The 113,314-nt window shown below is 72.6% G+C and carries 98 protein-coding genes, 5 tRNA genes and 2 pseudogenes (2 of these 105 only partly in view); 60 read left to right on the top strand and 45 right to left on the bottom strand.

Translation table 11 applies throughout. The features are described from left to right. The 11 genes from ACQPY0_RS12570 to ACQPY0_RS12520 form a co-directional block, all read left to right on the top strand. A protein-coding gene (locus ACQPY0_RS12570; RefSeq protein ID WP_432988151.1) for a hypothetical protein crosses the window boundary here: on the top strand, positions 1-372 show its 3' portion. 81 nt of this gene lie to the left of the window's left edge; only the last 372 of its 453 coding nucleotides appear in the window; its start codon lies beyond the left edge, outside the window; it ends in the stop codon at positions 370-372. 135 nt (positions 373-507) lie between these two features. Further along, positions 508-1,620: a hypothetical protein gene (locus tag ACQPY0_RS12565; protein WP_432988149.1), complete on the top strand. Its 1,113-nt coding sequence runs from the start codon at positions 508-510 to the stop codon at positions 1,618-1,620. A 39-nt stretch (positions 1,621-1,659) separates the two neighbouring features. Next, on the top strand, positions 1,660-2,841 hold the full coding sequence (locus tag ACQPY0_RS12560; RefSeq protein WP_432988147.1) for an AAA family ATPase: 1,182 nt from the start codon (positions 1,660-1,662) through the stop codon (positions 2,839-2,841). After that, a complete protein-coding gene (locus tag ACQPY0_RS12555) occupies positions 2,838-4,040 on the top strand; it encodes a vWA domain-containing protein (RefSeq protein WP_432988145.1) in 1,203 nt (400 codons plus the stop codon). The genes ACQPY0_RS12560 and ACQPY0_RS12555 overlap by 4 nt, the downstream gene beginning before the upstream one ends. Before the next feature lie 21 nt (positions 4,041-4,061). Next, positions 4,062-4,655, top strand: coding sequence for a hypothetical protein (locus ACQPY0_RS12550; protein WP_432988143.1), 594 nt, complete (start codon positions 4,062-4,064; stop codon positions 4,653-4,655). Between the two features lie 619 nt (positions 4,656-5,274). Then, the gene (locus ACQPY0_RS12545) at positions 5,275-5,622 is read left to right on the top strand and encodes an ArsR/SmtB family transcription factor (protein ID WP_432988141.1); all 348 of its coding nucleotides are present in this window, start codon (positions 5,275-5,277) and stop codon (positions 5,620-5,622) included. After that, positions 5,619-6,680 carry an SRPBCC domain-containing protein gene (locus ACQPY0_RS12540; protein WP_432988139.1) on the top strand — a complete coding sequence of 354 codons (1,062 nt, stop codon included), beginning with the start codon at positions 5,619-5,621 and terminating at the stop codon, positions 6,678-6,680. Before ACQPY0_RS12545 ends, ACQPY0_RS12540 begins: the two co-directional genes overlap by 4 nt. A gap of 30 nt (positions 6,681-6,710) precedes the next feature. Beyond that, the gene (locus tag ACQPY0_RS12535; RefSeq protein WP_432988137.1) at positions 6,711-7,265 is read left to right on the top strand and encodes a dihydrofolate reductase family protein; all 555 of its coding nucleotides are present in this window, start codon (positions 6,711-6,713) and stop codon (positions 7,263-7,265) included. Between the two features lie 13 nt (positions 7,266-7,278). Continuing rightward, entirely contained in the window at positions 7,279-7,881 is a 603-nt protein-coding gene (locus tag ACQPY0_RS12530) for a dihydrofolate reductase family protein (protein ID WP_432988135.1), read from the top strand. Between the two features lie 471 nt (positions 7,882-8,352). Beyond that, complete coding sequence (locus ACQPY0_RS12525) at positions 8,353-8,808, top strand: DUF4442 domain-containing protein (protein ID WP_432988133.1); 456 nt, start codon at positions 8,353-8,355, stop codon at positions 8,806-8,808. A 64-nt stretch (positions 8,809-8,872) separates the two neighbouring features. Beyond that, positions 8,873-9,622, top strand: coding sequence for a metallophosphoesterase (locus ACQPY0_RS12520; protein ID WP_432988131.1), 750 nt, complete (start codon positions 8,873-8,875; stop codon positions 9,620-9,622). Positions 9,623-9,789: 167 nt separating this feature from the next. On the opposite strand, the gene ACQPY0_RS12515 is transcribed toward ACQPY0_RS12520, so the two are convergent. Together ACQPY0_RS12515 and ACQPY0_RS12510 are read right to left on the bottom strand one after the other, a co-directional pair. Next, positions 9,790-10,926 carry an amidase family protein gene (locus tag ACQPY0_RS12515; protein WP_432988129.1) on the bottom strand — a complete coding sequence of 379 codons (1,137 nt, stop codon included), beginning with the start codon at positions 10,924-10,926 and terminating at the stop codon, positions 9,790-9,792. A gap of 37 nt (positions 10,927-10,963) precedes the next feature. Further along, on the bottom strand, positions 10,964-11,806 hold the full coding sequence (locus ACQPY0_RS12510) for a GDSL-type esterase/lipase family protein (RefSeq protein WP_432988127.1): 843 nt from the start codon (positions 11,804-11,806) through the stop codon (positions 10,964-10,966). A gap of 128 nt (positions 11,807-11,934) precedes the next feature. Between ACQPY0_RS12510 and ACQPY0_RS12505 the strand changes: the two genes are divergently transcribed. Then, on the top strand, positions 11,935-12,942 hold the full coding sequence (locus ACQPY0_RS12505) for an LLM class flavin-dependent oxidoreductase (RefSeq protein ID WP_432988125.1): 1,008 nt from the start codon (positions 11,935-11,937) through the stop codon (positions 12,940-12,942). Here the strand turns inward: ACQPY0_RS12505 and ACQPY0_RS12500 are convergent. Continuing rightward, positions 12,922-13,341, bottom strand: coding sequence for an SRPBCC family protein (locus ACQPY0_RS12500; protein ID WP_432988123.1), 420 nt, complete (start codon positions 13,339-13,341; stop codon positions 12,922-12,924). The two genes, ACQPY0_RS12505 and ACQPY0_RS12500, sit on opposite strands and share 21 nt — an antisense overlap. Positions 13,342-13,451: 110 nt before the next feature. Between ACQPY0_RS12500 and ACQPY0_RS12495 the strand changes: the two genes are divergently transcribed. After that, complete coding sequence (locus ACQPY0_RS12495) at positions 13,452-13,964, top strand: GNAT family N-acetyltransferase (RefSeq protein WP_432988121.1); 513 nt, start codon at positions 13,452-13,454, stop codon at positions 13,962-13,964. Between the two features lie 7 nt (positions 13,965-13,971). Here ACQPY0_RS12495 and ACQPY0_RS12490 read toward each other — a convergent pair whose 3' ends face one another. After that, positions 13,972-14,487: a gluconokinase gene (locus tag ACQPY0_RS12490; RefSeq protein ID WP_432988119.1), complete on the bottom strand. Its 516-nt coding sequence runs from the start codon at positions 14,485-14,487 to the stop codon at positions 13,972-13,974. A 71-nt stretch (positions 14,488-14,558) separates the two neighbouring features. Here ACQPY0_RS12490 and ACQPY0_RS12485 point away from each other — a divergent pair, with 71 nt between their 5' ends. Next, positions 14,559-15,524 carry a GNAT family N-acetyltransferase gene (locus ACQPY0_RS12485; RefSeq protein ID WP_432995200.1) on the top strand — a complete coding sequence of 322 codons (966 nt, stop codon included), beginning with the start codon at positions 14,559-14,561 and terminating at the stop codon, positions 15,522-15,524. An 823-nt stretch (positions 15,525-16,347) separates the two neighbouring features. On the opposite strand, the gene ACQPY0_RS12480 is transcribed toward ACQPY0_RS12485, so the two are convergent. The 3 genes from ACQPY0_RS12480 to ACQPY0_RS12470 are packed head-to-tail and all read right to left on the bottom strand — an operon-like array spanning position 16,348 to position 18,708. Further along, on the bottom strand, positions 16,348-16,665 hold the full coding sequence (locus tag ACQPY0_RS12480) for a DUF952 domain-containing protein (protein WP_432988117.1): 318 nt from the start codon (positions 16,663-16,665) through the stop codon (positions 16,348-16,350). A gap of 9 nt (positions 16,666-16,674) precedes the next feature. Continuing rightward, a complete protein-coding gene (locus ACQPY0_RS12475; RefSeq protein WP_432988115.1) occupies positions 16,675-16,932 on the bottom strand; it encodes a hypothetical protein in 258 nt (85 codons plus the stop codon). A gap of 6 nt (positions 16,933-16,938) precedes the next feature. After that, entirely contained in the window at positions 16,939-18,708 is a 1,770-nt protein-coding gene (locus ACQPY0_RS12470; protein WP_432988113.1) for a thiamine pyrophosphate-dependent enzyme, read from the bottom strand. A gap of 66 nt (positions 18,709-18,774) precedes the next feature. On the opposite strand from ACQPY0_RS12470, the gene ACQPY0_RS12465 reads away from it, so the two are divergent. Continuing rightward, positions 18,775-19,986 carry a hypothetical protein gene (locus tag ACQPY0_RS12465; protein ID WP_432988111.1) on the top strand — a complete coding sequence of 404 codons (1,212 nt, stop codon included), beginning with the start codon at positions 18,775-18,777 and terminating at the stop codon, positions 19,984-19,986. Here the strand turns inward: ACQPY0_RS12465 and ACQPY0_RS12460 are convergent. Together ACQPY0_RS12460 and ACQPY0_RS12455 are read right to left on the bottom strand one after the other, a co-directional pair. After that, positions 19,949-20,752 (bottom strand): SDR family NAD(P)-dependent oxidoreductase, encoded by an 804-nt coding sequence (locus ACQPY0_RS12460; RefSeq protein WP_432988109.1) that lies wholly within the window; start codon positions 20,750-20,752, stop codon positions 19,949-19,951. The two genes, ACQPY0_RS12465 and ACQPY0_RS12460, sit on opposite strands and share 38 nt — an antisense overlap. Before the next feature lie 66 nt (positions 20,753-20,818). Continuing rightward, a complete protein-coding gene (locus tag ACQPY0_RS12455) occupies positions 20,819-21,778 on the bottom strand; it encodes an FKBP-type peptidyl-prolyl cis-trans isomerase (protein ID WP_432988107.1) in 960 nt (319 codons plus the stop codon). Positions 21,779-21,888: 110 nt separating this feature from the next. Here ACQPY0_RS12455 and aceB point away from each other — a divergent pair, with 110 nt between their 5' ends. The 5 genes from aceB (at position 21,889) to ACQPY0_RS12430 (ending at position 27,921) form a co-directional block, all read left to right on the top strand. Continuing rightward, positions 21,889-23,448 (top strand): malate synthase A, encoded by a 1,560-nt coding sequence (gene aceB / locus ACQPY0_RS12450; RefSeq protein ID WP_432988105.1) that lies wholly within the window; start codon positions 21,889-21,891, stop codon positions 23,446-23,448. Continuing rightward, positions 23,445-24,899: an FAD-linked oxidase C-terminal domain-containing protein gene (locus ACQPY0_RS12445; protein WP_432988103.1), complete on the top strand. Its 1,455-nt coding sequence runs from the start codon at positions 23,445-23,447 to the stop codon at positions 24,897-24,899. The genes aceB and ACQPY0_RS12445 overlap by 4 nt, the downstream gene beginning before the upstream one ends. Positions 24,900-24,901: 2 nt before the next feature. Further along, positions 24,902-26,095: an FAD-binding oxidoreductase gene (locus ACQPY0_RS12440; protein ID WP_432988101.1), complete on the top strand. Its 1,194-nt coding sequence runs from the start codon at positions 24,902-24,904 to the stop codon at positions 26,093-26,095. Continuing rightward, on the top strand, positions 26,095-27,273 hold the full coding sequence (locus ACQPY0_RS12435) for a (Fe-S)-binding protein (RefSeq protein ID WP_432988099.1): 1,179 nt from the start codon (positions 26,095-26,097) through the stop codon (positions 27,271-27,273). Before ACQPY0_RS12440 ends, ACQPY0_RS12435 begins: the two co-directional genes overlap by 1 nt. A 96-nt stretch (positions 27,274-27,369) precedes the next feature. Further along, entirely contained in the window at positions 27,370-27,921 is a 552-nt protein-coding gene (locus ACQPY0_RS12430; protein ID WP_432988097.1) for a Uma2 family endonuclease, read from the top strand. 190 nt (positions 27,922-28,111) lie between these two features. On the opposite strand, the gene ACQPY0_RS12425 is transcribed toward ACQPY0_RS12430, so the two are convergent. Together ACQPY0_RS12425 and ACQPY0_RS12420 are read right to left on the bottom strand one after the other, a co-directional pair. Then, positions 28,112-28,627 carry a TM2 domain-containing protein gene (locus ACQPY0_RS12425; protein ID WP_432988095.1) on the bottom strand — a complete coding sequence of 172 codons (516 nt, stop codon included), beginning with the start codon at positions 28,625-28,627 and terminating at the stop codon, positions 28,112-28,114. Positions 28,628-28,798: 171 nt separating this feature from the next. Continuing rightward, positions 28,799-29,176 (bottom strand): hypothetical protein, encoded by a 378-nt coding sequence (locus ACQPY0_RS12420; protein WP_432988093.1) that lies wholly within the window; start codon positions 29,174-29,176, stop codon positions 28,799-28,801. Between the two features lie 142 nt (positions 29,177-29,318). Here ACQPY0_RS12420 and ACQPY0_RS12415 point away from each other — a divergent pair, with 142 nt between their 5' ends. From ACQPY0_RS12415 to ltrA, 4 genes are all read left to right on the top strand, one after another. Continuing rightward, positions 29,319-29,957, top strand: coding sequence for a GntR family transcriptional regulator (locus ACQPY0_RS12415; RefSeq protein ID WP_432988091.1), 639 nt, complete (start codon positions 29,319-29,321; stop codon positions 29,955-29,957). 68 nt (positions 29,958-30,025) lie between these two features. Then, complete coding sequence (locus ACQPY0_RS12410) at positions 30,026-30,355, top strand: hypothetical protein (RefSeq protein ID WP_432988089.1); 330 nt, start codon at positions 30,026-30,028, stop codon at positions 30,353-30,355. Continuing rightward, positions 30,352-31,026: a biuret amidohydrolase gene (gene biuH / locus ACQPY0_RS12405; RefSeq protein ID WP_432988087.1), complete on the top strand. Its 675-nt coding sequence runs from the start codon at positions 30,352-30,354 to the stop codon at positions 31,024-31,026. Before ACQPY0_RS12410 ends, biuH begins: the two co-directional genes overlap by 4 nt. A gap of 880 nt (positions 31,027-31,906) precedes the next feature. Next, a complete protein-coding gene (gene ltrA, locus ACQPY0_RS12400) occupies positions 31,907-33,151 on the top strand; it encodes a group II intron reverse transcriptase/maturase (RefSeq protein WP_432988086.1) in 1,245 nt (414 codons plus the stop codon). 43 nt (positions 33,152-33,194) lie between these two features. Here ltrA and ACQPY0_RS12395 read toward each other — a convergent pair whose 3' ends face one another. The 3 genes from ACQPY0_RS12395 to ACQPY0_RS12385 form a co-directional block, all read right to left on the bottom strand. After that, positions 33,195-33,980, bottom strand: a complete 786-nt coding sequence (locus tag ACQPY0_RS12395) for a zinc ribbon domain-containing protein (protein WP_432988084.1) — start codon at positions 33,978-33,980, stop codon at positions 33,195-33,197. After that, entirely contained in the window at positions 33,961-34,956 is a 996-nt protein-coding gene (locus tag ACQPY0_RS12390; RefSeq protein WP_432988082.1) for a hypothetical protein, read from the bottom strand. Before ACQPY0_RS12390 ends, ACQPY0_RS12395 begins: the two co-directional genes overlap by 20 nt. 992 nt (positions 34,957-35,948) lie before the next feature. Beyond that, complete coding sequence (locus ACQPY0_RS12385; protein WP_432988080.1) at positions 35,949-36,440, bottom strand: hypothetical protein; 492 nt, start codon at positions 36,438-36,440, stop codon at positions 35,949-35,951. Between the two features lie 107 nt (positions 36,441-36,547). On the opposite strand from ACQPY0_RS12385, the gene ACQPY0_RS12380 reads away from it, so the two are divergent. After that, positions 36,548-37,393 (top strand): NAD-dependent epimerase/dehydratase family protein, encoded by an 846-nt coding sequence (locus ACQPY0_RS12380; protein ID WP_432988078.1) that lies wholly within the window; start codon positions 36,548-36,550, stop codon positions 37,391-37,393. A 4-nt stretch (positions 37,394-37,397) separates the two neighbouring features. Here ACQPY0_RS12380 and ACQPY0_RS12375 read toward each other — a convergent pair whose 3' ends face one another. Next, the gene (locus ACQPY0_RS12375; RefSeq protein ID WP_432988076.1) at positions 37,398-37,793 is read right to left on the bottom strand and encodes a DUF2267 domain-containing protein; all 396 of its coding nucleotides are present in this window, start codon (positions 37,791-37,793) and stop codon (positions 37,398-37,400) included. A 235-nt stretch (positions 37,794-38,028) separates the two neighbouring features. Here ACQPY0_RS12375 and ACQPY0_RS12370 point away from each other — a divergent pair, with 235 nt between their 5' ends. The 5 genes from ACQPY0_RS12370 (at position 38,029) to ACQPY0_RS12350 (ending at position 42,384) form a co-directional block, all read left to right on the top strand. Continuing rightward, entirely contained in the window at positions 38,029-38,676 is a 648-nt protein-coding gene (locus ACQPY0_RS12370; protein WP_432988074.1) for an Hsp20/alpha crystallin family protein, read from the top strand. Between the two features lie 24 nt (positions 38,677-38,700). Beyond that, positions 38,701-39,354, top strand: a complete 654-nt coding sequence (locus tag ACQPY0_RS12365) for a DnaJ C-terminal domain-containing protein (protein ID WP_432988072.1) — start codon at positions 38,701-38,703, stop codon at positions 39,352-39,354. Positions 39,355-39,374: 20 nt separating this feature from the next. Further along, complete coding sequence (locus tag ACQPY0_RS12360) at positions 39,375-39,950, top strand: HdeD family acid-resistance protein (RefSeq protein ID WP_432988070.1); 576 nt, start codon at positions 39,375-39,377, stop codon at positions 39,948-39,950. A gap of 148 nt (positions 39,951-40,098) precedes the next feature. Continuing rightward, positions 40,099-40,941, top strand: a complete 843-nt coding sequence (locus tag ACQPY0_RS12355; RefSeq protein ID WP_432988068.1) for an SWIM zinc finger family protein — start codon at positions 40,099-40,101, stop codon at positions 40,939-40,941. Positions 40,942-41,061: 120 nt separating this feature from the next. Next, a complete protein-coding gene (locus ACQPY0_RS12350; RefSeq protein ID WP_432988066.1) occupies positions 41,062-42,384 on the top strand; it encodes a hypothetical protein in 1,323 nt (440 codons plus the stop codon). Here ACQPY0_RS12350 and ACQPY0_RS12345 read toward each other — a convergent pair. After that, a complete protein-coding gene (locus tag ACQPY0_RS12345; protein WP_432988065.1) occupies positions 42,359-43,000 on the bottom strand; it encodes a hypothetical protein in 642 nt (213 codons plus the stop codon). The genes ACQPY0_RS12350 and ACQPY0_RS12345 overlap by 26 nt on opposite strands. 137 nt (positions 43,001-43,137) lie before the next feature. On the opposite strand from ACQPY0_RS12345, the gene ACQPY0_RS12340 reads away from it, so the two are divergent. Together ACQPY0_RS12340 and ACQPY0_RS12335 are read left to right on the top strand one after the other, a co-directional pair. Beyond that, positions 43,138-44,511 carry an FAD-binding oxidoreductase gene (locus tag ACQPY0_RS12340; RefSeq protein ID WP_432988063.1) on the top strand — a complete coding sequence of 458 codons (1,374 nt, stop codon included), beginning with the start codon at positions 43,138-43,140 and terminating at the stop codon, positions 44,509-44,511. A 10-nt stretch (positions 44,512-44,521) separates the two neighbouring features. Next, on the top strand, positions 44,522-45,211 hold the full coding sequence (locus ACQPY0_RS12335; protein ID WP_432988061.1) for a DUF3105 domain-containing protein: 690 nt from the start codon (positions 44,522-44,524) through the stop codon (positions 45,209-45,211). 14 nt (positions 45,212-45,225) lie between these two features. On the opposite strand, the gene ACQPY0_RS12330 is transcribed toward ACQPY0_RS12335, so the two are convergent. After that, positions 45,226-45,621 (bottom strand): hypothetical protein, encoded by a 396-nt coding sequence (locus ACQPY0_RS12330; RefSeq protein ID WP_432988059.1) that lies wholly within the window; start codon positions 45,619-45,621, stop codon positions 45,226-45,228. Beyond that, positions 45,618-48,541: pseudogene (locus ACQPY0_RS12325) on the bottom strand (DEAD/DEAH box helicase). The gene ACQPY0_RS12330 and the pseudogene ACQPY0_RS12325 overlap by 4 nt, the downstream one beginning before the upstream one ends. A 126-nt stretch (positions 48,542-48,667) precedes the next feature. Here ACQPY0_RS12325 and ACQPY0_RS12320 point away from each other — a divergent pair. After that, positions 48,668-51,817 (top strand): penicillin acylase family protein, encoded by a 3,150-nt coding sequence (locus tag ACQPY0_RS12320; protein ID WP_432988056.1) that lies wholly within the window; start codon positions 48,668-48,670, stop codon positions 51,815-51,817. Positions 51,818-51,847: 30 nt separating this feature from the next. On the opposite strand, the gene ACQPY0_RS12315 is transcribed toward ACQPY0_RS12320, so the two are convergent. Both ACQPY0_RS12315 and ACQPY0_RS12310 read right to left on the bottom strand, forming a co-directional pair. Next, the gene (locus ACQPY0_RS12315) at positions 51,848-52,108 is read right to left on the bottom strand and encodes a hypothetical protein (protein ID WP_432988054.1); all 261 of its coding nucleotides are present in this window, start codon (positions 52,106-52,108) and stop codon (positions 51,848-51,850) included. A 46-nt stretch (positions 52,109-52,154) separates the two neighbouring features. Continuing rightward, the gene (locus ACQPY0_RS12310; protein WP_432988052.1) at positions 52,155-52,688 is read right to left on the bottom strand and encodes an AAA family ATPase; all 534 of its coding nucleotides are present in this window, start codon (positions 52,686-52,688) and stop codon (positions 52,155-52,157) included. Positions 52,689-52,768: 80 nt separating this feature from the next. Here ACQPY0_RS12310 and ACQPY0_RS12305 point away from each other — a divergent pair, with 80 nt between their 5' ends. The 10 genes from ACQPY0_RS12305 (at position 52,769) to mgrA (ending at position 63,549) form a co-directional block, all read left to right on the top strand. Beyond that, complete coding sequence (locus ACQPY0_RS12305) at positions 52,769-53,140, top strand: hypothetical protein (protein ID WP_432988049.1); 372 nt, start codon at positions 52,769-52,771, stop codon at positions 53,138-53,140. Positions 53,141-53,440: 300 nt separating this feature from the next. Then, entirely contained in the window at positions 53,441-54,451 is a 1,011-nt protein-coding gene (locus ACQPY0_RS12300) for a LacI family DNA-binding transcriptional regulator (RefSeq protein ID WP_432995198.1), read from the top strand. A gap of 26 nt (positions 54,452-54,477) precedes the next feature. After that, a complete protein-coding gene (locus tag ACQPY0_RS12295; protein WP_432988046.1) occupies positions 54,478-55,293 on the top strand; it encodes an exodeoxyribonuclease III in 816 nt (271 codons plus the stop codon). 491 nt (positions 55,294-55,784) lie between these two features. Further along, positions 55,785-56,786, top strand: coding sequence for an ABC transporter permease (locus ACQPY0_RS12290; RefSeq protein WP_432988044.1), 1,002 nt, complete (start codon positions 55,785-55,787; stop codon positions 56,784-56,786). A gap of 234 nt (positions 56,787-57,020) precedes the next feature. Beyond that, complete coding sequence (locus ACQPY0_RS12285; protein ID WP_432995196.1) at positions 57,021-58,766, top strand: ABC transporter substrate-binding protein; 1,746 nt, start codon at positions 57,021-57,023, stop codon at positions 58,764-58,766. 154 nt (positions 58,767-58,920) lie between these two features. Next, positions 58,921-59,922 (top strand): ABC transporter permease, encoded by a 1,002-nt coding sequence (locus ACQPY0_RS12280; RefSeq protein ID WP_432988042.1) that lies wholly within the window; start codon positions 58,921-58,923, stop codon positions 59,920-59,922. Positions 59,923-59,971: 49 nt separating this feature from the next. Further along, positions 59,972-61,051 (top strand): ABC transporter ATP-binding protein, encoded by a 1,080-nt coding sequence (locus ACQPY0_RS12275; protein ID WP_432988039.1) that lies wholly within the window; start codon positions 59,972-59,974, stop codon positions 61,049-61,051. A 107-nt stretch (positions 61,052-61,158) separates the two neighbouring features. Further along, positions 61,159-62,193 (top strand): ABC transporter ATP-binding protein, encoded by a 1,035-nt coding sequence (locus ACQPY0_RS12270; protein WP_432995194.1) that lies wholly within the window; start codon positions 61,159-61,161, stop codon positions 62,191-62,193. Between the two features lie 95 nt (positions 62,194-62,288). Next, the gene (locus ACQPY0_RS12265; RefSeq protein WP_432988037.1) at positions 62,289-62,534 is read left to right on the top strand and encodes a ribosomal protein L7/L12; all 246 of its coding nucleotides are present in this window, start codon (positions 62,289-62,291) and stop codon (positions 62,532-62,534) included. Positions 62,535-62,544: 10 nt separating this feature from the next. Continuing rightward, positions 62,545-63,549, top strand: coding sequence for an L-glyceraldehyde 3-phosphate reductase (gene mgrA / locus ACQPY0_RS12260; protein ID WP_432988034.1), 1,005 nt, complete (start codon positions 62,545-62,547; stop codon positions 63,547-63,549). Here mgrA and ACQPY0_RS12255 read toward each other — a convergent pair. Then, positions 63,526-64,083 (bottom strand): hypothetical protein, encoded by a 558-nt coding sequence (locus tag ACQPY0_RS12255; RefSeq protein WP_432988031.1) that lies wholly within the window; start codon positions 64,081-64,083, stop codon positions 63,526-63,528. The two genes, mgrA and ACQPY0_RS12255, sit on opposite strands and share 24 nt — an antisense overlap. Before the next feature lie 132 nt (positions 64,084-64,215). Between ACQPY0_RS12255 and ACQPY0_RS12250 the strand changes: the two genes are divergently transcribed. Then, positions 64,216-65,601 carry an MFS transporter gene (locus ACQPY0_RS12250; protein WP_432988029.1) on the top strand — a complete coding sequence of 462 codons (1,386 nt, stop codon included), beginning with the start codon at positions 64,216-64,218 and terminating at the stop codon, positions 65,599-65,601. 371 nt (positions 65,602-65,972) lie between these two features. After that, positions 65,973-67,712, top strand: coding sequence for a hypothetical protein (locus ACQPY0_RS12245; RefSeq protein ID WP_432972099.1), 1,740 nt, complete (start codon positions 65,973-65,975; stop codon positions 67,710-67,712). A gap of 1,373 nt (positions 67,713-69,085) precedes the next feature. On the opposite strand, the gene ACQPY0_RS12240 is transcribed toward ACQPY0_RS12245, so the two are convergent. Beyond that, entirely contained in the window at positions 69,086-70,513 is a 1,428-nt protein-coding gene (locus tag ACQPY0_RS12240) for a DUF2334 domain-containing protein (protein ID WP_432988026.1), read from the bottom strand. Positions 70,514-71,047: 534 nt separating this feature from the next. Between ACQPY0_RS12240 and ACQPY0_RS12235 the strand changes: the two genes are divergently transcribed. After that, the gene (locus ACQPY0_RS12235; RefSeq protein WP_432988023.1) at positions 71,048-73,633 is read left to right on the top strand and encodes a hypothetical protein; all 2,586 of its coding nucleotides are present in this window, start codon (positions 71,048-71,050) and stop codon (positions 73,631-73,633) included. 207 nt (positions 73,634-73,840) lie between these two features. Further along, positions 73,841-74,737 carry a glycosyltransferase family 2 protein gene (locus tag ACQPY0_RS12230; protein WP_432988021.1) on the top strand — a complete coding sequence of 299 codons (897 nt, stop codon included), beginning with the start codon at positions 73,841-73,843 and terminating at the stop codon, positions 74,735-74,737. An 84-nt stretch (positions 74,738-74,821) separates the two neighbouring features. Here ACQPY0_RS12230 and ACQPY0_RS12225 read toward each other — a convergent pair. The 9 genes from ACQPY0_RS12225 to ACQPY0_RS12185 form a co-directional block, all read right to left on the bottom strand. After that, positions 74,822-74,907, bottom strand: a tRNA-Ser gene (locus tag ACQPY0_RS12225). A gap of 12 nt (positions 74,908-74,919) precedes the next feature. Further along, positions 74,920-75,004: transfer RNA gene (locus ACQPY0_RS12220), tRNA-Ser, on the bottom strand. A gap of 5 nt (positions 75,005-75,009) precedes the next feature. Then, positions 75,010-75,082: transfer RNA gene (locus ACQPY0_RS12215), tRNA-Leu, on the bottom strand. A 1-nt stretch (position 75,083) separates the two neighbouring features. After that, positions 75,084-75,157: transfer RNA gene (locus ACQPY0_RS12210), tRNA-Ala, on the bottom strand. A 52-nt stretch (positions 75,158-75,209) separates the two neighbouring features. Beyond that, complete coding sequence (locus tag ACQPY0_RS12205; protein WP_432988019.1) at positions 75,210-75,653, bottom strand: HNH endonuclease; 444 nt, start codon at positions 75,651-75,653, stop codon at positions 75,210-75,212. Positions 75,654-75,711: 58 nt separating this feature from the next. After that, positions 75,712-75,784 (bottom strand) — tRNA-Leu (locus tag ACQPY0_RS12200). 304 nt (positions 75,785-76,088) lie between these two features. Beyond that, positions 76,089-76,709 (bottom strand): hypothetical protein, encoded by a 621-nt coding sequence (locus tag ACQPY0_RS12195; protein ID WP_432988017.1) that lies wholly within the window; start codon positions 76,707-76,709, stop codon positions 76,089-76,091. A gap of 82 nt (positions 76,710-76,791) precedes the next feature. Further along, on the bottom strand, positions 76,792-77,202 hold the full coding sequence (locus ACQPY0_RS12190; RefSeq protein WP_432988016.1) for a response regulator: 411 nt from the start codon (positions 77,200-77,202) through the stop codon (positions 76,792-76,794). 59 nt (positions 77,203-77,261) lie between these two features. Continuing rightward, positions 77,262-78,002 (bottom strand): hypothetical protein, encoded by a 741-nt coding sequence (locus tag ACQPY0_RS12185; RefSeq protein WP_432988013.1) that lies wholly within the window; start codon positions 78,000-78,002, stop codon positions 77,262-77,264. 449 nt (positions 78,003-78,451) lie between these two features. Between ACQPY0_RS12185 and ACQPY0_RS12180 the strand changes: the two genes are divergently transcribed. Both ACQPY0_RS12180 and ACQPY0_RS12175 read left to right on the top strand, forming a co-directional pair. Beyond that, positions 78,452-79,417: a sodium:calcium antiporter gene (locus tag ACQPY0_RS12180; protein ID WP_432988011.1), complete on the top strand. Its 966-nt coding sequence runs from the start codon at positions 78,452-78,454 to the stop codon at positions 79,415-79,417. Positions 79,418-79,452: 35 nt separating this feature from the next. Further along, positions 79,453-79,842 carry an STAS domain-containing protein gene (locus ACQPY0_RS12175; RefSeq protein WP_432988010.1) on the top strand — a complete coding sequence of 130 codons (390 nt, stop codon included), beginning with the start codon at positions 79,453-79,455 and terminating at the stop codon, positions 79,840-79,842. 1 nt (position 79,843) lies between these two features. On the opposite strand, the gene ACQPY0_RS12170 is transcribed toward ACQPY0_RS12175, so the two are convergent. The 3 genes from ACQPY0_RS12170 to ACQPY0_RS12160 all read right to left on the bottom strand — a co-directional run bounded on the left by ACQPY0_RS12170 (position 79,844) and on the right by ACQPY0_RS12160 (position 82,529). Further along, positions 79,844-79,993, bottom strand: coding sequence for a hypothetical protein (locus ACQPY0_RS12170; protein WP_432988008.1), 150 nt, complete (start codon positions 79,991-79,993; stop codon positions 79,844-79,846). Positions 79,994-80,458: 465 nt separating this feature from the next. Then, entirely contained in the window at positions 80,459-81,079 is a 621-nt protein-coding gene (locus tag ACQPY0_RS12165) for a hypothetical protein (RefSeq protein WP_432988005.1), read from the bottom strand. 166 nt (positions 81,080-81,245) lie between these two features. Next, positions 81,246-82,529: a citrate synthase gene (locus tag ACQPY0_RS12160; protein WP_432988002.1), complete on the bottom strand. Its 1,284-nt coding sequence runs from the start codon at positions 82,527-82,529 to the stop codon at positions 81,246-81,248. A gap of 269 nt (positions 82,530-82,798) precedes the next feature. On the opposite strand from ACQPY0_RS12160, the gene ACQPY0_RS12155 reads away from it, so the two are divergent. Both ACQPY0_RS12155 and ACQPY0_RS12150 read left to right on the top strand, forming a co-directional pair. Further along, on the top strand, positions 82,799-83,245 hold the full coding sequence (locus ACQPY0_RS12155; RefSeq protein WP_432987999.1) for a hypothetical protein: 447 nt from the start codon (positions 82,799-82,801) through the stop codon (positions 83,243-83,245). 78 nt (positions 83,246-83,323) lie between these two features. Then, on the top strand, positions 83,324-83,659 hold the full coding sequence (locus ACQPY0_RS12150; RefSeq protein ID WP_432987996.1) for a sortase domain-containing protein: 336 nt from the start codon (positions 83,324-83,326) through the stop codon (positions 83,657-83,659). On the opposite strand, the gene ACQPY0_RS12145 is transcribed toward ACQPY0_RS12150, so the two are convergent. Beyond that, entirely contained in the window at positions 83,649-84,962 is a 1,314-nt protein-coding gene (locus tag ACQPY0_RS12145) for a hypothetical protein (protein WP_432987994.1), read from the bottom strand. The genes ACQPY0_RS12150 and ACQPY0_RS12145 overlap by 11 nt on opposite strands. 76 nt (positions 84,963-85,038) lie before the next feature. Here ACQPY0_RS12145 and ACQPY0_RS12140 point away from each other — a divergent pair, with 76 nt between their 5' ends. The 5 genes from ACQPY0_RS12140 (at position 85,039) to ACQPY0_RS12120 (ending at position 89,202) form a co-directional block, all read left to right on the top strand. Further along, a complete protein-coding gene (locus tag ACQPY0_RS12140) occupies positions 85,039-85,713 on the top strand; it encodes a uracil-DNA glycosylase (RefSeq protein WP_432987991.1) in 675 nt (224 codons plus the stop codon). A 1-nt stretch (position 85,714) separates the two neighbouring features. Next, complete coding sequence (gene macS, locus ACQPY0_RS12135; protein WP_432987989.1) at positions 85,715-87,031, top strand: MacS family sensor histidine kinase; 1,317 nt, start codon at positions 85,715-85,717, stop codon at positions 87,029-87,031. A 112-nt stretch (positions 87,032-87,143) separates the two neighbouring features. Further along, complete coding sequence (locus ACQPY0_RS12130; protein WP_432987986.1) at positions 87,144-87,680, top strand: hypothetical protein; 537 nt, start codon at positions 87,144-87,146, stop codon at positions 87,678-87,680. Further along, the gene (locus ACQPY0_RS12125; RefSeq protein ID WP_432987983.1) at positions 87,673-88,476 is read left to right on the top strand and encodes a MerR family transcriptional regulator; all 804 of its coding nucleotides are present in this window, start codon (positions 87,673-87,675) and stop codon (positions 88,474-88,476) included. Before ACQPY0_RS12130 ends, ACQPY0_RS12125 begins: the two co-directional genes overlap by 8 nt. Before the next feature lie 93 nt (positions 88,477-88,569). Continuing rightward, positions 88,570-89,202: a response regulator gene (locus tag ACQPY0_RS12120; RefSeq protein WP_432995192.1), complete on the top strand. Its 633-nt coding sequence runs from the start codon at positions 88,570-88,572 to the stop codon at positions 89,200-89,202. Between the two features lie 49 nt (positions 89,203-89,251). On the opposite strand, the gene ACQPY0_RS12115 is transcribed toward ACQPY0_RS12120, so the two are convergent. Then, positions 89,252-89,551, bottom strand: a complete 300-nt coding sequence (locus ACQPY0_RS12115; RefSeq protein ID WP_432987980.1) for a hypothetical protein — start codon at positions 89,549-89,551, stop codon at positions 89,252-89,254. Between the two features lie 108 nt (positions 89,552-89,659). Between ACQPY0_RS12115 and ACQPY0_RS12110 the strand changes: the two genes are divergently transcribed. After that, positions 89,660-93,097: an SCO7613 C-terminal domain-containing membrane protein gene (locus ACQPY0_RS12110; protein ID WP_432987977.1), complete on the top strand. Its 3,438-nt coding sequence runs from the start codon at positions 89,660-89,662 to the stop codon at positions 93,095-93,097. A 3-nt stretch (positions 93,098-93,100) separates the two neighbouring features. On the opposite strand, the gene ACQPY0_RS12105 is transcribed toward ACQPY0_RS12110, so the two are convergent. The 4 genes from ACQPY0_RS12105 to ACQPY0_RS12090 form a co-directional block, all read right to left on the bottom strand. Continuing rightward, positions 93,101-93,994 (bottom strand): Gfo/Idh/MocA family protein, encoded by an 894-nt coding sequence (locus ACQPY0_RS12105; RefSeq protein ID WP_432987975.1) that lies wholly within the window; start codon positions 93,992-93,994, stop codon positions 93,101-93,103. A gap of 182 nt (positions 93,995-94,176) precedes the next feature. After that, entirely contained in the window at positions 94,177-95,838 is a 1,662-nt protein-coding gene (locus tag ACQPY0_RS12100) for a protein kinase domain-containing protein (protein WP_432987973.1), read from the bottom strand. A gap of 157 nt (positions 95,839-95,995) precedes the next feature. After that, a complete protein-coding gene (locus ACQPY0_RS12095) occupies positions 95,996-97,258 on the bottom strand; it encodes a glycosyltransferase family 4 protein (RefSeq protein WP_432987971.1) in 1,263 nt (420 codons plus the stop codon). 211 nt (positions 97,259-97,469) lie between these two features. Continuing rightward, the gene (locus ACQPY0_RS12090) at positions 97,470-99,410 is read right to left on the bottom strand and encodes an amylo-alpha-1,6-glucosidase (RefSeq protein ID WP_432987968.1); all 1,941 of its coding nucleotides are present in this window, start codon (positions 99,408-99,410) and stop codon (positions 97,470-97,472) included. A 156-nt stretch (positions 99,411-99,566) separates the two neighbouring features. Between ACQPY0_RS12090 and ACQPY0_RS12085 the strand changes: the two genes are divergently transcribed. Further along, positions 99,567-102,215 carry an MGH1-like glycoside hydrolase domain-containing protein gene (locus tag ACQPY0_RS12085; protein ID WP_432987966.1) on the top strand — a complete coding sequence of 883 codons (2,649 nt, stop codon included), beginning with the start codon at positions 99,567-99,569 and terminating at the stop codon, positions 102,213-102,215. A gap of 12 nt (positions 102,216-102,227) precedes the next feature. Here the strand turns inward: ACQPY0_RS12085 and ACQPY0_RS12080 are convergent, their stop codons facing one another. Next, the gene (locus ACQPY0_RS12080) at positions 102,228-104,915 is read right to left on the bottom strand and encodes an EAL domain-containing protein (RefSeq protein ID WP_432987964.1); all 2,688 of its coding nucleotides are present in this window, start codon (positions 104,913-104,915) and stop codon (positions 102,228-102,230) included. 71 nt (positions 104,916-104,986) lie between these two features. Beyond that, positions 104,987-105,484, bottom strand: coding sequence for a TetR/AcrR family transcriptional regulator (locus tag ACQPY0_RS12075; protein ID WP_432987961.1), 498 nt, complete (start codon positions 105,482-105,484; stop codon positions 104,987-104,989). A 65-nt stretch (positions 105,485-105,549) separates the two neighbouring features. Between ACQPY0_RS12075 and ACQPY0_RS12070 the strand changes: the two genes are divergently transcribed. Beyond that, on the top strand, positions 105,550-106,623 hold the full coding sequence (locus ACQPY0_RS12070; RefSeq protein ID WP_432987958.1) for an FAD-dependent oxidoreductase: 1,074 nt from the start codon (positions 105,550-105,552) through the stop codon (positions 106,621-106,623). Between the two features lie 80 nt (positions 106,624-106,703). On the opposite strand, the pseudogene ACQPY0_RS12065 reads toward ACQPY0_RS12070, so the two are convergent. Then, positions 106,704-107,378 (bottom strand): annotated as a pseudogene (locus ACQPY0_RS12065) (PP2C family protein-serine/threonine phosphatase); the annotation flags it as partial. A gap of 174 nt (positions 107,379-107,552) precedes the next feature. On the opposite strand from ACQPY0_RS12065, the gene ACQPY0_RS12060 reads away from it, so the two are divergent. Next, positions 107,553-111,266 carry an AAA family ATPase gene (locus tag ACQPY0_RS12060; protein ID WP_432987956.1) on the top strand — a complete coding sequence of 1,238 codons (3,714 nt, stop codon included), beginning with the start codon at positions 107,553-107,555 and terminating at the stop codon, positions 111,264-111,266. Between the two features lie 437 nt (positions 111,267-111,703). Here the strand turns inward: ACQPY0_RS12060 and ACQPY0_RS12055 are convergent, their stop codons facing one another. Together ACQPY0_RS12055 and ACQPY0_RS12050 are read right to left on the bottom strand one after the other, a co-directional pair. Then, positions 111,704-113,068 (bottom strand): serine/threonine-protein kinase, encoded by a 1,365-nt coding sequence (locus ACQPY0_RS12055; RefSeq protein WP_432987953.1) that lies wholly within the window; start codon positions 113,066-113,068, stop codon positions 111,704-111,706. 1 nt (position 113,069) lies between these two features. Then, positions 113,070-113,314, bottom strand: partial view of a LacI family DNA-binding transcriptional regulator gene (locus ACQPY0_RS12050; RefSeq protein ID WP_432987951.1) — the final stretch only. 754 nt of this gene lie beyond the right edge of the window; only the last 245 of its 999 coding nucleotides appear in the window; its start codon lies off the right edge, out of view; the stop codon is at positions 113,070-113,072.

The raw sequence follows: 113,314 nt of genomic DNA, 5'->3' as shown, positions 1-113,314 counted from the left end.
GGCGCCCTGCAGCGCGGCCTGTTCGGCCCGTCGGACCCCCCGCTGACCGAGGCGGACGTCGAGGCCAAGCTCTCCTCCGCGCCCCCGGCCACCTCGTCGTCCCCGGCCCCGGTTGCGTCCCCGGTCGCCCCCTCCGCCGTCACCCGGGCCCTGTCCACCGGCGGCGGGAGCATGGTGGTGTCGTGCTCGGCCGGCGAGGCGACGCTCATGTCCTGGATGCCCGTCTCCGGCTACGAGGCCGACCACGTGCAGCGGGGCCCGGCCTCGGTGGTGTCGCTGCGGTTCAAGGCCCGCTCGGGCGGCGGCTCGGTGCGCGCCCAGGTCACCTGCGCCGGCGGCGAGCCGACCCTGACCATCGGCGGCGACGACTGAGGTCGGCTCGTACCGCTGACGATCGATTCCCGGCCGGGTCGCCCCTCGCGCGGCCCGGCCGGGGCGTTGTACGCTGATCGGGATGCTGAACATCGAGCGCAGATCGGGGGTTCCGTCCGCAATAGGTGAGTGCTGATGCGCTCCGAACTTGCGAACGGGCTTTCCCGGCTTCAGTTCTGGCTGCGGGTGCGTGATTTCGCCGTCCCGCCGCCGATGATCGAAACGTCCACCGCCCGGCGCCTGGCCGGCGACTGGGCCGGCGCGTGCGCGGCCGCTCGCGTCGACGTGGACCTCAACCTCCGGCTCCTGGCGCGGCAACGCGGCCCCGATCTCGCCGCCCGAATCCGGGCGGACCTGCGACATCTGGCCCCGGACCTGCTGCGCTGGCACCTGCCGCGGATCGCGCCGGACGGCCGGCTGCGCCCCGGCCTGACCGTCGCCCTGGCCCGCTACGACGACGGGCCGTGCCTGGTGGCACGCACGCCGCCGGCCTGGGCCGACGCCGGGCAGCGGATCGGCCTCGCGCTGTGGGACGGCGGGCCACCGCACCCCGACCGGCATTTCCGGCTCGACCTGCACCGGCACCTGTGGGACGCCCGGCGGGCCGGCGAGCTGCGGATACGGGCGCGGCCCGACTGGGCGGCCGAGGCGGCGATCCTGCTGCGGGCCGACGGGCGGCGGGCCCCGGGTGTACTGATACGTCAGCGCGGCGGCCGCCGCCTCCTGCTCGACGTGGAGTCGGGCACGACCCGGCCCGCCCGCGGGCGTGACGGCGCCGCGCCGGTCCTGCCCCACGCGGCGACCTGGCCGGCCCCCGACGCCGAACTGCTCGACGCCGGCCTGCTCGACCCCGACGCCCTGCACCCGCTCGTCGCCGAGGCCCTGGCCCCGGGCCATCCGCCGCGCCCCGCACCGGCGCCGGATGGGACCCGGATCGTCGAGTGCGGCGGCGAACAGCACCGCATCGCGCTCGTCGGCGGCGTCCTGACCGCACTCGACCACGACCCCGCCCAGCTGCACCGGGAGGAGCTGCTGGGCGCGCTGGGCGGCCCGGCCGTGCCCTGCCTGCGGGCGATCGCCGGGGCACACCACGACCCGCAGCCCCCGGACGAGGACGTCCGGGCGCTCGTCCTGCACGGGCTGTTCCGGGCCGGCCTGTCCCCGCAGCGCCGGCCCGTGCCGGCCCGCGATCCGCGCCGCCGCGGCGACGTGCGCACCCATCCGCGCAACGCCCTCGCCGCCCGCTGAATCCCTTCCCCCACTTCGCTTCCCAAAAGGTGATGCCGCATGACCACGCTCGAAACCGCCGCCGACCTGCTGAAACTGCTGCACGACACCGAGACCGAGCCGCGCGCCGACGTGCAGCTCGAGGCGCTCACCCTCGCCGTGGCCGCCGACCTGCCCGTGCTGCTGTGGGGCGAGCCCGGGATCGGCAAGACGGCCGCGCTCAACCAGCTCGCCGAGAACCTCGAACTGCCGCTGACCACCGTCATCGCCAGCGTCCACGAGCCCTCCGACTTCGCCGGGCTGCCGGTGCTCGGCGACGATCCCGCGGTGCAGGGCGTGCCGATGGCGCCGCCGGACTGGGCCGTGCGGCTCGTACGGGCCGGACGGGGGCTGCTGTTCCTCGACGAGCTGTCCACCGCGCCGCCCGCCGTCCAGGCCGCCCTGCTGCGGGTCGTGCTGGAGCGGCGGATCGGGGCCCTGCGGCTGCCGGCCGGGGTCCGGATCGTGGCCGCCGCCAACCCGCGCTCGTCCGCCGCCGACGGCTGGGAGCTCAGCGCGCCGCTGGCGAACCGGTTCGTACACCTGCAGTGGGGCTTCGACCACGACGTCGTGGTCCGGGGCCTCGGCGGGGTCTGGCCGCGGGCGCAACTGCCCGGCCTGGACGCGAGCGGGCTCGCCGAGGCGGTCGCGTACGCCCGGCGGGCCGTGTGCGGGCTGCTCGCCGCCCGGCCGAAGCTCGTGCACCAGCTGCCCGCCAACGAGGTCCGGCGGGGTGGCGCCTGGCCGTCGCCGCGCAGCTGGGAGATGGCGCTGCGGCTCGTCGCGTTCGCCACCGCCGCGGGGACCTCCCGGGAGGTGCTGTCGATGCTGGTGCGCGGGGCCGTCGGCGACGGGCCGGGGCTGGAACTGCTGGCGAGCCTGGACCGGATGGACCTGCCGGACCCGGAGGCGATCCTGCGGGAGCCGCTGCGGATCGGGCTGCCGGAGCGGGGGGACCTACGCCAGGCGGTGCTCGACGGGGTCGTGGAGGCGGTCCGGCGCGACACGACCCGGCCGCGCTGGGACGCCGCCTGGACGGTGCTGGCCCGCGCCGTGGAGACCGGGCCGCCGGACCTCGTCGTCGTGCCCGCCACCGGCCTGGCGGCGCTGCGCCGCGACGACTGGGAGGTGCCGGCGGCCATCGAGCGGCTGGCCGGCGTGGTGTCGCTGTCGCGCCGCACGGACCTTGCGGGAGCCCGATGAACGACGGGATCTGGGACTCGCTGGACACCGAGAAGCTCTACGCGGCGCGGCTGTTCGCGACCAGGATGCGGCCGTACCTCGCCGCGGCGCTCTTCGCCCTCGACCCGGTCCCGTCGCGGCACGTGCCCACCATGGCCGTCGACCGCCACTGGCGCTGCTACGTCTCCCCGGCGTTCGTGGACCGCACGCCGCTGGACGAGCTCGCCTCCGTCTGGGTGCACGAGGTCTCCCACCTGCTGCGCGACCACCACGGCCGCGGCGACCGCCTCGCCGCCCGCGACGGCCTCGACGGGCCCGGCGACCGGCTGCGGATGAACATCGCCGCCGACTGCGAGATCAACGACGACGCGTTCGGCGACGGGCTGCCGGAGCCCGACGGCGCGGTGCGGCCCTCGCGGCTGCGACTGCCCGAGGGGCAGCTCATGGAGGAGTACCTGCCGCACTGCGCGGTCACCGGGCGGTTCGCGTGGCTCGACTGCGGCAGCGGCGCCGACGGGCTGGCGCGCCCGTGGGACCTCGGGCCGGACGGCGCGCACGGGCTCAGCCCGCAGGAGCGCGACGCGGTGCGGTTCCGGGTCGCCGAGGGCCTGCGGGGGCGCGGGGACGTGCCGCGCGGCTGGCAGCGGTGGGCCGAGGAGGTCTTCCACCCGCCGCAGCCGTGGCGGCAGCTGCTCGGCGCCGCGGTGCGCACCGCGGCGGCCGGTGCCGGGGCCGGCAACGACTACACGTACGCACGCCCGGCCCGGCGCGGGACCGCGGTCCCCGGCGTGATCCTGCCCAGCCTGCGCCGGCGGCCGCCGCAGGTCTGCGTGGTCGTCGACACGTCCGGGTCGGTCAGCGACGCCGAGCTGGGCACCGCGATCCTGGAGGTGGCGGCGATCACGCGGGCGGTCGGCGGGCGGCGGGACCTGGTGTCCGTGGTCCCCTGCGACGCGGCGGCGCCGGTGACGTTCCCGCTGTGCCGCGGGGAGGGGATCCCGCTGCTCGGCGGGGGCGGCACCGACCTGCGGGCCGGGTTCGAGCGGGCGCTGCGCAACGCACCGCGGCCCGACGTCGTGGTGGCGCTCACCGATGGGCAGACGCCGTGGCCGGTGCGCCGGCCGCCGTGCCGGACCGTCGTGGGGCTGTTCCGCCGGCCCCGGCACACCCGGCCCGGCGAACAGCCCCCGGACTGGGCAACGACCGTCGCCATCGGATGACGGCCTGCCATACTCCTGGGCGTGACGACGCCAACGCCGCCGCGACCGAGCGGGCCGCGAACCGGGGTGCTGCTCGCGATCGTCGGCGGGCTGCTCGCGCTGTGCTGCGCCGGCGGGGCGGCGGCGGCGTACGTCGTGGAGAAGGGCCTGCCCGACGTGTTGCCGACGAACCTGTCGCACCGGCAACCGCAGGACCCGTGCGAGCTGCTGGGCAAGGACGCGTTCGGCACCGACTTCGGCGGGGTGCTGACCGGGAGCGAAAAGGGCGACCGGGGCGTGTGCGACTACATGTTCCAGCGCGACCCGCGCGGGCCCGCCCAGCCGAACCGGCTTCGGCTGCTCGTCGACGTGAGCGCGCAGGCCGGGACCGAGTTCGACGCGGCGCGGAACTCGCCGTCGCGGCTGCCGGTCGAGTGCGGGCAGCGCGCCTACGCCACACACACGATCGACCCGGCCGGCGAGAACGCCGAGGCGACGCTGTGGTGCGTGGACCGCGACGTCTACCTCATGCTGACCTTCCGCGGGTACGACCACGACCGCTTCAGCGGCCTGCCACTGGACGAGACCATGGCCGCGCTGGGCCGCACCGCGCTGAGCAACGTCCCGAAGGCGTAGCGGCCCCGAACCACCGCCGGCACCTCCCGGCCCGACCGTGTCGGCACACGGGTCGGGGCTGCGCTGTGGCGATCGCCGTGGCCGCCGGCGCCGGACGGGTACGGAGTCCAAAGTAGACGCGGCCATCGCCCGGCCGCCGGTGTGGCGGGCGCTGCCCTCGGCCGGGCGCGTCGCGACGACCGTCGTCAGCCCGGTGCCGGGGCGGCAGGCGACCGGGGTCACCGACCCGCCGATGTTCCTGGTGAACATCCCGTCGCTGCTCGACCCGCTGATGCGCCCGCCCGGTGGCGGACACCCGGGAACGGCTCGCGGAGCCGGCCGAGCCCGTTCTGTCGCCGTCCGTGTGCAGCACCGTGCCCGTGGCGGGAAGCCGTCGCTACTGATCTTCGGACCTGCGCTGCTGCTTCACCGACCAGACTGGTTGCCCCTCGCGCATCAGGGCACGGGCGCCGAACGTCGACGGAGGCCACCATGCCCAGCCCGGGTGTCCACCACGAGGCTTAACGCCAGCCTCGTGAAGACGACGCCCGGCGCCCGGACACGTGTGACGTGCCTTGACAGGATCAGCTCCACCTGACATGGTCAACCATGTCGTTGATAAAGCGATAGGTTGATAAAGATGCCGATTGACAAATGGGACGACGGGCAGCTCGACCGGGCGTTCACCGCGTTGGGCGATCCGGTGCGGCGGGCCATGGTCGCGCGGCTGTCGCGCGGCGAGGCGACGGTCAACGAGCTTGCCGAGCCGTTCCCGATCACCAAACAGGCCGTATCGCGGCACATCCAGGTGCTCGAGGCGGCCGGGTTGATCACCAGGAGCCGGGACGGCCAGCGGCGGCCGTGTCGCCTGGACCCGGCGGCGCTCGAGGCGCTGACGAGCTGGATCGACACCTACCGACTGGCCACCGAGGCGCAGTACCGGCGCCTCGACGACGTCCTCGACACGTTGAAGGAGCAGCAGAGATGAACCCGACGACGATCACCGCCCAGCCCGGCACCCCCTACATCGACGTTGTGCGCGAGTTCGACGCGCCGCCGGAGCTGGTGTTCCGCGCACACACCGACCCGGAGCTGGTGGCGCGCTGGCTCGGCCCACGCGGCATGCACATGGAGGTGGTCGAGCACGACGCGCGGGCTGGCGGCGGCTACCGTTACGTGCACCGCAGCAGAGAGGGCGAATTCCGGTTCCGCGGCGTGTTCCACACGGTCGTGCCGGACAAGCTGATCGTGCAGACCTTCGAGTACGAGGGCACGCCGGAACACGTCAGCCTGGAGACGGCGCGGTTCGAGGACATCGACGGCCGGACCCGGCTGACCAGACGCAGCGTGTTCGGCTCGGTCGAGGAACGCGATGCGATGGTCGCGTCCGGCATGGAGAACGGCGTACGCGACTCGATGGAACGACTAGCCGAGCTGCTGCGACCGGGACGGGTGATCGTGGACATCACGATGTCGCTCGACGGGTACGTGACCGCGCCCGGCGTGGACCTCGAGCACGGCCTCGGCGTCGGTGGCGAGGCACTGCATGCGTGGGTGTTCAGCCAGACACCACGGGAGCAGGCGATCCTGGCCACGACGTTCAAGCGGACCGGCGCGGTGGTCATGGGCCGGCGGTTGTTCGACATCGTCGACGGCCCGCACGGCTGGTCGGACGAGATGGGGTACGGCGCACGCCAGGACCAGTCGGCGGCACCGCCGGTGTTCGTGCTGACCCACGAGGCGCCCGAGAAGGTCCGGCTCGCCGACCGCTTCCGCTTCGTGACCGACGGCCCGGCCAGCGCCATCGGGCAGGCGAAGGCCGTCGCGGGCGACAAGGACGTGGTCATCATGGGTGGCGGGAGCACGTGTTACGAGTTCCTCCAAGCTGGTCTCGTCGACGTGCTGACCATCCATGTGGCGCCCCTCATCCTCGGCGGCGGTACTCCGCTGTTCCGGGGCGATGCCAAGGTGCGGCTCGAACTGCTCGAATCCGAGATGACGGCGTACGCGCAGCACCTCACCTACCGCGTCCTGGCCGACAACTGACGCCGACACCAGCAACGAGAGGCAGCAGTCATGCGAGACGTCATTCTGTACATGTCGATGTCGCTGGACGGGTTCGTCGGCAGCGACCGTGAGCACCCGGGGGTCGCGGTCCCCGAAGGCGCTGAACTGAAGCAGTGGAAGCTCGACCGCATCAGCCGGGCCGGTGCCCATCTCATGGGTCGCATCACGTACCAGGAGATGTCGTCGTACTGGCCGCGGTCCGACGACCCGTACGCGTCGCCGATGAACGACATCCCCAAGGTGGTGTTCTCGAAGACGCTGAGCGACGCCGAGGCCAGCTGGCCCGAAACCCGGGTCGCGCGGGGCGAGCTCACCACCGAGATCGCCGCCATCAAGGCCGAGCCCGGCCCGGACGTGATCGTCTGGGGTGGTGGCCGGTTGGCCGGCGCGCTCGCCGCGGCCGACCTGATCGACGAGTACCGCCTACTGGTCCAGCCGCTGGCCCTGGGCCGCGGACAGGCCCTGTTCGGCCAACTGCCGCAATCGCGGCGCCTGGACCTCGTCGAGACCACGCCGTTCCCCAGCGGCGTCGTCGTCCACATCTACCGACCCGAGCACTCCTGAGAAGGGACACTCCATGGGCATAGTGCAGGCGCAGGCGAACATGTCTCTGGACGGGTACGTCGCCAAGCAGGACAACACCATCGGCCGGCTGTTCGACTGGCTGCAGAACGGCGAGGTCGCGATGCCGACCCCGGCTGGGGACTTCACCCTCCACCTCACCCCGCAGAGTTCGGAGCACATGCGGCGGTGGGTGTCCTCGCTGGGCGCGCTCGTCTGTGGCCGGACGCTGTTCGACGTGGCGGACGGCTGGCAGGGCCGGCACACCCTGGACGTCCCTGTTGTCGTGGTGACGCACCGAATCCCGAAGGACTGGGTCGACGCGCACCCCGACGCGCCGTTCTCGTTCGTGACCGACGGGGTGGAGGCCGCGATCGCCCGGGCCCAGGAACTCGCCGGCGACGCGGTCGTCGCCGTCACTGGGGGAACCATCGCCCGGCAGTGCCTGGAGCTGGGGCTGCTGGACGAGGTGGCCATCGACTTGGTGCCGGTGGTGATGGGCGCAGGAAACCGGCCCTTCTTCGGTGAACGCTCCTCAGAAGACGTCCTGCTCGGCAACCCGACGGTCTGCGTCCAAGGCGACCGGGTCACCCATCTCGTGTTCCCGGTGCTGCGGTGACCCTGCTTCCCGGGTTCTTCTGGATCATCGTCGTGGCCGCATGCCTGCTGCGCCGCCCCGCCGGACCGCAAGGCAGTACAAAGTGAGCCGAGCGACGTCGTGTCGCGGCGGGCCGAGGCCGGTCGAGGATCGCGCCGCGTCGAGCGGCCACGCCCGCACGGCGCGGAGCACTGTTCTTCGTGTGCGAGGTCGATGTGCCCGTCTCGACTGGTCGCCTCGCGGTGGACGGCTTGACGGCGGCGGAGGGACCTGGAGCGGGACCTGGGGCTGCGGCGCGGCTACGCGCCCTCGTTCCCCGGCGGGCCGCTGAGCGCCCGGCCGGCCCGCGACCGCCCGCTGACCCCGCTGCACCACGCCGGCATGCGGGGCGCTAGCGGCCCCAGCGCCGCCGGGCCCCCTGAGGAGTTGTTCATGACCTGGCTACCCGGCAGTAGGGTGTGCTCCGCCCGGAAACGGCGCTAACGTCCGGGAATGGACGCGACCGAGCTCGCCCGGCGGCTGCTCTCCCCGATCCCCGCCCACATCACCCTCGGCCTGGAGGTCGTGCGCGCCGCCGACGGCGCGGCCGAGGTCGCCGCCGAGGTCCCGCCGGCCCTCACCAACGTCATCGGCTCCCTGCACTCCAGCGGCCTCATGGCCCTCATCGACGCGGCCGGGCTGGCCGCGCTCATCGCCGCCGTCGAGCACCCCGACGACTTCGCGGGGGTCGTGCCCCTCGGCGCCGCCGCCGAGCTGCGCTTCCTCGCCCCGGCGCGGGGCCGGCTCGTCGCCTCCTGCCACCTGGAGGACGAGGAGCGGGCCGCGATCAAGGCACTGTTCGCCGGCGAGTCGGACGCGGCCCGGGCGATGACCGAGGCCGAGATCCGCGACGTGTCCGGCGAGGTGGTGTGCCGCGGCAGCTTCGACTGGAGCCTGCGCCGCCGCTGAGATCTTGCCCGTCACCTGACCGCGCTACGGTCGTCGCCAGCGCCTGCCTACGACAGGGAGTCCCATGGCGACGATCGCGGTCATCGGTGACGTCGGCGGCTGCGCGAAGCAGCTCGCGGATGCCGTCGACGGGCTCGACGACCCGGACACGGTGGTGATCCAGGTCGGCGACCTCGTCGACCGCGGCCCGGACAGCCCCGGCGTGCTGTCCTACGTGGCCGACCGCCTAAACCGCGGCTCGTGGGTGCAGCTGGTGGGCAACCACGACGCGCAATACCTCGGCCTCCCGCCGTTCTGGCCCGAGCGGCTCGCCGACGCCGACGCGGCCCGCCTGCGCGAGTGGTGGCTGTGCGAACGGCTGCGGGTCGCGGCCGCGGTGCGCACCGCCGACGGTGAGGAGCTGCTCGTCACCCACGCCGGGCTCACGCCGTGGGCGTGGCGGGAGCTGGGCGCGCCGGTCAGCGCCGCCACCGCCGCCGCGCTGCTCAACACCCGGCCGGAGCCGCTGCTGTGGCACGACGACGGGCCGCTGTGGGCCGAGGCGCCGACGAAGCTGTACCCGGCGTGGCTGGAGTCCGGCCCGCCGATGCCCTTCTCGCAGGTCCACGGCCACTCCGCGGTCGTGGACTACGACCGGCGGACCTGGCTGTGCCGCGAGCGCATCCGGGACCGCACGAGCGTGGACTGGGACGCCCGGCACACCGTCACCCGGGCCGGCGGCGCCCGGTTCATCGCCGTCGACCCGCGCCACGGCCGGCACGGCGCCCCGTCGTGGTCCCCGCTGATCCTGCGCGACGCCGCGCTGCTGGACTGAGACCGCGGGCCGCCCCTACACCCGGCTGGTCTCGCGGGCCGCCCCGACCCGCACCGCCGCCTCGGCGAAGGCCCGGATGACCGCGTGGACCGTGGTGCCGCGCCGGCCAGTTGTGGCTGGAGCAGGGTGCCGAGCATGAACGGGTGGCCGGAAAGCTCCGCCAAGCCTCATCGTCCGCCGGGCCCGCCCATCGCCATCGTCGCGGCGAGCAGGGCCAGCAGAGCCCGGTCCCGCCCCGGCGGGGCGACCAGCGCGATCCCGGCCGGCGGCGAGGCGCCGGTCGGCACGCTGACGCTCGGCAGCCCGTACGCGCTCGCCGGCACCGAGCACCGCAGGACCGACCGCCGCCACTCGTCCCGCCCCGCCAGGCCCAGGTCGCGGGCGTGCCCCGGGCCGCCGGCCGGCAGCACCAGCCAGGCGTCGCCGCCGAGCAGCTCCAGCAGCTCCGCCCGCCACGCCGCGATCCGCGCCCGGGCCTCGGCCTCCTCCTCGGCGCCGACCCGCGACCCGAACCGGAACCGGCTCTCGACGTCGGCGGCCAGCGCCCGCGGATGCGCCTCGATCCAGGCGCCGTGCAGCCGCCACGCCTCGGCCGCCTGGACCCGGCGGAAGGCCAGCACCAGCGGGTCGGGATCGTCCCAGGTGGACAGCGTGATCTCGGTGACGGGAAGGCCGAAGCGCCCGGCCTGCTCGGCGGTGCCCCCGACACACAGCAGCCGCGCCGGCAGCTCCCGTGGCCCGGGCGGCAGCAGCACGTCCCCCACCGCCGCCAGCGTCGCCGCGTCGCGGGTGATCCAGCCGACCGTGTCGAACGACGGCGCCAGCGGCAGCACCCCGCCGGTGGGCACCGCGCCGAGCGTGGGGCGGAAGCCGAACAGGCCGCAGCAGGACGCGGGCACGCGCACCGAGCCGCTCGTGTCCGTGCCCAGCCCGACGTCGGCGTGGCCGGTCGCGACCGCCGAGGCCGGGCCGCTGGAGGAGCCGCCGGTCACCAGCCCGGGCGCGGCCGGGTTCGGCGGGGCGCCGTAGTGCGTGTTGTGGCCCGAGAGGGAGTACGCCAGCTCGTCGGTGTGCGCGATGCCCTGCACGATCGCGCCCGCGGTGCGCAGCCGGGCCAGCGCCGGGGCGTCCTCGGCGGCCGGGAGCGCCTCGGCGAGCCAGGCCGGATTGCCGCCGCCGACCGCGAACCCGGTGACGGCGAAGAGGTCCTTGACCGCCAGCCGGACCCCGTCCAGCGCCCCGTGGCCGGTGGCCGGCGCCAGCGGCATGCCCTTGACCCGCCACACGCTGGGGTCAGCTGTCACGAAGAGCAGCGTACTGCCCAACCACCGCCCGGCGCCCCTACCAGGTCGGGGCGCCCTGCCAGGCCGCGGTGGCCAGCGCCCCCTGGCCCGTCGCGTTCGGGTGAAAGAAGTCCTGGGCGGTCACCATGTCGAGGGTGAACCGGACCCGGTGCACGGCCCCGCCGTCGGCGCGGCACCGCGGCCCGTACGCCCGGCACGCCGCCGCCAGCTGCTCGTTGTACGCGTCCACGCGCGCCCCGAACGCCTTGCGCCGGTCCACCACGTCCGGCGCCGTCGACGTCGGCTCGGCCAGCAGCGCCGGGCACACCCCGAAGTTCCACGCCTTCACCGCGAGCGTGTTGGTGTGCCCGATCTCCCAGAGCCGGTTGACGTCGGGGATGCTGGCGACGAGCACCCGGGCGCCGGGCGCCTGCTCGCGCAGCACGGCGAGGGCCTGGTCGACCTGGCGCCGGAACGTCTCGACGGGCGTCATGTCGGCGAGGGACCCGCGGCAGGCGTCGTCGGCGCCGACGAGCACGGTGACGTACTGCGGCGAGGCCTTCACCGCGGCGGACGCCTGCCCGGCGAGCGCGTCGGCCCGCGCGTTGGCCGCCGCGTAGTTGTGGTTGTTGCCCCGCAGCCCCGGGTTGTCCTTGAGCAGCCGCTTGTAGTGGCTGCCGACCTTCGTCCCGTCGCCGGTCGCCCACGAGTTGCGCGGGCAGGGACTCGGCGCCAGACACGACGCGAACGCGTTCGTGATGGAGTCCCCCAGCGCCGCCATGGAGACGAGCCCGCCGCTGGGTCGGGAGCTGGGGCCCGGCCCGGCCCCGGCGGCCCCCTCACAGGCGATGGCGAGCAGCGCGAGCCCGGCCAGCAGCAGGGTCCACCCGCGCTTGCCCACGCTCCGTGCCCACCGGTTGACGATGCGCGACAGTCTATGCCATGATGCCCAACGGCGTCCTAGGATCCTAGTTCTGGAACTCCGATCACCGGGAATATCGACCGGCGGCCCGGTGTTGGCCATGGTCTGTGAGTGAACTTCCGCTTTCCGTCCTCGACGTCGCGCCCGTGGCCGCCAATGGCTCCGTCGCGGAGGCGCTGCACAACACCACCGAACTCGCCCGGCGCGTCGAGGCGCTCGGATACGGCCGGTTCTGGGTCGCCGAGCACCACAACATGCCGGCCATCGCCAGCTCCTCGCCCGCCGTGCTGCTGGCCCACCTCGCCGCCGCGACGTCCACCATCCGCGTCGGCTCCGGCGGGGTGATGCTGCCCAACCACGCCCCGCTCGTCGTGGCCGAGCAGTTCGGCACCCTGGAGGCGCTGCACCCCGGCCGCATCGACCTCGGCATCGGCCGGGCGCCCGGCACCGACCAATACACGGCCCTGGCGCTGCGCCGCAGCATGGAGGGCCTGTCGGCGGAGAACTTCCCGGAAGAGCTGCAGGACCTGATCGCGTACTTCGAGGGCGGCACCCGCATCCTCGCCTCCCCCGGCAAGGGCTCCAAGCCCGACGTGTGGCTGCTGGGCTCCAGCGGCTTCAGCGCCCAGCTGGCCGGCCTGCTCGGGCTGCCGTTCGCGTTCGCGCACCACTTCAGCGCGCAGAACACGCTGCCGGCCCTGGCGCTCTACCGGCAGAACTTCCGCCCGTCCAAGTGGCTCGCCGAGCCCTACGCGATGGTCGCGGTGAGCGCGATCGCCGCGGAGACCGACGAGGAGGCCGAGTTCCTGTCCGGCCCCACCGCGCTGTCATTCCTGCGCCTGCGCTCGGGGCACCCCGAGGCGCTCGCGACGCCCGAGGAGGCGGCGGCGTATCCGTACAGCGAACGGGAGCGCGAGTTCGTGCTCTCCAGGCGCGAGGGGCAGGCGCTCGGCTCCCCCGCGACCGTTCGCCAGCAGCTCGCCGACCTGCTCGCGGCCACGCGGGCCGACGAGTTCATGCTGACCTGCATGGTGTACGACCTCGAGGCGCGCGCCCGCTCCTTCGAGCTGATCCGCAAGGAGGTCGCCCCCGCCCTAACCAAGCCGGCGGGCTAACTCCCTCGCCCGGGCCTGCTGGACGTTGCGGGCCTGGCGGGTCGCGAACCGGCGCAGCAGGGCCGGGGACGCCACGGTGATCGTCTCGGTCACCTCGGTGCCGCCGCCCCCGTGCGGCACCAGGTCCACCGCGGCGCGCAGCCGGACCCGGCCCGGGCTCACCACGTCGCTGACGATCGCCGACTCGCCGATCCTCAGCGTGACCCGGATCGCGTTACGGTACGGCCCGAAGCGCTCCACCGCCGTGTACCGCACCACGTCACCGGCTCTTTCGACGTCGCGCACCGCTACGACCAGCGGCGACAGCCCGACGTACGAGGCGGGATCGGCGAGGTGGTCGCGGACGACCGGCGGCGGCGCGGCGACGACGAACGAGTGCGCGAACACATCGACGGGCATGACCGCAGAGGGTAGCGTCACGCGATTACGGACGTCACGCCGGATGGCGTGGGCCGCGATCTTCCGCGAAGATGGCGGCGATCTTGCCGGTCGAGTTGAGGTGGGGGCGTGTGAACAACAAGACCTGGGTGCGGCTGCGGCCGGTGGCCGAGGGGGACCTGGCGATGTTCCGGCGGTTCGCGACCGAGCCGGGGCTCGCCGGGGCGGCCTGGACCGGATACCAGGAGCCCAACGGGCCGGCGCGGCGGTTCGCGCAGGACGGATACCTCGGGGCCGAGGACGGGCGGCTCATGGTCGAGGCCGACGAGACCGCGGCCGGGTTCGTGCAGTGGTTCGCGGTCGGGGCGGGGATCGCGCAGTACTGGGGGATCGGGATCGTCCTGCTGCCCGAGTGGCGCGGGCGCGGGGTCGGCTGGCGCGCGCAGACGCTGCTGTGCGACTACCTGTTCGCCAGCACCCCGGCCCAGCGCATCGAGGCGCGCATCCAGCCCGAGAACATCGCCGAGCAGAAGGCCCTGGAGAAGGTCGGCTTCCTCAGCGAGGGCATCCTGCGCTCGGCCGACTTCCGCGACGGGGCGTGGCGCGACGTGCTCGTCTACGGCCGTCTGCGCGGCGACCGCTAGGGCCTTCTCAGCTCACGCCGGGGAGCGCCCGCAGGATCGCCTCGACGATCTCGTAGGGCGGCGGCTCGACCGACACCTCGGTCACGTCCTCGCCCGGCCCCGGCGGCTCCAGGTCGGCGAACTGGCTGTCGAGCATCTCCGCGCGCATGAAGTGGCCGTGCCGGGCCGCGAGCCGGCGCGCGATCAGCTCGCGGGAGCCGTCGAGGAACACCAGGCGCACCTGGGGCCGGCCGCGGCGGAGCCGGTCGCGGTAGGCGCGCTTGAGCCCGGAGCACGTGACGACCCCGGGCTGCCCGGCCGCGGCGCGCTCGTCGATCCAGCGCCCGATCGCCGCCAGCCACGGCTCGCGGTCGGCGTCGGTGAGCGGGATGCCGGCGGACATCTTGTCCACGTTGGCGGCAGGATGGAAGTCGTCGGCCTCGGCGTAGAGCCAGCCGAGCCGGCCGGCCAGCATCGCGCCGACGGTCGTCTTCCCGGTGCCGGCCACACCCATGACGACGAACACCGGCGGCGCCTCTGGCATGCCGACACCGTACCCGCGCGGCCTTCACGGCACACAGCGCGCCCGCCGCGCCCGATAGGGTCGCCGATGTGATGGTGCGCGATGTCGAGGACGGGGATCGCGCGTGGGTCCGCGAGGTGCTCGCCGGGGCGTGGGCCGGCACGCGCGTCGTGGTGCGGGGGCGGTCGCGGGACGCCGCCGGGCTGCCGGGGTTCGTCGCCGTCGAGGACGGCCGGCGGGTTGGACTGCTGACGTACGACACCGGCCCCACCGGCCTCGAGGTGGTGACCCTCAACGCCGTCGAGCCGGGAATCGGGGCCGGGACCGCGCTGCTGGACGGGGCTCGGCGGGTCGCGGCGGAGCACGGCCTGACCAGGGTCTGGCTGATCACGACCAACGACAACGTCGACGCGCTGCGGTTCTACCAGCGGCGCGGGATGCGCATCACGGCCGTGCACCCCGGGGGCGTGGACCGAGGGCGGCTGGTGAAGCCGGCGATTCCGCTCGACGGGAAGTACGGCATCGAGATCCACGACGAGATCGAACTGGAGGCGACCGCGGCGGGCGTGCGGATTCGCGACGGGGCGATGACCGACATCCCGGCGGTGCTCGGCCTGCTCGACGCGGCGACCGAGTGGCTGGTGTCGCTCGGGCGGACCGGGCAGCGGGGTACCGCGCCACACTCGACCAACCCGCGGCGGCTGGCCGCGATGGCGGCGTGGGTGTCGGCCGGGCACCTGCACGTCGCCGAGGTCGGCGGCCGCCCGGCCGGCGCGCTCGCCGTCGGCACCGCCCCCGACTACGTGCCGTCCGTCGCCGGACCCGAGCTCTACGTCAACCTGCTCGTCGGCAGCCGCGCCCACCGCGGGATCGGCGGCCTGCTGCTTGGCCACGCCCGGGTGCTGGCCGTGCGGCGGGGGCTGCCGCTGCTGCGGGTCGACTGTTACGCGGGTGGGGACCGGGCGCTGGCCGGGTGGTACGAGCGACAGGGGTTCACCGCGACGGACCCGTTCACCGTGGGCGACTGGCCGGGCCAGGTCCTGCAGCAGCGCCTCTGAGAGAGTCCGACCCTGGGTTGAGCACGATACGAACTGGGCTCCATCGCGGCCCTCATGACTGGCCCACCCCGAGCGGACCGCAAGGGGGCCGGGGTGACGATGCGTGAAGACCGAGTCCGCTGCGATGGTGCCAGGAGAGCGCAAGTAGCCGATGACTGGGAACCGCGCGGTGTTCTTGAACCGTTCCTCAACCGCGGACGGTGGCCACCGAGCGCATCAAGCAGGTCGCGCTCGTAGACCCTTGGAAATCGCTCAGATCTATTGCTTTTCCTCCCCTAAATTTCAAATGCTGTTCGGCTCTTGATTTTCGGCTCGCATCCGTAAGAGTGCCGGCCGGGACCCACGGCGGCCCCCACGTTCAAGCCAAAAGCAAAAAGCACTTCAATTTTTAGGAGGGAAAAGCAATAGGTTTGGGCTGTCCCCGAAGAGTTTACGAGCGCGACCCGCTTGATGCGCTCGGTGGTCACCGTCCGCCGTTGAGGGCGCGGTTCCGCGTCCATCGGCGAGGTTCGCGGCCGCGGCGACCGGGATCGCCCGCACGCCGCGACACGCGACACGACGTTCAAGAATCGGCAGTAGACCGCACGGTCAAGAGCAGACTTGGCACACGATCCGCCGGCGGCCGTGAGCGCGAGGTCGACGAAGTCCGTCACGCCTCGAGTTCCAAATCACAAACGCGAAGCGGCCGGGTCGATCGCGCCCAGGGGATGAAACGCGACCGGCGGCAGGTCAGGACTTCGCTTCGTCGCGTTGGCGGGTTGGCGTTTCGGCCTGCCGCGACGCAGGCCGGGCGGGCGCAGGCGGAGCAACCACTGCCGGGCCTCTAAGCCGATATTTCGGAAATGTCCGAAACGTGGCGGGCCTCGGTCACCGCGCTCAGCGGCAGCGGCGCGTACAGGTGCGGGAACGTGCCGTGGGCGTTGTCCTCCCAGCGCAGGTCGGCGCCGAGGAGGTCGGCGTCGACCGCGAGGACCACCAGCTCCGGCTCGCCGGAGAAGTATCGCGAGGCCGTGCGGTGCAGCTGTTCGGCGCTGGAGAGGTGGACGAAGCCGTCCGCGCGGTCCAGCGGCGAGCCGGCGAACACCCCGGCGGTCTCGAACTCGGCCCACTCGGCCGGGAGAAGGATCTTGTAGATCGGCACCCGGTCAGGCTATTCGAAGAACGAGCCGCGTCCCCCGCCCTCGCGGGCCCGGGCCCGCCGGCGCAGTTCGACCACCACCGCGTCGACCAGGGCGGTCGCGGCCACGACGAAGAGCGCGACCGCGAGCCAGGTAAGGCCCGCGGCCAGCGACAGGGCCCCCAGCACCGCGCTGATGAACAAGCCGAACACGGCCAGGGTGAGGCGGAGGTTCAGGGCGCTGTACGGGTGCCCGGCGGTCCCGCGGGCGCCGCGCGGCTGGGCGCGCATGAGGGCTCATCCCTTCAGCTGGGTGATCTTGTCCTTGAGGATCGTGGTGGCGATCGCGGCCCGGTGCGGCTGGCCCCTGAGGAACGACTCGGCGAAGTGGACCGCCTGCTGGTAGGTGACCTTCGCCGGCATCGGCGGCTCGTTGGCGTCGACGGCGACGTCCACGACCGCGGGCCCGTCGAAGGCGAGCGCCTCGCGCAGCGTCTCCTGCAGGTCGCCGGGTTCGCTGACCTTCGCGCCGAAGCCGCCGCAGCCGCGGGCCCAGGCGGCATAGTCCGGGGCGGGGTCGCCGAAGCGGACGCCGTACTCCGGCAGGCCCAGCACCATCTGCTCCCACACGATCATGCCCAGGGCGTTGTTGTTGTTGACGACGACCTTCACCGGCAGCCCGTAGCGGGCCGCGGTGTGGAACTCGGCCATGAGCATCGCGAAGCCGCCGTCGCCGACGAAGGCGATGCACTGCCGGCCCGGGTACTCGTGCTGCAGCGCGATCGCGTACGGCAGCCCGGGGGCCATCGTGGCGAGCGTGCCGGAGAGGTAGAACTCGCGCCGGCCGACGATCTGCCAGTGGCGGGCGGCCCAGGTGGCCACGGTGCCCGAGTCGCAGCACAGGATCGCGTCGGCGGCGGCCGTGCGGTCCAGGGTCGCGGCCAGGTACTGCGGCGCGATCGGCGAGCGCTCCGCGGACTCCAGCGGGGCCAGGCGCTCCCGCCAGTCGGCCATCTTCTGCTGGTACCGCTGCAGATGCTTGCGCTCCGGCCGGCGCCGCAGCCGGGGCAGCAGCGACTCCAGGGTGGCGGCGGCGTCGCCGACCAGCGGCACGTCCGTCGGGATGCGGGTGCCGGCCCGGGTCGCCTCGGTGTCGATCTGCACGACGTGGGCCTGGCCGGGCTCGGGCAGGAACTTCGTGTACGGGAAGTTCGTGCCCACCATCAGCAGCGCGTCGCACTCGGCCATGAGGTCCTCGCTGGGCGCGGTGCCGAGCAGGCCCAGGCCGCCCAGCGCGAACGGCGAGTCGTCCGGCACGACCATCTTGCCCAGCAGCGACTTGACGATCGGGGCGCCGAGCACGTCCGCGGTGAGCTCGACCAGCGCGCCGGCGCCGCGCGCGCCGATGCCGGCCAGGATCGCCGGGCGCTCGGCGACGTTGAGCAGGTCGGCGGCGGCCTGCAGGTCGTCGTCGGCGGGGCGGGCCGGCGGCGGCACCCACACCGGCGCGGTGGCGGGCTCGCGGATCGGGCCGACGTCCTCGTAGGGGTTGTTCCCGGCGGCGGCGACCTGCACGTCGTTGGGGACGGTCAGGTGGGCCACGCCGCGGCGGGCCAGGGCGGTGCGCACGGCGATGTCGACCAGCGCGGGCACCTGGGCCGGGTTGACGATCGGCTCGTTGTACTCGGCGACGTCCTCGAAGAGCCGATCCAGGTGTACCTCCTGCTGGTACGCGGTCCCGAGCACGGCCGACTCCTGCATGCCGGTGATCGCGAGCACCGGGGCGTGGTCGAGCTTGGCGTCGTAGAGCCCGTTGGCGAGGTGGATGCCGCCGGGGCCGGACGTGGCCAGGCACACGCCCAGGCGCCCGGTGGCCTTGGCGTGCGCGACGGCCATGAAGGCGGCGGCCTCCTCGTGGTGTACCAGGACGAACCGGACACGGTCGGCGTTTCGGCGCAGTCCCTCCATGAGCCCGTTGATGCCGTCGCCGGGGAGGCCGAACACCGTGTCGACACCCCAGGCGGCCAGTCGCGCAATGATCGCCTCACCCACCGTCTGCTTGGCCATAACCATGTGCTTTGCCGGTTCGGACGGGACGAAACATGCGCGGGAGATCCGGTACCGTACGCGCACATGGGGCTGTTCGACCGGTTGCGCGGCACTGCCGAGGAGCGCTTCGCCAGGCGCGTGCTGGGCGCGATGCGCGACGCTGGCGTGGCCCGGGCGCGATACCTGCCCGACCAGTTCGCGATCGAGGTCCACCGCGACTCCGCCGACGACCCGGGGACCATCGCCTACCTCGGCAACATCTTCCGCGAGTGCGAGCGGGCCGGCCGCGGCGAGCAGCGTGAGCGCATCGCCGCGTTCCTGGCCGCGATCATCTACCACCCGGGCGCGCCGGAGAGCTGGGAGGGCGTCGCCCCGCTGCTGCGGCCCCTGCTGCGCACGGCCACGTTCGGGCTGGGCGTGGCCCGGTCCGGGCCGGGTCCGCTGCGCCGCCCGGCGTGGGGCCACCTGGCCGAGTTCGTGGTGGTCGACCAGCCGACGTCGCTGCTCTACGTGACCCCCAAGCAGCTGCAGGACTGGGGCGTCACCGAGCAGGCCGTCTTCGACCGGGCCCGGCGCAACATGACCGAGCTGGCCCGGCGCACGAGCGAGGCGAGCGAGGCGAGCGAGGCGCCCGGGCCGCGCTCGCTGATCCGGATGGTCGAATCCGGCGACGCGTACTGGGCCTCGCACCTGTTCGTCGAGGGCTGGCTGGCCTCGCTGCGGTCCCGGGTCGGCGGCCAGCCGCTGCTGTTCGTGCCCGACACGACCGGGGTGATGCTCGTCGGGCGCGGCGCCGAGGACACCCCGGACAGCCTCGGGAAGGTCTTCGCGCTCGTCGAGCAGGAATACCACGAGGCCGCCCGGCCGATCTCCCCGATGGCGTTCACGGTCGACGACTCCGGCACCGTGGTCCCGTTCCTGCCGCCGCCCGGCGACCCGCTCCACGAGATCGCGCACCGCACCGAGGTCATCATCGCGTCGTCGGAGTACGCCGCGCAGGCCCAGCACCTCGAAAGCGACGCCTTCGTCGCCGCCTGCACCGTCGTGCAGCGCTCCGACGAGACGCTCTTCACGGTGGCGAGCTGGGCCGACAAGGTCGACACCCTGCTGCCCCGGGCCGACTTCGTGGCGTTTTCCGCCGACGGCGCCGAGACGTTCTTCGTGCCCTGGGCCGCCGTCGAGCGCGAGGTCGACCTGGAGCCGGAGCCGGGCCTCGACCCGCCGCGCTACCGGCTGCGCGAGTGGCCCCACCCGGGCGTCATCGAGCGGCTCCGCCGGGTCGCGACCCGCCCTTGAGCAGGGCGCGAAGCCGGGACCGCACCGCCGGGTCCTTGGCACCCGGGTGCGGCTCGGCGACGCGCTGCCCGTCGAAGAAGAGCCCGGAGCGCGTCTCGTCGAGGATGAGCCGCAGCGTCGCCGCGCCGCCCTCCTCGACGGTGGCGAAGGGGGTCTGGCCGTATTGCCGGACCATCGCGGTGTCCATGAACGTCGCCGGGTGCAGGCAGTTGGCGTTCACCCCGGAGCCCCTCAGGTCCTCGGCGAGATCGAAGGTCCAGGCGGCGAGCGCGAGCTTGCTGCGCCGATACGCCTCGACCCCGTCGTAGTGCCGCTCCAGCTGCGGGTCGTCGAAGTCGATCGGCTGCTGCCCGAGCGAGCCCACGTTGACGACCCGGGCGGGTGCGTTGGCTTTCAGCGTGGGCAGCAGCGCCTCGGTGAGCCGGACCGGGGCGAGCAGGTTGACCGCCCAGCGCAGCTCGTAGCCGTCGGCGGAGACCTCCCGCTTCCCGTCGCGCTCGCCGAACCCGACCCCGGCGTTGTTGACCAGGATCGTCAGCGGCCGGTCGCGGACCTCGGCGGCGAGCCGGTCCACGCCGGCGAGCGAGGCCAGGTCGGCGACGAACCCCTGGGCCTTGCCGCCGGCCGCCTCGACCTCGGCGACCCCGCGCCCGACCTTCCCGCGGTCGCGCCCGTGCACCAGCACGGTCAGCCCGGCCCGCCCGAGCCGCGGCGCCAGCCAGCGGCCGAGCCCCGAGGTGGCGCCGGTCAGCAGCACTGCGCTCATGGGAAAAAACTAGCGCGCAGGGCGGCGAGGCCGCCCTGCGCGCGTGGCTGTCCTGAGTCCGCGCCGTTAATTGCCGCCGACATTCAGGCCGCCGGACGCGTCGGGGGCCTGAATGTCCAGGATGTCGACGTAGAAGCGCAGATCGCCCGGGGGATAGCCCTCGGCGTTCTGGTAGGCCTCCTTGACCGGGATGTCCAGGATGACCCGGCTGCCGACCTTGAGGCCGACCAGGCCGCGGTCCCAGCCCTCGAGGACCTGGGGCTTCTGGCCCTGCTCCAGCATGCCGACCTGCACCGGGAAGGTCTGCTTCTTCTCCCAGGACGAGTCGAAGATCTTGCCGTCCTTGTAGGTCAGGCCGACGTAGTTGACCACGACCGTGTCGCCGGCCTTGACCGCCTTGCACTTGCCCTGGATGAGCGTCTCGACGTGGCGGACGGGGACGCTGGCGTCCTTGCCGGCCTCGGTCTTGGGCTCGTCGGCCAGGCGCTTGTCGAAGCCGCCGAGCAGCGGCGGATACGCACTCTGGTCCGGCTTCTTGCACTCGGTCTTCTGCTTCTCGGCGCGGTCGCCGAAATACCACACGCCGGCGAACGCCCCGCCGACGGCGAGCAGCACGATGATCGTGCCGGCGATCGCCTGCCCGGCGCGGCGGCGGCGGGCGACCTTGCGGGCGGCGACCCGGGCGGCGGCGCGCTTCTCGGCCTTGGTCAGCGGAGCCGGGCCCTTGCCCTTGGCGGGCTTCTTCTCCTGGTCAGGCTCGTCCGACTTCTCAGACTCGTCCGATTCGCCGCTCTCGTCCGAGGCGTCCGGTTCGGCCGAGGCATCGCTGTCGGCGGCGTCGCTGTCGGCGGCGGCGTCCTCGGTGGCGTTGTCCTCAGCGGCGGCGTCCGGCGTGGCCGGTGCCTCCGCTTCGACCTCTGCCGATGGCTCGGTCGTCTCCTGCGCCGACTCCTCCGGCTCGGCCGCCTTCGGCGGGGTGGCCTTGGTCGACCTTGCCGGGCGGCGGTTACTGCCCCGATCGCTCACGATTCGTCGACTCCCCTGGTGGACCTGAATTTTGTTCGGCAGAGCTTCCCATACCACACCCCTCGCGGCACGCACCGGGGTAGGGCCGCGATATGGCCTAAGGTCGGCGTATGGGCAACGCTACGGGCGTCGAGATTACCGGACCGCTCGGCGATCGCTTCGCCGAGATCCTCACCGAGGAGGCTCTGAGTTTCCTGGCAGAGCTCCATCGCACCTTCGACGGGCGCCGGCTTTCGCTGCTCGCGCTGCGCAAGGAGCGCGAGGCCGCCCTGCAGGCCGGCGGCACGCTCGGCTTCCTGCCCGAGACGCGCGACGTGCGCGAGGGCGACTGGCGGGTCGCCGAGCCGGCACCGGGCCTTACGGACCGCCGGGTCGAGATCACCGGGCCGACCGATGCCAAGATGACCATCAACGCGCTCAACTCCGGGGCGAAGGTGTGGCTGGCCGACCACGAGGACGCCAACACCCCGCTGTGGGACAACGTGATCCAGGGGCAGCTCAACCTGCGCGACGCCGTCGCCGGAACGCTGTCGTTCACCTCGGCCGAGGGCAAGGCGTACTCGCTGAGCGACGGCCCCCGGCCGACGATCGTGGTGCGGCCCCGCGGCTGGCACCTGCCGGAGAAGCACATCCTGGTCGACGGGCAGCCGTCCTCGGGCTCGCTGACCGACTTCGGGCTCTACTTCTTCCACAACCACCTCGCCACCCGGCCGTACTTCTACCTGCCCAAGATGGAGTCGCACCTCGAGGCCCGGCTGTGGAACGAGGTGTTCGCCCTCACCGAGGAGCGCTTCGGCCGCCCGACCGGCACGATCCGCGCCACGGTGCTCATCGAGACGTTCCCGGCCGCGTTCGAGATGGAGGAGATCCTCTACGAGCTGCGCGAGCACTCCGCCGGGCTCAACGCGGGCCGCTGGGACTACATGTTCAGCGTCATCAAGAAGTTCCGCACCCGCGGCCGCGACTTCCTGCTGCCGGACCGCAACTCGGTGACGATGACGGTGCCGTTCATGCGCGCCTACACCGAGCTGCTCGTGCGCACGTGTCACAAGCGCGGCGCCCACGCGATCGGCGGCATGGCGGCGTTCGTCCCGAGCCGCCGCGACCCCGAGGTGAACAAGGCCGCGTTCGAGAAAGTTTCCGCGGACAAGACCCGGGAGGCCGGCGACGGCTTCGACGGATCGTGGGTCGCGCACCCCGACCTCGTCCCGCTGTGCCGGGAGATCTTCGACGGGGTCCTGCACGAGCGGCCCAACCAGCTCGACCGCGTGCGCGAGGACGTGAACGTCACCGAGGCCGATCTGCTCGCGGTCGGCGCGACGCCCGGGCAGCGCACCGAGGCCGGGCTGCGCAACGCCGTCAGCGTGGGGGTGCAGTACCTCGACGCCTGGCTCAAGGGCAGCGGCGCGGTGGCGATCAACAACATGATGGAGGACGCCGCGACCGCCGAGATCTCCCGCTCGCAGGTCTGGCAGTGGCTGCACAACGACGTCACGCTCGACGACACTGGAGAGAGGGTCACGAAGGCGCTCGTCGAGCGGATCGCCGGTGAGGAGCTGGCCCGGCTCGGCGGGGACCACACCGCGGCGCGGGAACTTTTCATGGAGGTGGCCGTGGCCGACGAATTTGTGGACTTCCTGACGATTCCGGCGTACGAACGTATGCCATGAGCATCGCTGCGCTCTCCGAGGCGGTGCGCGGGCTGCTGCGACCCGATCAGGTCATCACGGACCGGGCGCGGCTGCGGACGTACGAGTGCGACGGCCTGGCCCATTACCGGGTCGTGCCCGGCATCGTGCTGCTGCCCCGCACCGCCGAGGAGTGCGCGGGCGTGGTGCGCGCGTGCGTCGCGCACGGGGTGCCGTTCGTGGCCCGCGGCTCCGGCACCGGCCTGTCCGGCGGGGCGCTCCCCCACGCCGACGGGGCGCTCATCGTCACCTCGCAGCTGCGGGCGATCCGCGAGGTCGCGCCGCAGGACGAGCGGGCCGTGCTCGAGCCGGGCGTGATCAACCTGCAGGTCTCCCGGGCCGCGAACCCGCACGGGTACTACTACGCGCCCGACCCCTCCAGCCAGCAGATCTGCTCGATCGGCGGGAACGTGGCCGAGAACTCGGGCGGGGCGCACTGCCTGAAGTACGGCTTCACCGCCAACCACGTGACCGGCGTGCAGATCGTGACGCCGGACGGCGACCTGGTGCGCCTGGGCGGGCGGGCGCCGGATTCGCCCGGATACGACCTGCTCGGCGCGTTCGTCGGCTCGGAGGGCACGCTCGGCATCGCCACCGAGGTCACGGTACGGCTGATGCGCCTGCCGGAGACCGTGCGCACCCTGCTCGCGGCGTTCGCCGGCCCCGGCGAGGCCGGCGCGGCCACCTCGGCGATCATCGCGGCCGGCGTGGTGCCCGCGGCCGTGGAGATGATGGACGCGCTCGCCATCGAGGCGGCCGAGGCGGCGGTGCACTGCGGCTACCCGGCCGGCGCGGGCGCGGTGCTCATCGTCGAGCTCGACGGCCCCGCGGCCGAGGTCGACGCCCAGTTCGCCGCGGTCGAGCGGTTCTGCCGGGCCAGCGGGGCGTTCGAGATCCGTATCGCCGCCGACGACGCCGAGCGGGCCCTGTTCTGGAAGGGCCGCAAGTCCGCGTTCGCCGCGGTCGGGCGCATCTCCCCCGACTACATCGTCCAGGACGGGGTCATCCCCCGCACCGCGCTGCCCCAGGTCCTCACCCGCATCGGCGAGCTCGCCCGCGAGCACGGCGTCCGGGTCGCCAACGTCTTCCACGCCGGCGACGGCAACCTGCACCCCCTGGTCCTGTTCGACGAGGCGGTCGCCGGCCAGGCCGAGCGCGCCGAGACGGTCTCCGGGGCGATCCTCGACATCTGCGTCGAGCACGGCGGCTCGATCACCGGCGAGCACGGGGTCGGGGTCGACAAGGCCAAGCACCTTCCGCGGATGTACTCCGACGACGACCTCGACACGATGCAGCTGCTGCGGTGCGCGTTCGACCCGCGGGGGCTTTCCAACCCCGGCAAGGTGTTCCCGACCCCGCGGCTGTGCGGCGAGGTCCCCGGCCGGCGCAAAGGCCCCGGCCCCTGGCACGAGGCGGGCGTGGAGGTGTTCTGACGGTGACGGTCGTCGACGAGATCGCCGGGGTGGCCGCGGCCATGGTCGCCCGGCCGGACTCGACCGCGCAGGTCGCCGGCGTCGTACGTGACGCCGCGCGGGACGGGCTCGCGCTGGTCGCCCGCGGCGCCGGCACGAGGCAGGACTGGGCCCTGCCCCCGCAGCGCCTCGACGTGATCCTGGAGATGGGCGGCGTGTGCGGCGTGGTCGAGCACGCCGCCGGTGACCTGGTCGCGATCGTGCGGGCCGGCACCCCGCTGCGCGAGGTCCAGGAGGCCCTGCGCCCAGCCGGCCAGCAGCTGGCCCTCGACGAGCCGATCCCCGGCGCGACCGTCGGCGGCACCGTCGCCGTCAACGCCTCCGGCCCCCGCCGGATGCTCTACGGCACCGTCCGCGACCTGCTCATCGGCGTGACGGTGGTGCGCGCCGACGGGGTGGTGGCCCGGGCCGGGGGCAAGGTCGTCAAGAACGTGGCCGGGTACGACCTCGGCAAGCTCGTCGCCGGCTCGTACGGCACCCTGGGCGTCATCACCGAGTGCGCCTTCCGCCTGCACCCGCTGCCCGCCGCCGCCCGCTACGTCCGCGCCCGCACCGAGTCCCCCGACGACGCCGGCCGCGCGGTCGCCGCCGTGCTCGCCGCGCAGGTCGTCCCCAGCGCCCTGGAGGTCGACCTGACCGCCGGCGGCGGCGCGCCCGAGGTCACCGCCCTGGTCGAGGGCGTCCCGGCGGGCGTCGAGCGCCGCGCCGCCGACCTGGAGAAGCTCCTCGGCGACGGCGCCGGGCAGTGCGCGGACCCGCCCGAGGGCTGGGGCACCTACCCGTGGTCGCCCGGCGACGTCGGGATCAAGCTCACCTGCGCGCTGTCGAGGGTGCCGTACCTGCTCACGGCGGCCGGCGTCACCGCGCAGCTGCACGATGCCCCGCTGCGGGTGCGCGGCTCGGCCGGCACCGGGGTGCTCTACGCGGGCCTGCCCGCCGCCACCGACCCGGGCGTGGTCGCGGGCGTCATCAGCGATCTGCGCGCCGCGACCCGCGCCGGCGCCGGGCACTGCGTGGTGCTGACGGCCCCGCCGGCGGTCCGCACGCGGGTCGACGTCTGGGGCCACGTCGACGGCCTGGACCTCATGCGCCGCGTCAAGGAGCAGTTCGACCCGGCGGGCACCCTCGCCCCCGGCCGCTTCGTGGGTGGCATCTGATGGACGACCGGGCCGAACTGATCAACGACTGCGTCCACTGCGGCTTCTGCCTGCCGACGTGCCCCACCTACACGCTGTGGGGCGAGGAGATGGACTCCCCGCGCGGCCGGATCCAGCTGATGCTGCAGCAGACCGAGGGCGAGCCGCTCACCCCCGCCATGGCCGGCCACTTCGACGCGTGCCTGGGCTGCATGGCGTGCGTGACGGCCTGCCCGTCCGGCGTCCGCTACGACGAGCTGATCACCGCGACCCGCCCGATGGTGGAAGAGGTCCGGCCACCCGCGGGCCGGGCGCTGCGGGCGGCCGTGTTCGCGCTGTTCCCGTATCGCCGGCGGCTCGCGCTCGCCAAGGCGCCGCTCGTGGGGTACCGCATGATCGGAAGCCCCCTGCGCCGCCACCTGCCCGCCACCCTGCGAACCCTCCTGGACCTGGCCCCCGCCGTGCGGCGCACCGTGGCCCTGCCGGCGGTCGTCCCCGCCCTGGGCCGCCGCCGCGCCCGCGTGGGGATGCTCACCGGCTGCGTCCAGCACGCGTTCTTCCCGTCGGTGAACGCGGCGACCGCCCGGGTGCTGGCCGCGGAGGGCTGCGAGGTGGTGATCCCCGAGTCGCAGGGCTGCTGCGGCGCCCTGAGCCAGCACAGCGGACGCGCTCGCGAGGCGTCCCGGTTCGCGTCCTCCGTCGAGCGGGTCTTCGCCGATGTCGACGCCCTGGTCGTGAACGCGGCGGGCTGTGGCTCGTCGCTGAAAGAGACGGTGTCGATGCCGGTCCGCGACCTGTCGGAGTTCCTCGTCGAGCTGGGCCCGGTCGCGCCGCGGCACGAGATCCCGGTGACGGCGGCCTACCACGACGCGTGCCACCTCGCGCACGCCCAGGGCATCCGCTCCCAGCCGCGCGCCCTCCTGCGCGCCATCCCCCGCCTGACCCTGCGCGAGATCCCCGACGGCGAGATCTGCTGCGGCTCGGCGGGCATCTGGAACATCCTGAACCCGGGCCCGGCCGCGGAGCTGGGCGACCTGAAAGCCCGCAACGTCCTGTCGACCGGCGCGTCTCTGCTGGTGACGGCGAACCCGGGCTGCCTGATGCAGATCGCGGCCGCGGCGCGCCGAGCGGGCGCCCCGCTCCGCCTGGCCCACACGGCCCAGGTCCTGGACGCCTCCATCCGCGGCGTCCGTCCCTGAGCACAGGTGCCGCCGCCCGGGCGTTTGCGACCCGAGCGCCGTCGTGCGGTTGCGGACCGTTGTAGCCTTTAATCGCATAGCGCAGAGGGAGGCACGATGAGCGCCGAAGCCGTGGGCTCGGGAATGCCGACGCATGTCACGTTGGATGACCTCGCCGCGATGGCGGCGGCCGACGAGAACCACCGCTACGAGCTCAGTCCCGAGGGAGTATTGTCCGTTATGCCGCCCGCGGATCCCGAACACGCCCTGATCGTGTCCCGGATGTTCGCCTGGTTTCTGACCAATGGGTACGGTCCGGAGCAGGTGGTGACGGACTGCGGTATCGACGTCGGCGGCGGGCGAGTCCCGGATCTCACCGTGTGGGCGAAGAACTCACCGCCGCGTCCGGCGCGGTCGAGCTACGCCGGCACCGCCGGGTTACTGCTCGCCATCGAGGTCGTATCCCGCGGCTCCGAGGTCGTCGACCGGATCATCAAGAAGGCGGAGTACGCCAGAGGCGGAATCCCCCACTACTGGTTCGTGGAGCGCGACGGCGCCACCACCGTGCACCGGCACACCCGCAACGCCGGCACGGGTGAGTACGAGCCTGTCCCCGGCGGCGCCCAGCCGCTCGCCTGGCTGTTGAGCACCGTCCCCGATCTTTCGTGATCCGCACGGAAGCCGGGTTGGTGACGTGGTGAGCCGGGGCCGCGCGGTGGCCAGGCCAGTCGCGGCGGAGATGAGGGCGGCCGTCGACGGTGAGGTCGATCGGGGACGGGTTGGCCTGCTGCCGCAACGCCGACGCCGCGGCGCGTGAAAGGCCCGGCGCGGGACACGCGCCGGGCCCGGTAAGCGCTGGTCAGTTGGGGCGCAGGGGGCGGCCCTGGCCGTCGACCGGGCGGCCCGCCAGCATCATGATGCCGTCGATGATGAACCACAGCCACAGGCCGCCGGTCACGACCCACGGGATCGCGAACAGGAACCAGCCGCAGATGAACGCGACCCAGCCCACCGCGAAGCTCAGGATCAGCTGGGTCACGCCCAGGGCGATGTTGCCCGCGTAGAGACGGCCGATGCCGCCGATGGCGAAGAACAGGCCCGGCAGCAGCTGCAGCAGGCCCGCGGCGAGCTTGCTCTTGTCGGAATACGGCTGGCCCGTCAGCGGGTCGTAGGCCGCCGCCACCGCGACCGGGTAGCCGGCCTGCTGGGCGTAGGCCGCCTGACCATACGGGTCGTAGCCGCCCGCGGCCGGGGCGCCCGAGACCGGGGGCATCTGGTAGGGCTGGCCCGAGGCGGGCGGGGACGAGGCGGGCGGGCTCGACATGGGCGGCGGCAGGGCCGGCTGACCGTAGGGGTCGGACTGGTTGTAGGGCACCGGCTGTCCGTAAGGCGCCGGCTGCCCGTACGGCGACGGCTGTCCGTACGGATCCGGCTGCCCATACGGATTGGGGGATCCATACGGTGGCTGCGTCATGACGTGCAGGCTACAACGCCCGCCCAACGTTTTCCGCCCCCGACTCGGTTGTGACGCGATCGACGGTTCGCACTACTTGCCGGGCCCGGCTCGGCGCGCGAGATGGGCTTTGCCGCGCGCCGGCCGGTGCGTACGACATTTTGCCTGCTCACGCCGTCGCGGTGGCGGCTGGTGGCGATGGTGCGCCGCCGGTCGGGTGCGCGCGACGAGGAGTTCCGGCGACGGGTCGAGAGCTTTCGTCGACGAATGCCGATCACCGGGCGCACGCGGCTGGAGCAGGAGGCCGTGCACCGCATGCGCGGGGCCGTCGATTCCGTCCGGGCCGCGCGGGAGCGAATCGAAGAAGGTGAGACGATCGCGTTCGTGGTGGCGCACCGCCTGGCGACGATCCGCGATGCCGGCCGGATCGCGGTGCTCCGCGGCGGGCGCCCGGCGGAGTTCGGCACGCACGCGGAACTCATCGCGGCCGGCGGATCTTCGCGCGGCCGCGCGGGCTGCGGTCGGTCTGAGCGCGAGCCATGCGGCGGCTCGCCAGCAACCCGCCCGGGCTCCGGCGGGTCTGGGATTCAGCGACATCTGCCACACTGTGCCGATGAGGGAGACCGAGGAGCTGGCCAGCGCGAGCCTGGTCGAGCTCGCGGTGTCCCGGCTGACCAGGGAGATCCTCAGCGGCGGCACCGAGCCCGGTGAGCGCCTGGTCGAGGAGCAGCTGACGAAGCGCTTCGGCATCAGCCGCGCGCCGCTGCGGGAGGCGCTGCGGCTGCTGGCCCAGCAGGGGCTCGTCGAGCACGTGCCGCGCCGCGGGGTGCGGGTGGCGATCCTGTCCGACGCCGACATCCAGGAGCTTTACGCGGTCCGCGACGTCCTGGAGCGGCACGCGATCGCCGCCACCCCGCCGGGGGCGGACCTGGCCGGCATCACGGCGGCGATGAAGGCGATGCAGGAGGCCGACGCCCGGGGCGACCAGTTCGACGTGGCGACCGCGCACCGCGACTTCCACGTGGCGGTCGTGGCGTTGGCCGGCAACCGGCAGCTGACGGCCGTCTACGAGTCGATCCTGGTCAAGATCCAGCTGTACATGGCGCTCAACCTGCGCCGCGAGGCCGAGGTCGCCCGGCCGCACGACGGCGTGCACCGCCACGAGCGGCTCTTCGACGCCGTCTCCGGCCGCGACCCCGAGGCGATCCTGGCCGCACTGAACGAGCACGGTGCGCAGTCCTACCTCGCTTAGAAGTTCCCGACATCAATGCGTTACACGGCGTGCCGGCCGCCGTAACAGGATTGTCGACAATCGACAGCATGGCCAGGACCACCACCCGACCCGGGGCATCCGGCGGAGCGCCACCGACGCGCTCCGCGCCCAGCACCGGCTGCAGGCCGCGGCGCTCGGCCCTGCCGACGATCCCGACCACGTTCACGCCGGAGGAGGTCGCCGCGGAACCGTTGCGGCGCGATGCGGTCCTCGGGCGCTACACGCAGTTCGCCGACCGGCTCGACCTGACCGTGGTGACCGTCCCCAATGGACACACGCCCGACGGCCGGCCCGCGAGCCTGTCGCTGATCGGTGCCGCGTTCCCGGAACCGGCGCTGCCGGCGCTGGGCGGGTTTCTTCCGCAGGAGGGTTCATGAGCGCAACCATCGGCCCGGTCACCGGCGCGCAGCCGTACGCCTGGCCCTACGACGGCAGCGTGCCGGTCGAGCGTACGGCCCTGCTGTGCATCGACTGGCAGACGGACTTCTGCGGGCCGGGCGGCTACGTGGACAGCATGGGGTACGACATCGGGCTGACCCGGGCCGGGCTGCCGGCGACCGCGAAGCTGCTCGACCATGCCCGCGGCCTCGGGATGCTCGTCGTCCACACCCGCGAAGGCCACGACCCCGACCTGTCGGACCTGCCGGCGAACAAGCGCTGGCGCTCGGCGCGCATCGGCGCCGAGATCGGCTCGACCGGCCCGGGCGGGCGGATCCTCATCAAGGGCGAGCCCGGCTGGCAGATCGTGCCCGAGGTCGCCCCGCTCGCCGGCGAGGTCGTCGTCGACAAGCCCGGCAAGGGCGCCTTCTACGCCACCAACCTCGACCTGGTGCTGCGCACGCACGGCATCACGCACATCATCCTGACCGGCATCACCACCGACGTCTGCGTGCACACCACGATGCGCGAGGCGAACGATCGCGGCTACGAGTGCCTGATCCTCTCGGACTGCACCGGCGCCACGGACCCCGGCAACCACGCCGCCGCGCTGCACATGGTCACCATGCAGGGCGGCGTCTTCGGCTGCGTCGCCCCTCCAGCGACGTGATCGCGGCAACGTCCATCTAAGGTCTGTATCAAACTCGGGTTTGGTGTCCGCGAGATGGAACAGTCCGGGTTGTGCGTCTCGTCGTTCCGGTGTGGTCCCGCATGTTGGGGTGCGGGTCTGGTCCGGGTTTGTCGAGGGCGTCGTTCCGGCAGTTCGCCGAGCACGCCGGCACCGGCCGTCTGGGGTGGCTGGTGCTGCGCTGCGGCCGCCGCGGTCGGGCACTGGTTGGGTGCCGGTCGGGGCGGTGGTGTCCGGTTGACTCGGGCATTGTGAACATGAACGTCGGAAGCGAGGCAGACAAGGATGGTGGTCTCGTGGATGGCGGTGCTGCATGAGAGATGGAGGTTTGTTGGCCCTCTGGAGTCGTCTTGCGGAAGGTGGCTCTAAACCGCCGCCTGGGGCCTTGGCTGAAGACCGTGGTCTTGAACGTTGGCGGAAAAGGCGCGGCGATGACTGCGTCAGGTGTGGATCGGGAAGATGAGCGATGAACGGAAGTTCTCTGCCGTTGACGTATCGAAATCAAGATAGGTGACATCAGAACCGGGGCCGTGCTCGAGTCCCGGGATGAGTCTGGGAGAAATTCCGCTTACTGCCCAGGTGGTGTCCGGTATACAGGCAGCATGAGCCCGGTCCAGGCTCTCATGTGGAACATGTGAAGGCACGAACGAAACTACTGGACGGTGCCCGGAAACGGGAACCGGATCGGTGAGAGGGAGAATCCCAAGCGGCGGAATCCGCGAGGGACTGAGTACCGTCGCGGGAGTGCTGGCGGACTCGCCCGTAGTAGCTGTGATCCGCCTGCGTATCGCAGTGGGTGGGGGAGCGAAGGGGTGGGGTCGTCCGGGCGAACGCATGTGATCAACCGGAAGGGAGGAGTCGCATGAGTGAGCCGAGGTTGCAGGGCAAGGCGTATGACATCCCTAAGCGGTTGGTGTGGGATGCGTGGCTGAAGGTGAAAAGCAAAGGCGGAGCGGGCGGGGTTGATGGGGTGTCGATCGAACAGTTTGAGGTGAACCTGAAGGATAACCTCTACAAACTGTGGAATCGCATGTCGTCGGGGAGTTATTTCCCTGGCCCGGTCCGGGCGGTGGAGATACCCAAGAAAGGCGGGACAAGGGTCCTCGGTATCCCGAATGTGGTCGACCGGATCGCTCAGACGGTGGTGGTGTCCGTGGTGGAGCCGAACGCGGAACGGGTGTTCCACGATGACTCCTACGGGTACCGGCCGGGGCGGTCGCCGGTAGATGCGGTGCGGGTGTGCCGGGAGCGGTGTTTCAGGAAGGACTGGGTCGTCGATCTGGACGTGCGGGCCTTCTTCGATTCCGTGCCGTGGGCGTTGATGCTGAAGGCGGTGGCGCGTCACACGGACCAGCAGTGGGTCTTGTTGTATGTGGAGCGCTGGTTGAAAGCGCCGATGCTGATGCCGGACGGCACCTTGGCCGCGAGGGTGAAAGGAACCCCGCAAGGGGGTCCGGTATCCCCGTTGATCGCCAACATTTTCCTGCATTACGGCTTCGACAGCTGGATGGGCCGGGAGTTCCCGGCCGTGCAGTTCGAAAGGTTCGCGGATGATGTGGTGGTCCACTGTGTGAGTGAACGTCAGGCACATCAGGTGCGGGAAGCGATCAGCGTCCGGATGGTCGAGATCGGGTTGGCACTCCACCCTGACAAGACGAAGGTGGTGTACTGCAAGGACTGGCAGCGGCGGCAGGAGTATGAGCTGGTGTCGTTTACGTTCTGTGGGTACACGTTCCGGCCCCGAAAGGCGTTTTCCCGGACACGGAAGCAGGCGTATACCGGCTTCCTACCGGCGGCCGCCACGGAGAAGCTGACCGATATGAGCCGCAAGGTGGCGGCATGGCGGTTACACAGGCACACGACCTGGACACTGAATGACCTCGCTAAGGAAGTGAACCCGGTCCTTGCGGGCTGGTTGAACTACTTCACCGTGTTCTACCCGAGCGCGGTGATCCCGCTCTGCCAACGCGTTGATCGCCATCTGATGCGTTGGGCGAGGTGGAAGTACAAACGCCTGGAACGCAGCGAGAAAAGAGCCAGGGATTGGTTGGACGGCGTCCGGCAACGGGCGCCCAACCTGTTCGCGCATTGGCAGTTGCGGTACTGACAGCCCGTCAACTGGACGACACGAGCCGGATGAATCGAGAGGTTCACGTCCGGATCTGTGGGGGGCCGCGGGTGAGACTCCCGCGGCCTACCCGGCGGGCTCCTTGCAGCCCTTCCTTGATGGCATCCATGCCGTGGGTGGCGAGGGTGGTCTGCGCGGCGGCCCAATCCACGCGGGCGGTGCCGGGCACGGCCGGGTCGGTCAGCACGGTGTGCGCCCCGATGAGAGCGGCGACAAGGTCGCGGTCGCCGGTGAGGCCGCAGTGTGGGCAGGTGTGACGGCGGTGGTGGAGCTGTTTGGGGACGCGGGCGGTGCAGAGGCAGTGCTGGGTCCAGGCGGTGTCCCGGGTCCCGGCCCGGACCAACCCACCACCACCGGCCAGGGCGGCAACCTTGGCGGCTTCCCGATCGACGGCGGCCAGCAGCGTGCCGGGGGTGAACGCGTGGATGCTACGGCCCCACCGCCGCGCCCACGCCCCCAGGTCACCGGCCTCGACAACCAGGTCCGGGCCGTGGCTGGCGACGATGCCGGCGGCGACGATCCGGGCGCGGGTACGCCCGGCCTGGGTACGGGCCGCGCCGTCAGCAGCCGCCTGGGCGCGCAGCCGCAGGTATCCGGCCGAAAGCTGGTCGCGGCGGTAGGCCTGCACCGGAATACCCGCCGCGTTGGCCATGCGGGCGCCGCCCGGCACCGAGACCTGCACCGGGGGTAGGCCGGCGGCTTGGCGGCGCTGCGCCCGTTGCTGCTGCCGGGCTGAGAGCCGGTATTGGGTGGGGTTGGTGGCGCGGCGGGAGCGTTGCAGGGCGCGGTTACGCCGCCGCTGCCGCAACCGTTCCGCCGCGAGGCCGGTCGGCGTCGGCGCCGGTCTTCGCGATCTGGGTGGCGCGCACCCCGCCGCCACCGCGGTCGGTGTCGATCGGGACGGAGACGACGGCCAGGTTGGACACGTTGACATCGACGCCGCCGCGCCGGTGCAGGGCCGCAGCCGCCCGGCGGCGGGCCACGACCGTGGGGGAGGTGTAGCCGGGGCCGAGGACCATCACATGGGCCTCGTACCGCCACCCACCCGGGGAACCCGGGTCGCGATACCGCACGAGGTCGATCTTGTGCCAACGCTGCGGGTCGGCGAGATAGTGCTCCAGCACCGGCTGACGGCCGGGTCCCTGCGGCAGGCGGACCGGCAGCACCAGATCCCGGGCGCCGGTGCCGGTCAACACCACGGCGAGAGGGCCGTCATGGTCCCACCACGACCGCACCGGCCGACCGCCGGCGGTGGGGGTGACGGCGGGCATCCGCCGCGGCTGCCACAACCGCCCCGCCCGGCCGAACACCGCGTCATGCCCAGCCAGGGTGCCGGCCAGGCGGAACGTCTCCCACTTCCGTGCCCTGGTATGCGACCGCGCCCGCCCCGGGATACGGCTGAACGTCCACCAGCCGCCGACCCTCGGCCGGCCGTGCCGGCGTCCGGTCGCGTCGGGGAACAGGTGCCGATCGGCGGCCTGCCAGACGCTGTCGGCGACGTGCATCGCCACCGCCTTCGTACAGGAGCGGCGCAGATGCGGGGCACGGTCCAGGTGTCGGTACGCGGCATGCTCCAACCCGGTCCGGGTCAACCCCAGCCGGTCGCGGACCACAGCCGGACCTGCGACGGCCCGCGCGTGATGCGCGGCCCTGTACGCGTCGACCCGTGCGCGGGCGTCACGCTGCACCGCCTGTTGTACCGCGAACACCGCTGCGAAGACCCGCTCCGCATGCCGCCGCACCGCTGGGTCATGCACATCCAACGGCAGCCGCAACACCGACACCGGACCGTCGTACCGCCACGGCACCGCATGGTTCGGCCCGCGCCGCCGTATCGAGCCCGCTGCCGCCACACCGACCAATATAGGGCCACACGGCCCACAGTGCTAGATCTCCGTGCTCGAATTTCGAGACACGGCCGACGAGAGCCCGTATCGAAGTCAGTGATGTGCACAGATCCGGCGTGCCGGTGGCCGAGACATCGCGCGGTCTGCGGTACGAGGGGTTTCGACGTCACACGCAGACCTCGTGACCACAGCAGCGGTGCATCGACGGCACGACCGCACCGACCGGCTGCCAGCGGGCGGTCCTCGAACCACTGCCGGCCCACCGGACCCCGGCCCGGCCGGCAGCCCACCCGGACGAAACAGCAACCCCATCGACGCGACTCGGCGACGGACCCGGCCGGGACACCATGGCGGGACAACGCAGTGCCACAGCCGTTCGGGCGGCGGGGTACAGCCTGCCCCGCCGCCGGCAACCGGACGGGACCCGGCCGCGAATCCCGACCGTGTCACAGGCCCTCGCCGACCCGGCCGGGCGAATCACCTGGGATGCGTCCGTGGACTCCACAATCCCCCGGGAACACCAGCACACCGCCGAGGCGCGCAACAGGGGGATCTGCAGGCCCGACCGCCCGGCCGGGGGTTCGTGAGGAGCCGGCGGCACACGCACCGGGCCGGTCTCGTGGCAGGCTGACCACGAAGCCGCATCCCGGCTGCGAACAAAGGCCAGAAACCGTTGCCGATCATGTCGACCACCAAGCAACGCGGGGACAACCCCAGCACATCCCGATCCTGAACGACATCCGGATACCCCACCTCGGCGAGGGCCGACCCCGGACCCACCCCGACCAGGGATTGGCCGACAAGGCCCACACCCCACAGGCGAACCGCCGCTACCCACCCCGGCACGGGATCAAGGCCACAATCCCATCCAACGCCGACTCTGATACAGGCCCCTAGAACCGCCGCCGCGCGAGCGATCGGCCGCGCGCCTACGGCTCGTCGCGCGGGCGGGGCGGCAGGGCGACGAGCATGGCCGCGAGCAGCGCCGCGCAGACGCCGAGCATCGCCAGGCCCGCGGTCGCCGGGACGTACCACCGCGGCGCCTCGGCGGCCACGTCCGCGCCGATCTCGGCCGCCGAGGCGCCCGGCCCGACGATCCGCGGCGCGACGATCGTGCCGCGGCCGAACAGCGCCGGGGCGAGCCCGGCGGCCACCAGCGCGCAGACCAGCCACACGACACCGCGGCGCAGGCTCTGGGCGGCGTATCCGCAGCAGCCGGCGGCCGCGACGGCGAGCCCGAGTCCGGCCAGCACCGCGATGCGCCCCCGGTCGGCCCCGCCGGCACCGTACGCCAGCTCGTAGCCGGCCTCGACGCTCTCCCGCGCCACCACGCCGGCCAGACCACCGGCGAGCGCGGCGGCCCCGGCGGCCAGCAGCACCCACCGGGCCAGCCCGCGGGCGAGCGCCACCGAAGCGTCCACGCCCCCGATCCTCCCAACCGCAAGCGCCTGAAACCCGCCGCCGCAGCGGATTATTCCGAGTTCTAACACACGCCGCGGCAGCGCCCGGGCCGCTCTAGCGTGAGGCCATGAAAATCGTGTTGACCGGGGGTACCGGATACATCGGCTCGGCCGTCGTGCGGGCGCTCGTCGCCGGCGGGCACGGCGTCACGGCGCTGGTGCGCGGCGACGAGGCGGCCGCGAAGGCGCGCAAGAACGGGGCCGAGGCGGCCGTCGGGGACCTGTTCGACGTGGAGTGGACCGCGGCGCGCTTCGCCGGGGGCGACGCGGTGGCGCACATCGCGGCCACCGGCGGGCCGGACAGCCCGGACCTCGACCGGGCGGTCGTGGCCGCGGCGGTGCGGGCGCTGGGCGGCACCGGCAAGGCGTACGCGCACACCAGCGGCATCTGGCTGTGGGGCGACAACGCCGACATCAGCGAGGAGTCGCCGCTTTCGCCGCCCGCGCTGACGCGGTGGCGGGTGCCGGTCGAGCAGTCGGTGCTGGACGCGGATCTGCGCGCCACGATCGTCGCGCCGGGCATCGTGTACGGCCACGGCGGCGGCATCCCCCACGGCGTGCTCGCCCCCGCGCGCGACGAGCGGGGCCGGGTCCGGCTGATCGGCGACGGCTCGCAGCGCTGGACGACGGTGCACGTCGACGACGTCGCCGCGCTGTTCCGCATCGTGCTCGAGCGCGGCGAGGCGCTGGGCCGGGTCGTCGTGGCGTCGGGCGTGAACCCGACCGTCCGCGAGCTCGCCGAGGCCGCCTCCGGCGCAGCGGGCGTCGCCCCCGAGACGCCGGAAGAGTCCCGGGCCCGGCTGAGCGCGCCGTTCGCCGACGCGTTGCTGCTCGATCAGCAGGCGACGGCGGCGAAGGCGCGCTCGCTGGGCTGGACGCCCACGCGTCCACCACTTGTCGACGAACTTCGATAGATTCTCACACCGGCAGCAGCGACGAGTCGGCCTCGGTCAGGGCCAGCACGTCGCTGGTCAGCGGCTGGTAGACGCGGCGCAGCAGCGCCGGGTCGCACGCGCCGGCCACAGCGGCGAAGACCGCCCGCGCGAGGGGCTCCGCCTGCGCGGGCGGCACGTCGGCGCGGGAGGCCACGTCGGCCAGGAAATCGAGGTGTACCTCCTGATCGTAGAGGTGCTGGAAGGACCACAGGGGCTCGGCGAGAGTCGGCGGGAGTTCGGCGGCCAACTGGTGGACCCAGCCGTCGGGCAGCCGGTTCGCCAGCGCGTGGAGCACACCGCGCAGGGCCCGGCGGGCGCGCTCGGCGTCGGCGATGCCGGTCTTCTCGCGTATCTCCGCGATGAACACGTCTTCATACATGCGGCTCACGCTGCCGGGGCCGCAGGTGAGCGGCCATCACTCGGCGCTCGGGAAAAGGCGCGTCCCCCGCGGCCTGACTTATCGGACTTTTCGCCTGACGCACGATATATCCGTTAAGTCCGTTACCGGCGAGGCCCGGCGGCGCCGCTCATCCTTCGCGGGTGGGACCGGCTCACCCCGCGCTCGCCCAGCATGGCGGGGTACCAGGCATCCCGCCAACTTGGGAGGCGTCACCATGACACTGCTGGTCACCCGTCCCCGCCGGCCCCTGGCCATGTTCCCGGCGCTGGGGCTGCCCGTGACGAGCGGCGCGCCCGTCGACGTCGAGGAGACCGGCGACGCGTTCCGGATCGAGCTGGACCTGCCGGGCGTGGCCACCGACGACGTCCAGATCGAGCTGTGCGACAACGACATCCGCGTCTTCGGCACGTTCGGCGAGCGCCCGCGCGAGGGCACCCTGCGCCATCACGCCAGGCGGCAGGGCGAGTTCGACTACATCGTCGAGCTCCCGGGCGGCGTCGAGGCCGACGGCGTGACGGCCGACCTGGACGGCGGTGTGCTCACCATCGTCGCGCCGAAGGCGCACGGCGCGCAGGCGCGGCGGATCCCCGTGGGCCGGACGATCGAGGGCGGCACGAGCACCGCGGCCGGCCCGGGCAAGGCCAAGAGCCCGGGCGCGGCGCAGGGCCCCGGCGCGAGCGGGGCCGAGGGCCCAGTCGTGCCGGACACCGCCGAGGGCAAGGTCCCGCTCGCGCCGGACACCCCGGCCGCGCAGGCGAAGCAGATGCGGGAGGGCCGGTCCCGGCCCGGGCCCGCGAGCCAGCAGACAGGCTCGACGGGCGTGGGCAGCACGGGCCAGGTGGGCCGCAGCTCGACGCCCTGAGCCACGCCGACGGACCCGTACGCGGTGCTGGGCGTCGACCGCGGTGCCGGGCCGGACGAGATCCGGCGCGCGTACCTTCGCCTGGCCCGCCGTCACCACCCCGACGTCAGCGCCGAGCCGGGGGCGCAGGAGCGGTTCAAGGAGATCGCCGCGGCGTACCGGACCCTGGCCGGGCGGATCGAGATCGACCTCGGCGCCGAGGTCACCGTGGCCGTGGAGGTCGCCTTCACCGGCGGCCGCGGGCGGGTCACGGTCCCCGGCCCCGCGGGGCGCCCGCGCCAGTACGACGTGGCCGTCCCGGCGGGCGTCGCCGACGGCGTGCGGCTGCGGCTCGCCGGCGGGCTCCTGCTGGTCGTACGGCTGGCGCCGCACCCCCGCCTCAAGGTCTCCGGGCGCGACGTGATGGTCGAGGTGCCGGTGAGCCCGTGGGAGGCGGCGCTCGGCGCGGCCGTTCCCCTCGCCCTGCCCGCCGGCGACCTGCGCCTGGACGTGCCACCGGGCTCGTCCTCGGGCCGCCGCCTGCGCCTGCGCGGGCACGGCCTGCCCAACCCGCGCGGCCCCGCCGGCGACCTGTTCACCGAGCTTCGCATCGTCGTACCGCGGCGGCTCACCCCCGGCGAGCACGCGCTGTTCACGCGTCTGGCCAGCGAGTCGCCCTTCGACCCCCGTCAGTTCTAGATTTCGTGGAAGGGGATCACATGCTCAAGAGGGAAGCCTGGCTGCTCGGCATACGCGGCGTGCTGGCGATCCTGTTCGGCATCGTCGCGTTGATCTGGCCCGGCTTGACGGTCATCGCGCTGGCGGTGATCTTCGGCATCTTCGCCATCGTGACCGGCGTCGAGCAGCTCGTACACGCAATCCGCCCGGTCCCCGGGCCGTCGAACCCGGTCACCGGCTTCGCCGACGGCACCGGACCGCGGCTCGCCCGCGGCGTGGCCGGCGTGGCCGGTCTGGTCCTGGGCATCATGGTGATCGTCTGGCCCGGCGTGACCGCGATCGCCCTGGCCTTCCTGGTCGGCATCTGGGCCGTGATCACGGGCCTGTCCGACCTGTGGCTGGCCACCCGGCAGCACGGCGGCTGGAGCCTGGCGCTGATCGGCGCCCTGGCCATCGTGGCGGGCCTGTTCATCATGGTCCGCCCGGCGGCGGGCGCCCTGGCCATCGCGTGGGCGATCGGCATCTACGCCATCGTCAGCGGCGTCCTGCTCCTGGTCGCCGCCTACCAGCTGACGCACCAGGGCACGGGCCGCGGCCACATGGCCCCGGTCCACTGACCGCGGTCCTGCGCGAGTCCGGCCACGCGCCGGGCTCGCGGGGGCGCCGGCGCAGCTCATGGCCGCGGGCCCGGGCTGAGTAGACTGCGGGCATGTTCGTGGAGTTCGTGCCGCGCCGCGTCGCCCCGGGCCTGCAGCGACTGCGGGCGTGAGCACGCCGGAGCACTGGGGGACCCGGGCCGTCCGTGTCGAGGGCGGCATCCGGGCCCGCAGCACGCGCGGCGCCATCGGCGAGAGCTGGTGGTCGCGGCGCTTCCTGGCGGTGCTGGAGTCCTTCGCGCTCGGCACGCGCCTCACGCGGGGCCGCAACTACGCCCGCGCGGGTCAGGTCCTGAAGCTGGACGTCGCCCCGGGCACGGTCACCGCCACCGTGCAGGGCTCGCGCCCCCGGCCCTACTCCGTCTCGATCGGCCTCGCCGTCTTCTCCGACACCGTCTGGGCCGGCATCGAGCAGTCCCTGGCCGCCGAGGCGCTGGGCGCCGCCAAGCTGCTGGCCGGCGAACTGCCGCCGCACGTCGAGGACGTGTTCCGGGCCGCGTCCGCGCCGCTGTTCCCGGCCCGCCTGAGCGACCTGGCGCTGCGCTGCAGCTGCCCCGACCAGGCCGTGCCGTGCAAGCACCTGGCCGCGACGTTCTACCTGCTGGCCGAGCGCTTCGACGCCGACCCGTTCGGCATCCTGCTGTGGCGGGGGCGCTCCCGCGAGGCGCTGCTGTCGGCGCTGCGCCGGCTGCGCTCGGGCGATGCCGGACCCGATGAGCTGGAGCCGGTTGCCGGTGAGGTCTTCTCGCCCGTCGGGACCGCCGGCGCCCTCGCCGGCCTCGCCGAGCCGGACGTGGAGATCGAGCGCTTCTGGCTCTCCCCCGTCCCGCTGACCGATCCGGAGCCGTCCTTCGTGACCGAACGGGACCTGCTCGTCCGCCAGCTTCCGGCCCCGCCGCCGGAGCTGGGCGGCGCCGAGACCCTGCGCCTCCTGCGTCGCTGGTACCACTGAGTTCCCGGCACTACCCGGTTCCCGGCGAACCGGTCGAAAGTACGGTCGTGACGCTGCTCCGTGGTGCGCGAAAGCTACCATTGCGCGTCTGGTGTCGTACCGAATGATCGGAGCGAACGCGTGAACCCGTGGGAGCAGGTCGAGGCGCTGCGGTTTCCGGGGCGGGAGTTCGACCCGGCCACGGGGGTGGCGCGCTTCCACTATGCCCTCGACGACCTCGTGCTGAGCGAGACCGTCGACTTCGGACCGCCCGCCACCGAGCACCCGGCGCTGGAGCGGGTGCTCGACCTGCTCTACGTGGCCGCCTCGACGTCGTATTACAAGATCGCGGCGCCGCGGCAGGTGGTGCTCGACGGGGTCGCGCTCACCGCCGGCGCGCTCGGCTGGGTGCGGGCGCTCTTCCACGACGGGCTGGGCGAGTTCGCGTACCGCAACAAGCTGGAGTACGTGCTGGACCTCCCGGTCGAGACCGGGGCGAGCGCCGAGCCGCCGGCCTGGACGCACACGCCGTCCGGTGCGCCGCTCGTCGCCGTCGGGGGCGGCAAGGACTCGATCGTGTCGATGGAGGCGCTGCAGCTGGGCGGCCTCGAGCCGGTGCTGTTCGCGGTGAACCCGAACGCGATCATCCGCAGCGTGATGGCCGTCTCGCCGCAGCCGGTCCGCACCGTGCAGCGCCGGCTCGACCCGCGCATGCGGGAGCTGAACGAGGCCGGGGCGTACAACGGCCACATCCCCGTCACCGCGATCAACTCCCTGATCGCGGTGGCCACGTCGCTCATGCACGGGCTCGGCCCGGTCGTCATGTCCAACGAGAGCTCCGCGTCGGTGCCCAACCTGAGCTGGCTGGGGCGCGACATCAACCACCAGTGGTCCAAGGGCCTGCCGGCCGAGCGGCACCTGGGCGAGGCGCTGCTGGCCCACGCCGGGCTCCGGGACGCGTATTTCTCGCTGCTGCGCGGCCTGTCCGAGCTGCACATCGCCGGGCTGTTCGCCCGGTTCACCACCTACGACGAGGTCGTGACCAGCTGCAACGCCGCGTTCAAGCTGCGCGACGCGTCCGAGCGCTGGTGCGGGCACTGCCCGAAGTGCCGGTTCGTCTTCCTCGCCCTCGCCCCGTTCACCGGCCGCGAGCGCCTGGTGCACATCTTCGGCAGCGACGTGTTCACCGACATGACGCAGCTTCCGGGGTACCGCGAGCTGATGGGCCTCACCGCGCACAAGCCGTTCGAGTGCGTGGGCGAGATCGAGGAGTCGCTGGTCGCCCTGCGGCTGCTGACCGAGCACCCGGACTGGCGCGACTCGCCCATCGTGACCGCGCTCGCCGCAGAGGTGCCGGCGCTGCCCACCGACGCCGAGGTCGACGCGGCCTTCGCGGGCGACGGCCCCAACCTGGTGCCGGCGCGCTATCTCGCGGCCCTCACCTCGCTGGGGTCTCCCCGGTAGGCGAGGCGACCAGCGCCCGGATCGCCGCCACGATCCGCGGGATCTCCCGCCGCTCCAGCTGCGTGAAGCTGTCCCCGTAGGCCGCGTCCCGGACCAGCATCGCCAGCCCGTCGCTCACCCGGCACCGGGCGACGGCGCGGGCGATCATCGCGACCGGGTAACCCCCGGCGGGCCGCGCGAGCAGCCCGGTCGTCCACTCGCGGGTCTCGGGGATCTCCTGCATCTCGGTCCACTCGAAGCGCCCGATCACCCACAGCGCCCCGACCTCGATCTCGTCGATCTCCTCCCGCGGCCGGCCGAAGCGCTGCTTGACGAAGCGCGAACGCCGCTCGACCACCGGGGTCGGCGCGATCCCGGCCGCATACAGGTCCATGGCCGCCTGCCCGGACGTCACCCAGGACCGCTCGGTCGCCTCCCGCGCGTCGGCCCGGGCGTCACGGTCCCCGCGGCCCGCCACGCGCCGGCGCCGCTGCAGGCACTGGATGCACAGGGCCGGATAGCCCTCCCCGGTCACCTCGTTGTGCGCCTGGTGGGACATGCAGAACGCGCGGCCGCACTCGCGGCACCGCCCGATCGCGAGCACCGCGCATCCATCGATCGCACACTCGGCCGGCATGGGCCGACCATATCGCGCCCGCCGCGCCCCGCATCGATCCCGGGAGACGCAGGTCACACCCGGCGGGTCTCACAATCCCGCCGGGCCGTTCGTCCCTCCTGCGTACGAATCCGGATCTCCCGCGTGGAAGGAACCTCATGAGCTCAGCGCTGGCAAACCTTCGCCGTGACTTCGGCGGCGACATCATCGAGCCGGGCGCAGCGCAGTACGAGTCGGCGAGCCGCTCGGTGCTGGCCTCGGGCCGTCCGGCCGGTGTCCTGCGGCCCGAGAGCGTCGAAGACGTGCGGGCCGGCGTCAGATTCGCCGCCGGCGCCGGGCTGGTGCTCTCCGTGCGCGGCGGTGGCCATGCCTTCGCCGGCTTCGCCACCAACGACGGTGGCGTCGTGATCGACCTCGGCAGGCTCGCGAACATCGAGATCGTCGACGCCGAGCGCCACCTCGTGCGGATCGGCGGCGGCGCCAACTGGGGTCAGGTGGCCGCCGCCCTGGCCCCGCACGGCCTGGCGATCTCCTCGGGCGACACCCGCAGCGTCGGGGTCGGCGGGCTGACGCTGGCCGGCGGCATCGGCTGGAAGGTCAGGAAGTACGGCCTGGCCCTGGACAGCCTGGTCGCCGCGGAGGTGGTCACCGCCGGCGCGGAGCTCGTGCGGGCGAGCGCGCAGGAGAACCCGGAGCTGTTCTGGGCGATTCGCGGTGGCGGCGGCAACTTCGGGATCGTGACCGCCTTCGAGTTCGTGGCCCACCCGACGACGGACGTCTTCCACGGCCGGATCACCTTCCCGGCGTCGGAGGCCGCCACCGTGCTGCAGGGCTGGGCGGAGTACCTGCGCACCGCCCCCGAAGCGCTCACCTCCGTCGCGAACCTCGCGAACCCCATCGCCGGCGGGCCCGAGGCGCCGGTCGAGATCTGCGTCGCGTTCGACGGCGACGACCCGCGGCTCGCCGCGACGGCGATCGACCCGATCCGCGGGCTCGGCACGGTGCTCGACGACGATGTCGCGCTGAAGCCCTGCGCCGACACGCTCGTGGACGGCATGACCCCGCCGCCCGGCATCCAGCTGGTCACCCGCAGCGCCTTCGTCGACAAGGAATCGGTGTCCGAGGTCCTGCGGATGCTCGCCGAGATCGGGGCGGCGAAGGGGTCGCCGTTCATCTCCGTCCGCAGCGTCGGCGGCGCGGTGTCCCGGGTCCCCGCCGACGCCACCGCCTACGCGCATCGCCAGGCGGAGCTGATGTTCGTGACCACCATCGCGGGTCCGAAGCCGGTTCTCGAGGCCGCCCGTCCCGCCCTGGAGGCGATCTGGGGCCGCCTCGCGCCGCACGTCAACGGCGTCTACGCGAACTTCCTCGCCTCCGCCACCGAGGAGGATGTGGCGGCGATCTATCCAATCGAGACCTATCGACGGCTCGCGGTGCTCAAGCGTCAGTACGACCCCGGCAACCTGTTCGCCGGCAACCACAACGTCCGGCCCGCGGGGCCGCACACCGGGGACGGCGACGCGCTCCGGTAGTGTCGGCGCCATGACCGGCGCCTTCCCCGAACCGCCGCCCCAGCCGCCCTACGCGTACGGGCCGCCGGCGGCGCCGGGGCCGAGGCCGGGCGGCGGGAACCGCACGGCGATCATCGCGGTCGTGAGCATCGTCGGGGTGCTGGCGCTGGCGTGCGTGGCCGGGATCGTCGGGGTGTTCTGGTTCGTGAACCGGGACAACGACCGCGGCGAGGGCGCCGGCGGGGACATCACCGGGCTCATCGACTACCGGACCACGCACCCCGACTGGCTGGAGCGCGATCACCTGCAGCCCGGCGAGACGATCGAGTATCCGATGAAGCCGGCCGCCGGCGGCAAGCACGCGGGCGTCTGGCAGCGGTGCGCCGGGGATGTGTACGACGAGCCGGTGGCCGAGGGCATGGCGGTGCACAGCCTGGAGCACGGGGCGGTCTGGATCACCTACCGGCCCTCGCTCGCCCGGGGCGACGTCGACCAGCTCGCCGCGAAGGTGCGCAGCAACGACTACCTGCTCATGAGCCCGTACGACGGGCAGCCCAGCGCGGTCTCGCTGCAGGCGTGGGGATACCAGCTGCGGGTCGACTCCGTGAACGACCAGCGGATCGACGCGTTCATCACGAAGTACCGGCAGAGCGCCTCCCTGGAGCCGGGCGTGCCGTGCAGCAACGGGCTGACGACCGCCGAGGCCAGCACCGGCGGATGAGGAAGGGGCCCGGGTCAGAGGGCCGCGAGCACCGCCAGGGTCGCGTCCGGGTCGTGGCTCAACGCCGGGCCGGACGCCAGCCGCGCGGCCTGGATCGTCGCGACGGCGGGGCGGCCGCGTACGATGGCCAGCCGCAGGCGCACCGGCGTGCGGCCGGCCGGTGGCAGACCGAACCGCAGGACCGTCAGCAGCGCGGCGATCGCGCCGGGCTCGTCCACGCCCGCGGGGAAGACGATCAGGCCGCCGTCGCCCATCTGCTGCAGGTACACCCGCGCGAACTCGATGCCGGCGAGCGTCGTGGCGCGCTCGACCGCCGCGTGCAGGCGCCAGTGCAGCTCCCGCCGCGGCGGCGGCTCGCGACGGTCGAGGGCCAGGCCGAGGAAGGCGCATAATCGCGCGTCGGCGCTCATGACGGGTCGAGGGTCAGCAGGGCGCGCAGGTCGGCCGTGGACAGCTCGGTCAGCCACTGCTCGCCGGTGCCGACGATCTTCTGGGCCAGGCCGCGCTTGTCGCCGATCAGGGCGGCGATCTTCTCCTCGACCGTGCCGGCGGTGACGAACTTGCGGACCTGCACGGCGCGGCGCTGGCCGATGCGGAACGCACGGTCGGTCGCCTGGTCCTCCACGGCCGGGTTCCACCAGCGGTCGACGTGGATGACGTGGTTGGCGGCGGTGAGGGTCAGGCCGGTGCCGCCGGCCTTCAGCGACAGTACGAACAGCGGCGGCGAGGCCGCGGACGCCTCCTGGAACCGGGCGACCAGCGCGTCGCGGGCGGCCTTGGGCACGCCGCCGTGCAGGAAGGCGACCTCGCGGCCGAAGCGGGCGGAGAGCTCGGCGCGCAGCATGGCGCCGAACTCGGCGTACTGCGTGAAGATCAGTGCCCGCTCCCCCGCCGCGAGGATCTCCTCGGTGATCTCCGTAAGGCGGGCGAGCTTGCCGCTGCGCCCGGGCAGGCGGCTGCCGTCGCGCAGGGCCAGGGCCGGGTGGTCGCAGATCTGCTTGAGCCGGGTCATGGTCGCGAGCACGAGGCCGCGCCGCTCGATGCCGCCGCTGCCGTCGATGCGGGCCAGCATGTCCTCGACGACGGCCTGATACAGGCTGGCCTGCTCGGGCGTCAGGCTGCACACCACGTCCATCTCCAGCTTCTCGGGCAGGTCGGAGATGATGGTGCGGTCCGTCTTGACGCGGCGCAGCACGAACGGCTGGGTGACGCGGCGCAGGCGCTCGGCGGCCTCGGCGTCGCCGAAGCGCTCGATGGGCTCGGCGAAGCGCTCCTTGAACTTCGTGGCGCTGCCCAGCAGGCCGGGGTTGGCGAACTCCATGATCGACCACAGGTCGGCGAGGCGGTTCTCGACCGGGGTGCCGGTGACGGCGATGCGGTGACGGGCGGGCAGCCGGCGTACGGCGGTCGCCTGCTTCGTCGCCGCGTTCTTCACGGCCTGGGCCTCGTCGAGCACGACCCGGTGCCAGTCGACGGCGGCGAGGGCGTCGGCGTCGCGGGTGGCGACGGAGTAGGTGGTCACGACGACGTCGAAGTCGGCCGGGTCGAGGGCGCGGGCCCGGTCGGCGCCGTGGTGGACGTGGACGCGCAGGCCGGGCGCGAACTTCGCCGCCTCCCGCTGCCAGTTGCCGACCAGCGACATCGGGCAGACCAGCAGCGTCGGGCCGGGCGCGCCGGCGGCGAGCAGGGCCAGCAGCTGGACGGTCTTGCCCAGCCCCATGTCGTCGGCGAGGATGCCGCCGAGCCCCGCGGTCTCCAGGAAGCGCAGCCAGCCCAGGCCCCTTCGCTGGTACGGCCGCAGCTGCCCGCGGAACCCGGCGGGCACGTCCGCCTCGCCGATGCGCACGTCGGCCTCGCCGCTGAGCAGGTCGCCGAGCCAGCCGTCGGCGGCGACCTCGACGACCGGCAGCCCGCCGGGGCCCTCGGCGGCGCCGCCGGCCAGGTGCAGCAGGTCGGCGACGGTCATCGCCTCCAGCTCCCGGTGGCGCTCGATGAAGGAGAGTCCCTCGGCGAGCCGGCGCGGGTCCAGCTCGACCCACTGGCCGCGCAGCCGGACCAGGGGCGCCTTGAGGTCGGTGAGGCGGCGCAGCTCGTCCTCGGTCAGCGGCTCGTCGCCCAGCGCCAGCTCCCACCGGTAGTCCACGACCGCGTCCAGGCCCAGGCCACTGTCGGTGGCGACGGTGCCGGGGGCCGCCCCGGACGAGCTCTTGGCGGTGAGCCGGGCGCCGAGGCGGGCCGAGGCCTTGCGCCACCAGCCGGGCAGCACGACGCCGAAGCCGGCCGCGGCCAGCAGCGGTGCGTGCTCGCCGAGCAGCCGGTGGGCGCCGTCGGTGTCCAGGCTCAGGGCGACCGGGCGGGCCTCGCGCAGGGCGTCCTCCAGCGCGGGGTACAGCCGGCTGGCCCGTCCCAGCTCGGCCAGCAGCGTCTCCTGCGGGGCGGGGATGTGCCGCTGCAGGGCCTTGAGCGCGCCGCGGGAGCGCCACACCCGGCCGGCGTCGACGACGAGCGTCGGCTCGTCGGCGGCCTGCAGCGCGAACTCGAGTGTCCACCGCTGCTCGGGCGGCGGCTCCTCGCCGTCCTCGGGCTCCGGTGGCTCGACCAGGCGGAAGCAGGCCCGCACCGCGCCGCCGACCGCGTCGGCCTCCCACGCGGCCAGGCGCCGCCGGAGCCGGTCGAGCTCCTGCGGCCCTACGCCCGCGATGCGCCGGTCCCGGCCGGTCAGCGCGGCCAGCCACGGCTGCGCCGGCGGGGAGTCGGCGGGCAGCGTGGCCCGGGCCGCCGCGTCGACGAACGCGTCCAGCGCCTCGCTCACCACGCTCGCGCGGGTCGCGGCCGGGGCGGCGGCGAGCGCGGCGGGGGCAGCGCGAGGGCCAGGGCGCGGGCGTAGGCGGCATCGCGGCCGGTGAGGACGGGCGCCCAGCGGGCCTCGGCGCCGACGATCACGGGCAGCAGCCGGCCGCGGGCGACCAGGCCCGCGGCGAAGGACGCGAGGCTCGCGAACCACTGGGTGGTGCCGGCGAGCGCGATCTCCTCGCCGGCCATGGCGAGCAGGCCGCGCAGCAGGGCGGGGGCGTCGTCGGGGGTGTACTCGACGGTGTCGACGATCCACCCGCGCGGCCGGGCCGTGCCGGCGGCGACCGGCGAGGCCTCGGGGCGGCCGTCGAGGGTCGGCAGGGTCAGCGCCCGCTCGGCGGTGATCCCCGCGTCGCCGTCGAGTTTGAGACCGGAGACGGCGAAGGGGTGCCGGTGCTCGCCGCTCGCGGGCAGCGACGGGTCCTCGGCCCACAGGCCGAGCCGGCCTTCGACCCAGAGCGCATGAACCACGAGCACTGCAGAAGCGTAGTGGAGGCCCAGCGTATCGGCGGGACAAGCCTCTGTTCAGTGACCGGTGTCGTTGTTACCATCCGGTAATCCGAGTCATTTTCATATTGACTCGCAACCCGGAGGGGATCCGCCATGTCCCTGCCCGTCGTCAAGCGCGCCCTGAGCGCGTTACTGCTCGCCTCCGCGGTGCTCGTCGCCCCCGCGCTCGCCGCGCCGGCGCAGGCCGCCGTCCTCGCCCCGAACGACTACTGCCTCGACCAGTGCAACGACATCCTGCCGCCGGGTCAGAACGGCAACGCCACGCTCGCCGACATCCTGGCCCACAAGGCGCTGGGCTTCCGCCCGGCGCACTCCGCCGACCAGCTCGGCCCGTACGCGAACCTCGTCTCCGCCTACACCGGGCTGACCGACGAGCAGATCTCGTCCTTCTACGACGATGCCTCGTTCGGCGTGCCGGCCGGACAGGTCGAGCGCAGCTACAGCCCGCGCTCCGACGTGACGATCGTGCGCGACAAGGCGCTCGGGGTGCCGCATGTGACCGGCACGACGCGGGCCGGGACGATGTTCGGCGCCGGCTACGCCGGGGCCGAGGACCGGCTCTTCGTGATGGACCTGCTGCGCCGGGTCGGGCGCGGCAAGCTGACCCCGTTCGCCGGCGGCGCACCGGGCAACCGGGAGCTGGAGCAGAGCATCTGGCGGCAGGCCCCCTACACCGAGGCGGACCTGCAGGCCCAGGTCGCCGCGCTGCGGACCGAGGGAACCCGGGGCGCGCAGCTCTACGACGACGTGCAGAGCTACGTCGCCGGGATCAACGCCTACATCGCCGCGTGCATGTCCGGGCGCAACTGCCCCGGCGAGTACGTGCTGACCGGGCACCTCGACGCGATCACGAACGCCGGCGGGCCGGAGCCGTTCCAGATGACCGACCTCATCGCCATCGCCGGCGTGGTCGGCGGGCTCTTCGGCGGCGGCGGGGGCGGCGAGGTCGAGTCGGCGCTGGTTCGGGTCACCGCGCGGGCGCGCTACGGCGTGAGCGAGGGCGACCGGCTGTGGGCCGCGTTCCGCGAGCAGAACGACGAGGAGGCCGTCCTCACGCTGCACAACGGGCAGTCCTTCCCGTACGGCGCGGCCGACCCCGACGCCGCCGGCGTCGCGCTGCCGGACGCGGGCAGCGTCACCGCGCAGCCGGTGGTGTTCAACCCGACCGGCTCGGCCACGTCGACCTCCGGCTTGGCGCCGGGGTCGGCGACCAAGCGGGGCATGTCCAACGCGGTCGTCGTCGACGCGGCCCACTCGGCCACCGGGCACCCGATCGCGGTGTTCGGGCCGCAGACCGGGTACTTCTCCCCGCAGCTGCTCATGCTGCAGGAGCTGCAGGGCCCGGGGATCAGCGCGCACGGGGTCGCCTTCGCCGGGCTCAACCTCTACGTGCTGCTCGGCCGCGGGCAGGACTACGCGTGGAGCGCCACGTCGGCGGAGCAGGACATCACCGACACGTACGCGGTCCCGCTGTGCAACACCAACGGCACGCCCGCGACCACGCAGTCCACGGCGTACCTCTTCCACGGCACGTGCACGCCGATGGAGGCGCTGACCCAGACCAACTCCTGGACGCCGACCGTCGCGGACGGCACGGCCGCCGGGTCCTACCAGCTGATCACGTACCGCACGAAGTACGGCCTGGTGGCGTGGCGCGGGACGGTCGGCGGGCAGCCGGTCGCCTTCACCCAGCTGCGCTCGACGTACCGGCACGAGGCCGACTCGGCCATCGGCTTCCAGGCGTTCAACGACCCGGCCGCCATGGGCACGCCCGCCCAGTTCATCGCCTCGGCCTCCGCCGTCGGATACGCGTTCAACTGGTTCTACGTCAACGCCACGGACACCGCGTACTTCAACTCCGGCAGCAACCCGGTGCGCAAGGCGGGCGCGAACCCGAACCTGCCGACGAAGGCGGATGCGGCCTATGAATGGTCCGGCTGGAATGCGGATACGAATACGGCCGACTACATCGCGGTGTCCCAGCATCCGCAGTCGACCGGACAGGATTATTTCGTCTCTTGGAATAACAAGCAAAGTAAGGACTTCGGGGCGGCGGACGGAAACTTCAGTTTTGGTGCCGTTCACCGCGCGGATCTGCTCGACCAGCGGGTGAGGTCCGCGCTGAGCGGCGGCAAGAAGGTCGACCGGGCCGGGGTGGTGCGTATCGTCGAGGACGCCGCGGTGACCGACTTGCGCGCCGAGAACCTGCTGCCGGAGCTGCTGCGCATCCTCGACCCGTCCGGCACCAGCACCGATGCCGGCGTCGTGGCGCTGCGGGCGTGGCAGGCAGCCGGGGCCGAGCGGGTCGAGACCTCGCCCGGCTCGCACGTGTACCAGCACGCGGCCGCGATCCGCACGTTCGACGCCTGGTGGCCCAAGCTGGTCGACGGCGCCTTCCGGCCCGGGCTCGGCGACGACGTGTACGCGGCCCTGACCAGGGCGTTGCAGATCGACGAGTCCCCCTCGGGGGCGACCGGGCCGACGAATGCCGGCTCGCTGAACCAGACCCAGGCCCACAAGGGGTCCGCGTTCCAGTACGGGTGGTGGGGGTACCTCGACAAGGACCTCCGCTCGGTCCTCGGCGACCCGGTCCGCAGCGGCCTGGGTAGGACCTACTGCGGTGGCGGGGTGCTCACGGCCTGCCGGCAGGTGCTGGTCACGACCCTCGCGGCGGCCGCGGCCGAGCCCGCGACGACCACGTACCCGGGCGACGCGAGCTGCTCGGCCGGGGACCAGTGGTGTGCGGACACGATCATCCAGTCGCCGCTGGGCGGGATCACGCACGACAAGATCTCGTGGCAGAACCGGCCGACGTACCAGCAGGTGGTGTCGTTCCCGGCCAAGCGCGGCGACGACCTGACGAACCTCGCCCAGGGCCGAAGCGTCAGCGCCAACGGCACCTTCATCGGCTACTCCGCCGGCGCCGCCGTCGACGGGGACCCGACGAGCCGGTGGGCCAGCTGGTGGAGCGACAACCAGTCGATCACCGTCGACCTGGGCTCGGCCAAGCAGTTCCGGCGGGTGATCCTGCGCTGGGAGGCGGCCTACGGTTCGCGGTACCGCATCGAGGTCTCCGCCAACGGCAGCTCCTGGACCACCGCGGCGAGCGTCGACGCCGGCAACGGCGGGATCGACAACGTCACGTTCGCGCCGGTCAGCGCCAGGTACGTGCGCATGACCGGGGTCGCGCGCGGCACCGGGTACGGCTACTCGCTGTGGGAGTTCGAGGTGTACAACCGCTGATCGGCGAAGCCGCGAGGCGAAGGCCGATATTCACAGCGCCGCGCGGTGGCGGCCGACCGGCAGCTCGTTCGCGGGCTCGGCGGCCGCCGCCCAGGTCACGTACTGCCCCGCCCGGCTCAGCACGCACGTGCCCACGAGCAGCTCGACGAGCACGTGCCGGCCGAAGCCGGGCGGCGGCGCGGCCAGGGCCCGCTCGGCCACGAACGCCGCGGCCACGCTGCGCCGCAGCGCCCGGTCGCGCGGGAAGATCGCCCGCCCGGTGAGGTAGAACGCCTCCTCCGGCACGTCCATGGGAAAGGTGTGCAGGGCGAAGCGGCGCCGGCGGCATCCCGGAATTTCAGTCGCTCCTGGGACGCCGCCAGCCCTCGATGAGATCTTGTACCGCATCAGCGACCTCGTCCGCGAACAGCTCGTCGGTGTCCACGACGGCGCCCAGCTCACGCAGCTCGCGGCGGACGGAGAGGTACGCGCCCAGGTCGTCCAGCCGCCACCCCCGCGCGTCCGGGCTGTCGTCGGCCTCGACCCGCTCGACCAGCGCCCCCGCCGAGACGTCCAGCAGCACGTGGCGCACCTCGTGGCCGCGGTCGCACAGCGCGCCGAGGATCTCCTCCAGGTGCCGGCGGCGCAGCATGGTCAGCGGCACCAGCAGCGGGTCGGCCCCCCGGGCCTGCCGCGCCGCGGCCGCGACCGTCGCCGCGCGCCACGCCGGCGAGTCGCGGTAGTCGCCGTGGCGGACCAGCCCCGCCGTGCGCTGCAGCACCCAGCCGGTCCGCTCGGGATCGAAGGCCCGGGCCCGCGGCTCGCGGCGGCACAGCTCGGCGGTCAGGGTCGCCTTGCCCACGCCGGACGGGCCGTTGAGCCACACGATCACGGGGGCCTCCTGTCTGGACGTTCAGGATTCTCGCAGGTGGAACCGAGGGGGATGTCAGGCCGACACGCGATAAATGAGGCATGACGATCCTGACCCTCCCGACGCGGACCCCGTCCAAGCGCATCGACGTGCTGCTCATCGCGCCCGCGCACCGCCTGTCCGACCTCGACCGGCATCTGCCCCAGGACTGGGTGGTGACCCGCCGGGCCGAGATGCCGGCCGGGTGCCGTGAGCCCGACATCGTCCTGCTCGACGACCCCGGCCCTCGCTCGGTGACCGCCGCCTGCCTGCGGCACCCGGCCGCCTCGGTCGTGGCCGTGCTGAGCCCGTACAGCGACCACCAGGCCGTGGTCGACGTGCTGGAGGCCGGCGCGGACGCCTGTGTGCGCTCCGCCACCGCCCCCGTGATCGCCGCGCACCTGGAGGCCTGCCGGCGGCGCCAGGCGGCATAACGGGATTTGGCGTTTCCCACAACATATTCCAGAGAGCGCTCTCAACCGATTCTGTGATTGACATTGAGCTAGTCATGAGCCAGTCTGATTCCAGTCATGAGAGCGCTCTCCGGCCGAACGGCGGACCGGGTGACCGGCGGATCGGACCGGCGAAATCGTGATCAGGGTGTATCCGGTGTGAGGGTGCGACGGGCGATGGAGCGACATGCTCCATCGCCCGTCATTGTTTGTGCACTACACATTGCTGAGCTTCAGTCATGATGGTCCGGCAGAACAGATATGGGGGACGACACAATGGTGATGTCGGGGCGGGACCGGCCCACACTCGAAAACGTCGCGCAGCGCGCCGGAGTGTCGCGGGCCACGGCCTCCCGCGTGGTCAACGGGTCGACCTCCGTCGCGCCGCACATCCGCGACAAGGTGCGCAGCGCGGTCGAGGCCCTCGGTTACGTGCCCAACCAGGCCGCCCGCAGCCTCGTCACCCAGCGGACCGACTCCATCGCCCTGGTCGCCTCCGAGACCGCCAGCCGGGTCTTCTCCGACGATCCCTTCTTCTCCAGCATCATCCGCGGGGTCAGCCTCGAGCTCGAGGCCGTCGACAAGCAGCTGGTGCTCATGATGGTGGGGCCGAGCGGGCCGAGCCACGACCGGGTCGAGCGCTACGCGACCGGCGGGCACGTCGACGGGGCCATCATCTTCTCCATGCACGGCGCGGACCCGCTGCCGGAGCGGCTGAGCCGGGCGGGGGTGCCGGTGGTGTGCAACGGGCGGCTGCTCATCCAGTCCTCGGTGCCGTATGTCGACGTGGACAACGAGGTCGCGGCGCGCACCGCGGTCCGGCACCTGCTCGACACCGGGCGCCGGCGGGTCGCCACGATCGCCGGGCCGCAGGACATGAGCGCCGGGATCGACCGGCTCAAGGGGTACCGCGCGGCGATGCAGGACAGCGGGCGCCGCTCGCTGGTGGCGGTCGGCGACTTCACCCGGCAGTCCGGCGCCCTGGCCATGAGCCAGCTGCTCGGCGACGACCCGGAGCTCGACGCCGTCTTCGCCGCCTCCGACGCGATGGCCGAGGGGGCCCTGCGGGCGCTGCGGCAGGCCGGCCGGCGGGTCCCCGACGACGTGGCCGTGGTCGGCTTCGACGACATGGACTTCGCCCGCGACACCGAGCCGCCGCTGACCACCGTGCGCCAGCCGATCACCGACCTCGGCCGGATGGCCGCCCGCCAGGTGCTGCGGATGGCCGCCGGCGAGCAGATCGAGCCCGTGCTGCTGCTGCCGACGGAATTGGTGAAGCGCGAATCGGCGTGACGGTGACAGGGGTAGGCTCCCGACGAATGAGACTTGCCACCTGGAACGTCAACTCGGTCAAGGCCCGGCTCCCCCGGCTGCTGGAGTGGCTGGAGCTGGCCGGGCCCGACGTGCTCTGCCTGCAGGAGACCAAGCTCGCGGCCGGGGCGTTCCCGGCGGACGAGGTCAGGGCGCTGGGATACGACACCGCCCATCACGGCGAGGGGCGCTGGAACGGCGTCGCGCTGCTGTCGCGGGCCGGCCTGGACGACGTGCGCCGCGGCTTCGACGGCGACCCCGGCTGGTCCGGCGAGCCCGGCGGCGAAGAGGCGCTGTTCGAGGAGCCCCGGCGGGAGGCCCGCGCGATCTCGGCCGTCTGCGGCGGGGTGCGGGTGTGGTCGGTCTACGTACCCAACGGGCGGACGCCGGAGTCGGCGCACTACGGGTACAAGCTCAACTGGCTGGAGGCGCTGCGCCTGGCCGTCGCCGCGGACCTCGCCACCGGCGGGCCGGTCGCCGTCTGCGGCGACTTCAATGTCGCCCCCGCCGACTCCGACGTCTTCGACCCGGCTGCCTTCGCCGGCTCGACCCACGTCACGAAGCCCGAGCGGGACGCCGTGGCCGCGCTGCTGGCGACCGGGTTGTCAGACATCATCCCGAAGCCGATGAAAGGTCCCAATCCATTCACCTACTGGGACTATCGGGCGGGTATGTTCCACCAGGACAAGGGCATGCGCATCGATCTGGTCTGCGCCAGCCCAACAATCGCGGGTGCGGTCAAGGGTGCCTACATCGACCGCGAGGCCCGCAAGGGCAAGGGACCCTCGGACCACGCCCCCGTCGTGATCGATTTCGATATTTGAACACGCTGTGTCACCATGGTCCCTGACCGGACCGTACTGTTAAGTGTGAAACGATCAACGATCGTCCTGGATAGCCCGTTCTCGCCAGTCTTGGCGCCATGTATCCACCACGGTGCGTGATCTCACCGTTACGATTCGCCGGTTATTCGCCCGTTTAGGGGGTGTATGATCCATAAGTCACTGTGCTTGGATCACGCCCTCATCACGGCGCGGCGTGGACTTGATTACAGGACAGGGGGTGACCCTTGACGATCGGCCGAACGGGAGACAGGGTTCGTCCAACGAAGGCGACGACACCACGTCGGCTTCGTGCATGCTCTGCCCGTGGACCGAACCTGCGGATAGGGCACCAGGAGTCCACGAAGACACAGCCGATCGGCTGCTGACTGCCACGGGCCCCGGTCTGGCCGACGCATGCTCGCAGCACGGCGCGACGGCCATCGCTGGCGGCTTCAGGCGGGCAGACGGCCGGGGAGAGGGGCACCACGCCCATGACTATGGGACCCGTCACGTCGAAGAGCGACGAGCAGGTGCCGACGGTCGAAGAGGCGACCGCCACGCCTGCTGGTGTTCCCGCGAAGGCCATCGAAGGCCGCTCGCTCAGTCAGATCGCGTGGACCCGGCTCAAGCGCGACAAGGTCGCGCTCTTTGGAGGCGGGTTCATTGTTTTCCTGGTGCTGGTCGCGGTGTTCGCCCCTCTGATCAACAAGGTCTGGGGCCACCCGGTCAACGAGTTCCACCAAGACAAGATCGATCCGGCGCTCGGCGGCATCCCGCCCGTCGGCACCTGGGGCGGCATCAGCAAGGAGTTCATACTCGGCGTCCAGCCGGTCACCGGCCGCGACCTGTTCACGCAGATCATCTACGGCGCACGGGTCTCCCTGCTGGTCGCGCTGGCCGCCACGATCGTCGCGGTGGCCCTCGGCGTGGTGCTCGGCGTCGTCTCCGGCTACTTCGGCGGCGCCGTCGACAGCCTCATCAGCCGCCTGATGGACCTGATCCTGGCCTTCCCCTACCTGTTGTTCTCGATCGCGCTGATCTCCGTCGTGCCGGCCAGCACCGGCTGGCGCATCGGCGTGGTCATCTCGGTGATCGCGTTCTTCAGCTGGCCGTATATCGGGCGCATCGTGCGCGGCCAGACTCTCTCCCTGCGGGAACGCGAGTTCGTCGAGGCGGCGCGCAGCATCGGCGCGGGCCCGTCCCGCATCCTCTTCCGCGAGCTGCTGCCCAACCTCGTCGCGCCGATCCTCGTCTACGCGACGCTGGTCATCCCCACGAACATCCTGTTCGAGGCCGCGCTGTCGTTCCTCGGCGTCGGCGTGCTGCCGCCCACTCCCTCGTGGGGCCGGCTGCTCTCGGACGCCGTGGGGTACTACGAGTACGACCCGATGTACATGTTCGTGCCCGGCGTCGCGATCTTCCTCATGGTCCTCGCCTTCAACCTGTTCGGCGACGGCCTGCGTGACGCCCTCGACCCGAAGGCCAACCGATAGCCCGCACGGGAGATCGTTCGGCCCACCGGCCCGTCATGCACACCGGCAGCACAGCATCTCTGGCCGACCCACACCGCACCGTGCCCCTGGCCGACCCGCACCACAACACGTCCGGCCTCGCCCGCGAGCCCGGTCGAACCCTGTGCATACCCCGGACCAACTCGCACAGCAGCGCAGCTCGGACGGCCCGTCCCTCGGCGGGTCGCGCCAAACAAGGAGGGAAACCCAGTGAGAATGAGGACAGGGGCACTGGCGGCCGGATCGGTCGCCGTCGCCCTGGTGCTGTCCGCCTGTGGCTCGGGCGGCGACTCGCCCAAGAGCAGGCAGAGCGGCCCCGGCTTCAACGTCGCCACCAAAGAGGTCGTGAACCCGTCGGACAAGAAGGGCGGCACGCTCAAGCTCGTCAACCAAGCCGACCCGGACTCGTTCGACCCGGCGCGCGCCTACTACGCGTACGTGTGGAACTTCATGAAGGGCTACTACGTCCGCACCCTGCTCACCAATGAGGCGAAGCCGGGCGAGGACGGGCTCAAGCTGGTTCCCGACCTGGCGCAGGCGCTGCCGGAGATCACCGACGGCGGCAAGACCTACACCTTCAAGCTCAAGACCGGCGTCAAGTTCGAGGACGGCTCGCCGATCACCTCGAAGGACATCAAGTACGGCATCGAGCGCAACTTCGCCATCGACGTTCTCTCCGGTGGCCCGCCGTACCTCAAGGACGTCCTGGACCAGGGCCAGAAGTACCCCGGCCCGTACCAGGACACCGACCCGAACAAGCTCGGCCTCAAGTCGGTCGAGACGCCGGACGACAGCACGATCATCTTCAAGCTGGCGGAGCCGCTGTCGGACTTCTCGTACCTGCTCGCCATGCCCGGCGCCGGCCCCGTGCCGCAGGCCAAGGACAAGGGCGACAAGTACGGTGAGCATCCCGTCTCGAGCGGCCCCTACAAGTTCCAGTCGTACGACCAGGGCAAGAAGGCCGTCCTGGTCCGCAACGACCAGTGGGACCCGAAGAGCGACACCGTCCGCAAGGCGCTGCCGGACCAGATCGACTTCACCATCGGCACGGCGGTCGACGAGATCGACAACCAGCTGCTGAGCGGCGAGGTCGACATCGACACCGGGCAGACCGGTGTCCAGCAGGCTGCCCAGGCGAAGATCCTGCTCGACGCGGTGAACAAGTCCAACGCGGACTCCCCGAACACGGGCTTCATCCGCTACTTCTCGATCAGCACCAAGGTCGCCCCGTTCGACAACATCCACTGCCGCAAGGCCGTTCAGTACGCGACCGACAAGGTCACGATGCAGACCGCGCGCGGTGGCGCCGACGCCGGTGGTGACATCGGCTTCAACATGCTGCCCCCGAACATCGCGGGTCACGACGACTACGACCCGTTCAACACCAAGTCGGGCAAGCCGCAGATCGACAAGGCGAAGGAAGAGCTGGCGGCGTGTGGCCACCCGAACGGCTTCGACACCGTCATCGCCACCCGTAACGCCGGCAAGGAGCCCAAGACGGCCGAGGCGCTGCAGGCGGCCCTGAAGAACGTGGGCATCAACGCCCGCCTCGACCCGACCGAGCCGTCGCTGTACTTCCGCTCGACCATCGGCGCGCCGTCCAACGTCGCCGCCAAGGGCTACGGCCTGATGATGGCCGGCTGGGGCGCGGACTTCCCGACCGGTTACGGCTACCTGTCGGTGCTGGTCGACGGCCGCAACATCTCCGCGTCGGGCAACAACAACTACGCCGAGCTCAACGACCCGGAGATCAACACCCTGATCGACCAGGCCAAGGCGGAGAGCGACCCGAAGAAGGCCGCCGACATCTGGCAGAACATCGACCACAAGGTCATGGACGCGTCGGTCATGGTGCCGTTCGTCTACGACAAGGCGCTCAACTACCGCAACCCCCGCGTCACGAACGTGTTCGTGACGGAGTACTACGGCATGTACGACTTCGGCAGCCTGGGCGTGCAGTGACCCTCGGGTCCCTGCGCTAGTCCAAGAACCGAACCGGCAACAAGCCTGCACAGCCGGTAACCCGCCCTTCACGAGTACAGAAGGCAGGTGAGGGCCACGGCGCCGGCCGGTGAGACGGGAACCCCGTCGAGCCGGCCGGCACCAGGCCGCACACGTGATCAACTACATCCTGCGCCGCCTGGTCACCGCGGCACTGCTCATCGTGGCCGTCTCGATGGTCACCTTCGCGGTCTTCTTCCTGATCCCGAAGGCGGCGCACGCCGATCCGGCCGAGATGTACGTCGGTAAGACGGCGACCCGCAGCGACGTCGAGGCGACGCGGATCAAGCTCGGCCTGGACAAGCCGATCTACGTCCAGTACGGCAAGTTCGTGAAGGGCCTCGTGGCCGGCCGCGACTACAACAGCGGCCCGACGGTCACGCACTGCTCGGCCCCCTGCTTCGGATACTCGTTCCGCACCGACCGCGAGGTCTGGCCCCTGCTGCTGGACCGCCTGCCGGTCACCATCTCCCTCGCCATCGGCGCCGCCATCCTCTGGTTGTTCGGCGGTGTGGCCGGCGGCGTCATATCCGCGCTGAAACGCGGCCAGATCGCCGACCGGGCGGTGATGTTCATCGCGCTCGCCGGCGTCTCGCTCCCGGTCTACTTCACGGGCCTCGTCTTCCAGACGCTCTTCGTCCACCAGTGGAAGATCTTCAAGGGCGGCGAGTACATCAACTTCGTGGACGACCCCCTCGGCTGGGCCAACAAGCTCTTCCTCGCCTGGGTGAGCCTCGCGCTGCTGTTCGCCGCGACCTACGCGCGGCTGACGCGGGCGCAGATGCTGGAGACCCTCGGCGAGGACTACATCCGCACCGCCCGCGCGAAGGGTCTGAAGGAGCGGGTCGTCATCGGCAAGCACGCCATGCGCGCGGTGCTCACGCCGATCGTGACGATCTTCGGCCTCGACCTCGGCACGCTGCTCGGCGGCGCGATCCTCACCGAGCGGGTGTTCAGCCTGCCCGGCATCGGCAAGCTCAGCATTGACGCGGTGGCCCAGAAGGACCTGCCGATCATCCTCGGCGCGACGCTGTTCGCCTCCTTCTTCATCGTCATGGCGAACCTGATCGTGGACGTGCTCTACGCCGTGATCGACCCGCGGGTGCGGCTCGGATGACCCGTCCCCCGTCCCGGTCCCCGCACGGCACCCCTGGAAAGGAGTGAGCATGTCCAGCAGCCTGCTCACCGACGGCACCCCGAGCCCGGGCGGCTCGGGCCCGCAGACCGGACAGTCCTTCCTCGACGTCCGCGACCTGCGGATCCACTTCAACACCGACGACGGCGTGGTCAAGGCCGTCGACGGCCTGAACTTCCAGCTCGAGCGCGGCCAGACCCTCGGCATCGTGGGCGAGTCCGGCTCCGGCAAGAGCGTCACCAGCCTGGGCATCCTGGGCCTGCACCGCCGCGGCTCCGCGAGGATCTCCGGCGAGGTCTGGCTCGACGGCGAGGAACTCGTCGGCGCCTCGCCCGAGCGGGTCCGTCTGCTGCGCGGCAACAAGATGGCGATGATCTTCCAGGACCCGCTGACCGCGATGCACCCGTACTACACGATCGGCGCCCAGATCGTCGAGGCGTACCGGGTGCACCACAAGGTCAGCAAGAACGAGGCCCGCAAGCGCGCCATCGAGATGCTGGACCGGGTGGGCATCCCGCAGCCGCAGCGGCGCGTGGACGACTACCCGCACCAGTTCTCCGGCGGCATGCGCCAGCGCGCGATGATCGCGATGGCCCTGGTGAACAACCCGGAGCTGCTGATCGCCGACGAGCCCACCACGGCGCTCGACGTGACGGTCCAGGCGCAGATCCTCGACCTGATCCGCGACCTGCAGTCGGAGTTCAACTCCGCGGTCATCATCATCACGCACGACCTGGGCGTCGTGGCCGAGGTCGCGGACGACATCCTGGTGATGTACGGCGGCAAGTGCGTCGAGCAGGCCACCGCCGAGACGATCTTCCGCCGCCCCGAGCACCCGTACGCCTGGGGCCTGCTCTCGTCGATGCCCCGCGTCGACCGGGAGGTGCGCGACCGGCTGGTGCCGATCAAGGGCAACCCGCCGTCGCTCATCAACCTCCCGAGCGGCTGCTCCTTCCACCCGCGCTGCCCCTACGCGGAGCGCAACGGCATCCCTTGCAAGACGGTCGAGCCGACCCTGGCGGAGGGCACGCCCGAGCACGGCGTCGCCTGCCACATCCCGCCCGCGCAACGGCTGGCCGTCTTCAAGTCGGACATCGCCCCGAACCTCTGAGGAGCACGACAGTGTCGACGACGACCCAACCCCAGCCGGCGGCGGCGCCCGAGCGCGGCGGCGAGAACCTCCTCGAGGTACGCGGCCTGGAGAAGCACTTCCCGATCATGCGGGGCGCCTTCATCAAGCGGAAGGTCGGCGCCGTGCGCGCGGTCGACGGGATCGACCTGGCCGTCAAGGCCGGCGAGACGCTCGGCCTGGTCGGCGAGTCCGGCTGCGGCAAGTCCACCACCGGCCGCCTGATGACCCGGCTGCTGGAGCCCACCGGCGGCAAGGTGCTGCTGGAGGGGCGGGACATCTCGCACCTGGGCGTGGCCAAGATGCGCCCGCTGCGGCGCGAGGTCCAGATGATCTTCCAGGACCCGTACTCGTCGCTGAACCCGCGGCACACCGTCGGCTCGATCGTCGGCGCCCCGCTGCAGGTGCAGAACATCAAGACGGCGCACGGGCAGAAGCGCGAGGTCCAGCGCCTGCTGGAGCTGGTCGGCCTCAACCCCGAGCATTACAACCGCTACCCGCACGAGTTCTCCGGCGGCCAGCGCCAGCGCATCGGCATCGCCCGGGCGCTGGCCCTGCAGCCGAAGCTCATCATCGCCGACGAGCCCGTCTCGGCCCTGGACGTGTCGATCCAGGCGCAGGTGGTGAACCTGCTCGACGACCTGCAGCGCGAGTTCAACCTGACGTACGTCTTCATCGCCCACGACCTGTCCGTCGTCCGGCACATCTCGGACCGGGTCGCGGTGATGTACCTGGGCAAGGTCGTCGAGGTCGGCGGGCGCGACGGGCTCTACGCCACGCCGCTGCACCCGTACACCTTCGCCCTGCTCTCCGCGGTGCCGGTGCCCGACCCGGGCCGGCGGGACAAGGCGCAGCGGGAGCGGATCCTGCTCACCGGCGACGTGCCCAGCCCGATCGACCCGCCGTCCGGCTGCCGCTTCCGCACCCGGTGCTGGAAGGCGCAGGACCTGTGCGCCCAGGAGGAGCCGCCGCTGCGCGAGCTGCTGCCGGGCCAGACGGTCGCCTGCCACTTCCCGATCACCGACGAGGAGCGCTCGGCCCGCGGCGCGGCGGCGGCCCGGGCGGCCGCGGCGGAGATCCCGGTCGACACCGCCGAGGACCCGTTCGCGGAGCCCATCGCGTAGCGGTCATCACCTGAGTTTTTTCCGACAGTCCGGGGAGTCGCCATCTGGCGGCTCCCCGACTCTGTCACGGCCCCGGCGCGCCTACGATGATCGTCATGGACGCCGCCGACCACATGCGCCTGGCCCGCCTCGAGCGACAGGTCGCCTTCCTGTATCGCCACCTCGGCCTCGACCCGCAGCTCGCCGACGCCTTCCCGGCCGCGGGCGGAATGCCGCCGGAGTTCACCGAAGCCCTGCGCCAGCAGAACCTCATCGCCGCCATCAAGATCTACCGCCAGGTCACCGGAGCCGGCCTCGCCGAGGCCAAGGACGCTGTGGAGCGGATCGCCCGCAGCGTCTGAGCCTAGGATCATGGCCGTGGTGTACGAGGCGGCTTCGGGCCGATACCAGGACATGCTCTACCGGCGCAGCGGCCGCAGCGGGCTCAAGCTGCCGGCCATCTCGCTGGGCCTGTGGCACAACTTCGGGGCCGAGCGGCCGTTCGAGACGCAGCGCTCGATCGTGCGGCGCGCCTTCGACCGCGGCGTGACCCACTTCGACCTGGCCAACAACTACGGGCCGCCGCCGGGGTCGGCCGAGGAGAACTTCGGGCGCATCCTGGCCGAGGATCTGCGGCCGTACCGCGACGAGCTCATCATCTCCACGAAGGCCGGCTTCGACATGTGGCCGGGGCCGTACGGGGAGTGGGGGTCGCGCAAGTACGTGCTGGCGTCGCTGGATCAGTCGCTCAAGCGGATGGGGCTCGAGTACGTCGACATCTTCTACTCGCACCGCCCGGACCCCGACACCCCGCTGGAAGAGACCATGGGGGCGCTCGACGCGGCGGTGCGGGCCGGGAAGGCGCTGTACGTCGGCATCTCCAACTACAGCGCCGAGCAGACCGTGGCGGCCGCGCGGATCCTGCGCGAGCTGGGCACGCCCCTGCTGATCCACCAGCCGCACTACTCGATGCTCGACCGCTGGATCGAGCCCGAGCTGCTCGGGGTGCTGGAGGAGGCGGGCGCCGGCTGCATCCCCTTCTCGCCGCTGGCGCAGGGGCTGCTGACCAATCGGTACCTCGACGGCGTTCCCGACGACTCGCGGGTGCGCACCAGCCGCTTCCTCAACGAGAGCGACCTGACCCCGGCCCGGCTCACGCTGATCCGGGCCCTGGACGAGGTGGCCCGCGAGCGCGGCCAGAGCCTGGCCCAGCTGGCGCTGGCCTGGGCGCTGCGCGACCCGCGGGTCACCTCGCTGATCATCGGTGCCTCGAGCGTCAAGCAGCTGCTGGACAACCTCGGGGCGCTTGCGAACCTGGCTCTCGGCGCGGACGAGCTGGCCCGGATCGACGCACTACTTGCTCAGGAAGGCGCCTAGCGCACTGATCACCGGCGCAAGGGCGGGCGGGATGGCCCCGTCCTTCGCCGTGATCTGCTTGCCGGCATAGGTGAGCGTGTACGTGTAGGCGTCGGCGACCGCCCCGTTGTCGTTCACCGTCGGCAGCTTGTTGAAGTCGGCCGAGCTCAGCGCGTCCTTGAGCGCGGCCAGCTCCTCGTCGGTGAGCTTGCCCGTCCTTGTGCCCTGCCTGGTCTGAATGGTGTACGAGCCGTCGGGCTTGACGGTCAGCGTGTCGTTGTTGCCGGCCAGCCCGCCCGTGCGGTTGAACGTCACCAGCGCGTCGGTGGCGGTGGTGTTGCCGCCGGTGTTCGACTTCGAGCTGGGGTCCGTCTGGGGCCCGGCGCTCGTCCCACCGGTGCCGGCGCCGGCGCTCGCCCCCGACGAACTGCTGGCGGCGGGCGCGCCCGTTGACGCGGTCCCGCTCGCTCCGGCTCCCGCCTTGTTGTCGGCGCTGTCCGAGCAGGCCGCCAGCGCGAGCGTGAGCAGGGCGGCGACGAGGATTCGGGACTTCATCGTGGTTCAGCTCCATCCATAGGTCTTGCTCATTGGACTGCGGCCCGCCTCATCCGGTTCCCAGGTGACGTTCCGCACAATCGCCGTGGTTCGCCCGCCGATTCTGTCGTACCCCCGCGACATGATGACCACATGCACCTGACTGCGTACCGCCGCGTCCTCGCTCTACCGGGCGTGCGGCCCCTCATGGTGCTGGCCCTGCTCGCCCGCATCCCGATCACCGCGATCGGCGTGACCATGACCCTGCACGTCGCCCAGAACCTCCACCAGGGGTGGGGCGCGGCGGGCCTGGTCGGCGCGGCGCTGACGGTCGGCACGGCGCTGGGCGGCCCGCTCAACGGCCGCTTCGTCGACCGCCGCGGCCTGCGCCCGATGCTGCTGGTGACCACCGCCGCCGAGGCCGTCTTCTGGTCGGCCGCCCCCTTCCTGCCGTATGCGGCACTGCTCGTGGGCGCCTTCGTCGCCGGGGTCTTCGCCCTGCCGGTCTTCTCGGTCATCCGCCAGTCGCTGGCCGCCCTGGTCCCCGCCGACCAGCGCCGCCAGGCCTACGCGCTCGACTCGATGTCGGTCGAGCTGTCCTTCATGGCCGGCCCGCCCCTCGCGGTCGTGCTGGTCAGCACCTTCTCCGGCCGCACCGCCATGTGGTCGATCGGCGCCGCCCTGGTCCTGGCCGGCGCCGCCCTCTTCATCACCGATCCCCCCGTCCGCGAGGCGGACGAGCCCGGCACAACGCCGGCCGAGCCCCCGACGCTTCGCCGCCGCGACTGGCTGACCCCGCGCTTCGTCGCCGTCTGCGTCGCCACGTCGGCCACCACGATCGTGCTGGCCGGCACCGACCTGGGCATCGTGGCCCTGCTGCGCGGCGCCGGCGAGACGGGCCTGGTCGGCCTGCTGCTGGCCGTCTGGGCGGTATATTCGCTGGCCGGCGGCTTCGTCTACGGCGCCCTGCCCCGCGCGGTGCCGCTGGTCACCCTGCTGGGCGCCCTGGCCGTGTTCACGGTGCCGGCGGGCCTGGTCGGCGACGCCTGGCCCCTGCTGTTCCTGACGCTGCTACCGGCCGGCGCCCTGTGCGCACCGACCCTGAGCGCAAGCGCCGACCTGGTGAGCCGCCTGGTCCCCGCGTCCGCCCGCGGCGAGGCGATGGGCTGGCACGGCTCCTCGCTGACGGTGGGCCTGGCCATCGGCTCGCCACTGGCCGGCTGGGCAATCGACCTGGGCTCCCCAGCCTGGGGCTTCGCCACGGTCGGCCTGGTAGGCGCAGCCGCCGCAGCCGTGCTCCTAACCACAGGCCGCCTGGACCGCACACCCAACCCCCCAACGACTCCCCCCACAGCCAGCCCCACCGCCCCCAACGCCCCGTCCACCACCGCCCCCTCCCCCACCGCGAGCACCTTGTCCCCCACCGCCAACGCCTCGTCCCCCACCGCGAGCGCCCCGTCCCCCACCGCCCCGTCCCCTACCGCCAACGCCCCGGCCCCGGCGCTCCCGACCGCCCCATCCCCAACGGCCGCGCCCTAACGCCGATTTTCGCGGCTGGGCTTTTCCGGGGCTGGGGAGAGTCGAGGACGTGGTCCGGGGATGGTGTCGGGTCGTTACGGCGTTGCCAGGTAAGGAAGCCGTAGGCCCGAGGTCGTTCACACACGTATCATCGAGTGAGGGGTACTCGCTGACTGATCGACCTGGTTCCTAGTGGTGTTTCGGCGGCGACGATCCCGATACGGGCGAACCGGCGGCGGTACCCCTGAGGCAAACCCTTGTAGTTTGAGGACTTGTAGGGCCTGGAAGCATCGAAACGGCCGACGTGCCCAGCCTTGACTCTGGACCGGCCGCGAGCGGTGTGGTTGACTACCGGCATTGACCAGTCAGCGAATAAACCTCAGCCCATCGCGATGCCCGGACGACCCGCCCGTGCCGGTGGGGAGTTCTTCACCGATCCTGCGCCCGGTCCGCAGCGCCGGTACGAGGCGTTGCGCGCCTACCTGCTCGACGGCGAGCCCGCACACAGCGTCGCGGCCCGGTTCGGGTACACCGTCGCCGGACTGCACTCGGCGGTGGCCGACTTCCGCGCCGGGGCACGGGACTTCTTCGCCCCGGCGCGGCCCGGCCCCAAACGCGCTCCGGGCAAGGACGCCGCCCGGGAACGGATCATCGCGTTGCGCGCGGAGGGCTACTCCATCGACGAGATCGGCCCGGTACTGGCCCGCGAGGGCATCGGGTTGAACCGGACCGGGATCAGCGAGGTGATCACCGAAGCCGGACTGCCACGGATCTGGCGGCGCCCGGACGCCCAGCGCGGCGGACCCCGCCGCGACGACCTGCCCCGCGCCCGTGCTCTGCAACCTGACGACTACCACGCCCTGGCCACCGGCACACCGACCCGCCTGGCCGGACTGCTCCTGACCATCCCGGACCTGCTGGCCCTGGACCTGCCCGACATCGTGGGCCGCGCCGCCTACCCCGGCACCCGTGACATCCCAGCCCTGAGCTACGTGCTGAGCCTGCTGGCGCTGAAGCTGACCGCCACCCGACGCGTCTCACACGTGCACGACATCGCCGCAGACCCGGCCACGGCCGTGTTCACCGGCCTGACCGCGCTGCCAAAGACCACCGCCCTGACCAGTTACTCCTACCGGCTCGCCCACGCCAAGCAGGCCGCGTTCCTGACCGCACTCGACAGATCCATCATCCACAATGGACTAGCAGTCGGCGAGGTCGTCAACCTCGACTTCCACGCCGTCATGCACTGGGGTCAAGACCCGGCGTTGGAGAAACACTACGTACCCTCCCGCTCCCAACGCACCCGCAGCGTGCTGACCTTCTTCGCCGAAGACGCCCACAGCCACGCCCTGCTCTACGCCAACGCCGACCTGTCCAAAACCACCCAAGCCGGCGAAGTCATGGCGTTCGTCGAGCACTGGCACGCCACCACCGGCCACGACCCCGATCTACTCGTCATGGACTCCAAAGTCACCACCCAGGACCAACTCTGGGCCCTGACCCAACGCGGGATCGGGTTCATCACGCTCCGCGCCCGCACCGCCAAACTCACCGCCGCGCTGCATGCCCTACCTGCCAAGGCATGGACACCGATGACCGTCGACCGTGCCGGCGGCAAGACCCGCACCGTCCGCGTCATCGACAACCCCACCACACGCCTGAGCAAATACCCAGACACGCTGCGGCAGTTGGCCGTCGCCGGACTCGGCCACGACGAACCCACCCTGCTCATCACCAACCGCGAACACCTACCCGCCAAACAGATGATCGAGACCTACGCCCGCCGAATGAACATCGAGCAACGCCTCGCCGAGGCCATCCGCTCCTTCAGCCTGGACGCCCTAGCCGGCGCCGTCACCCTCAACATCGACCTCGACGTCGTCCTGTCCGTCCTCGCCCACGCCGTCTGCGCGGCACTGCGCCGCCGCCTGCCCGGCTACGCCACCGCAACCCCCGACACCCTGCAACGACGCTTCCTGTCCACCGGCGGACACATCCTCACCCGCAACAACCAGATCATCGTGCGCCTCGACCGCCGCGCCTACTCACCCGTCCTCCGCCAAGCCGACCTCCCACAACACGTCACGGTTCCCTGGCTCAACGGCCGCACCCTGCGCTACGAGTACACCTGACCAACCCGCAAGTGAGGGCCAATTCGCTGCGTGAAAATCGGCGCTAATCCGAGACCACCGCCACTCCACCCAGCCGAATCCCGACGCTCCCCAGCCGCAGCCCGCCCGTCCCACCCCAAGATCGCCACGACTCTTCCCAGCCGCAACAGCAACCACGGCCTCGACGCGCCCAACCGCCAACTCCCCGGACCGCCCCGCACCCCAATCCAAGGCCACCGCCACTCCCTCCGACCGCATCTCCAGCCGGCCACAGCCCCGACACTCCCGAACGGCCCACCCCCGGATCGCGCCCTGATCCGAGACCACCGCCACTCCACCCATCCGGGCCACAGCTTCTCTGCCCCCAACAACCGCAGCCCGACCCGAGACCGCCACGGCTCTTCCCAGCCGCAACACCGACCACGCCTCGACGCTCCCGACCGCCGCGCCCCAGATAATCAGCACGAGCCGCGCGTCGGACGACTCGGACGGTGATAGTCGGCGCTCGGGTTGGCTGCCGCGACTTCGCTGCGGGGCCGAGTTCATCGCGGGGGACGCCGGGCGGCGATGCGCGGCGGCACTGAGAGGGGTCGGCAGTAGGTCGGGCCCGCGCCTCATCGCGGCGGCGCTTCGAGACTCGGGCCTGCCGTGCCGCAAGCGGACAGGCGCAGGCGGGCCCTATTGTCGGGCGCTCTGGGAGTCGTCGGCCGGAGGCGTGTCAGCCGTCTGGGCTCACCGTCGCCGTCGCCGTCGCTGTCGGCCTCGGGCGAGGGCCGCGTCGGTGGATCGCCTCGCCGGTCCGTTCGCGGCAGCTGTTGCCGGAGCGCTTCGCGGGCGGCCCGTCGGAGCGATGCCCGGGTGGTGCCGGGCGATTCGCGGGCAGCGCGCAGGGCGATTTCGCGGGCGCCACGCCAGGGCGATTCGCCGGCAGCACGCCAGGGCGATTCGCCGGCAGCGCGCCAGGGCGATTCGCGGGTGGCACGCCAGGGCGATTCGCGGGTGGCACGCCACGGCGATCCGCGAGCGGTGCGCGACCGGAGCCGATTCGCTGGCGGCGTGTCGAAGCGATTCGCGGGGCGGGGCGAAGGCGGCGAAGGCGACGAGGGCGGCCAGTGCGCCCGGGCGATCCGCGGGCGATGCGCCAAGGCGATTCGCAGGCAGTGTCGAAGCGATTCGCGGGCGATGGGCGCGGGCTATTCGCGGGTGGTGGGACGGGGCGATTCATCCGCTTCGCGGGGGTGGCGGCGACGTGGCGGAGGGCCTCATGCCGTGGTCCGATCGCCGAGCCCGGGCGCTGAAGTGCTTAAACGTTCAACAGAAAACGAGGGTCGTCAGTTAAGACGGAAAAACTGGAGCGCTTCCAATCTTCGGATTGCGCGTGAGCGAATGCTTGCTCACAGCAATGACGAGGGCGGAACAAACGTATAGCCCAGTGACTGCATGCCGTCGATCAACTGCGCCAGGTATTCGAGACCCAGGAACGGGTGATAGAAGAAGCCGGCGACGTTGTCCCGGACCACGAGTTGGCGCTTTGCTGAGACCAGGATATCCGGGACAAGTCGGACACCGTGCTGGTTAAATCTTTGTGTTGCAACGTTTCCAAGTGTTTCCGGGATGACCGGCGTCCCATATGCGTCTTTGACGAGGTATGGGAAATACTGGCTCACGGAGCGTGTACCCGTGCCGCCCAGGATGCCGTTGAAATACATGACCTGCTCGTAGCGCGCCCGGATCCCCGGAGCCGTGGCGATCGCCCGGTAGTCCACCGCGCTGGCCGTGTAGTGCGGGAACTCCCAGATGTCCGGGGGCGTCAGGCCCGCCTTCACCCACTCCCGGCGGGCCGCCTCCAGGCGATCGAGGGCCCAGGCCGCCGAGTCGCCCGGGACCGGGCCGTCGAGCTGAACCGCGCCCGCCGCGTCGACGTGGGCGCGATAGAACTCGTAATCCTCGGCGCTCACGCCGTACGGATTCGCGGCACCCGCGAAACCGTGCGTGTAGCCGTGCATGATCAGGGTTCCGCCGCGTTCCCGCATATCCGTCAGGGCGGCTACCACCTGCGGGGATTCGCTCAGGGTGCGGTGCACCGGCACGCCGCCGGAATAGATGCCCGCCGGGTCGTCATAAACGGGGAAAACCGCGACACTGAACGGGACGTTACGGGATTGCAGATATTGCGCTATCGCGCGCAGTTGAGCGGGGTCCGAATGTGGGCCCACGTCCTCGATGCGGACCAGGGCGCGGTGGCGCGGCGGGGCGGAGGGGGCCAGAAGGTCGTACAACAGGTCCGCCAGCACGAGGTAACGATCGTCGAAGGTGACGTACGTGAACGGGACCTCCGCGACGAACGTCAGGGCGCCGACGCGCACCGCCCAGGGCGCCGAGGCGCCGTCCGGCGTGACGGCCTCGGCGAGCGTCGTGGAGTACACCCCCTGGGAGAGCACCGCGTGAACCGTGCCGCCGGCGGCCGGATTTCTCGTGAGCTCGGCGCCCCGGTATCGGACCACCGTCGGGTCGGCATCGTCGAGCGTCGCTGTCTGGAAACCGATTCCAGGGTACTTGCGGATCAGCTGCCACAGGTTGGCGCCCAGCCACAGCACGGGCGCGCCGGCGGCCACGTCGGCGAGGAACGCGTCGGGCAACGGCTCGTCATACGTCGATCCGATATAGATCGTCAGCAGGTACTTTCGCGCCGATCCGGACGTGTACTTCGTCACTGGCACGGCCTGCCAGGCACCGAAGTGCGACGCCAGATTGCCTGCTTGGACCGCGTACAGCTCGCCCAGTGATCCGTATTGCCCGCTTGTGTCATACAGGACGAGCACACCGCTCGCCGGGTATGCAGGAGAACGGCCCGGCGAAGGGCTCGTCCCGGAAGTACCGATTGGAGAGGTTTTGCACCCGCTCAGGCCGCCCGCGGCGACGACGACCAGCGCTAACCCGATGACCATGACGGCCAGGCGCCGCTCGGGCCCGAAGGTGACAGCCAGTATTCGGCGGACTGCAGCTCGATGCATGAGTAACTCTCCGGAGAAGTCTCCATCAATGCTATCAAATCGGGCGCAATACCTCGCTTGTCCGGGCTTCTTCGGCGGGTCCGCGGACAAACGAGATGGTTGCGTCCGTCACTCAGCGCGGTACGATCCGGCAGAGCCGCCCTGCGGACATCGGTGTGGAACCCCCTCCACATCGCACCGCGTGTGGCACACCCGACGGAGGGCGATCTTGATTTTCAGCTGCCCGCTTGCAGCCCGCACACCGGACACGCGGGGCCGTTCGCGGCCACCGGCCGGGACGGTGGTCGCGCGGTCGGCAGCCGCCCTCGGCGAGGCACGGCTCCATAGCGCTGAGAGGTCCGCATGAGCACGGCGATGCAGGTGCGGCTGCGTCACTGGCCCGGGATGAAGGTTTCCTGGCTCGGGGCCGGTGCGGTCGTCCACTCCGGTGACGAGCCCAGCCCGGGCGCGGCGGCGCTGGTCGTCTCGCCGCACGGGTCCACCGAGTGCGCGGTGGTGATCAGCTCTCACACGGTCAAGCTGCAGCCGGCGATGATCGAGGAGCTGGCCGAGGTCCTGGCCAACGGGCTGCCCCGCGGGTTCTCCGCGATGCGCTTCGTCGCCTGGGACGGCGCCTGCGCCACCAACGAGCGCCCCGCCGCCGCTCACATGATCGCCATGCGGCTCGGCATCGACGTCATCGCCGCCGCCGGCCCGCTGCTGGGCGTGCCCGGCGGCTCACTCTTCGCCCCGGTCGGGCGCGGCGAGCAGCGGCCCGGCGGCTTCTGGCGCTTCCGCACCGGCGCGCAGGCGGTCCGGGTCGGCTGGCGCTTCCCGGCCCCGGCCTGGGAGTCGGACCTGTGCACCGAGATACCTGAGCTGCCCGGCGACCTGGTGCTCGACCAGATCCCGGCCGGCCTGTGGCTGCACCGCCGGCGCGTGGGCAGCGTGACCGACCTGGCCTACTCGGTGCCGACCGACCACGCCAACCCGGCGATGATCCTCGGCCACCCCGGCGACACCCCGCTGCACCGCGAGGAGCTCGCCCGGGCGGTCTCCTCAGTGCCGACGCTCGCCGCGGATCGGTGCGTCTTCACGCCGTATGGGCAGAATCCCGTCGCCGACGGCCCGGTCGGCCCCGTCGTGGCCGACGTGCTCGGCCGGGCCGTGCACGTGCGCACCGGCCTGCCGTTGTGCGCGCCCGCCGGCCAGCGGGCCGTGGTCACCATCGACAACAAGGGGCTGCCCCGCTGGCGGACCTTCGCCCGCGAGCTGTGGCACGCGCCCCGCACCGGCGCGCCCCGCCCGGTCGACTGGGTCAACCCGTGCCCGGACGTGCTCGGCACCCCGGCCGGCCAGGCCACCTTCTCCCTCGGCTCCGGCTGGGTGCTCGAGGTGGTGCAGGCGGGCCTGTGGATCCGCCCGGAGCACCTCAACGACCCGGCGGACTGGATCCGCGGGCTGCCGGTCGACGTGAACCGCTGCGCCGTCATCGTCGGCGCGCCGAACGGGGCCGAGCTGCCGCCGCCGGCCCACACGATGGCCGAGATCCTCGAGAAGCTGCCGATCGACGCCCGCAAGCGCGCGTATATCGCCGTGCCGCGCGGCGCCGCGCCGAACGTGTTCATCCTCGCCACCGGCCTGCTCGACTCGCTGCCCGAGCCGGGCGAGGTCGAGCTGGTCACGCCGCCCGCCGGCACCGCGCCGTCCAACACGGGCTCGTTCACCGTGGTGACGGACGCGGCGCGGCACGCCGGCCACGCGGCCGAGGAGCGCCACGGCGACGTCAACGGGCCCTATCTCGTCGACGGGCGGCCCGCCAACGGTCACCCGTCCGGCGCGCACCCGACGGTGTCGCTGCGCCCGGCCGAGCAGGACTACGAGCGCCGTCCCGACTTCGACCCCACCGACCGCGGCTCGCGCACCGGCTCGTTCCCCGCGTTCCCGGCCGCCTCCGAGGCGCCGTCGGGCGCGTTCGAGGCGCCACGGGCGAATGGATACGAGTCGAACGGATACGACGAGCGCGACCCCCGCACCGGCGCCGAGTCGCACACCGGCTCGTTCGCGCCGCTGACGCCGAACGGGGCGCCGCGGCCCGGGCGGCATCCGGCCGAGCCCCCGATGTCGCAGCCGCGGCCGCGACCGGGCGAGACCACCGGGTCGTTCCCGGCGGCGGCGTTCCGCAACGGCAGCCCGGACTCGACCGCGCCGATGGTCCCGGTCGTCCACGGCCCCACCCCGGGCGGTCCCGCGAACGGCCACGGTCCGGTCAACGGCCACGGACCCGTAAACGGCCATGGTCCAGCGAACGACCACGGTCCCGTCAACGGGCACGGACCCGTGAACGGCCACGGTCCTGTCAACGGGCACGGTCCCGTGAACGGCGACGGCAACGGGCACGGCGGGGCGGTCTACGGGCAGGGCGCTCCGGCACAGAACGGCTACGCCCGGCCGCCCGCGAACGGGCAGATGGGGCACAACGGGAACGGATACGCGGGGATGCACCCCGAGGTGCACGTCGCCCCGCCGCACGCGTTCCACCGTGAGGACCAGCCGCCGCCGCAGGGACAGCAGCAGGGGTACAGCTTCGACGCCCCGAACTACGACGAGCACCACTTCGACCCGGTCACCCCGCCGACCCGGCACCACGAGGAGCCGACCGGTCGCATGCCGGCCCAGCGAGCCCCGATGTCGGACGAGCAGAACGAGCCGGCCGAGGACACCTCCACGGTCAACACGGGCCGCGAGATCCGCTCGCACAACAAGAAGGGCAAGACGGTCCGGGCCGACGACAAGACGAGCACGCAGGAGCTCGACCGGCTGCTCGGCTTCTTCGACGAGATCCGCCGCGCCAAGGCCTGGGACGAGGACTCCACGCCCGAGCAGCAGGCCGCCGCGCGCGCCGCGGCGGGCCAGCCCCCGGCCGGTAAGCGGCGAGCCCGGCACTGAACTAGACGCGCCAGACCGGCCCGTCCGTTGCCACGGACGGGCCGGTTTTTTGCCGTGGCCGATCCCCGCCTGTCACGCTTAAGCCCCGTCAGGCGAAAAATCCGGATATGTCGTGGTGCGCAGCGCCCGACATATCCGGATTCGGCGCCCGGGGAAGGCACGCCCCGACATGTCCGGGCCGGAGGGCTGGGCCGTTAGGATCGGCCGGTGCTGGACATCATGCTGCCGCACTACGGCGGGCTGGCGTTGCTCAAGATCGCGGTGGAGAGCATCGTGGCGCAGACCGACGAGCGGTGGCGGCTCACGGTGTTCGACGACAACCCCGCCGATCGGCAGACCGGCATCCCGGAGTACTTCGCGGCGCTCGGGCACCCGCGGGTGCGGTACGAGCGCAATCCGGAGAACCTGGGCATCACGCGCAACTTCCAGCAGTGCGTCGACCGGGCCGAGGCGCCGTTCATGGTCATCATGGGCTGCGACGACGTCATGCTGCCGCGATATGTCGAGCGTGTCCACGCGCTCGTCGACGCGCACCCCGGGGCGGTGCTCGTGCAGCCCGGCGTCGAGGTGATCGGGGCCGACGGGGCCGTGGTGCGGACGCTGACGGACACGACGAAGCGGCGGGTGTACGCGCCGAAGATCGACGGAACCGTCACCATGGTCGGCGAGGAGCTCGCGGTGAGCCTGCTGCGGGGCAACTGGCTGTACTTCCCGTCGCTGGCCTGGCGTACCGGCGAGATCCGGGCGGTCGGGTTCGACCCGCAGCTCAAGGTCATCCAGGATCTCAAGCTCATCCTGGAGCTGGTGACCCGCGGCGGGACGCTGGTCGCCGACGCCGAGGTCGTGTTCCAGTACCGGCGGCACAACGAGAGCCTGTCGGCGTCCTCGGCGGTGACCGGCAACCGGTTCAGCGAGGCGCAGGCGTTCTTCCTGTCGACGGCGGCGCGCATGGACGCCCACGGCTGGCCGCGGGCGGGGCGGGCGGCGCGGTGGCACCTGTCCTCGCGCATCCACGCGCTGACGATGCTCCCGGCGGCGGCCCGGCAGCGCAGTGCCGGCAGCGTGCGGGTGCTCACGCGGTACGCCTTCGGGAAAACGCGTTAGAAGCGCCCCAGCGCCCCGAACGGGGCTCAGGCAGACACGGTCATGGATTGCCGGGTGGAAACGGCCCAGTGGCCGTCACAGAGGCGGGAAGGGTGGGAGTCGAACCCACACGGGCGTGAACCCAACGCCGTTTTCGAGACGGGTGCCGGCACCAATCGGCTGGCCTTCCCAACAAGGCCACGCGGAAAGTGAGGGAATCGAACCCCCGCGGGGTCTCCCCCGTCGACGGCTTAGCAAGCCGCAGCCTTACCACTCGGCCAACCTTCCTCGAGTACCCGGGAGAGGACTCGAACCTCCAACCTCCTGGACCTGAACCAGACGCCTCTTCCGTTGGGCTACCCGGGCGTGGACCCGACCGGACTCGAACCGGTCACCTCCGCTTTGCAGGAGCGGCGCTCTGCCAAGATGAGCTACGAGCCCGAAGGGCCCCGGCGGCGGGCGGTAGCGAAGAGCCGGCCGCCGGGGCCATCTATCAGCGCTGGACGAGCGCGCTCCACGTCGGAACCGACGGCTTGACGCGCAGCACCAGGCCCGCTTCGGCGGGGGTGCGGTCACCCTTGCGCTGGTTGCAGCCCGTGCAGGCCGCAACGGTGTTCTTCCAGGTGTTCCGGCCGCCGCGGGAGCGGGGCAGGATGTGGTCGATCGTCGTCGCCTCGGCGCCGCAGTAGCCGCAGCGGCGGCCGTCGCGGGCGTGGACGCCGGCGCGGGACCACGCCGGGCCGACGGTGAACCGCCAGCGGGTGACGACGTACGACACGAGCCGCACGACCCGCGGGAGCGGGTAGACCCCGATCAACCGGTCCGGCTCCGCCTCGTGAACGACGGCCACCTCGCGCAGGAGCATGCGGATGGCGTGGCGGAGTGAGACCCGGTGCAGGGGTCCGAGGTCGGCGTTGAGTACGAGAACCGCGGTCACCGGGCCTCCTCCCTTCATCTGCACGAGCAACCGACATACGAAACCGAACGATCTTGCGTGTCGCGAGCGGGAGTCGAACCCGCACCGATCCCCTTTTGAGAGGGACGCCTCTACCGTTGGGCTACCGCGACCTGAAGAATGCAATTTTCAATGAACAACTTCAATGCATAAGTGCACAAAAAAACCGCCCGTTGGTTGGCCCGGGCGGCTGGCGAGTCGGGGTGTACTCCCCTAGCCTCGCCACCTACCCGTAGCCTTTGACAAGCCGCTGAGCAGCCAGGACCGACCGCCGACCGACAGCGCGGCGGCACCGGTCGCGCTGGGCGCTTCCAGTCGTAGCTCGCGGTGCCCGTTCATCGTCCGATCCCTCTCATCTCGCTGTCCGTCGCCTCGATGTGTTCAAAGATAGGCGCGCCGTCCGGGCGGCGCAAGAGATTAAATGGCGGCCGTGTAATGCGCGAGGTACAGGTTCATCTCGTCGGTGGACTCGTCGCCCTCGTTCACGCTGAACCACAGCGAGTTCTCCAGCCAGAAGCGATGGATGAACTGCTCGAAGCCCTCGGAGGCGCGGACCATGTTGGCGATCAGCGTGTCGCGGTCGACCTCCTCCAGGCCGACGACCTCCAGCAGCCACGGCGAGGCGATCACGAACGGCTCGGCGCCGGGGCGCAGGTAGAGGTACCAGATGACGGCGTCCTGCTGGTCGCGCAGGAACCGCACGAGCTGCGCCGACGGCTCGACCGGGCTCGGCACCGGGCGCGGGGCCAGGTCGAAGTCGCAGCCGGTGCAGGAGGGGATGGCGTCCATCAGGACCTGGCTGCTCATGAACCGCTTGAACGGGGCCGGCAGCGCGATGTGCTCGCCGAGGGCGGCGACGTCCATGGCCCGCAGCGGGTCGTGCGGCGCGCCGGGGGCCAGCCAGGAGAACGTGCCGTCGAAGCGGGACTCGTCGACGACCGGCAGGCTCTCGATGGGATAGAGCTCGTACGTTCCGATGCTCGCCCGGGCGGCACCCAGATCCGTGCCCCACCAGCCGTTCGGGAAGTCGATCGTCATGCGTGGCACGGTAGTTCGACGCCTGGGGTTCTTCCGTCGCCTATCGGACCATCGGGGGTGCCTTTCGGGTCAGGATCCCAGATCAGGCACTCACGGCGGGCTCGGGACCGGCCAGTGGGACGAGGCCCAGATAGGTCAGTTTGGCGACGATCGCGTCGTTGGTGAACGGCTTGATCACGTATTCGTGGGCGCCGGCGGCGAGCGCGCGCACGATCTGGCCGTGCTCGCTCTCGGTGGTGACCATCATGAGCGTCATCTGGCGCAGGTGCTTCTGCTTGCGCACGGCCATCACGAACTCGAGCCCGTTCATCTCGGGCATGTTCCAGTCGATGAGCGCGAGCGCGGGCTTGAGGTCGTCGTCCCAGATCTGGTCGAGCGCGTCCTTGCCGTTGGTGGCCTCGCGAACCTCGAACCCCAGGGGCAACAGAATCCGTTTCAGGATGCCCCTCATCGCGCGCGAGTCGTCGATGACCATGGCGAGCTTGTTGTCCATGCGGGCCCTCCCTCGCGTCCCTGATCGGCACGCGGGCCCACCACCTGAGCAAAGCCGCGTCAGGGGGCCTTGCTGGTGCGCTTGAGCCGGGTGGTGGTCGTGGCGTTGGTGAGGCTCATGGCGACCGACCCGCAATTGACCTTCATCGGCGGGGGCACCCGGGCCTCCAGGGGGCCGCTGTAGTCGGTGTGGCCGTTGCGGATGAAGGTCTCGGTGCCGGACGGGCGCGGCGAGGAGTACGTCACGGTGCCGTTCGCGTATTTGAACTGGTAGGAGATGTAGCCGGAGAAGACGTAGTCGAACTGGGTGGAGCCGTTGCTGCCGCGCAGGTGCATGCCGTCGCCGTAGTCGATCACGACCCGGCCGCTCTCGTTGTAGCGATGGTAGGCGCCGTTGCCGGTGAACGGGAAGGTGCCGGTGTTGAGCACCGTGACCTGCTCGTCGTGCTGCTCCTCCAGCCAGACGCCGAGGATGCACGGCGCGGCGCCAGGGCTCGCGGACGCGGATTCGCCCGCACCGGGCAGGTCGCCGAGAGTGCCGGTCGGGGTGGGGGTGGGCTCGTCCTCGGCCAGGGTCGGCGAGACGCTGGCGGCGACGACCGGGTTGGTGCCGCCGGTGCTCTGGGTCTGCTTGTCGCCGCTGGAGGTGGCGGCGTAGACGATCACGGCGCCGACCAGCACCAGGGCGACGACGCCGAAGATGATGCCGGGGATCAGCAGCGGGTTTCGCGTTCGGGGCGGGGGCGCGACGGCCGGATAGGGCTGCGGCGGCGGGAAATACGCGGCGGGCGGCGGCTGCACCGGCGGAGGCGGCTGGACTGACTGAGGCGGCTGGACCGGCTGCGCTGGCTGAGGCGGTTGCACCGGTTGCGCCGGGCCCCGGTAGAGGCGGCACTTCACGCAGTAGCCGGCGGGGTCGATGCCCTCGGCTGCGCAACGTGGACACTGCACTCGACCGCTCCCCTCCAACCAGGGGTCAATCTACCGCGACGTCCACAGTGGAGGCAGCCCCGCCCTGCGGCTCAGCCCTCGAAAATGGTGAGACCGGCATCCACGGGGGAAGACGCCGGTCTCGTTGAAAACTGTAGAGCGCCACACGCCTTTGCGCCAGCGGTGAAAGATGGCAATCTCACGTCAACACCCAGCGAAGTCGGCCGATCACCCAACGCTACGCGAAGTCGGCGCGCGGCCGGTGGCCTCGTGGCGACCGGTATCGTGTCGAGCCAGGCGCGATCGCTGGGAGGAGGCGGATGTCGACCCTGTTCGTGGCCGGGCTCGGCATCGTCGGCCTGGCGCTGCTGACGTACGGCGCCGACCAGCTCGTCGTGGGCGCGGGGCGCCTGGCGACGGTGCTGCGGGTGGCGCCGGTGATCGTCGGGGTCGTGGTGATCGGCCTGGGCACCAGCGCGCCGGAGTTCGTGGTCTCGGGCACCGCCGCGGTGCGGGGCAACGCCGGGCTGGCGCTGGGCAACCTGGTCGGGTCGAACATCCTCAACCTCACGCTGATCCTGGGCGTGGTCGCGGTGGTCTCGCCGGTGCTGGTGCGCTCGTCGGTGCCGGTGCGCGAGGCGCCGCTCATGGTCGCCGGGGTCACCGTCTTCGGGGCGTTCGCGCTGGTGGGGCTGAAGTTCGTGGCCGGAATACTGCTCGCGCTGCTCAGCATCGGGGCGCTGGTGCTGCTGGTGCGCCTGTCGCGGGTGCCGCCGGACGACCCGCTGCCCGACGACGTCGCCGCGTTCGTCGAGCCGCCGCCGGCGCCCGGGCGGTGGTGGGTCGAGGCGACGCGGACCGCGCTCGGGCTGGCCGCGACGCTGGGCGGGGCGCAGCTGCTGGTCGCCAACGCGTCCACGCTCGCGCACCGGTGGGGCGTCAGCGACACGGTGATCGGCTTCACGTTCGTCGCCGTCGGCACGTCGCTGCCCGAGCTGATGACCTCGGTGCAGGCCCAGCGGCGTGGTGAGGGCGATCTGATGGTCGGCAACCTGCTGGGCAGCAACCTGTTCAACAGCCTGATCGGCGGGGCCGTGGTGGGGCTGGCGGCCGGGCCGGGCCGGATCGCGCCGTTCGGGTTCGCGGCGGTGACCGCGATGGTCGTGGCCGGAATCCTGGCGTGGCTGCTGCTGCGGCGGAACAACCGCATCACCCGCGCGGAGGCGTGCGTGCTGCTGTGCGCATACGCGGTGATGCTGCCGTTGTTGATCTCCGCCAGCCCCTGACGTTTCCGGTTTCACGGGCTGGGTACGCGGTCGTAATGGGCGACGCAATGGTCCGGACCCACCAGTCCGGCGAGCTACCCGGCGGCACGGTCGTGGTTGAGGTCCTTGGCCCGCTCGAGGCGGCCACCGTGGGCGCGCTGCGCTCGGTGGTGCTGGACACCGTGGAGACGTACCGGCCCCGGCTGCTCGCCGTCGACCTGCGGCGGGTGCCGTTCATGGATTCGATCGGCATCGGCGCGCTGGTCGCGGCGAACAACAAGGCGCGCGAGGTGGGCGGCACGATGGAGGTGCGCAGCCCGTCGCCGTTCGTGCACCGCCTGCTGCAGATCACCGGCCTGACGGAGCTGTTCGGTCTGCCGGACCTGCCCGACGACGCCCCCGTCTCGGGCGCGTCGGCCGACCTGGGCGAGCCCCGCAAGTCCTGAGTCACCGCGCGTCGCGGTCGACGACGATCGTGCAGATGCCGCCGGCGGCGTCCACCCCGCAGCGCGAAGAGCCAGCCGCCGAAGCCGAGGAGGTCGCCTCGTGCGCGCCCTTCGAGCTAGAAAGGAAGACCGCCCCAGTGCCGATGCTCACGCGCCCCGCTCCCCCGCCGGCCCACACCCGCACCGGCCTGAATGCGCACTGGGACGGTGCCCTCGGCGCCGGGGAGCGCGAGGTCGATGGCACAGACCCCGCCGACGAGGGACGACGGCCCGCCGGGATCGCGACACGCGGGGTTTCAGCGATGGCGGGCATGCCATTGGTGGTCTCCCGGTCCGCGAACGGGCAAACCTCGCAGGCAAGACCGAAACAAAAGACCAGGAACCAGGAGTCCAGGAACCAAGAACCGGGGCCGCCGCCACGGGGGAAGCGGCGGCCCCGGCGTCCTTGGGTTGCACGAAATGTACTCCCCCCGCGCCGCCCTGCACAGCCCCCAATTCGTGCCGTCTTGCCAACCGTGTGGATCTGTCCAATGTGGAGCACAAGATTGCACACGATCGCACAATCGTTGCCACGCCACGGATTCCGCGACGCAGTACTGGCAGGAAGGTTTCGAGTTCAGGCCAGCTGGGCGGCGCGGTGGCCGGCCTCGGCGGGGGTCAGCAGCTCGCCGTCGAGGACCACGGCCCAGAAGGCATCCAGCGGGATCCGCTCGAACAGCGGGGAGCCCAGGCCCTCGAAGACGTCCTCGGGCACGAGCTTGAGCGACGTCGTCACCACGATCGTGGGAATGCTGCGGGCCAGGGCCAGTGTGCCCTTGATGTTGAGCACGCGGGTGGGGCTGATCGCGTCGGCGCCGGCGACGCCGGTGGCGGGCTCCAGGCCCTCGGTGCCGGCCCGGTCGACGGTGCCGGCGGGCAGCGGGGCGACGGCGGCCTTGACCAGCGCGCTGCTGGGGGCGGTGCGGACCCAGCCGCCGCGCTGCTCCAGCAGCCGCGTCGCCACCGCGACCGAGCGCTCGACGTCGCGGTCGAGCTGGTCGCGGATGGCGCGCAACGCGGGGCCGGGGTCGGAGCTGTTGGCGGCCCGGGCGATGTGCCACATCGAGGCGTACCCCGGCAGGAGCCCGGGCAGCGGCGCCACCATCGCACGCAGGGTCGCCAGATCATGCACGAACTCGGCGAGGCCGTCGAGGACCTGCCGGGCTACCCCGGTGGCCCCCGACGTGCGGTCCTGCACCGCCGCGCTCAGTAATGGCGACAACGTTGGCGCGCTCATGCTGGCTCCGTATGCTCACCTGTCGGAAAAACGGACAACGACCCCAGACGGACTCATGTATGAGACAGCTGGGGTCGATCTCCGTCAAGTAGACAAACGAGCAAGAACCGCTCGGCGCAGCGGGTCTTTACCGTGCGGCAATCGGCGTGTAATCCCGTGCCCCGTAACCGGTGTAGACCTGGCGCGGACGGCCGATCTTGGTCTCCGGGTCGTTGATCATCTCGCGCCACTGGGCGATCCAGCCGGGCAGCCGGCCGAGGGCGAACAGGACCGTGAACATGGTGGTCGGGAAGCCCATGGCCTTGTAGATCAGGCCGGTGTAGAAGTCGACGTTGGGGTACAGCTTGCGGGAGACGAAGAAGTCGTCGGCCAGCGCGATCTCCTCGAGCTGCATGGCCAGGTCGAGCAGCGGGTCGGGCGTCGACATACGGCCCAGGACCTCCTGCGCGGCCTTCTTGACCAGCGCCGCGCGGGGGTCGTAGTTCTTGTAGACGCGGTGGCCGAAGCCCATGAGGCGGACGCCCGCCTCCTTGTTCTTGACCTTGCGCACGAACGACTGGATGTCGCCGCCGTCGGCGTGGATCTCCTGCAGCATCTCCAGCACGGCCTGGTTGGCACCGCCGTGCAGGGGACCGAAGAGCGCGTTGACGCCGGCCGAGACGGAGGCGAAGAGGTTGGCCTGGCTGGAGCCGACGAGGCGGACCGTGGAGGTCGAGCAATTCTGCTCGTGGTCGGCGTGCAGCAGCAGGAGCATGTCGAGGACCTTGACCGCGACCGGGTCGACCTCGTACGGCGTGGAGGGGACGCCGAAGGTCATGCGCAGGAAGTTCTCGACGTAGCCCAGGGAGTTGTCCGGGTAGAGCATGGGCTGGCCGATGGCCTTCTTGTACGCGTACGACGCGATCGTGGGCACCTTGGCCATGAGCCGGATGGTGGAGATCTCCACCTGCTCGTTGTCGAACGGGTTGAGGCTGTCCTGGTAGAACGTCGACAGCGCGCTGACCGCGGAGGAGAGCACGGCCATCGGGTGCGCGTCGCGCGGGAAGCCGTCGAAGAAGCGGCGCATCTCCTCGTGCAGCAGCGTGTGGTGCTGGATGCGGTCGGTGAACTCCGCGAGCTGGGTGGTGCTGGGCAGTTCACCGTGGATGAGCAGGTACGACGTCTCCAGGAACGTCGAGCCCTCGGCCAGCTGCTCGATCGGATAGCCCCGATAGCGCAGGATGCCCTCGTCCCCGTCGATGTAGGTGATCGAGGAGACACACGACGCCGTGTTGACGAAGCCGGTGTCGAGGGTGACCTGGCCGGTCTGCTTCAGCAGCGAGCCGATCTCCAGCCCGCCGGGGCCCTCAGTCGCCTTGTGTACCTTGAGCTGGAGCTCGCCGTCGGGGTATGTGATGTTGTACTCACTCATGCGCGTCGTTCCCGTCCCATCCCGCAGTCCGGCTCCTGGCCGCGGCCGCCATTGCCCACGACCGGCGCTTATGACGCCTTCGCGCAGGATTACACGAGAACACGCCCGAACGTTCGGCGGGGCAGGCCACTGCGACATATTTCCTACTCGTGACGTCCGTTCGCGCCTGAAATTCATCGTCGCAGCGGCAGTCACACCGGACCATCTTTCCCACCGTCCCTCGCCGGAGGTGTGCCTACTTCACCCACTTTACTGGTGATTTGTACGGCATGCAGGCACTCCTGACGGCGGTCGGCGCACTCGCGCTGGCCCCCGCCGCCGGCCCGAGCGGGGCGGTCGCGCCCGACACCGTCCGACCGGGCGCGGCCGTCACCTTCAGCGTGGACTGCGCCGAGGGGGTGCGCTCGGCCGACGTCGCCGGGACGGCACTGGGGCTGCCCGCCCTGATCCCGATGACGGCGCAGGCCCGATCGGGGGCGTTCGCCGTGACGGCCGGCCTGCCCGAGAGCATCCAGGAGGGGACGTTCAACGTCGGAATCGGCTGCGGGGACGGCACCTCGACCGTGGTGCAGCTCGTGGTCTCGCCCGCGGGCGGGGTGGCGACCGGGGACGGCACCACCGCCCGGGGACCGGACCACGCGCTCGCTGGGCTCGGCGGTGCTCTGCTCGCCATCGGCGCCGCCGGTGTCTACCTGCTGCGGCGGCTGCGCTACTGATCGCCGGGGCGCTGCTGGCGCGCACCGGCGTGCTGTCCGAGCCCGCGCGGCAGCCGTCCGGGGCGACCGGTCGAGCCGGTGGGGTGGTACCGGCGCGGGCCGGCCCCGGGCGAGCGCGGCAACGCCGTGCTCGCCGGGCACGTCGACTCGGCCGCCTCCGGCCCGGCGGTCTTCTACGGCCTGCGCCGGCTCGAACCCGGCGACCGGGTCACGGTCGCGCGGGCGGACGGCTCCACCGCCGCGTCCCGGGTCGATTCCGTGCGCCTGTTCGACCGGGCCGCCTTTCCGGCCGCGCTCGTGTACGGCCCGGCGCCCGACGCCCACCTGCGGCTCGTCACGTGCGGGGGCGCCTTCGACCGGGGCCGGGGCGAGTATCTGGGCAACACCGTGGTCGCCGCCTCGCTCACGTACTGAACGGCTCCAGCGTGACGGCGTGCATCCGGCGCGGGTCGACGCCCCGCTGCCGGAGCATGTTGCGCATGACGCCGACGGCGAGGGGGCTGCCGCTGATGTACACGTCGTGCGACGTCCACTCCCCGAAGTCCACGACCACCTGGGGCAGGGAGCCGCTGAAGTACGGGTGCGCCGGGCCCCGCGCCACGACCGGGTGCACGGTCGCGTGGGCGCAGCGGGCCGCGTGCTCGCGCAGCGACTCGAGGTCGTAGAGGTCGTCGCGGGTCGACACGCCCCAGAACAGGTGCACGACCCGCTCGTCGCGGCGCTCGGCGAGCTCGCTCAGCAGCGCCTTGACCGGGGTGACGTGCACGTCCTCGGCGACGATGAGCACCGCGCCGGACGCGCCGCGCTCGATGACGAAGTCGCCCTCGGCCCGGTGCAGGCGGATCGGGTCGCCGACGCGGGTGTCCCGCACGAGCGCGGCGGTCGCCCGGTCGCCGGGCACCGCCTGCACGTGGATCTCGATGTGGCCGTCCTGGGCCGGCGGGTCGCCGATCCAGCAGGCGCGCCAGGCCCCCGGCACGTCGTGGCACTCGACGATGGCGCGCTGGCCGGCGTGGAACGGGTACGGCAGGTCGGTGCCCACCGTGAGCACGACGACGTCGTCGCGGCGGCGGTCGTGGGCGAGCACGGTGCCCGTCCAGAACGGCGTCTCGCCGTGGTACAGCTGCGCACCCTGGCGCAGCCAGCCGGTCGCGAAGCGCCACAGGTCGCGCCAGGCGCTCGCGTCCTCGTCGCTCCAGCGCCCGCCGCGCTCCTCGCGCACGGCCGCCAGCAGTGCGTCGCCGAACAGGTCGAGCTGGCGCCCGCGGGTGGCCAGCAGCGCGTCGAGCGCGGGTGCGAGCCGGCCGAGGGCCGGCACGACGGCGCTGGGCTGGTCGAAGTGCTCCAGCAGCCAGGTCAGGGACCGCTCGGCCGCGGCCGGGTCGGCGGCGACCGCCGTGTGCAGGATCGTGCGCTGCTCCGGCGGTACCTCGCACAGCCGCCGCACCACCCCGTGCACGTCGCCGACGGCGTCGCGGAGCCGGGCCTGCAGCTGCGGAAGATAGCCGTGTTCGCCCTCTTTCGGCCCGTCCACCGGCCCGTCTTGTGGGAGACTGTCCTGTGGACCCGGATTTACGCGGCGATCGCCCTTCTGCACCGACCTCTGCTGTTTGGGCGGGGCTTGCCGGTTTTCGCCCGCCTGTTCGAGCCGCTGCCGCCAGGACCACAGCACGGTGAGCGGCTCACCGCCGCTGCCCACGGGTCCGACCTGCGTCATGGTCCGATTTTATCCGGATAAATCCGAGTTTCGGCCGGTACAGAAAATGTCGCACCCTACTCGTAGAGTGCCCTGCATGTCGTTGGATCTGCTGGAGCTCCTCCCCGCCGGCTGGCGTGACGTGATGAAGCCGCATCTCGACCTCGAGGTCGTGCAGCGCCTGCAGGCGTTCGTCGAGCAGGAATACGCGGCCGGCCCGGTCTACCCGCCGCTGCCGGACCTCTTCACCGCGTTCCGGCTCTGCCCGCCCGAGCAGGCCCGGGTGCTCGTCCTGGGCCAGGACCCCTATTTCAAGGAGGGCCAGGCCCACGGCCTGAGCTTCTCGGTGCGCCCCGGCGTGTCCGTGCCACCGTCGCTGCGCAACGTCTACAAGGAGCTGCGCGACGACCTCGGCGTCACCCCGCCGAAGAACGGCGACCTGACCCCCTGGGCCGCCGACGGCGTCCTGCTGCTCAACGCGGTCCTGACCGTCCGCGCCGGCAAGGCCGCCTCGCACGCCGGCCGCGGCTGGGAGCACTTCACCGACGCGGCGATCCACGCGCTGAACAATTTCGAGCGGCGGGTCGTGTTCGTCCTGTGGGGCGGATACGCGCGCAAGAAGGCCGTCCTGGTCACCAACCCGCAGCACGTGGTCATCGAGGCCGGCCACCCCAGCCCGATGAACCCGGCCGGCTTCCTCGGCTCCCGCCCGTTCAGCAAGATCGCGGCCGCCCTCGACGAGGCCGGCCTGCCCCCGGTGCACTGGGTCTGACATGGCCGGCGGGGGGCTGCCCGGTCTGGAGGGCCCGCTGTGGCGGGCGCTGCTCGTCTTCCGCGTCACCGCGCTCGGCTACGCCGCGGTCCTCATGGTCAACAACTTCCGCGGCTACGCCTGGCCCCCCGGCGGCTGGTTGATCATCGCCGTGATGACCGTCTGGACGGTGGTGAGCAGCCTGGCCTACGCGCGCCCCGAGCGCCGCGGCTGGCCGCTGCTCACCGCCGACCTGGCGGTCGCCGCGGCCTGCCTGCTCGCCTCCCGCTGGATCGTCCACCCCCCGGGCCTCGGCGTCGGCGCGCCGACCCTGCCCATGGCCTGGGTCGCGAGCCCGGTCGTCGCCTGGGCCATCTCGGGCGGCCGCCGGCGCGGGGCCGTGGCCGCCGTCCTGCTCAGCATCGCCGACGTGATCGTCCGCAACGGCTTCAGCCAGGCCACCGTCAACGGGCCGGTCCTGATGATCCTGGCCGGCATCGGCGTCGGGCACATCGCCCGCCTGGCGATCGACGCCGAGGCCCGCCTGCAGCAGGCCACCGAGCTGGAGGCCGCCACCCGCGAGCGCGAGCGCCTGGCCCGCGGCATCCACGACTCGGTCCTGCAGGTCCTGGCCCTGGTCCAGCGCCGCGGCGCCGAGCTGGGCGGCGAGGCCGCGGAGCTGGGCCGCCTGGCCGGCGATCAGGAGAAGGTGCTGCGCACCCTGGTCACGTCCGCCCCCGCGGTCTCGGCGCTGCCGCCCTCCCCCGCGATGGCCCCCTCCCCCGCCGCGCCGGCCTCCCCGGCCGCTGCTCGTTCGCGCTTCTCCGGCCCCCGCTCCCCGGGCCGCTCCTCTCGGTCGCGCTCGTCCGGCCCCCGCGCCTCCGGCTCCCGCTCGTCCAGGTCCCGCTCGTCCGGGTCCCGCTCCTCCGGCTCGCGCCCGCCCGCCCCGCCCGAGCCGGCCGATCTCAGCACGCTGCTCGGCTCCCACGCCTCGGACACGGTCACCGTCGCCGCGCCCGCCGCGCCGGTCCACCTGCCCGCTCCGGTCGCCGCGGAGGTCGCCGCGGCCGTCGCCGCCGCCCTGGACAACGTGGCCCAGCACGCCGGCCCGGCCGCGCGCGCCTGGATCCTGCTGGAGGACCTCGACGACCGGGTCGCGGTGACCATCCGCGACGACGGCGCCGGGATCCCCGACGGCCGGCTGGCGGAGGCCGAACGCGCCGGCCGCCTCGGCGTGGCCCAGTCGATCCGCGGCCGCATCCGCGACCTGGGCGGCACCGTCACCGTGACCTCGTCCCCCGCCGCGGGCACCGAGATCGAGCTCACAATCCCCCGCTGACCTCCGCTCCCAGACCACCCAGATCGTGCGCAAGCCTCGCATCGCTGCGGTAGGAGCGGATTCACGGACGCGGCTTGACCCTCACGTCGCGTGAGGCCGGAGGGTGGGGTGCATGAGCAACTACTACAACGCTTTCGAGATGAGCCCGGTGCCGAGTCCCGGCCCGGATGCGGTTGCGCCGGAGCCGTTCCGGGGCATCTATGGAATGCCCGCGTTCGTGACGATCCCCACGAGCGATCTGGCGGCGTCGGTGGACTTCTGGAGTCGTGGGCTCGGGTTCTTCGAGCTGTTCAGCATCCCCGGCAGGCTTGTGCATCTGCGCCGGTGGGCGTTCCAGGACGTGCTGCTCGTTTCCGCGGCGAGCGTCCCGGCGCAGGCACCGGCGATGAGCGTCAGTTTCGCGTGCGTGCTCAGCCAGATCGATTCCCTGGTCGAGGACTGTCGTGCGGTGAGCCCGAACTCGGTCGACGGCCCACGGGAGACTCCCTGGAACACCCGCGATGTGGAGGTGATCACCCCCGAGAACGCACGGGTCGTGTTCACCGCGGCGAAGCCCTTCGATCCGGCCAGCCAGGAGGCGCGGAACCTGGAAGCCATCGGGATCACCCCACCGGGCGCCGACCGCGGCGACAATGAGGAGCATGCCTGATGCCGCTGCCGTCGATGGCCTGACCGTCGGTCAGGTCTCGACGTGGTTGGGCGTGACAGTCCGCGCGTTGCACCACTGGGATGACATCGGTCTGGCGCGACCGTCGCTGCGCACGGCTGGAGGATACCGGCTCTACACCGCCGGCGATCTGGAACGCCTGCACCGCATCGTCGTCTACCGGGAGATCGGCCTCGGCCTGGACAGGATTCGGGCCATCCTGGACGATTCGACCGCAGACGTGCCCGGCGCGTTGCGCGCGCAGCGCACCGAGGTTGCCCAGCGGATCGAGCGCCTCCAGCAGCTCAGCGCCGGCCTGGACCGGATGATCGCCGCCCACGAGCGCGGCCTGCTGCTGACCGTCGAGCAGCAGGCCGCGATCTTCGGCCCCCAGTGGAACCCGGACTGGCCCGCCCGAGCCCGTCAGCGCTACGGAGACACGACACAATGGCAGCAGTACGCCGAACGCTCAGCCGCTCGCAGTCCGCAGCAGTGGCAGGCCATCGCCGACACCATCGCCGAGCTCGACCGTGCCTTCGCCGACGCGATGGACGCCGGTGTCACCCCTGGCAGCCCAGCAGCGAATCAGCTCGTCGAGCGGCACCGCGAAGTGTTCACTTCGTACTTTCCCCTCACCAGGCAGATGCAGGTCTGTCTCGGGCGCATGTATGAGGCCGATCCGGCATTCGCTGCCCACTACGACGGCATCCGCGCCGGCCTGGCCACGTGGTTCCGGCAAAGCGTCGACGCCAGCGCACGCGCCCACGACATCGACCCCGACACCGCCACCTGGCAGTAGGGCGCGGTGTCGGGACACCCGGTGTCCGGAGCCGGGGCGGAAAGGCTCAGCGTTTATGGTGCTGGGGTGGAGAGCGGGGCGAAGCTGCGGGTGATGGTGGTCGATGACCACCCCATGTGGCGCGAAGGGGTCGCGCGGGATCTTTCCGAGGCCGGATACGAGGTCGTGGCCGCCGTCGGCGAGGGGGCCCAGGCCGTTCGCATCGCCGGGTCGGTGCGGCCCGCTGTCGTGGTGCTCGACCTGCAACTACCGGACCGGTCCGGGGTCGAGGTCATCCAGGGCATCCTCGCGTCGTGCCCCGAGGTGCGGATCCTCATGCTGTCCGCCAGCGGGGAGCAGCAGGACGTGCTCGACGCGGTGAAGGCGGGCGCGACCGGATACCTGGTGAAGTCCGCGGCGCGCGAGGAGTTCCTGGCGGCCGTGCGGCGCACCGCGGAGGGCGACCCGGTGTTCACGCCGGGGCTGGCCGGGCTGGTGCTCGGGGAGTTCCGGCGGCTGGCGAGCGTCACGCGGGCCGAGGACCCGGACGCGCCGCGGCTCACCGAGCGGGAGACCGAGGTGCTGCGGCTGGTGGCGAAGGGCGTGACGTACAAGGAGATCGCCGAGCGGCTGGTCCTGTCCCACCGGACGGTGCAGAATCACGTGCAGAACACGCTGGGCAAACTGCAGCTGCACAGCCGCGTGGACCTGGTCCGCTACGCCATCGAACGCGGCCTCGACGAATAGACCGGCGCGGGCAGCCGTCCAGCGCGCGGCTTCTCGCGCCCAGGCGGGGTCAGACGCCGAAGATGTCGAGCAGGTAGTGGCCGAGCACCTCGGCGTGGTTGAGGTCGAGCACGAGCACCAGGAAGACGTTGGGCCGTTCGCAGTTGACCAAGACATGTTGCAGGTTGCCCCGGGGCATGTGCCACGCGTACGTGACGGTGCCCTCGGAGAAGTCGTGGCCGGCCAGGTCGGACTCGGGTATCTGGTCGAAGTACGCCCAGAAGTCGAACGGGGGATCGTCGTCCGGTCCGATCTGTACCGGTTCGGGCTCCATCGTCGCCTTGTACTCAGCCTCGGTGAGCAACCGCATCACGACAGCATGCTCGCACCGGGCGGCCTGGGAACACGCGGGTACTCAGGCGGGATTGAGTAGCCCAGCGGTGCCGGCCGGCGGGCGGGCCGGCGCATCCTGATCGGCATGGTGAGCTATCCCTGCCCCTTCTGCGGTGCGCCGGCCGGCCTCGAGTCCGGCTGCCGCGGCTGCGGGCGGCCGCCCTACCCCGACGCCGCCGAGGTCGTTCGCCTCAACGCGCAGACGCGGGAGCTGTACGCCGAGGTCCAGGCCGCCCGCGTCCGTTACGGGGCCGCCGCGTTGCGTTACAACACAGTGGTCTCGCAGCGTAACCTGCTCGCCGCGCGGGTCAAGGCCGCGGTATCCGACGCGCTCCGGCCCCCGATCACAGCCCGGCCGGCGAGCGACGCGCCGGGGTCGGCACCCACCGGAAGCGGACTCGCCACCGACCCGAGTGCCGGCGGATCGGGCGGAACCGGGGCTGCGGCGGGCAGTGGCGGGGTCCCGCGGGGGGAGGCGGCGCCGCGGACGGTACAGAACGCGCTCTTCGTGCTGGGCGGGTTGTTGCTGGCCAGTGCGGCGGTCGTGTTCGCGGCCGTGGCGTGGGCCGCGTACGGGGTGACGGGGCGCGCGGTGATCCTGGCCGCCGTCACCGGGCTGACGCTGGCCGTGCCGCCCGTCGCGCTCTGGCGGAAACTGCGCGCCACCGCCGAGACGTTCGCGGCGCTCGGCATCCTGCTGGTGGTGCTCGACGGATACGCGGCCTGGTACGTCAACCTCGCCGGGCTCGCCGACCTCGCCTCGCCGCAAACGTACGCGGGGTGGACGTTCGCGGTCGCGGCGGGCGCCGGGGGCGGGTACGCGCTCGCGACCCGGCTGCGGGCGCCGCGGCTGGCGGCAGTCGTCGCGGTGCAGCCCGTCCTGCCGCTGCTCGCGCTGCACCGGGGGCTCGGGGCGACCGGGTGGACGCTCGTGCTCGTCTGCGTGGCGGCGGTCGGGGTGCTGCTGGCGCGTACGGCCGAGCGGGTCGCCTGGGTCGCGGCCGGCCTCGCCGCGCTGGCCGCGCTGCCGCCGGCGTTGCACGCCCTGGCCACCGTGGACGGTGTGGCCGGGGCCGCCCGGATCGCCGGTGTCGTCGCGCTGCTGGCCGCGCTCGTCGTCGCGGCCGGGGCGATGCACCCGCGGACCGTGCAGCCGGCGGCCGGGATCGCGGCCGTGATCCTGGCGCCGGCCGCGGCGCGGCTCGTCGCCGAGGTCCTTCCCGGGCAGCGATACGTCGCCTTCGCCGCGCTGACGATCCTCTTCGCCGGGCTCGCGCTCGTCGTCCCGCGACGGGTCCGGGCCGGGGTGCGGGCCGGGGCGCTGGTGGTGACGGGGGCGTTCGCCGCGCCGTACGTGGGGTTCGCGCTCGTGGCGGCCGTGCGGACCGCATCCGCCGGGCTGCCGGCCTGGCCGGCGCGGGTCGCCGAGGCCGGGCACCTCTTCGGCTGGCAGGAGCCGGTCGCGCTGGTGCTGCTGGCCGTGGCGCTGGGGCTGCTGGTGCGGCACCGCGCGGTACCGTGGACGGCTCTTGTGCTTGTCGCTTTCGCCGCCCCGATGGCGTGGGACGCCCCGGCTTCCATTGTGGATGGTGTCGCGCTGCTCGGGCTGCTCGTGGCGGCCCTGCGGGCCGACCGGGTCGCCCTGGCGGCCATGCCGTTCGTGGCCGCGCACCTGGCGGTCGCCGCTCTGGCGAGCCCGGCCGCGACCCTGGCCGCCTACGCCTTCCTCTGTGGACTGTCCACTGTGCTGGCCGTCCGCGCCGCCGGGCGCGGCACCGGACTCCCGGCGGCCGTCGCGGGCCTGCTCGCCCTGCCCGTGGCGGCCGCCGCCGCGGGACGGCTCCTCGGGGCCGGCACCGGGCCGGTCCCGCCCGCGCTCGCCGGCGCCACGGCCGGCCTGGTCCTGGTCACGGCGGCCGCGCTGGCGCTGGGCAACCGGGCCTGGAACGCGGGCACGATCGCCACGGCGACGGCGGGCGCGGGCGTGGCGGTCGCGGCGGCGGCGTGCTCGGGGGCCGACGGCGGCTCGATCTGGTTCGGCACCTACGCGGCCGCCGCGCTGGCCGGCACGTGGCTCGCCGCCCGCGGTTTCCGCCCGCTCCCGGCTGCCGCGCCGGAGGGTTCCGGGCGGCCCTGGGCATCCACTGTGGAGGGTGTCCGAACCGGGCACGCGGGCGCGGCCGTGGTGCCCGCGGTGCTGGTCGTGGTGTCGCTGCTGCCGGCCGTCGGCGAGGCGCTGCTGCGGCCGCTGGCCTGGCTCGGCGCGGTCTGGCGCGGTGCGCCCGCCGGGGTCGGCCTCGGCCCGGACGGCACCGAGTTGTGGGCGGGGCGGCCGCCGGCCTTCGGGGCCGCGGCCTCGGCGGTCACGCTGGCGGTGCTGGCCGGGCTGACCTGGTTCGTGGCCGGGCGGGCCGGCGCGCCGCGGTGGTCCTCGGCGGCGGCGCCGGCGGGGCTCGCGGTGGTGCTCGGGTGCGTCGCGGCGGGTGCGCCGTGGCCGGTGGTACCGCTCGTGACGCTGGCCGCGGGGCTGGCCGGCGGGCTCGGGGCGGCGCTGCGGCGGCCCGCACCGGGGGCGGTGGTCGCCGCGGTGGCGTGCTGGTTCGGGATCGTGCCGGGGCTGGCGGGGTGCCTGGCCGACCGGGCGGCGACGCTCGCCGGGCTCGGGGCCGTGGTCGCGGCCGGCGTGGCGGCCGGTGCCGCCGGGCGGTCCGCCGCCGCGCGCGCCGTCGCCTGGCCGATCGCCGCGCTCGCCGGGGCCTGGCTGGCCTTCGCCGCGGGGCGGGCGGCCGAGCTGCCGCTGCGGGCTACGGCGTACTGGGTGCTGCTCGCGGCCGGGATCGCGCTCGCCGGCGGCTACCTGCTGCGGCGGCGCCGGCCGGAGGGGCGGGCGCTGGACGCCGTCGCGCACGGGGTCGCGGTCGTGGCGTTCCTGCTCGCGATCGGGGACGTCGCGGCGGCGGCCGGGGTCACGGGGCTCTGGGGTGTCGCGCTCGGGCTGCGGGCGCTCGCGGGCGGGGCGCGGATTCCGTACACCGTGGGGGCGGTGGTGGCCGAGTTCGTCGCGTACGAGCTGGCGCTGGTGGCCCGCGGCGGGGCGGTGACCGAGGCGTACACGGTGCCGATCGCCCTCGCGCTGCTGGTCGCCGGGTGGGTGGCCGCCCGGCGGAACCCCACGCTTCGCAGCTGGACGGCGTTCGGGGTGGGGCTGCTGGCCGGATTCCTGCCGAGCCTCGCGCTGGTGCTCGTGCAGCCGGGGGCACCCGGGCGGCGGTTGGTGCTCGGGGCGGCGGCGGTCGCGGTGGTACTCGCCGGGGCCCGGCTGCGGCTGCGGGCGCCCATCGCCGTCGGCGGGCTGGTGCTCGCCGTGCTCGCCGGGCACGAGGTGGTCCTGTTCTGGGACTACCTGCCGCGGTGGGCGCCGCTGGCGGTCGCCGGGGCGCTGCTGGTCGGGTTCGCGGTGACCTACGAGCGGCGGATTCGCGACCTGAACCGCCTCCGGGCGGCGATGGGCCGGATGCGCTGAGCCTCAGACCGTGACGATGGTGGCCGTGTGGCGGGCCTGCTCCGCCGCGGCGAGGATCCGCACGACCTCGGCGCCGAACCTGGCGTCGCAGCCGTGCGGGGTGCCCGTCGCGGCGGCGTCGAGCAGGGCCGAGACCGCGGTGCCGAACGCCTCGACCTGGGTGGCGTCCCACTCGGGCAGGGTGGTGGCGCCGTGCTCGCCGAAGTACGAGAAGCCGAAGCTCGTCGCGTCGGGGGCCGCGTTCAGGGTCAGCGAGAGCGTGCTCGCGGCGCCGCCCTCGTGGCGCAGCAGGAGGTGGACGGTGTCGCGGGGGCCCTCGGCGGCGGAGAGGTCGACGACCGGGCCGAGCAGGGGCAGTACGACCGAAAGGGCGTGCGGGCCGACATCCCACAGGCCGCCGTGCCGCTTGCGCCAGACCGAGCCCGCGTAGGGGTTGCCGGGCTGGAAGATCGAGGCGTACATCGTGCCGTGGGCCGCATACCAGCCGCCGACGGCCGCGTTGTCGCGCAGGAACGCCTCGACCGAGGGCACGAACCGGTTCGTGAAGAAGACCAGCGTCGCCACGCCGGCCGCGTCGGCGGCGGCCACGACCTCGTCGGCCGCGGCCGGGTCGAGCGCCAGGGGCTTCTCGAGCAGCAGGTGCTTGCCGGCCTTGGCGGCCTTGACGGCCAGCGGCGCCTGGACGTCCGGCGGCAGCGCGATCGCCACGGCGTCGACCTCGGCCAGGAGGGCGTCGACGTCCTCGTAGGCCGGGACGCCGTACGTCGAGCCGAGGTTCGCCGCCTTGTCGGCACTACGGCCCCAGACGCCGACCAGCGTCGCCGAGGGATGCGTGGCCAGCGCCGCCGCCTGCGTGACCGTCGCCCAGTGTCCCGTGCCCAAAACGCCGAATCGCATCGGACCATTGTCCCCTACGCACCCGCCCCCGCGATCACCGACCGGATCCTCGCCACGCGATGTACGACAGCCGCCGCCGGCCCGGCCGGGTGGGGGCGGATGCCGTGGTGCAGGACCGCGCGGACCATCCCGACCTCGTACGCGCCGAGGCGACGGGGCCGGTGAGCCAGGGCGGTGCCGGATCAGCCCCGCTTGCGTCGGGTGCGCTGGGCGGGCGGGGTGGCCTGGAAGTAGCTCGGCGGCGGGCCGGACTGCCCCGGCCGGCCACCGCGGCGGCTCGGGTCCGGGTCGGGGTCGTTCGGGTCGTTCGGGTCGCCGGGCGGCGGGGGGCCGCCGGGGCCGGGGCCCTGCGGCGGGCCGGTCGGCGGGCGGGACGCCTCCGCCGGCGCCTCGACGTTCTCGGTGATCGCCGGCAGGTTCTCGTCCGGCCCGCGCTGGGCGACACGCAGGTCGCAGGCGGTGTCGTTGAGCTTGAAGTCGCTCGGCGGCCGGGGCTGGCCGCCGTGGCCCCACACGCCGAAGGTGACCGCCTTGCCGGGCGGCAGCGGGGACTGGCCGGCGACCTTCTGCCCGCCGACGCCGGCGGTGTAGGCGCCCGCGCCGTCGACGCGGTCGACCTGCTGGCCACCCCGGAAGATGAAGACCAGCTGCCACGGGTCCAGCGTGCGGTTGCCGATGTTGGCAACGGTAACGCGGGCCTCGAAGCCGCGGTCGACCCCCGGCAGGAACTGGGGATGGATGTAGAAGTCGACGTTGCAGCCGGGCTTGGGCGCCCACGGCTTCCACACGACCATGCCGGTGGTGGCGCCGGCGGCGGCGACGGTCGCGGCGACCGCGGCCCAGGTGCGCCGGGCGGTGCGGTTGGGCGGGCGGTGGTTGCTGCCGCGGCGGGGCACCGGGAGCAGCTCCGCGCGGCGCAGCGACGACGGGGTGTCCTCGTTGACCGGCGGGGCGTGGACCTCCTGGGTGGAGGAGCCGTCCTCGCCGGGCAGGACGACGTGGATGCCGGTCGCGGCGGCCAGGACCCGGGCCACCTCGGCGGCGGACGGGCGGGCGTCGGGGTCCTTGGCCAGGCACCGGGTCACGAGCCGGCCCACCTCGACCGGCAGGCCGGGGATCTCCGGCAGCGGGTGCGGCGGCTCGTACACGTGGTTGGCGATCATCTGCGTCGGCGTGTCCGCGTGCCAGGGCAGGCGGTCGGTGAGGCAGCGGTAGGCGAGCAGGCCCACCGTGTAGACGTCGGTGGCCGCGATCACCCCGCCGCCGAGCAGGCGCTCCGGGGCGAGGTACGCGGGCGTGCCGAACACGGTGCCGTCGCGCTCGTCGTCCGGGTCGTAGGAGCCGGTCAGCCCGGCGACGCCGAAGTCGAGGATCTTGGCACCGGCCGCGGTGAGCATGACGTTGCTGGGCTTGATGTCGCGGTGCACCACCCCGCGGTCGTGCGCGGCGGCGAGCCCGGCCGCGACCTGCGCGCAGACCTGCGTGGCCCGGCGCCACGACATCGGGCCGGAGCGGAGCCGGTCGGAGAGCAGCTCACCCTCCAGCAGCTCCATCACGACATAGGGGCGGCGGCCGTTGCGCCCGGCGGAGACGTCGCCGGCCTCCCCGTAGTCGTGCACGGCGGTGATGTTGGGGTGCTGCAGCCGGGCGACGACCTGCGCCTCGGAGCGGATCCGCTCGCGGTTGCCCGCCTTGCCGGCCAGCTCCGCGGCGAGCAGCTTGACGGCGACGTCCCGGTCGAGGACGAGATCGCGGGCGCGCCATACCACCGCCATGCCGCCTGTGCCGACGGGTGCGATGAGCCGATATCTGTTGCCGAGAACCTCGTCGGCGCTGCCGCTCAACCCAGTTGCCGTCCTGATCGACTCCGGTCGCTGTACCTCGGCCACCGTACCGGGGAAGGAACATTGTGGCGAGACCCAAAATATGCCTGACCCCGGCAAATAGGCTCGCCGGGGTCAGTCGGAAGTCGGTCAGAAGCCGATGTATCAGAGAGTTGGATCACAACGTCAGGAGGTTACCCTCCGGTACGACGATCTGCGGCCGGCCGTGCTCCAGGATCGCGGCGGCCTGCTTGGCGGCGAAGCCGGGTGCCTCGGCGATCGCGGTGGAGTACACCGCGGCGGTGTTCGCGGCGATCGTCGCCCAGCCGTAACGCTCACTGACCATGAAGCGGGCCTGCTTGGCGACCCGGCGGGCGAACGGCTCGTCCGAAAGCAGCGTGCCGACCGAGACGGCGAGCGCGTCGGGGCTCTTGGCCGGGAAGGTCACGCCGGTGACGCCGGGCTCGACGATCTCGGCGAGGCCGCCGGTCGCGGCGACGGCCAGCGGCGCGCCGGCCGAGGCACCCTCCAGGGCGACCATACCGAAGGGCTCGTAGATGCTGGGCACGACGAGGGCGTCGGTGGCGGCCATCAGCGCGGGCAGCTCGCCCTCGCCCATGAAGCCGGCGAAGCTGACCGCCCGCTGCAGCCGCAGCCGGCGCACCTCCTCCTGCAACTCGCCGCGGTGCGGCCCGTCGCCGGCGATGACGACCCGCAGGCCGTTGTGCCGGGCGCGCAGTTCCGGCAGCGCGGCGATGAGATCCTGGACACCCTTCTCGTAGACCAGGCGGCCGGCGTACCCCAGCAGGGGGCCCTCGCCGGCGAAGCGCGCGCGGGCCGCGTTGACCGCGCGCGACGGCGCCCGCCAGACGCTCGCGTCGACGCCGTTGGCGACCACCGACACCCGCGCCGGCGCGAGGTCGAGCAGGCGGGTGACCTCCCAGCGCATGTACTCCGAACAGACCACGACCCGGCAGGCCTCGTGCCCGAGCCACCACTCGACCGAGTGGATGCACTTGTTCATCTCGTCGGGCAGCCAGCCCTGGTGCCGCCCGGCCTCGGTGGCGTGGATCGTGGCGACCAGCGGCAGGTCGAGGCACTCCTTGAGCGTCACCGCGGTGTGCGTGACGAGCCAGTCGTGGGCGTGGATGACGTCGTACTCCCCCGTCGCCGCGGCCCGCAGCGCCGCCCGGGTGAGCGTGTGGTTGAACGCCATCGTCCAGGCCAGCAGGGTATGCGTCGACAGGGGGAACAGCGGCGGGTCCTCTGCCGCCCGGACGATCCGGACGCCCTCGGCGTACTCCTCCAGCGGCGCACCCGGGGCGTGCCGCGTCACCACCGTCACCTCGTGCCCCGCCGTCACCAGCGAGGTCGCCAGGGCGTGAACGTGCCGCCCGAGGCCCCCGACGACCACCGGTGGGTACTCCCACGACAGCATCATGATTCGTAATGGTCGATACCCGGTCCCGATTGGCTCGCTCACGTGGCCGCCCCCACAGATCGTTGATCAAAACGCACGCCAAGGTACCCACGCACAACTGGGCCAACACACGCGAATTCGCCCCCGCGTGTGAGCCGTTGGGTGGGTTTGAGACTCATCCTGCCCGGCGAGGGTTACCAGGGCGGCAAATCTCATTTCTAGGGTGTAACGGTCAGCCGACATTCCTCCGAACGCGTAGTACCTCGGCGACGGACCAGGCCTGGAACGGACAGCCGGTGGCCCGGTGCGGGGCGTCGCCGTCCGCGGTCTCGCTGACCGAGCCCACACCCCAGTCCCACAGGTGCGCCTCGATACCCCGCAGGAGCTCACCGTGATCGCCGGTGGGCCCGGCCGGGTGGGCATCCGCGTACGGGCCGATCATCCAGGGCCACACCGTCCCCTGGTGGTAGGCGGCGTCGCGCTGCGCGGGGCCGCCGGCGTGGACGCCGACGTAGCCCGGGTCGCCGGCCGCCAGGCTGCGCGGCCCGAGCGGTGTGAGCAGGGCGGACACGACCTCGGGGACGGGCCGGCCGCGCATCGGGCCGCCCGGCAGGCTCCACGCCAGGAGCTGGTTGGGCCGCAGCGCCGGATCGTCCCCGCCGGGCCCGTCGACGACGTCGTAGAGGGGCCTCGCATCCTGCGCCCCGGTCGCGGACGGCGACCGGGGCGCGACCGGAAAACGCCGCTCGAAGCTCTCCCGAGCCCGCCTCCGCAGCGCCAGGGTGTCGCTCGCGTCACGGCCGAGGCGCTCCTTGAGGGCCGCGATCCCGGCGAGGCCGTTGACCCACAGCGCGTTCACCTCGACGGGCTTGCCGGCCCGGGGTGTGATCGGAATCCCATCCACGCGGGCGTCCATCCAGGTGAGCGCGACGCCTGGGGCACCCTGGGTGATCAGGGCGTCGCCGTCGGCCCGGATGCCGTAGCGGGTGCCGCGCAGGTGGGCCGCGACGACCTCGTCGAGGGCCGGGAGGAGCTCGGCGGCGAGATCGTCGTCACCGGTGGCGCTCACGTGCCGCTCGACCGCGTGCAGGAACCACAGGGTGGCGTCGACGGTGTTGTGCTCGGTCCGGCCGGTGTCGGCGGTGTTGGCGAGCATGCCGCCGTCGAGGGTGGCCGCGTACGCGCGCAGCAGCTCGCGCCCCTCGTCGTACCACCCGGTGGCGAGGAACAATCCGTCGTAGGAGGTCATCGTGTCGCGGGACCAGGTGCCGAACCAGGGATACCCGGCCACCACGTCAGGGGCGGCCGAATTTCCGTCGAAGGACGCCCCGGCGACCACGAACGCGTCGGCCGCGAGCACCAGGGCCCGGTCGACGTCGTCGGTCGCGTCGTGGGTGAGCGACCGGTTGCGCAGCCGCGCGCGCTGCACGATCCGCCCGGCGCCACGGCGGGCGTCGTCGCCGGCCCAGGCCTCCACCTCCAGGCTCTCGCCGGGCTCCAGGCGCGCGGTGAAGGCGCCGGCGCACCAGAGGTCCTCGTGCGCCGCGAGGCCGCGCTCGCCCTCGACGCGGGCGCGGGCACCGCGGTACCACTGCCCGATCGTGACGAAGCCCTCACCACTGAGGCGGAAGGCGCCCTCGACCAGCGCCCCGGCGTCGTGGGCCACCACGTGCGGGGCCGGGCCGGCGGCGGAGCGCTCGCCGTGCGCGTCGCGCCAGGTGACCAGCGCCTTCAGCGTGAGGGTCACCGGGCCGGGCGCGCTCACCAGCCGGTGCACGACGCCGAGGTGCGATCGGCCGTGGACCATGGCCAGCTCGCGCTCCAGCACGACGGGGCCGATCCGCCAGCGCCAGCGGGGCAGGCCGTCGACGAGGTCGAAGCGCTCGAGCAGGGTGTGGCCGGCCGGGCTGATCGCGCCGCCGGCCCACTCGTGAACGGCCAGCTCGACCTCGGCGCCGGACGGCAGGGTCAGGACCGGGTCGAGGGCGGCCAGGGCCAGGTGGCGGCGGGCCGGCCGGCCGGGCTCGGCGACGACGAGCAGCCCGTGGTAGCGCCGCGTGCGCAACCCCGACACGGTGCCCATCGCGTACCCGCCCGTCCCGTCCGGGACAAGCCACTCACGCGTGGCTCCAACCGACAAATCCCCACATACCTGTGCGCCGTACACCACCATGCGCACAATCTTGGTGGCTTGGGGTGGCGAGCGGCGAGCGCTTCGCCACAAGATTATTGATCAAGGGGCAACTTGGTGTAGGAACAAATGCCACAAACGGGTTCGAATGGTCGAGTCCTCAACTTGACCGAAACATGAACAACGGAGAATAGCCGCGTGATCGAGGACGATGGGAACGCCGAGCGCCGAAGGCTGGCCGAAGCCGACAGCGGGGAGCGCCCATGGCGGGGCTGGGGGCCCTACCTGTCCGAACGAGCCTGGGGCACGGTCCGTGAGGACTACAGCGCCTACGGCAACGCCTGGGACTACTTCCCGCACGACCAGGCCCGTTCCCGCTGTTACCGCTGGAACGAGGACGGGATGGCCGGCATCTGCGACGACCGGCAGACGTTCTGCTTCGCCCTCGCCCTGTGGAACGGCAAGGACCCCATCCTCAAGGAGCGGATGTTCGGCCTCGGCGGCGACCTCGGCAACCACGGCGAGGACGTCAAGGAGTACTGGTGGTATCTGGACTCCACCCCGACGCACTCCTGGATGCGGTGGCGCTACCACTACCCGCAGAACGCGTTCCCGTATGACGACCTGGTCGCCGAGAACTGCCGGCGGGGGCGCACCGACCCGGAGTACGAGCTGGTCGACACCGGCATCTTCGACGAGGACCGCTACTGGGCGGTCGACGTCGACTACGCCAAGGCCGGCCCCACCGACATGTGCGTCAAGATCCGCATCCGGAACATGGGGCCCGAACCGGCGACCCTGCACGTCCTGCCGACCCTGTGGTTCCGCAACACCTGGGCCTGGGGGCTGCCCGGGCGCGACTACCGCCCGGAGATCCGCGCCAAGGACAACGGCCTGCTCGCCGAGCACCGCCTGCTCGGCCGCCTGGCGCTGACCGGCGACGGCGCGCCCCGCCCGCTGTTCTGCAACAACGAGACCAACGGCCCGCGGATCTGGGGCAAACCCGGGCAGGAGTACCCCAAGGACGGCATCGGCGACCACATCATCCACGGCGCCGACAGCGTCAACCCCGACGGCGTGGGCACCAAGGCCGCCCTGCACTACCTGATCTCCGTCCCGGCCGGCGGCACCCACGAGATCCGGCTGCGGCTCAACCTCAACGCCCCCGGCGCCACGGACCTCGCCCCCGCCGACCTCAAGGCCGACTTCGAGTCCACGATGAGCCGCCGCCGGGCCGAGGCCGACGAGTACTTCGACGAGCTCGTGCCGGCCGCCGCCACCGCCGAGGAGAAGATGATCGTCCGGCAGGCGGTCGCCGGGCTCATGTGGGGCAAGCAGTTCTTCCACTTCGACGTGGCCCGCTGGCTGCAGGGTGACCCGGTCTCCGAGGCGCCGCCGGACAGCCGCCGCTACGGGCGCAACAGCCACTGGTGGCACATGAACAGCTGCGACGTGCTGTCCATGCCCGACCCGTGGGAGTATCCGTGGTACGCCGCCTGGGACCTGGCGTTCCACTGCGTCGCCATCGCCCGGGTCGACCCCGGCTTCGCCAAGGAGCAGCTGCTGCTCCTGCTGCGCGAGTGGTACATGCACCCCAACGGCCAGATCCCGGCCTACGAGTGGGCCTTCGGCGACGTGAACCCGCCCGTGCACGCCTGGGCCGCGCTGCGGGTCTTCGTCCTCGACGGCTCGCGCGACTTCGACTTCCTGGCCCGGGTCCTGCACAAGCTGCTGCTGAACTTCACCTGGTGGGTCAACCGCAAGGACGCCGAGGGCAACAACGTCTTCGAGGGCGGCTTCCTCGGCCTGGACAACGTCGGCCCGTTCGACCGCTCCGCCGCGCTGCCGGTCGGCGGCCGGCTGGAGCAGAGCGACGGCACGGCCTGGATGGCGATGTACGCGCTGAACCTGCTCGACATGTCGCTCACCCTCGCCGTGCACGACCGCGTGTATGAGGACATCGCCGCCAAGTTCCTCGAGCACTTCGCCTACATCGCCGACGCCGCGTACGAGTTCGGCCTGTGGGACGAGGAGGAGGCGTTCTTCTACGACGTCCTGCGCACCGCCGACGGCCGCCAGATCCCGCTCAAGGTCCGCTCGGTCGTCGGGCTCCTGCCGCTCACCGCGACCACGATCATCAGCTCCTCGACCCTGCGCCGCCTGCCCGACGTGGCCGCCCGTCTGCGCTGGTTCCTGACCAACAAGCCCGAATACGGCGACGTGGTCGGCGCGAAGAAGAGCCGCGGCGGCCAGCAGCTGCGCCTGCTGTCGATGGTCGGGCCCGACCAGCTGATCCGCATCCTGCAGCGCATGCTGGACGAGGACGAGTTCCTCTCGCCCTACGGCCTGCGCACCCTGTCACGGGCCCACAAGGACGAGCCGTTCACGGTGTACCTCGGCGACCACGCGTACACCGTCGGCTACGAGCCCGGCGAGTCCACCTCGGGCCTGTTCGGCGGCAACTCCAACTGGCGCGGGCCGATCTGGATGCCGGTCAACTACATCCTGATCGAGGCAGTACGCCGGTTCGCGGAGTTCTTCGGCGACGACCTGCAGGTGGAGTACCCGGCGAACAGCGGGAAGATGGCAACGCTGGCCGCGGTCGCGGACGACCTCTCGCTCCGGCTCGTGAAGCTGTTCCTCAACGGCCCGGAGGGAAACCGGCCGTTCTTCGGCGACGTCGACCTGTTCCAGAACGACCCGGAGTGGCACGACCTGCTGCTCTTCTACGAGTACTTCCACGGCGACACCGGGGCCGGGCTCGGCGCGGCCCACCAGACGGGCTGGACCGCCCTCGTGCTCGACCTGATCCTGACCCTGCGGACACCACCCCAGCCGCCGCGATAGGTCGTCGCGGGATTACAGCATCGGGGTGCGGTGGCGCTCCAGGTAGGCCTCGACGTGCTCGGCGTGATCGGGTGGGTTCAGCACGAAGCCCTGGCCCAGTGGACAGCCCGCGGCGCGGACCACGTCGACGTGTGACTCGGTTTCCAGGCCGCAGGCGATCACGTCGATGCCCAGGCGGCCGGCCAGCGCGACCACCACGTCGACGATCGGGGTGGCCGGGCCGCGGCGGCCCGCCGGTTCGGTGAAGAGGGACTGGTCGATCTTGAGCACGTCGATGGGGAGGCGGCGGAGGTGGGCCAGGGCGGTCGGGCCCGTGCCGAAGTGGTCCAGGGCCGTGCGCACGCCCAGGGCTCGCAGGCCCGCGAGCTGGTCCACCGCCAGGGTGTCGTCCGGCAGGGTCGCCTCCGTCACCTCGATGACCAGGCACTCGGCGGGGACGCAGTGGGTGTCGATCGCCGTCGCGACCGCGGGCAGCCAGGGTTCGGCGGCCAGCTGGCGGGCCGTGGCGTTCACCGAGATCCACAGGTCGCGGCCGTCGCGGCGCCAGCTGGAGAGCTGGCGGCAGGCGCTGTGCAGGACCCAGGAGCCGATCTCGTCCGCCGTGCCGCCGCCCAGGTCCTCGGCGATCGGCAGGAACTCCGCCGGCGCGATCGTGCCCAGCCGCGGGTGGCGCCAGCGCAGCAGGGCCTCGACACCGACCGGCTGGCGGGTGGCCAGCTCGGCGATGGGCTGGAAGACCAGGTCCAGCTCGCCGCGGCCGATGACGCCGGGGAGCTGCTGCTCGATCTCGGTACGGCGGACCAGAGCGGCCTCGAAGGACTTGTCGTAGCACTCGACCCGGCCGCCGTCCCGGCCGCGGGAGGCCTGGCGGGCCCGGCGCCTGGCCACGTCGGCGTGGCGCAGGGCCTCCTCGGCCGAGCCGGCGCCCGGCAGATCGGCCACGCCCACGTCCGCCGACAGGTGCACCGTGTGCTGCGGAAGGTGGAACGGCTGGGCCAGGGCCGTGGCCAGGCGGGTGGCCAGGGCGAAGGCGTGCACCAGCGGGGCTTCGGTCAGCACCGCGAAGGCGGCCGGGCCCAGGCGGGCGGGCAGGGCGTCGGGCCCCGACGCGGCGCGCAGGCGGCGGGCGGCCTCGATCAGTACCGCGGTGGCGACCACCGGCCCGTGCAGGTCGGCGACCGTCTCGAAGCGGTCCAGCTCCAGGACCAGCAGGGAGCCGGGGCGGGACTCGCGGCAGGCCTCGTCCGCGGCGGCCACGAACCGGCGGCGGTTCGCCAGGCCGGTCTGATCGTCGGTCCAGGTGAGCTCGTCGAGCGTGCGCTGGAGCTGGGCCCGGTCGCCGATGTCCCGGACGTGTACGACCAGGCCGGCGACCTCGGCGACGGCGCGCTGGTCGCTGACCGTGGACTCGGTGTCGCGCCAGCGGCCGAAGCCGTCGCGCAGGCGGGCCTGCACGAGCAGGTCCTCGCGGCCGTCGAGCACCGCGCGCAGGGCGGCCCGGACGGGCTCGGCGTCGGCCGGATGCAGCAGGTCCGTCAGGGGGCGGCCGAGGGCGTCCTGGTCCGACAGGCCGAACTGGCGCGCCGCCGCGGGGCTCTGCCAGCGCACCACGAGGTCGTCGTCGAGCACGATCGTGACGTCCGTGGAGCCGGCGACCAGGGTGCGGAAGCGGGCCTCGCGGCCGGCGAGCCGCTGGGAGTACCGGCGGATGTCCGAGGCGGCGAGCAGCTCCCGGACGGCGAGCGCGCCGAACGCGGTCACGCCGAGGCTGACCGAGACGCCGTCGAAGCGGCCACCGGTGAGCAGGTGCAGGAAGGAGACCGCGACGGCGAGCAGGGCAGGGCCGATGAGCAGCGGGTACGCCGCCAGCGACCCGTCCTCGTCGAAGGCCCGCGGGCGGGTCGGCGCGTCGCCGGCGCGGCGGGCGCCGGCGGTGATGAGGAACGGGCCCGCGACCATCGCCAGGCCCGCCGCCACGAGGCCGGCGATCACGGCGGGCGGGGCGTCGAGCCAGGCGCGGTCGTGGCCGAGGAGCAACAGGGAGTACACGTCGGCGCCCACGATCGACAGGGCCGCTCCCCCGCTGCAGCCCAGCGCCGCCGGCCGGTGGCGCACGGCGCGCAGGCCGGTGACGACCGCGACGGCGACCGCCACGCAGCCGGTAAGCGCCACGGCCAGGCGCAGCGGCGCAGTGCCGGGGGTCGAGCGGCCCAGGGCGAGGACCCACGCGCAGTAGAAGAGGCTCACGCCGATGCCGGCGCCGTCGAGGAGGCGGCGCAGCCGGGCCCCGAGGGTCGGCGCGGTGCCCGGGAGCAGGAGCAGGCCCAGCACGTACGTCGGGGCGGCGATCAGGGTCGTCGCCGCGGCCATCGAGCCCGTGTCCACCGCCGGCAGCGCGGTCGCGGGGATGCCGATGCCGGTGATGAGCGCGCCCATGCCCAGGAAGCCGGCGCCGCGGCACGGCCCGAAGTCGTGTCGTCCGGTCCGGGTCGATCGCAGTGATCGCGGCGTTGCCTCGTCGAGCCGGAAGTGGATGCGCAGGGCCAGCCGGATCAGCGCGCCGGCGTGGACCAGCGCGGCGGCCCCGGCGGCCACCGCGACGGCGGCGAGGCCGAGGAGCGGCCCGACGGCGACGGCGGCGCCGAGTGCCGCCGCCGTGGTGAGCAGGACGAGCCAGAACGTGCGCGGGTTGCTGACCACTGGGGTGCCGCTTTCGCGAGGGGAGCGCTGGGGATGTGCTCATCGTGCCCAACGACGGCAGCCGCCCGCGGTTACTGGCCGGTTGGAACAATTTGTCCGACGGCCGCGAGGCGCTCCCGGCGTTCGCCGGCCGTGACGGCACCGCGGGTGAGCTCGTCCAGCAGCAGCCCGTCGATCAGCCCGATGAGCAGCCGCGCCCGGGCCCGCGACCCGGTGATCGCCTCGGCCCGCTCGACGAAGCCGTCGGCCAGGCGCGCGGCGGACTCCCCCAGCTCGCGGCGGGCCTGCGGGTCGAGCATGAGCATGAACCGCGCCCGGGCGCGCGGCGAGTCCGCCCAGAGCTCCAGCACGCCGGCCAGGTCCCGCCCCTCGGAGTCGGCGAGGTCGAGCTCGGCGATGCGCTCGAGTGCGGCGGTGAGCAGCGCGTTGCGGGTCGGGAAGTGGTAGCTGCACGTGCCCTGCGGCAGTCCGGCCCGCTCGTCGACGGCACGGTGGGTGAGCGCCCGGACACCGTCGTTGCCGAGCACGTCGATGGCCGCGTCGGCGAGCCGGCCCTTGCGATCCTTCACAGCCCGGATACTACAGGTGTAGCGTATTGCTACAGCTGTAGTGGATCGAGTCTCGGAGTGTTCGGATGCGTGCGGTAATCGTCGGCGGCGGGATCGGCGGGCTGGCCACGGCGCGGGGGCTCGCGCTGCGCGGGTGGGACGCGACGGTGCTGGAGCGCCAGCCGCGGCTGGAGGCGGCCGGGGCGGGGCTCTCACTGTGGCCCAACGCCCTGCGCGCGCTCGACTGGCTCGGGATCGGCGATCGGGTCCGCGCCGCGGGTGCGCCGATCACCGGGGGCGGCTTGCGGACCTGGCGCGGGGCCTGGCTGTCGCGGGTCAGCGTCGCCGGGCCGATCGTGGTGCACCGCGCCGACCTGCACGAGATCCTGGCCGACGGGGTGCGCGTGCGGACCGGCACCGCGGTGACCGACGTGCGCGACCTCGACGCCGACCTGATCGTCGGGGCGGACGGGATCGGCAGCGCGGTGCGGGCGCAGTATGCACCGCGGGTCCGCATCCGCGACAGCGGGCAGGTGTCGTGGCGGGCGGTCGTGCCGGACCCGGGGATCAAGGGCGGCGGGGAGACGGTGGGGCCGGGCGGGGTGCGGTTCGGGCACATCGGGATGGGACGGCGCGGGGTGTACTGGTACGCGGTCGCGCCCGCGCCCCTGCGCACCACGTCGCCGGACGAGCAGCTGGCCGAGCTGCGACGGCTCTTCCACGGGTGGCACGAGCCCATCCCGGCGCTGGTGGCCGCGACCGAGCCGGCGGCGCTGCTGCACCACCCGCTGCTGGACCTGCACCCGGTCGCGCCGATGCGGTTCGGGGACCGGGTGGCCCTGGTCGGGGACGCGGCGCACGCGATGACGCCGAACCTGGGGCAGGGCGCCTGTCAGGCCCTCGAGGACGCGGTCACGCTCGCCGCGCTGGCGGATGCCGACGTGGCGGGGGCGCTTCGGGAGTACGACATGATCCGGCGGAAGCGGGTGACGATGGTGGTGCGGCGCTCCTGGCAGGTGGGCCGGGTCATGGGTGCCCGCGGTGCGCTGACCGGGGCGCTGGTCCGCACCGCGGCCCGGCTGGCCCCGTCCGGCGCGACGAGCAGGGCGGCCGAGCGCACCGCCGCCTGGGAGCCGCCCACGCCGGCCCCCGGTGCGTAGCCGAGTCAGGCCGGCAGGCGGGCGTTGCTGATCTCGTCGCGGCCCAGCCAGTGGCGCAGGCGCTGGCGCAGGCCCCGGCGCTCGGGCACGTCGTCGCCCACGATGTCCGCGACCACGGCGGTGATGTTGTCCGGGCCGCCCGCGCGCAGGGCCAGGTCGACGAGGCGCTCGACGCACTCCTCGACGTCGGTGTACTCCCGCAGCGCCTCCTCGATCGTCTCCGCGCGCAGCACGCCCGACAGCCCGTCGCTGCACAGCAGATAGCGGTCGCCGGCACGGGCGGCGGTCACGGAGTACACCGGATCGGTGGGCTGGCCCTGCAGCACCCGGCTGACCAGCGAACGCTGCGGGTGCGTCGCGGCCTCGTCCAGCGTGATGCGGCCCTCGTCGACGAGCAGCTGGACGTAGGTGTCGTCCTTGGTGATCTGGGCGAACTCGTCGCCGCGCAGCAGGTAGGCGCGCGAGTCTCCAATGTGGACCAACCCGATGCGGTCACCGGAGAACAGGATCGCCGTCAGCGTCGTGCCCATGCCCAGCTTGGACGGATCCTCCTCGACCTCGTCGCGGATGCGCCGGTTGGCGTCCGACACGGCGGTGCGCAGCGCCGTGAGCAGGTCGTTGCCGGCGAACTCCTCGTCGAGCGGCCCCATCGCCTCGATCACGAGCCGGCTGGCGACGTCCCCGGCCGCCATCCCGCCCATCCCGTCGGCGACGGCGAGCAGGCGATCGCCCGCATACATCGAGTCCTGGTTCATGCCCCGCACGAGTCCCGTGTCGGTGCGCGCCGCCCAGAGCAGCGCGAGCGGCTGGGGCCCGGCGTCGACCGTCCCCTCGTCGACCTCGTCCTCTGCCACACCCTCAGCCATGCCTGACAGCGTGCCGTATCGATCCGGCGGGCGTCTCTACGCACTTGTGCGTATCGTGGCCGCATGCCGAGCGCCCCCTTCATCGGACGAGCCGCCCAGCTCGCCGAGATCGCGGACGCGTGGGCCTCCCGCCGGCCGGGGATCATCCTGATCACCGGGGAGGGCGGCAGCGGCAAGAGCCGGCTGGTGGCGGAGGCACTCTCCCGGCTCGATCTGTCCGGCACCATCATCCTGCGCGGCGCGGCCCGGGCACAGGGGGCGGCGCCGCACGACTGGCTCGCGTCGGTGCTGAGCGGGCGGCCCTCCGGCGACCTCCCCGTCGAGGAGTCGCTGCTGAACCGGCTGGCGCAGCGCTCCGGGGACGGCAGCGAGCCGCGGCTGGCGCCGGCGACCACCCTGCGGGCCGCGGTCGACGTCGTGCGAGCATTGCTGCGCGCTACTCCCCCGGTCGCGGCTTCCGAGCCGGACGAGGGCGCTTTTATCCGACATTTCACGAGATTTCGTGTTCGGTCCGATTCGGCGGGGTCGCCGCTCGGGATCATCGTGGTCGAGGACCTGCACGATCTCGATCCGGCCAGCCTGGCGCTCGTCGCGGAGCTGGCGGCCGCGGCTGAGTCGCTGCCCGCACTGCTGCTCGTCACGAGCCGCCCCTCGCAGGAGGCGGCGTTCGCCCCGGCGGCCGCGCGCACCCTGCGCCGCCTCGGCGGTGGCCCCTCCGTCCTGCGGATGCACGTCGCGCCCTTCAACGCGCGCGAGACCGCGGAGCTGATCGAGGCCACGTACGGCAGCGCACCCGCCCCCGAGGCCGTCCGCGGCGCGCTGCACCGCACCGGCGGGAACGCGTTCTGGCTGGCGGAGCTGCTCGTGGCGTACGACACGGCGGACGACCTGCCCGCCGCACCCCTGCCCGCCCACGTCGTCGGCCTGCTGGTCGAGCCGCTGTCGAGCGAGCCCGCACTGGTCGGCCGGGTGGCCCGGGCCGCGGCGCTGCTGGGCGACCCGGTCGAGAGCGACGTGCTGTTCCACGTCTGCGGCGGCGACGTCGAGCCCGCCCTGCGCCGCCTGCTCGACCTCGGCCTGCTGCTCATCGCCCCGGACCTGGCGCCCGCCGGCTCGCTGCGCTTCCGCCACCCGCTGCTGCGCGAGGCCCTGGCCGCCGGCGTCATGCCCCGCGAGCGCACGCGTGTGCACACCCTGGCCCGCCGCCTGGCCGTCGAGCTGGGCGACGACGCGGCGCTGGCCCGGCACGCGGCCGCGCTGGGCCGCACGGCCGAGGCCCGGGCCGCCGCCGCCCGCGGAGCCGCCGCCAGCCTGGCAACGGGTCTGCCGGACGCGGCGGTGGAGCTGGTGGCACTGGGCCTGCGCCTGCCGGCCAACCCCGCCCCGCCGCCGAACCTCACACCCCGGACCGCACCCACGGCGCAGCCCGACCCGCCCGGGGACGGGGAGCTCGCGCACTCCCCGCACGCGAACGCGCACACGACGGGCGAACACACGCGCCTGACGCAAGCCGACGCGCACGCAGAGCCTGAGCCCACGCACCCGGCGCACGCGAACGCGCACACGACGGGCGAACACACGCACCCGGCGCACGCGGACATGCACACGCCGGGCGAACGCGCAGGCCTGGCGCAAGCCGACTTACACGCGGCGGACCTGCGGGTATCGGCCGAGCGGGGGCGTTCGGCGTCAGCGGAGTCACAGCCGGCGGCCGGGCACGGGCAATCCGTGGAAGGCCGTGTACGAGGCGACTCCGCGGCGGGGGACCTGCACCGGGCGACGGACGTGGCGAGTGACCCGTGCCTGCCTCCGGACGCGACTGGCGATCCGCGTCTGCGGTTGCGTGCGGCTGGCGGTGATGGCGGGTCCGGCGAGGTTCGGCGGGCGTTGGTGGCTGTCGGGGCTTCGGCCGCGTTCGTCAGTGGGCGGTTCGCGGTCGCGGCGGATCATGCGGCCGATTGGCTCAACGAGGTACAGCTTGCGGGCGACGCCGACGCCATCGCCGACGCGCATCGTCAGCTTGCGGCGGTGCGATGGTGTCTGGGCGACGCCGCCGGGCATCGGCGATCGTTGGATCGGGCCGCGGCCGTCGGCGGGTCGGCGGAGTCGCTCGCCCGGCAGCGGGCGGCCGAGGCCGAGAGCGCGCTGCGGACCGAGGATGCCGCAACCGCGTTGCCGCTGGCCGAGGGGGCGCTGGCCGCCGCCGAACGGACCGGTGCGGGGATCGGCTCCGCGTCGGTCACGCTCGGCACCGCGCTCGCGCTGACCGGGGAGTTCGAGCGCGGGGTCGCACTGCTGCGCGCGGCGCGGCAGCTGGCCGCGCGGGAGCACGATCCGGTGACGATCGGGCGCGCGGTGCACAACCTGGTCGCGGTCAGCCTGCCGCGGCTCGGGGAGGTGCTGGGCTGGCGGCTGTTCGACGAGGCGATGGCGACGATCGGACGATACGGGCTGGAGTTCTGCGCCGGGAGCACCACGACCCTCGGCGTCGCGCACGCGCTGCGGACCGGCGACCTCGCGCGGGCCGAGTCGCTGGTATGGTCGCGGCTGCCGATCGAGGGCGATCCCGTCGAGCGGGTGCGGTTCACGGCCCGCGCGGGGCTGCTCGCACTGGAGCGGGGCGACGACCCGCTCGCGGTGCGGATGCTGGCCCGGGCCGACGCGGAGGGTCGCGACTCGGGACTGGTCCGCGTCTTGCGCGTGGCGGTGGCGGCTCGTGGCGTACACCCTGTGGACCCCGCCGAGGCGCTGCGTGACTGCGTCGGGCGCTGCCGTCCGGCGCGGCTGGCCGAGGCCGCCCGCTGGGCACTGCGCGGTGGCGTGCCGGCCGCGGTCGTCGCGGAGCATGTGCCCGACCAGAGCCCGCGCCTCCGCCTGCTGCTCGCGGTGGCCGCCGGACGCGACACCGACGCGGTCACACTCCTGCCGGCCGCGCTCGCCGGGGAGAACTCACTGGCGGGCGGCAACCGCACCGCGGGGAGCAAACCCGACGGCGGACTCGCAGGCGGTGCACGCCTGGACACTGGCGGCCACCTCGCGAGCGACGGGCGCGCGGGCAACCGCGGTGGACTCGTGGAGACCGGCGGTCACCTCGCGGGTGGCGGTCGCACGGGCGGCGGCCTCGTGGGCACCGGCGGCAGCCTCGCAGGCGGTGGGCTCCTGGACACCGGCAGTCACCTCACGAGCGGCGGGCACACGGGCAACCGCAGTGGACTCGTGGAGACCGGCGGTCACCTCGCGGGCGACGGGCGCGCGGGTAGCGGTGGCGGGATCGGGTTCAAGCGTGGCGGACGGCACGGGCGGGCCGGGCGGAACGGCACACTGTCCTCGGACGGGGTGCCGGGCGGAGACGGGAGCGCCGGGCGGGCCGCGGGAGGGGCGGCCGCGGGTCGCGGGGACGTGGACGGGCGGGCCGAGGACGCGGCGGTGCATACCGCGGTGGCGCATGCGCTCGTACGGCTCGGGCGTGCCGGTGAGGCCAGGCGGCACGCCGAACGGGCGGTGGCGCTGCTGGCACACTGGCCCGGGTGGCGGCTGGCCGATGCCGAGACGCTGCTGCACAGCCTGCGGGCGGGCGGCGATCTCACCGCGCGGGAGCTGGAGGTGCTCGGATGCCTCGCCGCGGGGATGACGAACCAGCAGGTGGCGAGCTCGCTGGGGATCTCGGTCCGGACCGTGACCGTGCACGTGTCGAACCTGCTGCGCAAAACCGGGGCGACCTCGCGGACGGAGGCGGCACTCTGGGCCGTCCGCCACCGACTCGCGCCCGAGCGCTGACCCCGCGTCGAAATTCGCGTATGCGAAAAATCCGATAAATCCGGACACAGAGTGTCTGGATTTATCGGAGAGGAGCTTCTGACTCTCGGGGACGAAGTGTCTGGCTTCGGAGACGAGGTGTCTGACCGACGGAAACGAAGTGTCTGGAGTATCGGGGGTGGAATGGCTGGCTCGGGGACGGAGTGGCTGGCCGGCCGAGACGGAGTGGCTGGCTCGCGGACAGAGCGACTGACTCGGAGACGGAGCGGCTGACCGGCCGAGACGGAGTGGCTGAATCGGAGATGGAGTGGCTGGCCGATCGAGGCGGAGCGAACGACTCGGGGACGGAGCGACTGGCTCGGAGACGGAGCGGCTGACCGATCGAGGCGGAGTGGCCGACTCGCGGACAGAGCGACTGACTCGGAGACGGAGTGGCTGGCTCGGGGACGGTCCCTGGGTCAGGTTGAGAAGGTCTTGCCGAAGTTGGCCACCGCCGCGTCTAGTTCATGGTATGCCGCCTCGCTGATGGAGTTCTCGCGTGTGCGGTCCAACAGGTTCTTGCGCAGGGCCTCGATGCGGCGGGACGCGTCCGCGGCGTCGCCGTAGGTGAGCAGATTGTTCACCTGGTTGCGGATGTCCAGGGCCACGTCCTCGCGGATCTCGCCCGTGGCCGAGCGGCGGTCGACCACGTCCAGGACCGCCCGGGCCGCCCCCTGTCTCGTCTGTGGGCTCGGGGCGGTCGACGGGGGCGGGCTGGCCGGGCCGGGGTTCGTGCCCTTCGACCCGTGGGGCTGGGTGGGCGTCGCCTGAGTCGTCTGCGGGGTCGTCGGGGCGGGCGCCACCGAGACGACGATGCTCACCGTCGGGCGCGGGGCCGCGCCGTCGTCCGACGGGTGCTGCGGGTCGCGGTCGCGAAGGAGGAGCACAGAGAGTACGGCTGCCACCGCCACCGCGACCGGGACGGCCAGCAACGCCCGGCGGCGGGTGAGCACGGCGGACGTCGCGGAGCGCGCCCCGAGGATGCTCGCCATCTCGGCGGCGGTCGGGCGGCGCAGGGGGTCGCTGGACAGGCACCTGAGACAGGCGGCGGCCACCGGGGCGGGCAGGCCGGGGACGTTGAGGGCCGGGCGGCGCTCGGCGGCCAGGGCGCGCTCGAGCTCCTCCCAGGTGGTGGCGGGGAACGGGGGCGCGCCGGTCAGCATCTCGTAGAGCAGCACGCCGAGGGCGTAGACGTCCGTGGCGCCGCTGGCGGGGGCACCGACCAGGCGTTCGGGGGCCACGTACGGCGGGGTGCCGAACGTCATCGCCTCCTCGCGCTGGCCGATGTCGGCCGCGATGCCGAAGTCGAGCAGGCGCACGCCGTCGGTGGTGAGCATGACGTTCTCGGGGGTCACGTCGCGGTGCACGACGCCGCGGCGGTGGGCGGCGTGCAGGACGTCGGCGACCGTCGCGGCCACGGCGAGCGCCTCGGGCCACGGCAGCGGGCCCTCGTCCAGGCGGACGGCCAGGGAGGCGCCGTCGAGCAGCTGCATCACGACGTACGCGGCGATGCGGCCGCGCGGGGTGACCGTCTCCCCGTAGTCGTAGACGCCGATGGCGTTGGGGTGCTCGATCCGGGCGGCCGCACGCGCCTCGCGGCGGACGCGGTCGCGCTGGCCGCCGTCGGAGGCGATGGGGCCGTCGAGGACCTTGACGGCGACCGTGCGCTCCAGGGTCAGGTCCCACGCCCGCCACACGACCGACATGCCACCCGCGCCGACGGCCTGTTCGAGGATGTAGCGGCGGGCGAGAATGTCGCCCGGCTGTATTTGTGCACCGCGCATCCTACGTGGATGCCCGCACAACGAGTTCGGTTGGCAGGACGGGGTTGTCCGTCGTCGGGTCGAGCAGCAGGGCGGCCGTGACCGCGCCGAGCTCCTCGACGGGCTGGCGGACCGTGGTCAGGGCGGGTGCGGTGAACGCGGCGAGCGGGGCGTCGTCGAAGCCGATCACGGCGACGTCCTCGGGCACCCGGCGGCCCGCCTTGCGCAGCGCCTGGAGGGCACCGGCGGCCATGGCGTCGGAGGCGA

Source organism: Dactylosporangium sp. CA-233914 (genome assembly GCF_050942935.1).
Lineage (GTDB): Bacteria > Actinomycetota > Actinomycetes > Mycobacteriales > Micromonosporaceae > Dactylosporangium.
Note: the sequence above shows the minus strand (reverse complement) of the source record. Positions and strands in the feature narration are given on the sequence as shown.

Bases quoted from the DNA above. Each gene is read 5' to 3' on its own strand.
- ACQPY0_RS12565 (WP_432988149.1), top strand. From the start codon at position 508: ATGCGCTCCGAACTTGCGAACGGGCTTTCCCGGCTTCAGTTCTGGCTG.
- ACQPY0_RS12560 (WP_432988147.1), top strand. From the start codon at position 1,660: ATGACCACGCTCGAAACCGCCGCCGACCTGCTGAAACTGCTGCACGAC.
- ACQPY0_RS12555 (WP_432988145.1), top strand. From the start codon at position 2,838: ATGAACGACGGGATCTGGGACTCGCTGGACACCGAGAAGCTCTACGCG.
- ACQPY0_RS12545 (WP_432988141.1), top strand. From the start codon at position 5,275: ATGCCGATTGACAAATGGGACGACGGGCAGCTCGACCGGGCGTTCACC.
- ACQPY0_RS12540 (WP_432988139.1), top strand. From the start codon at position 5,619: ATGAACCCGACGACGATCACCGCCCAGCCCGGCACCCCCTACATCGAC.
- ACQPY0_RS12535 (WP_432988137.1), top strand. From the start codon at position 6,711: ATGCGAGACGTCATTCTGTACATGTCGATGTCGCTGGACGGGTTCGTC.
- ACQPY0_RS12530 (WP_432988135.1), top strand. From the start codon at position 7,279: ATGGGCATAGTGCAGGCGCAGGCGAACATGTCTCTGGACGGGTACGTC.
- ACQPY0_RS12525 (WP_432988133.1), top strand. From the start codon at position 8,353: ATGGACGCGACCGAGCTCGCCCGGCGGCTGCTCTCCCCGATCCCCGCC.
- ACQPY0_RS12520 (WP_432988131.1), top strand. From the start codon at position 8,873: ATGGCGACGATCGCGGTCATCGGTGACGTCGGCGGCTGCGCGAAGCAG.
- ACQPY0_RS12500 (WP_432988123.1), bottom strand. From the start codon at position 13,341: ATGCCCGTCGATGTGTTCGCGCACTCGTTCGTCGTCGCCGCGCCGCCG.
- ACQPY0_RS12490 (WP_432988119.1), bottom strand. From the start codon at position 14,487: ATGCCAGAGGCGCCGCCGGTGTTCGTCGTCATGGGTGTGGCCGGCACC.
- ACQPY0_RS12485 (WP_432995200.1), top strand. From the start codon at position 14,559: ATGGTGCGCGATGTCGAGGACGGGGATCGCGCGTGGGTCCGCGAGGTG.
- ACQPY0_RS12475 (WP_432988115.1), bottom strand. From the start codon at position 16,932: ATGCGCGCCCAGCCGCGCGGCGCCCGCGGGACCGCCGGGCACCCGTAC.
- ACQPY0_RS12470 (WP_432988113.1), bottom strand. From the start codon at position 18,708: ATGGCCAAGCAGACGGTGGGTGAGGCGATCATTGCGCGACTGGCCGCC.
- ACQPY0_RS12465 (WP_432988111.1), top strand. From the start codon at position 18,775: ATGGGGCTGTTCGACCGGTTGCGCGGCACTGCCGAGGAGCGCTTCGCC.
- ACQPY0_RS12460 (WP_432988109.1), bottom strand. From the start codon at position 20,752: ATGAGCGCAGTGCTGCTGACCGGCGCCACCTCGGGGCTCGGCCGCTGG.
- aceB (WP_432988105.1), top strand. From the start codon at position 21,889: ATGGGCAACGCTACGGGCGTCGAGATTACCGGACCGCTCGGCGATCGC.
- ACQPY0_RS12445 (WP_432988103.1), top strand. From the start codon at position 23,445: ATGAGCATCGCTGCGCTCTCCGAGGCGGTGCGCGGGCTGCTGCGACCC.
- ACQPY0_RS12435 (WP_432988099.1), top strand. From the start codon at position 26,095: ATGGACGACCGGGCCGAACTGATCAACGACTGCGTCCACTGCGGCTTC.
- ACQPY0_RS12430 (WP_432988097.1), top strand. From the start codon at position 27,370: ATGAGCGCCGAAGCCGTGGGCTCGGGAATGCCGACGCATGTCACGTTG.
- ACQPY0_RS12415 (WP_432988091.1), top strand. From the start codon at position 29,319: ATGAGGGAGACCGAGGAGCTGGCCAGCGCGAGCCTGGTCGAGCTCGCG.
- ACQPY0_RS12410 (WP_432988089.1), top strand. From the start codon at position 30,026: ATGGCCAGGACCACCACCCGACCCGGGGCATCCGGCGGAGCGCCACCG.
- biuH (WP_432988087.1), top strand. From the start codon at position 30,352: ATGAGCGCAACCATCGGCCCGGTCACCGGCGCGCAGCCGTACGCCTGG.
- ltrA (WP_432988086.1), top strand. From the start codon at position 31,907: ATGAGTGAGCCGAGGTTGCAGGGCAAGGCGTATGACATCCCTAAGCGG.
- ACQPY0_RS12380 (WP_432988078.1), top strand. From the start codon at position 36,548: ATGAAAATCGTGTTGACCGGGGGTACCGGATACATCGGCTCGGCCGTC.
- ACQPY0_RS12375 (WP_432988076.1), bottom strand. From the start codon at position 37,793: ATGTATGAAGACGTGTTCATCGCGGAGATACGCGAGAAGACCGGCATC.
- ACQPY0_RS12370 (WP_432988074.1), top strand. From the start codon at position 38,029: ATGACACTGCTGGTCACCCGTCCCCGCCGGCCCCTGGCCATGTTCCCG.
- ACQPY0_RS12360 (WP_432988070.1), top strand. From the start codon at position 39,375: ATGCTCAAGAGGGAAGCCTGGCTGCTCGGCATACGCGGCGTGCTGGCG.
- ACQPY0_RS12345 (WP_432988065.1), bottom strand. From the start codon at position 43,000: ATGCCGGCCGAGTGTGCGATCGATGGATGCGCGGTGCTCGCGATCGGG.
- ACQPY0_RS12340 (WP_432988063.1), top strand. From the start codon at position 43,138: ATGAGCTCAGCGCTGGCAAACCTTCGCCGTGACTTCGGCGGCGACATC.
- ACQPY0_RS12335 (WP_432988061.1), top strand. From the start codon at position 44,522: ATGACCGGCGCCTTCCCCGAACCGCCGCCCCAGCCGCCCTACGCGTAC.
- ACQPY0_RS12330 (WP_432988059.1), bottom strand. From the start codon at position 45,621: ATGAGCGCCGACGCGCGATTATGCGCCTTCCTCGGCCTGGCCCTCGAC.
- ACQPY0_RS12320 (WP_432988056.1), top strand. From the start codon at position 48,668: ATGTCCCTGCCCGTCGTCAAGCGCGCCCTGAGCGCGTTACTGCTCGCC.
- ACQPY0_RS12315 (WP_432988054.1), bottom strand. From the start codon at position 52,108: ATGGACGTGCCGGAGGAGGCGTTCTACCTCACCGGGCGGGCGATCTTC.
- ACQPY0_RS12305 (WP_432988049.1), top strand. From the start codon at position 52,769: ATGACGATCCTGACCCTCCCGACGCGGACCCCGTCCAAGCGCATCGAC.
- ACQPY0_RS12300 (WP_432995198.1), top strand. From the start codon at position 53,441: ATGTCGGGGCGGGACCGGCCCACACTCGAAAACGTCGCGCAGCGCGCC.
- ACQPY0_RS12295 (WP_432988046.1), top strand. From the start codon at position 54,478: ATGAGACTTGCCACCTGGAACGTCAACTCGGTCAAGGCCCGGCTCCCC.
- ACQPY0_RS12290 (WP_432988044.1), top strand. From the start codon at position 55,785: ATGACTATGGGACCCGTCACGTCGAAGAGCGACGAGCAGGTGCCGACG.
- ACQPY0_RS12285 (WP_432995196.1), top strand. From the start codon at position 57,021: ATGAGGACAGGGGCACTGGCGGCCGGATCGGTCGCCGTCGCCCTGGTG.
- ACQPY0_RS12275 (WP_432988039.1), top strand. From the start codon at position 59,972: ATGTCCAGCAGCCTGCTCACCGACGGCACCCCGAGCCCGGGCGGCTCG.
- ACQPY0_RS12270 (WP_432995194.1), top strand. From the start codon at position 61,159: ATGCGGGGCGCCTTCATCAAGCGGAAGGTCGGCGCCGTGCGCGCGGTC.
- ACQPY0_RS12265 (WP_432988037.1), top strand. From the start codon at position 62,289: ATGGACGCCGCCGACCACATGCGCCTGGCCCGCCTCGAGCGACAGGTC.
- mgrA (WP_432988034.1), top strand. From the start codon at position 62,545: ATGGCCGTGGTGTACGAGGCGGCTTCGGGCCGATACCAGGACATGCTC.
- ACQPY0_RS12255 (WP_432988031.1), bottom strand. From the start codon at position 64,083: ATGAAGTCCCGAATCCTCGTCGCCGCCCTGCTCACGCTCGCGCTGGCG.
- ACQPY0_RS12250 (WP_432988029.1), top strand. From the start codon at position 64,216: ATGCACCTGACTGCGTACCGCCGCGTCCTCGCTCTACCGGGCGTGCGG.
- ACQPY0_RS12245 (WP_432972099.1), top strand. From the start codon at position 65,973: ATGCCCGGACGACCCGCCCGTGCCGGTGGGGAGTTCTTCACCGATCCT.
- ACQPY0_RS12235 (WP_432988023.1), top strand. From the start codon at position 71,048: ATGAGCACGGCGATGCAGGTGCGGCTGCGTCACTGGCCCGGGATGAAG.
- ACQPY0_RS12195 (WP_432988017.1), bottom strand. From the start codon at position 76,709: ATGACGATCGACTTCCCGAACGGCTGGTGGGGCACGGATCTGGGTGCC.
- ACQPY0_RS12190 (WP_432988016.1), bottom strand. From the start codon at position 77,202: ATGGACAACAAGCTCGCCATGGTCATCGACGACTCGCGCGCGATGAGG.
- ACQPY0_RS12180 (WP_432988011.1), top strand. From the start codon at position 78,452: ATGTCGACCCTGTTCGTGGCCGGGCTCGGCATCGTCGGCCTGGCGCTG.
- ACQPY0_RS12175 (WP_432988010.1), top strand. From the start codon at position 79,453: ATGGGCGACGCAATGGTCCGGACCCACCAGTCCGGCGAGCTACCCGGC.
- ACQPY0_RS12160 (WP_432988002.1), bottom strand. From the start codon at position 82,529: ATGAGTGAGTACAACATCACATACCCCGACGGCGAGCTCCAGCTCAAG.
- ACQPY0_RS12155 (WP_432987999.1), top strand. From the start codon at position 82,799: ATGCAGGCACTCCTGACGGCGGTCGGCGCACTCGCGCTGGCCCCCGCC.
- ACQPY0_RS12145 (WP_432987994.1), bottom strand. From the start codon at position 84,962: ATGACGCAGGTCGGACCCGTGGGCAGCGGCGGTGAGCCGCTCACCGTG.
- ACQPY0_RS12140 (WP_432987991.1), top strand. From the start codon at position 85,039: ATGTCGTTGGATCTGCTGGAGCTCCTCCCCGCCGGCTGGCGTGACGTG.
- macS (WP_432987989.1), top strand. From the start codon at position 85,715: ATGGCCGGCGGGGGGCTGCCCGGTCTGGAGGGCCCGCTGTGGCGGGCG.
- ACQPY0_RS12130 (WP_432987986.1), top strand. From the start codon at position 87,144: ATGAGCAACTACTACAACGCTTTCGAGATGAGCCCGGTGCCGAGTCCC.
- ACQPY0_RS12125 (WP_432987983.1), top strand. From the start codon at position 87,673: ATGCCTGATGCCGCTGCCGTCGATGGCCTGACCGTCGGTCAGGTCTCG.
- ACQPY0_RS12120 (WP_432995192.1), top strand. From the start codon at position 88,570: ATGGTGGTCGATGACCACCCCATGTGGCGCGAAGGGGTCGCGCGGGAT.
- ACQPY0_RS12115 (WP_432987980.1), bottom strand. From the start codon at position 89,551: ATGCGGTTGCTCACCGAGGCTGAGTACAAGGCGACGATGGAGCCCGAA.
- ACQPY0_RS12110 (WP_432987977.1), top strand. From the start codon at position 89,660: ATGGTGAGCTATCCCTGCCCCTTCTGCGGTGCGCCGGCCGGCCTCGAG.
- ACQPY0_RS12105 (WP_432987975.1), bottom strand. From the start codon at position 93,994: ATGCGATTCGGCGTTTTGGGCACGGGACACTGGGCGACGGTCACGCAG.
- ACQPY0_RS12095 (WP_432987971.1), bottom strand. From the start codon at position 97,258: ATGATGCTGTCGTGGGAGTACCCACCGGTGGTCGTCGGGGGCCTCGGG.
- ACQPY0_RS12090 (WP_432987968.1), bottom strand. From the start codon at position 99,410: ATGGTGGTGTACGGCGCACAGGTATGTGGGGATTTGTCGGTTGGAGCC.
- ACQPY0_RS12070 (WP_432987958.1), top strand. From the start codon at position 105,550: ATGCGTGCGGTAATCGTCGGCGGCGGGATCGGCGGGCTGGCCACGGCG.
- ACQPY0_RS12060 (WP_432987956.1), top strand. From the start codon at position 107,553: ATGCCGAGCGCCCCCTTCATCGGACGAGCCGCCCAGCTCGCCGAGATC.
- ACQPY0_RS12055 (WP_432987953.1), bottom strand. From the start codon at position 113,068: ATGCGCGGTGCACAAATACAGCCGGGCGACATTCTCGCCCGCCGCTAC.